At 69.0% G+C, this 80,980-nt stretch carries 68 protein-coding genes and 2 pseudogenes; 35 read left to right on the forward strand and 35 right to left on the reverse strand.

The features are described 5' to 3' along the window. Window positions 1-421: 421 nt before the first annotated feature. Entirely contained in the window at window positions 422-871 is a 450-nt protein-coding gene (locus EER27_RS15715; RefSeq protein WP_123089094.1) for a DUF192 domain-containing protein, read from the forward strand. A 57-nt stretch (window positions 872-928) separates the two neighbouring features. Here the strand turns inward: EER27_RS15715 and EER27_RS15720 are convergent. Then, window positions 929-1,184: pseudogene (locus tag EER27_RS15720) on the reverse strand (rubredoxin). Between the two features lie 4 nt (window positions 1,185-1,188). Here EER27_RS15720 and thiE point away from each other — a divergent pair. The 3 genes from thiE (at window position 1,189) to EER27_RS15735 (ending at window position 3,797) form a co-directional block, all read left to right on the forward strand. Then, window positions 1,189-1,809, forward strand: a complete 621-nt coding sequence (gene thiE / locus EER27_RS15725; RefSeq protein ID WP_123089096.1) for a thiamine phosphate synthase — start codon at window positions 1,189-1,191, stop codon at window positions 1,807-1,809. A gap of 81 nt (window positions 1,810-1,890) precedes the next feature. Then, complete coding sequence (gene hemL / locus EER27_RS15730) at window positions 1,891-3,183, forward strand: glutamate-1-semialdehyde 2,1-aminomutase (protein WP_123089097.1); 1,293 nt, start codon at window positions 1,891-1,893, stop codon at window positions 3,181-3,183. After that, window positions 3,183-3,797, forward strand: a complete 615-nt coding sequence (locus EER27_RS15735; protein ID WP_425480856.1) for an HAD family hydrolase — start codon at window positions 3,183-3,185, stop codon at window positions 3,795-3,797. The genes hemL and EER27_RS15735 overlap by 1 nt, the downstream gene beginning before the upstream one ends. 17 nt (window positions 3,798-3,814) lie before the next feature. Here the strand turns inward: EER27_RS15735 and EER27_RS15740 are convergent, their stop codons facing one another. The 8 genes from EER27_RS15740 to EER27_RS15770 form a co-directional block, all read right to left on the reverse strand. Beyond that, the gene (locus tag EER27_RS15740) at window positions 3,815-5,047 is read right to left on the reverse strand and encodes an acetylornithine/succinyldiaminopimelate transaminase (protein WP_123089098.1); all 1,233 of its coding nucleotides are present in this window, start codon (window positions 5,045-5,047) and stop codon (window positions 3,815-3,817) included. A gap of 125 nt (window positions 5,048-5,172) precedes the next feature. After that, on the reverse strand, window positions 5,173-6,273 hold the full coding sequence (locus EER27_RS15745) for a glutathionylspermidine synthase family protein (protein WP_123089099.1): 1,101 nt from the start codon (window positions 6,271-6,273) through the stop codon (window positions 5,173-5,175). Beyond that, complete coding sequence (locus EER27_RS15750) at window positions 6,273-6,722, reverse strand: hypothetical protein (RefSeq protein ID WP_123089100.1); 450 nt, start codon at window positions 6,720-6,722, stop codon at window positions 6,273-6,275. The genes EER27_RS15745 and EER27_RS15750 overlap by 1 nt, the downstream gene beginning before the upstream one ends. Further along, window positions 6,723-7,124, reverse strand: a complete 402-nt coding sequence (locus EER27_RS15755) for a DUF350 domain-containing protein (protein WP_123089101.1) — start codon at window positions 7,122-7,124, stop codon at window positions 6,723-6,725. 117 nt (window positions 7,125-7,241) lie between these two features. Continuing rightward, window positions 7,242-7,661, reverse strand: coding sequence for a VOC family protein (locus tag EER27_RS15760; RefSeq protein WP_123089102.1), 420 nt, complete (start codon window positions 7,659-7,661; stop codon window positions 7,242-7,244). Continuing rightward, on the reverse strand, window positions 7,658-8,503 hold the full coding sequence (locus tag EER27_RS15765) for an SDR family oxidoreductase (RefSeq protein WP_123089103.1): 846 nt from the start codon (window positions 8,501-8,503) through the stop codon (window positions 7,658-7,660). The genes EER27_RS15760 and EER27_RS15765 overlap by 4 nt, the downstream gene beginning before the upstream one ends. Window positions 8,504-8,571: 68 nt before the next feature. Then, window positions 8,572-8,706, reverse strand: coding sequence for a hypothetical protein (locus tag EER27_RS17470; protein ID WP_263316947.1), 135 nt, complete (start codon window positions 8,704-8,706; stop codon window positions 8,572-8,574). Between the two features lie 21 nt (window positions 8,707-8,727). After that, on the reverse strand, window positions 8,728-9,387 hold the full coding sequence (locus tag EER27_RS15770) for a protein kinase family protein (RefSeq protein ID WP_123089104.1): 660 nt from the start codon (window positions 9,385-9,387) through the stop codon (window positions 8,728-8,730). Between the two features lie 133 nt (window positions 9,388-9,520). Here EER27_RS15770 and EER27_RS15775 point away from each other — a divergent pair, with 133 nt between their 5' ends. Beyond that, entirely contained in the window at window positions 9,521-11,566 is a 2,046-nt protein-coding gene (locus tag EER27_RS15775; protein ID WP_123089105.1) for a bifunctional DedA family/phosphatase PAP2 family protein, read from the forward strand. On the opposite strand, the gene EER27_RS15780 is transcribed toward EER27_RS15775, so the two are convergent. The 3 genes from EER27_RS15780 to EER27_RS15790 form a co-directional block, all read right to left on the reverse strand. After that, window positions 11,546-12,136, reverse strand: a complete 591-nt coding sequence (locus EER27_RS15780; protein WP_123089106.1) for an LON peptidase substrate-binding domain-containing protein — start codon at window positions 12,134-12,136, stop codon at window positions 11,546-11,548. The two genes, EER27_RS15775 and EER27_RS15780, sit on opposite strands and share 21 nt — an antisense overlap. A gap of 228 nt (window positions 12,137-12,364) precedes the next feature. Further along, a complete protein-coding gene (mpl, locus tag EER27_RS15785; protein WP_123089157.1) occupies window positions 12,365-13,747 on the reverse strand; it encodes a UDP-N-acetylmuramate:L-alanyl-gamma-D-glutamyl-meso-diaminopimelate ligase in 1,383 nt (460 codons plus the stop codon). Between the two features lie 133 nt (window positions 13,748-13,880). After that, window positions 13,881-14,459, reverse strand: a complete 579-nt coding sequence (locus EER27_RS15790; protein ID WP_123089158.1) for an adenylate kinase — start codon at window positions 14,457-14,459, stop codon at window positions 13,881-13,883. A gap of 400 nt (window positions 14,460-14,859) precedes the next feature. Here EER27_RS15790 and EER27_RS15795 point away from each other — a divergent pair, with 400 nt between their 5' ends. The 4 genes from EER27_RS15795 to EER27_RS15810 all read left to right on the forward strand — a co-directional run bounded on the left by EER27_RS15795 (window position 14,860) and on the right by EER27_RS15810 (window position 18,563). Then, on the forward strand, window positions 14,860-16,140 hold the full coding sequence (locus EER27_RS15795; RefSeq protein ID WP_123089107.1) for a 6-phosphofructokinase: 1,281 nt from the start codon (window positions 14,860-14,862) through the stop codon (window positions 16,138-16,140). Between the two features lie 92 nt (window positions 16,141-16,232). Next, window positions 16,233-16,910 carry a hypothetical protein gene (locus EER27_RS15800; protein ID WP_123089108.1) on the forward strand — a complete coding sequence of 226 codons (678 nt, stop codon included), beginning with the start codon at window positions 16,233-16,235 and terminating at the stop codon, window positions 16,908-16,910. A 111-nt stretch (window positions 16,911-17,021) separates the two neighbouring features. Next, window positions 17,022-17,513 (forward strand): DUF2846 domain-containing protein, encoded by a 492-nt coding sequence (locus EER27_RS15805; RefSeq protein WP_123089109.1) that lies wholly within the window; start codon window positions 17,022-17,024, stop codon window positions 17,511-17,513. 267 nt (window positions 17,514-17,780) lie between these two features. After that, window positions 17,781-18,563, forward strand: coding sequence for a CsgG/HfaB family protein (locus EER27_RS15810; protein WP_123089110.1), 783 nt, complete (start codon window positions 17,781-17,783; stop codon window positions 18,561-18,563). Window positions 18,564-18,754: 191 nt separating this feature from the next. On the opposite strand, the gene EER27_RS15815 is transcribed toward EER27_RS15810, so the two are convergent. Then, window positions 18,755-19,240, reverse strand: a complete 486-nt coding sequence (locus EER27_RS15815) for a hypothetical protein (protein ID WP_123089159.1) — start codon at window positions 19,238-19,240, stop codon at window positions 18,755-18,757. A gap of 377 nt (window positions 19,241-19,617) precedes the next feature. On the opposite strand from EER27_RS15815, the gene EER27_RS15820 reads away from it, so the two are divergent. Next, window positions 19,618-21,645 (forward strand): sodium-translocating pyrophosphatase, encoded by a 2,028-nt coding sequence (locus tag EER27_RS15820; RefSeq protein ID WP_123089111.1) that lies wholly within the window; start codon window positions 19,618-19,620, stop codon window positions 21,643-21,645. Between the two features lie 146 nt (window positions 21,646-21,791). On the opposite strand, the gene EER27_RS15825 is transcribed toward EER27_RS15820, so the two are convergent. Next, on the reverse strand, window positions 21,792-22,253 hold the full coding sequence (locus EER27_RS15825) for a cupin domain-containing protein (protein ID WP_223807376.1): 462 nt from the start codon (window positions 22,251-22,253) through the stop codon (window positions 21,792-21,794). A gap of 83 nt (window positions 22,254-22,336) precedes the next feature. Continuing rightward, complete coding sequence (locus tag EER27_RS15830; protein WP_123089113.1) at window positions 22,337-23,140, reverse strand: MBL fold metallo-hydrolase; 804 nt, start codon at window positions 23,138-23,140, stop codon at window positions 22,337-22,339. Between the two features lie 123 nt (window positions 23,141-23,263). Here EER27_RS15830 and pdxR point away from each other — a divergent pair, with 123 nt between their 5' ends. Both pdxR and ppa read left to right on the forward strand, forming a co-directional pair. Further along, the gene (gene pdxR, locus EER27_RS15835) at window positions 23,264-24,706 is read left to right on the forward strand and encodes a MocR-like pyridoxine biosynthesis transcription factor PdxR (protein ID WP_123089114.1); all 1,443 of its coding nucleotides are present in this window, start codon (window positions 23,264-23,266) and stop codon (window positions 24,704-24,706) included. Between the two features lie 145 nt (window positions 24,707-24,851). Continuing rightward, window positions 24,852-25,400: an inorganic diphosphatase gene (gene ppa / locus EER27_RS15840; RefSeq protein WP_123089115.1), complete on the forward strand. Its 549-nt coding sequence runs from the start codon at window positions 24,852-24,854 to the stop codon at window positions 25,398-25,400. A gap of 142 nt (window positions 25,401-25,542) precedes the next feature. Here the strand turns inward: ppa and EER27_RS17185 are convergent, their stop codons facing one another. From EER27_RS17185 to thiC, 7 genes are all read right to left on the reverse strand, one after another. Continuing rightward, complete coding sequence (locus EER27_RS17185) at window positions 25,543-26,409, reverse strand: sulfotransferase family protein (RefSeq protein WP_190285838.1); 867 nt, start codon at window positions 26,407-26,409, stop codon at window positions 25,543-25,545. Window positions 26,410-26,417: 8 nt separating this feature from the next. Beyond that, window positions 26,418-27,407: an aspartyl/asparaginyl beta-hydroxylase domain-containing protein gene (locus EER27_RS15850; protein WP_123089116.1), complete on the reverse strand. Its 990-nt coding sequence runs from the start codon at window positions 27,405-27,407 to the stop codon at window positions 26,418-26,420. Window positions 27,408-27,566: 159 nt separating this feature from the next. After that, window positions 27,567-30,419 (reverse strand): TonB-dependent receptor plug domain-containing protein, encoded by a 2,853-nt coding sequence (locus EER27_RS15855; RefSeq protein ID WP_123089117.1) that lies wholly within the window; start codon window positions 30,417-30,419, stop codon window positions 27,567-27,569. Between the two features lie 50 nt (window positions 30,420-30,469). Continuing rightward, window positions 30,470-31,405: a helix-turn-helix domain-containing protein gene (locus tag EER27_RS15860; RefSeq protein ID WP_123089118.1), complete on the reverse strand. Its 936-nt coding sequence runs from the start codon at window positions 31,403-31,405 to the stop codon at window positions 30,470-30,472. Window positions 31,406-32,049: 644 nt separating this feature from the next. Further along, the gene (locus EER27_RS15865) at window positions 32,050-34,440 is read right to left on the reverse strand and encodes a winged helix-turn-helix domain-containing protein (RefSeq protein WP_123089119.1); all 2,391 of its coding nucleotides are present in this window, start codon (window positions 34,438-34,440) and stop codon (window positions 32,050-32,052) included. A 419-nt stretch (window positions 34,441-34,859) separates the two neighbouring features. Further along, window positions 34,860-35,555, reverse strand: a complete 696-nt coding sequence (locus EER27_RS15870) for a potassium channel family protein (protein ID WP_123089161.1) — start codon at window positions 35,553-35,555, stop codon at window positions 34,860-34,862. A gap of 137 nt (window positions 35,556-35,692) precedes the next feature. Next, the gene (gene thiC / locus EER27_RS15875) at window positions 35,693-37,570 is read right to left on the reverse strand and encodes a phosphomethylpyrimidine synthase ThiC (RefSeq protein ID WP_123089120.1); all 1,878 of its coding nucleotides are present in this window, start codon (window positions 37,568-37,570) and stop codon (window positions 35,693-35,695) included. Between the two features lie 651 nt (window positions 37,571-38,221). Between thiC and ilvD the strand changes: the two genes are divergently transcribed. From ilvD to EER27_RS15935, 12 genes and pseudogenes are all read left to right on the forward strand, one after another. Then, window positions 38,222-39,958 (forward strand): dihydroxy-acid dehydratase, encoded by a 1,737-nt coding sequence (ilvD, locus tag EER27_RS15880; RefSeq protein ID WP_123089121.1) that lies wholly within the window; start codon window positions 38,222-38,224, stop codon window positions 39,956-39,958. A 204-nt stretch (window positions 39,959-40,162) separates the two neighbouring features. Then, a complete protein-coding gene (ilvC, locus tag EER27_RS15885; RefSeq protein ID WP_123089122.1) occupies window positions 40,163-41,185 on the forward strand; it encodes a ketol-acid reductoisomerase in 1,023 nt (340 codons plus the stop codon). Further along, window positions 41,182-42,873, forward strand: coding sequence for an acetolactate synthase 2 catalytic subunit (gene ilvG / locus EER27_RS15890; RefSeq protein WP_123089123.1), 1,692 nt, complete (start codon window positions 41,182-41,184; stop codon window positions 42,871-42,873). Before ilvC ends, ilvG begins: the two co-directional genes overlap by 4 nt. Continuing rightward, complete coding sequence (locus tag EER27_RS15895; RefSeq protein WP_123089124.1) at window positions 42,854-43,093, forward strand: ACT domain-containing protein; 240 nt, start codon at window positions 42,854-42,856, stop codon at window positions 43,091-43,093. Before ilvG ends, EER27_RS15895 begins: the two co-directional genes overlap by 20 nt. Beyond that, window positions 43,084-44,016: an aminotransferase class IV gene (locus EER27_RS15900; protein WP_123089125.1), complete on the forward strand. Its 933-nt coding sequence runs from the start codon at window positions 43,084-43,086 to the stop codon at window positions 44,014-44,016. The genes EER27_RS15895 and EER27_RS15900 overlap by 10 nt, the downstream gene beginning before the upstream one ends. Beyond that, window positions 44,009-45,115 (forward strand): threonine dehydratase, encoded by a 1,107-nt coding sequence (locus EER27_RS15905; RefSeq protein WP_123089126.1) that lies wholly within the window; start codon window positions 44,009-44,011, stop codon window positions 45,113-45,115. The genes EER27_RS15900 and EER27_RS15905 overlap by 8 nt, the downstream gene beginning before the upstream one ends. After that, window positions 45,112-46,761 carry a 2-isopropylmalate synthase gene (locus tag EER27_RS15910; protein WP_123089127.1) on the forward strand — a complete coding sequence of 550 codons (1,650 nt, stop codon included), beginning with the start codon at window positions 45,112-45,114 and terminating at the stop codon, window positions 46,759-46,761. The genes EER27_RS15905 and EER27_RS15910 overlap by 4 nt, the downstream gene beginning before the upstream one ends. A 7-nt stretch (window positions 46,762-46,768) precedes the next feature. Then, window positions 46,769-48,196, forward strand: a complete 1,428-nt coding sequence (leuC, locus tag EER27_RS15915) for a 3-isopropylmalate dehydratase large subunit (protein ID WP_123089128.1) — start codon at window positions 46,769-46,771, stop codon at window positions 48,194-48,196. After that, window positions 48,193-48,765 (forward strand): annotated as a pseudogene (gene leuD / locus EER27_RS15920) (3-isopropylmalate dehydratase small subunit); the annotation flags it as partial. The gene leuC and the pseudogene leuD, both read left to right, overlap by 4 nt. Before the next feature lie 85 nt (window positions 48,766-48,850). Beyond that, a complete protein-coding gene (leuB, locus tag EER27_RS15925) occupies window positions 48,851-49,939 on the forward strand; it encodes a 3-isopropylmalate dehydrogenase (RefSeq protein ID WP_123089130.1) in 1,089 nt (362 codons plus the stop codon). A 130-nt stretch (window positions 49,940-50,069) separates the two neighbouring features. Continuing rightward, the gene (locus EER27_RS15930; protein ID WP_190285839.1) at window positions 50,070-50,651 is read left to right on the forward strand and encodes an antitoxin Xre-like helix-turn-helix domain-containing protein; all 582 of its coding nucleotides are present in this window, start codon (window positions 50,070-50,072) and stop codon (window positions 50,649-50,651) included. Further along, window positions 50,651-51,097, forward strand: a complete 447-nt coding sequence (locus EER27_RS15935; protein WP_123089132.1) for an RES family NAD+ phosphorylase — start codon at window positions 50,651-50,653, stop codon at window positions 51,095-51,097. The genes EER27_RS15930 and EER27_RS15935 overlap by 1 nt, the downstream gene beginning before the upstream one ends. A gap of 42 nt (window positions 51,098-51,139) precedes the next feature. On the opposite strand, the gene EER27_RS15940 is transcribed toward EER27_RS15935, so the two are convergent. Next, window positions 51,140-51,670, reverse strand: a complete 531-nt coding sequence (locus EER27_RS15940) for a GNAT family N-acetyltransferase (protein WP_123089133.1) — start codon at window positions 51,668-51,670, stop codon at window positions 51,140-51,142. A gap of 72 nt (window positions 51,671-51,742) precedes the next feature. Beyond that, window positions 51,743-52,048 carry a cupin domain-containing protein gene (locus EER27_RS15945; protein ID WP_123089134.1) on the reverse strand — a complete coding sequence of 102 codons (306 nt, stop codon included), beginning with the start codon at window positions 52,046-52,048 and terminating at the stop codon, window positions 51,743-51,745. A gap of 541 nt (window positions 52,049-52,589) precedes the next feature. Here EER27_RS15945 and EER27_RS17410 point away from each other — a divergent pair. From EER27_RS17410 to thrC, 5 genes are all read left to right on the forward strand, one after another. Continuing rightward, window positions 52,590-53,201, forward strand: coding sequence for a hypothetical protein (locus EER27_RS17410; protein WP_425480857.1), 612 nt, complete (start codon window positions 52,590-52,592; stop codon window positions 53,199-53,201). Window positions 53,202-53,281: 80 nt separating this feature from the next. Further along, the gene (locus EER27_RS17190) at window positions 53,282-53,449 is read left to right on the forward strand and encodes a hypothetical protein (protein WP_190285840.1); all 168 of its coding nucleotides are present in this window, start codon (window positions 53,282-53,284) and stop codon (window positions 53,447-53,449) included. An 87-nt stretch (window positions 53,450-53,536) separates the two neighbouring features. Further along, window positions 53,537-56,182: a bifunctional aspartate kinase/homoserine dehydrogenase I gene (gene thrA / locus EER27_RS15955; RefSeq protein ID WP_123089136.1), complete on the forward strand. Its 2,646-nt coding sequence runs from the start codon at window positions 53,537-53,539 to the stop codon at window positions 56,180-56,182. Beyond that, entirely contained in the window at window positions 56,179-57,147 is a 969-nt protein-coding gene (locus tag EER27_RS15960) for a homoserine kinase (protein ID WP_123089137.1), read from the forward strand. The genes thrA and EER27_RS15960 overlap by 4 nt, the downstream gene beginning before the upstream one ends. Beyond that, on the forward strand, window positions 57,144-58,442 hold the full coding sequence (gene thrC / locus EER27_RS15965) for a threonine synthase (RefSeq protein ID WP_123089138.1): 1,299 nt from the start codon (window positions 57,144-57,146) through the stop codon (window positions 58,440-58,442). The genes EER27_RS15960 and thrC overlap by 4 nt, the downstream gene beginning before the upstream one ends. Window positions 58,443-58,521: 79 nt before the next feature. Here the strand turns inward: thrC and EER27_RS15970 are convergent, their stop codons facing one another. Further along, window positions 58,522-61,680 (reverse strand): efflux RND transporter permease subunit, encoded by a 3,159-nt coding sequence (locus tag EER27_RS15970; protein ID WP_123089139.1) that lies wholly within the window; start codon window positions 61,678-61,680, stop codon window positions 58,522-58,524. A 243-nt stretch (window positions 61,681-61,923) separates the two neighbouring features. Further along, the gene (locus EER27_RS15975; protein WP_123089140.1) at window positions 61,924-63,075 is read right to left on the reverse strand and encodes an efflux RND transporter periplasmic adaptor subunit; all 1,152 of its coding nucleotides are present in this window, start codon (window positions 63,073-63,075) and stop codon (window positions 61,924-61,926) included. Between the two features lie 76 nt (window positions 63,076-63,151). Here EER27_RS15975 and EER27_RS15980 point away from each other — a divergent pair, with 76 nt between their 5' ends. The 3 genes from EER27_RS15980 to EER27_RS15990 all read left to right on the forward strand — a co-directional run bounded on the left by EER27_RS15980 (window position 63,152) and on the right by EER27_RS15990 (window position 66,239). Continuing rightward, on the forward strand, window positions 63,152-63,832 hold the full coding sequence (locus EER27_RS15980; RefSeq protein ID WP_123089141.1) for a TetR/AcrR family transcriptional regulator: 681 nt from the start codon (window positions 63,152-63,154) through the stop codon (window positions 63,830-63,832). Window positions 63,833-64,088: 256 nt separating this feature from the next. Continuing rightward, window positions 64,089-64,745 (forward strand): protein-L-isoaspartate O-methyltransferase family protein, encoded by a 657-nt coding sequence (locus tag EER27_RS15985; RefSeq protein WP_123089142.1) that lies wholly within the window; start codon window positions 64,089-64,091, stop codon window positions 64,743-64,745. A gap of 69 nt (window positions 64,746-64,814) precedes the next feature. Further along, complete coding sequence (locus EER27_RS15990; RefSeq protein WP_123089143.1) at window positions 64,815-66,239, forward strand: TolC family outer membrane protein; 1,425 nt, start codon at window positions 64,815-64,817, stop codon at window positions 66,237-66,239. Window positions 66,240-66,398: 159 nt separating this feature from the next. Here EER27_RS15990 and waaA read toward each other — a convergent pair whose 3' ends face one another. Continuing rightward, window positions 66,399-67,694 (reverse strand): lipid IV(A) 3-deoxy-D-manno-octulosonic acid transferase, encoded by a 1,296-nt coding sequence (gene waaA, locus EER27_RS15995; RefSeq protein ID WP_123089144.1) that lies wholly within the window; start codon window positions 67,692-67,694, stop codon window positions 66,399-66,401. A gap of 133 nt (window positions 67,695-67,827) precedes the next feature. Between waaA and lpxL the strand changes: the two genes are divergently transcribed. Next, on the forward strand, window positions 67,828-68,799 hold the full coding sequence (gene lpxL, locus EER27_RS16000; protein ID WP_123089145.1) for an LpxL/LpxP family Kdo(2)-lipid IV(A) lauroyl/palmitoleoyl acyltransferase: 972 nt from the start codon (window positions 67,828-67,830) through the stop codon (window positions 68,797-68,799). A 114-nt stretch (window positions 68,800-68,913) separates the two neighbouring features. On the opposite strand, the gene EER27_RS16005 is transcribed toward lpxL, so the two are convergent. The 7 genes from EER27_RS16005 to EER27_RS16035 all read right to left on the reverse strand — a co-directional run bounded on the left by EER27_RS16005 (window position 68,914) and on the right by EER27_RS16035 (window position 74,789). Beyond that, window positions 68,914-69,798 (reverse strand): lysophospholipid acyltransferase family protein, encoded by an 885-nt coding sequence (locus EER27_RS16005; protein WP_190285841.1) that lies wholly within the window; start codon window positions 69,796-69,798, stop codon window positions 68,914-68,916. Between the two features lie 38 nt (window positions 69,799-69,836). Further along, the gene (locus tag EER27_RS16010) at window positions 69,837-71,192 is read right to left on the reverse strand and encodes an O-antigen ligase family protein (protein WP_123089147.1); all 1,356 of its coding nucleotides are present in this window, start codon (window positions 71,190-71,192) and stop codon (window positions 69,837-69,839) included. Beyond that, the gene (locus EER27_RS16015; RefSeq protein ID WP_123089148.1) at window positions 71,173-72,285 is read right to left on the reverse strand and encodes a glycosyltransferase; all 1,113 of its coding nucleotides are present in this window, start codon (window positions 72,283-72,285) and stop codon (window positions 71,173-71,175) included. The genes EER27_RS16010 and EER27_RS16015 overlap by 20 nt, the downstream gene beginning before the upstream one ends. Before the next feature lie 96 nt (window positions 72,286-72,381). Next, window positions 72,382-72,579, reverse strand: coding sequence for a zinc-finger domain-containing protein (locus tag EER27_RS16020; RefSeq protein ID WP_123089149.1), 198 nt, complete (start codon window positions 72,577-72,579; stop codon window positions 72,382-72,384). A gap of 169 nt (window positions 72,580-72,748) precedes the next feature. Further along, window positions 72,749-73,453 carry a pirin family protein gene (locus EER27_RS16025; RefSeq protein WP_123089150.1) on the reverse strand — a complete coding sequence of 235 codons (705 nt, stop codon included), beginning with the start codon at window positions 73,451-73,453 and terminating at the stop codon, window positions 72,749-72,751. An 8-nt stretch (window positions 73,454-73,461) separates the two neighbouring features. Next, complete coding sequence (locus EER27_RS16030; RefSeq protein ID WP_123089151.1) at window positions 73,462-74,055, reverse strand: YceI family protein; 594 nt, start codon at window positions 74,053-74,055, stop codon at window positions 73,462-73,464. A gap of 143 nt (window positions 74,056-74,198) precedes the next feature. After that, window positions 74,199-74,789: a malonic semialdehyde reductase gene (locus EER27_RS16035; protein ID WP_123089152.1), complete on the reverse strand. Its 591-nt coding sequence runs from the start codon at window positions 74,787-74,789 to the stop codon at window positions 74,199-74,201. Between the two features lie 108 nt (window positions 74,790-74,897). Here EER27_RS16035 and EER27_RS16040 point away from each other — a divergent pair, with 108 nt between their 5' ends. Then, window positions 74,898-75,878, forward strand: coding sequence for a mitochondrial fission ELM1 family protein (locus EER27_RS16040; protein ID WP_123089153.1), 981 nt, complete (start codon window positions 74,898-74,900; stop codon window positions 75,876-75,878). Between the two features lie 518 nt (window positions 75,879-76,396). Continuing rightward, the gene (locus EER27_RS16045; RefSeq protein ID WP_123089154.1) at window positions 76,397-77,719 is read left to right on the forward strand and encodes an acetamidase/formamidase family protein; all 1,323 of its coding nucleotides are present in this window, start codon (window positions 76,397-76,399) and stop codon (window positions 77,717-77,719) included. A 37-nt stretch (window positions 77,720-77,756) separates the two neighbouring features. On the opposite strand, the gene glnE is transcribed toward EER27_RS16045, so the two are convergent. Next, on the reverse strand, window positions 77,757-80,600 hold the full coding sequence (gene glnE, locus EER27_RS16050) for a bifunctional [glutamate--ammonia ligase]-adenylyl-L-tyrosine phosphorylase/[glutamate--ammonia-ligase] adenylyltransferase (RefSeq protein ID WP_123089155.1): 2,844 nt from the start codon (window positions 80,598-80,600) through the stop codon (window positions 77,757-77,759). Between the last annotated feature and the right edge of the window lie 380 nt (window positions 80,601-80,980).

The following is an 80,980-nucleotide window of genomic DNA, read 5'->3' on the forward strand; positions in this document are numbered from 1 at the left end:
CATCTTACAGCAAGTTTCGATTCCGTCAACACCTCAACCGAATCTTTTTCTTGCCGCCCCGGGGTCCGTACTGGCTACCAACCGGGCCGATCATCTTACCGCAATTCCGTGTCCCGTCAACCACCCGTGAACCACTTCCTTGCTGCACCCAGCTTCGCATCATCACGACTGCTCTACCGGGCCGCGCATCTTACAGCCACTTCGTCAGTCGTCAAGCACTAACTTCGTTGCCGCCTTCTGCGCCCCCGCCAGTCCTTCACAAGCTCCCGGCGGGGCGCGCATTGTGCACATGCACAACGGATTTGCATAGGGGATCGCCAAGTATTTTTCGCGTGGGTTGCGTAGCCACGCTGAACGCGCCTGCTTGACGCTTGTGCGGGCTTGTCCGAAGGTCGCCGGCAGTCGACATGGACCTGATCTGATGACACTACTAAGACGCGCGCTCACCGCGGCCTGCACGCTCGCGCTGGCGGGATGCGCTTCCGGCAATGCGACCTGGGTCGAGCTGGCGGGCACGCGCTATGCGGTTGAAGTCGCCGACAACGACGAAGAACGCGCGCGCGGGTTGATGTACCGGGATGAGATGGCCGCGGGCACCGGCATGCTGTTCGTACACGACAGCGAGGAGCCGCAGGCCTACTGGATGAAGAACACGCGGATTCCGCTGGACATCCTCTACTTCGATGGCGGGCGCCGGCTGGTGGCGCAGCAACGCGATGTGCCGCCGTGCTCGCTGGGCAATGGCTGCCCACCCTACCCGAGCAACGCCCCGGCACTGTTCGTACTGGAGCTCAATGCCGGCGAGGCGGCGAAGCTGGGGCTTGAGCAAGGTGCCGAGCTGACCTTCGGCCCCGGCATCGCCGACAAGTAGTGCGATGCCCTGGTAATGCGATCCCCTGATGCATCGAAGCATCAGGGGTGATGGGCTTCAGAGCTCCATCATCTCGAAGTCGTCCTTGGTCACGCCGCAATCCGGGCAGGTCCAGGTATCGGGCACGTCGTCCCAACGGGTGCCCGCGGCGATCCCTTCTTCCGGCAAGCCCTTGGCTTCGTCATAGATGAAACCGCAGACGACGCACATCCAGGTGCGGTAAGCGGTGATCGTGGCGGTCTCGGACATGAGCGGATAATGCGTGGACTTCGGGACGGGCATTGTCCCACCCGGGCCGCTCCCACGGAAGCATGCACATGACATCTCATTGGCCACAGCGGGGCCTCTACACCATCACACCCGACCAGCAGGACACCGAGCGCCTGCTCGCCGACGTGGCATTGGTGCTGGGGGCCGGCGCCAGCTGGCTGCAGTACCGAAACAAGACGGCAAGCGCGGCGACGCGCCAGTTCCAGGCGACGGCGCTGCTGCCGCTCTGCCGTCGCCACGGCGTGCCGTTGATCATCAATGACGATTGGCGGCTTGCCGCGGCGATCGGCGCCGACGGCGCGCACCTGGGCGAGGACGACGGCCAACTCGGCCCGGCCAGGGCGACATTGGGGGGTTCGGCGATCCTCGGCGCCTCCTGCTACGACCGCCTCGACCTGGCCCGGCAGGCGGTTGCCGCGGGCGCGAGCTACGTGGCGTTCGGGGCGTTCTTCGCTTCTTCCACCAAGCCGCTGGCACGGCGCGCCTCACCCGTGCTGCTGGGTGACGCCGCCGGGCTGGGCGTACCGCGGGTGGCGATCGGCGGGATCACGCCGGACAATGCCCCCGGCCTGATCGCGGCAGGCGCCGACCTGGTCGCCGTGATCAGCGGCGTGTTCGACGCGCCCGACCCGGCGGAAGCCACGCGTGCCTACGTCGACTGCTTCTGAACCCCCCGGCAGCCGGACTGCCGGCGCCATGACAACAACGCTTCCCGCGCAAGCGGGTGGAAGTACCCGAGAAGGACATTGATGAACACCGATCGTTCCCACGCCCTGTTTGCCCGCGCCACGCAACTGCTGCCAGGCGGCGTCAATTCGCCGGTGCGCGCGTTCAAATCGGTCGGCGGCGAGCCGTTCTTCGCCCAGAGGGCCGAAGGCGCATTCCTGTTCGATGTCGATGGCAATCGCTATATCGACTACGTGGGCTCGTGGGGCCCGATGATCGCCGGGCACGCGCACCCGCAGGTGCTCGACGCGGTCGCGCGCACGATGCGTGACGGCCTCAGCTTCGGCGTGCCCAACGCGCTCGAGGTGACGATGGCCGAAGCGATCACCTCGATCGTGCCGAGCTGCGAGATGGTGCGCATGGTCAACTCGGGCACCGAGGCAACGTTGTCGGCCATCCGCGTCGCACGCGGCGCCACCGGTCGTTCGCGCATCGTCAAGTTCGAGGGTTGCTACCACGGCCACGGCGACAGCTTCCTGGTCAAGGCCGGGAGCGGCGTGATGACCCTGGGCCTGCCCAACTCGCCGGGTGTGCCCGCGGCCCTGGCCGACCTGACCCTGACCCTCCCCTACAACGATTTCGACGCCGCGACCCGGTTGTTCGACGAGGTCGGCAGCGAGATCGCCGGGCTGATCATCGAACCGATCGTCGGCAACGCCAACTGCATCCTGCCGCGCGACGGCTACCTGCAGCACCTGCGCGACCTGTGCACGAAGCATGGCGTGCTGTTGATCTTCGACGAGGTGATGACCGGCTTCCGCGTGGCCCTCGGCGGCGCGCAGCAGCGTTACGGCATCACGCCCGACCTCAGCACCTTCGGCAAGATCATCGGCGGCGGCATGCCGGTGGGCGCCTATGGCGGCCGCCGTGACCTGATGAGCCAGGTCGCCCCGAGCGGCCCGATCTACCAGGCCGGCACCCTCAGCGGCAACCCGGTGGCGATGGCGGCCGGTCTGGCCACGCTGGACCTGATCCAGGCTCCGGGCTTCCACGACGCCCTGGAACGCGCCACGCACGCGCTGTGCGACGGGCTGGAGACGGCCGCGCGCGACGCCGGCGTGGCATTTCACACCACGCGTGCACCGGGCATGTTCGGCTTGTACTTCCGCGAGGGGCCCGTGCAATCGTTCGCCGATGCAATGGGCTCGGACAGCGCAAAGTTCGGCCGCTTCTTCCATGCGATGCTGGAACGCGGCGTTTACCTGGCACCTTCGGCATTCGAGGCAGGCTTCATGTCCAGTGCACATGGCGAAACCGAAATCGCGCAGACCGTTGCGGCCGCGCGCGAGGCGTTTGCGATCGTGGCGGCCGGCTGATGCGCGCGCGCCCGAAGCTGGTGCTGTTCGACTTCGACGGCGTGCTCGTGCGGTATTCGCACGAGCGCCGCGTCGAGCACCTGGCCGACGCGACGGGATGCTCGCCGTTGCGCGTCGTGGAGGCGCTGTTCGATTCCGGGCTGGAAACCGAGTACGACTGCGGCCAGGTGGACACCGCGCAGTACCTGGCGCGCCTGGGCCGGGACCTGGAGTCTCCGGTGGACGAGGCCACCTGGATCGCTTCGCGCGTCGCCGGGTACCACGTCGAGGCGGGTGTCGCCGATCGGGTGCTGGTGGCATCGCGACGCGCCCGGGTTGGCGTCCTCACCAACAATGGCGCCCTGCTGCCCGAGGCCGCGCGCCGCGTGTTGCCGGCGTTGTTCCCGATGCTGGAAGGCGCGGTGCTGTGCTCCGGAGCGCTCGGCGTGCGCAAGCCCGAGCCGGAGATCTTCCGCCGCGCGCTCGCGCATTTCGGTGCGATCGCGCAGGAAACGCTGTTCGTCGACGATTCGCCGCGCAACGTCGAAGGGGCGCGCAGTGCCGGCCTGCATGCCGAGCACACTCCCGACGCCGCGACGCTGGCGTCGGTGCTGCAGCTCTACGACCTGGCCTGAACGCCCGCCGCCGGGATTTACGCGGCGGGCCCCAGGGCTTGCACGAGCGCCGTGCGCAGACGCGCCAGGCCCTCGGCGATGTCCGCATCGCCGATGTTGAGCGCCGGGACGAACCGCAGCACGTCCGGTCCGGCCTGCAACAGCAGCAGGCCCTGTTCGATGCAGCGGTCGAGGATGTCGCTCGCGCGACCGGCATGCGCCTCGCGCAGCTGCGCCCCCAGCATCAGGCCGCGACCGCGGATCTCCGAAAACAATCCGAACTCGGCGTCGATGGCCGCCAGACCATCGCGCAGCGCGCGCGACTGACGATCGACATTGGCCAGCAGCGCCGGCGACGACAGTTCCTGCAAGGCCACCGTGGCAACCGCGGCCGCCAGTGGATTGCCGCCGAACGTGGTGCCGTGCGCGCCGAACTGCATCGCGTCGGCCGCGCGGTCGCCCACCAGCATCGCGCCGATCGGAAACCCGCTGCCCAGTGCCTTGGCCAGCGTCACCACGTCCGGAGTCACCCCGTAACCCTGCCAGGCAAACAGCGCGCCGGTGCGGCCCATGCCGCACTGGATCTCATCGAGCACCAGCAATGCGTCGTGGCGATCGCAAAGCGCACGAAGGCCTGCCAGGAATTCCGGCGTTGCCGGGGTCACACCGCCCTCGCCCTGCACTGGCTCGATCAACACCGCGCAGACGTCGCCATCGGCCATCGCCGCTTCGGCCGCGGCCAGGTCGTTGAAGTCGCTGTAGCGGAAGCCCGGCGGCAGTGGTTCGAAACCTTCGTGGTACTTCGGTTGCGCCGTCGCGGTGACCGCGGCGAGCGTGCGGCCGTGGAAGCTGCCGCGGAAGCTCAGGATCACGCGCCTGTCCGGATCGCGTCCCTTGGCCGTCGCCCACTTGCGTGCGAGCTTGATCGCCGCCTCGTTGGCCTCGGCACCGGAATTGCAGAAGAACACGCGCTCGGCGAACCCCGACGCCGTCACCAACGCCTGCGCCAGCTTCAACGTCGGCTCGCTGACGAACACGTTGCTGGTGTGCCACAGCTTGCCGGCCTGCTCGGTAAGCGCCGCGACCAGCGCCGGGTGCGCATGGCCCAGGGCATTGACGGCGATGCCCGCACCGAAATCGACGTACTCGCGGCCGTCCCGATCCCAGATCCGCGATCCACGCCCGTGATCGAGCACGATGCGGCGCGGCCGGTACACCGGCAGGTAGTAGCGCTCGGAGAGGGCGAACAGCGAGTCGGTGGTGTCGGTCATGGCGATGGCGTGCGGCGGAAAACCCGCATTCTCGCCGATCGCCAGCCCCGCCGGGCCGTACGGAACGGGTCGCGCCCGATTCGCGGCATCGAAGCGCGGGCCGCCGGGGCGGAGGACCGGGGCGCTCAGTCGAAACAGTGCGGCACGAAGCGGCTGGTGTTGCGGGTGATGCGGTCGTCGTCCTCGCGCACGCCCAGCCCCACCGCCTTGTCGCCCACCACCCACACCCCAAGCAACGCATGGCCGTGTTCGCTCGCGTACAGCGGTGCGCAGGCCTGGTAGACCACACCGTCCTCGGCGAAAGCGGGCGCCCGCTCGTGCACGGTGATGCCTTCCCCTTCGCGACCGAAACGGGGCTTGGCCACGACCTCGCCCGCGATGTCGCGCGGGTCGTGCGAGGCCGCCAGCAGGTTGGGGTGCCCGGGGAACATCCGCCACAGCAGGGGCAGCAGCGACTTGTTCGACAGCACCTGCTTCCACGTCGGCTCGATCCATTGGCACGCGGTGGCCTCCAGATGGGCGGCGAACGGCTCAGCGAGCATCCACTCCCAGGGATAGAGCTTGAACATCCGCGTGATCGGCCGGTCGGAGAGGTCGACGAACTCGCGCCCGTTGAAGCCGATGTCGGAGATGTCCAGCCCCACCGGCTGCAGGCCTGCCTGGGCACACGATTCACGCAGGTAGTCGAGCGTGCCGCGGTCTTCATCGGACTCCAGACAGCCGGCGAAGTGCACGCGACTGCCGGCCGGCACGATCTCCTGCCAGCGCGCAACCAGCGCCTCGTGGATCAGGTTGAACTGATCGGCGCCGGCCGCGGTGTCCTCCAGCCAGTACCACTGCGCCACGGCCGCCTCGAACAGCGAGGTCGGCGTGTCGGCGTTGTATTCGAGAAGTCTCGGCTCGCCCTCGCCGGCCCATGCCAGGTCGAAGCGGCCGTACAACGCCGGCTCCCGCTGGCGCCACGAGCGCTCGACCAGCGCCGCCGCGCGGGCGTCGATGCCCAGCGGCTCGTAGTCGCCCCGCCGCACCACCTCGGCCACGGCCTCCAGGCACATGGCGTGGAGCGTATTGCCGGCCGCTTCGATCCGGTCGATGCCGGCCTCGGAGAAGCGGTACAGCGCGTCTTCGGCCCAGTACCGCTCACCGCCGGGGGAATGGAAGTCGAACCCGAGCGCCTCGACCTTGCCGCGCCAGTCGGCGCGCGGTGTGCACGTTTCCCGCCGCATTACGAGACAGCGCTGCGAATCCGGGCGCTTCCGCCGAAGCCACCGCGATAACCGGACTCGCGCGACACCGGCGAGTGATAGTCCAGCATGGACCGGCCCGCGCCGTAGTAGCCGCCGCTGCGGTAGTTGGTTCCGCGTGTGTCCTGGCTGCACTCGCCCCATTCGCGCGTGCCCGACAGGCCATTGCCGGTGTCGGCCGGGTACCACGGTCCGACCCAGCCCCCATCGGCGTGCTCGCAGCGCGAGCCATAGTCGCACTGGCAGCTGTATTGATCGGCGCCATAGCGATCGCGCTTCATTTCCTCGCCGGTGGCGTCGCGGAAGATGGGGAACGCAACCACCGCCGCCAAGCCCGCGATCACCAGCGGCGCCGAGATCGAGCGTTTGCGGTGGGTCTGCACAGGCGCGGCGCGCGAAGTGGACTTGCCCTTGTTTCGGTTGCGGGCCACTCAGACCACCATCGCGGCGGCGTTGAGCACGCCGACACCCAGGTGGATCGCCGAGCAAAGCACCGCTGCGGCGACCTCGTCGCGCTCGATGCGGGCACGCAGGTCGCGCAGCAACAGCCGTGTGCCCATGTGGGCCAGCAGCTGCAACAGCAGCGCAACCAGTCCCCAACTGGCCAGGTCGCCCAGGCTGACGCTGTGCGCCAGCGCGCTGGCCAGTGGCATCACCACGCCCAGCAACGCCGACGACAGGCAGAGGCTGGCGCTGAGGTTGCCTGCGCGAACCAGGGCGATCTCGCGTTGCGGCGTCAGCCACAGGTAGGCCACCACGAACAATCCGGCAAGCGCGGCAGCAACGCCGAACCAGGCGAGAAACTGCGGCAGGGTCTGCAGGTAGTTGGACATCGATGGATCCGGTTTGGCGCGCGGGGGCGCACGGTAGCCGGACCTCGCGGCGAGCGCAATCTGCCGGCCATGCGCGGCGACCCTCCCGCCCGCACGGTGCGACGGGAGCGTGGCCGCCTACCAGTCGCCGGTGTTCGCCATCGATGCCCAGGGCTCTTGCGGCGGCAGACGCCCGCCATTCTGCAGCAGTTCGATCGAGATCCGGTCCGGTGACCGCACAAACGCCATGTGGCCATCGCGCGGTGGGCGATTGATGGTTACTCCCATCGCCTGCAGGTGCGTACAGGTGGCGTAGATGTCGTCGACTTCGAACGCCAGGTGGCCGAAGTTGCGGGCGCCGCCGTAGTCCTCGACGTCGTAGTTGAACGTGAGTTCGATCTCCGACGCGGGGTTGGCCGGAGCGCCCAGATAGACCAGGGTGAATCGCCCTTCCGGGACGTCTTTCCGGCGCGTCTCGACCAGGCCGAGGCCGTCGCAAAAGAAACGCAGCGACGCGTCGAGGTCGGCAACGCGGACCATCGCATGCAGGTACTTCATCGCAGGTGCTTGGGCAGCTGCGAGTCGCTGAGGAACAGGTCCGGCAGCAGGCGCTGGCCGGGCTGGACCGCGTACTGGTCGAAATCGGTGACGCCTGCGGCAAACAGCACGTCGTCGTCGATCAGGAAGTGTCCGTGGAAGCCATCGGCCTGCCGCAACAGCACCAGATGCGCGGCGTCGGCGACGATCTCGGGCTTGCGGCACTGTGCCGCCTGGACGCCGGGAATCATGTTGATCGCGTCGGTGGCGATCACCGTGCGCGGCCACAATGCGTTGACCGCGATGCCCTGCGGTCCGAATTCGGCGGCCAGGCCCAGCGTCACGAAGCTCATGCCCATCTTCGCCAGGGTGTAGGCGGTGTGCGGTGCCCACCATTTCGGATCGAGATTCAGCGGCGGCGCCAACGACAGGATGTGCGGATTGGGTGCCTGTTGCAGGTACGGCAGGCAGGCCTGCGCGCACAGGAAACTGCCGCGCGAGTTGACCTGCTGCATGAGGTCGTAGCGCTTCATCGGCGTGTCGAGCGTGCCTCGCAGCCAGATCGCGCTGGCGTTGTTGATCAGGATGTCGATGCCGCCGAACGTGTCGACCGTGGCCGCGACTGCGGCGCGCACCTCGTCTTCCTCGCGGATGTCGCATTGCAGCGGCAGCGCCTTCCCGCCCGCGGCCTCGACCTCGGCAGCGACGCTGTGGATCGTGCCGGGCAGCTTCGGGTTGGGCACCGCGGACTTCGAGGCGATCGCAATGTTGGCGCCATCACGCGCGGCGCGCAGGGCGATCGCGCGGCCGATGCCACGTGAGGCGCCGGTGATGAACAAGGTCTTGCCGGACAGGGTATTCATGATGTCACCGTCTGTTGGGTCAGACGCCGGCGGGCCGGCGGGGGTGGCCGCTGCGCGGCCTCGGCGGATCAGGTTGGCGCCATGGCGAAGCCGCAATCCATGACGTCGAAGGTACGGCCAGCATGCTCGATTGCAATGGCGATGGCAGCCCCGGTCGATCCATCGTCTTCGTCGATGGCGCCGTCGGTGGCTTCACCGCCCACGTTCCTGCAGGTCCCGCGCCACTAGGGCTTCGGGCCCTGGCCTTCGTTGTCTTCCCACTTCAGCAGGCGTCGCGTTATGAACCGGTAGACCGGCTTGCCGGTCGCGAACCAGGCATCGCGCAGCCAGGAATGGCGCTTCAGCACCCGGCGCTCGACCGGGGTGATCGTCCCCGGGCAGTAGGTTCGCTTGTGTTTGAGCAGGTGCCGCAGGTCCTCTCGCGCCAGCAGCCGCATCCAGCGCGATCGCGCGTGGCCATGCGTGGCCAGTTGGAAATCGATGATCGCCGGCCGGCCGTCGGCCAGCACCAGCCAGTTCGCTTCCTTGGCCAGATCGTTGTGGGCGAGGCCGCGGCGATGCAGTTGCTGCAGCAGGCGCCGCGCCTGGCGGAAATAGGCCAGGTCGCCGTGCGGTGGCCGCTGGTACATCGCGGCGCCTTCCATGTAGCTGCGATCGAGGCGGCGGCCGTCCCAACGCAGCAACTGCGGGGTTGCGTCCAGCCCGTCGACACGCTGCAGCGCGCGCGCCTCGCGCCGTGCCAGCCACCACGCCGGCAGCCGCAGCCACAGCGGCACATGGCGCAGGTCGCGGCGCACGAACAGGCCGTTGGCATCGCGCATCAGGGCAATGCGGCCAAAACTGTCGGCCTTGAGCGCGGAAATTTCGCTGGCTTCTGGGTACATCGCGACAGTTTACGCAGCCGCGCCGGTGACGACGCCATGGGCACATCCGCGCTGCGCGCGCAAGGCGTTCCGTCCACGCATCACGCGCGTGGCTGACATATGCCAGCACCAGACCCCTGCCTATAATCCGGCGATGGAATCTGCCTGGATCGAAAGCGCGACCACCTGGATCAGCGCCAACCCCACCGCCGCGGGCGCCCTGATCTTCCTGATCGCGTTCTGCGATGCCATGGTGATCCTCGGCATCTTCGTGCCCGCGTTACCAATGCTGTTCGCGGCGGGCACGCTCGTGGGCCTGGGCCACCTCAACGGCCCGTATGCGCTGGCGTGCTCGACGCTGGGCGCCTTCGTCGGCGATGGCCTGAGCTTTTGGATCGGCCACCGCTGGGGCCCGCAACTGCGCCAGCGATGGCCTTTCTCGCGCTACCCGCAGTGGCTGGACCGGGGCGAGGTGATGTTCCGCCGCAACGGCTCGCGCAGCATCGTGATTGCGCGCTTCGTCGGTGCCGTGCGCCCGTTCGTGCCGGCGATTGCCGGCATGTTGAAGATGCCGCTGCGCAGCTACGCCCTTCCCAGCCTGGCCGCCTGCCTGGCGTGGTCGGCGCTGTTCCTCGCACCGGGCTGGATACTGGGCGCCTCGTACGACGCGGTCGCCGCGGTCGCCGATCGGCTGGCGCTGGTGCTCGGCGCGCTGGTGGTCGCCATCGCGCTGGTCTGGGCCTGCGTGCTGTACACGTGGCGCTGGTTTGCCGCGCATGCCGACAACCTGCTGGCGCGCGCGCTGCGCTGGACCCGCGCTCACCCCCACCTGGGCCGCTACGCCGCCGCGCTGATCGACCCCAATCGCCCCGAATCGCCGTCGCTGGTGATGCTGGCGGTGTGCCTGCTGGCCATCGGCTGGGTCTGGTTCACCCTGATCGCCAGCCTGCTCGCCAGTGGCGGTCCGCTCGCCGTGGATCACACCATCCACCAGTTCATGTGGAGCCTGCGCAACCCGCTCGCCGACCGCATGATGGCCGCGCTGGCCTGCCTGGGCGATGCCCAGGTGCTGGGTCCGGCAGCGGCGGTCGCGCTGGGTTATCTGCTGTGGCGGCGACGCTGGATGGCCGCCGCGCACTGGATCGCCGCGCTGGTGTTCGGCCTGGCGCTGACGGCCCTGCTGGAGTCCGCCATCGACATGCCGCGCCCGCCCACCGCGCCGGACGGCTTCGGGTTCCCGTCGGTGGCGGTCACGATGACCACGATCACGCTGGGCTTCTTCGCGGTGCTGATCGCCCGGGAACTGCCCGGCCGCAGCCGCGTCTGGCCTTACCTGCTGGCCGGCGTCTTCACCACGCTGATCGGCTTCGCGCGCCTGTACCTGGGCGCGCACTGGCTCAGCGACCTGGTCGGCGGCACGCTGTTCGGCATCATCTGGCTGCTCGTGCTGGGCCTGGCCTACCGGCGCCACGTGGCGCGCGCGTTCTGGATGCGCCCGCTGGCCATTTCGTTCTACCTGACCTTTGCCGTTGCCGCGTTGTGGCATGCGCCACGTGCAGCCGACGACCTGCTGGCCAAGTTCAACGCGCCGCAACCCACCACCACGCTGGTGGCCGCGAACTGGTGGCGCAGTGAATGGACCACGTTGCCGGAACAGCGCAACGAGAAGGACGCACGCCGCCGCTGGCCGTTGGACGTGCAGGTGGCCGGGCCGCTCGCGCCGCTGCGTGCCGCGCTCGAAGCCGATGGCTGGCGCGTGCAGCCGCAGGCCGATTGGCTGGCCACCGTCGGCCTGCTCAACGTCGCCGAGAAGGCCCGCGACCAGGCCGTGCTGCCGGCTACCCTCGATGCCCGGTCCGAAGCGCTGCTGCTGTTGCACGACGGCGTACGCGCCGACGAGCAGTACGCACTGCGCTTGTGGCCCGCCCCGGCAAAGCTTGCCGATGGCACGCCGCTGTGGATCGGCAGCAGCCAGACGCTGCGCCTGCGCAAGCCCTTGGGGTTTGTCGCCCTGTGGCTGCCGCAGCCCGATGACGGACGCGCGCTCGTGCTGGTGCGCCGTGGCCTCCAGGGATTCGCCCCGATCGAGGCACCGCACCCGCGCAACGGCCAGGCGGTGTTGCGTCTGCGCACGCCAGCGGCACCTGCGCGTGCGCCGGCTCCGGCAACCTCGCCGGTGTCAGGAAACCAGGCGAAGTAATTGCTGCAGGCGTTCGTGCGGGTCGTCGACCTGCAGCAGCGCCTGCCGCTGCGAGTCGTGCAGCGGCAGCAATTCGGCCAGGCGCCAGCCCACCCAGGCGGCGTCGTCGAACCGCGCGCGCGGCGCGGCGGCATGCTCGCCACCGGTGCGCTCCAGTACGTGCTCGAGCATCGAGGCCAGCAGCCCGTGTTCGGGCAGCACGGGCTCGTCGGAGGCCTCATCGCACCACTCCACTTCGGCGACCTGCAGGCCGTTGTCGCGCACCCGCACGCGCCGCACATGGAAGCGGCGCGCGCCGCGCACACGCAACGTCAGCAGGCCATCGTCGCCCTGGCCGAAATCCTCGATCAGCGCTTCGGTACCGAACGCGGCGGCCGTGGCCGGATCGCCGGCCTCGTCTCCGGCAAGGATCAGGCAGATGCCGAATCCGCGGCCATGACGACCGCACTCGCGCACCAGATCGAGATAGCGCGCCTCGAACACCCGCAGGCCGAGAGAGGCACCGGGCAGCAGCACCGCGTGCAGCGGAAACAGGCCAAGCGATTCGGACGGGGTCTGGCGATCGGGCATCGACTGGTCGGGTCGCGCGAGGGGACGTTGGGCCGCGCCTGCGGCGGTATCTGGAGAATAGAACAGGCGACCGCGCCTGCGGCACCCTCGCCGGAAATTCCCGTAACGCCCGTGGCGCAGTCGGGGTGACGCGGGCGCGGCCTTGCACCGTTGGGTGTGTACGCGACGGTTCCCGCGTCCTGGAGCTGGCCGACAGCCGTGCGGCGGCTTGCCGACCGGCAGGACGCCTCAACCCGTCAGCTGCGCCAGGAAGCGGCGCGGTGCGCCGTCGAAGCCGCCGTTGGACATGAACACCACGTGGTCGCCGGCGCGCACGCGCTCGCCGAGCGCGGCAAGCAGAGCGTCGGCGTCGGACGCGGTCACGCCTTCGCCACGCAGCCCGGCAACGACCTTGCCCGCATCCCAGGCCAGTTCGGGGCGGTGCAGGAACACCACCACGTCGGCACCATCGAGCGACGGCGCCAGCGCATCGGCATGCGCGCCCAGGCGCATCGAATTGCTGCGCGGCTCCATCGCCACGACGATGCGTGCATCGCCCACCCTGGCACGCAGCCCGGCCAGCGTCGTCGCGATGGCCGTCGGGTGGTGGGCGAAGTCGTCGTAGATCGTGATGCCGGCCGACGCGCCGATCACTTCCATGCGCCGCTTGACGCTGCGGAACGCAGCGAACGCCGGCAGCACCGCGGCCACGTCGACACCCACTGCGTGCGCGCACGCCAGCGAGGCCAGCGCGTTCATGACGTTGTGGCGACCCAGCAGCGACCAGCGCAGCTCGCCCAGCTCGACGCCATCGTGGATCACCACGAACGCGCTTCCGTCATCGACCAGCAGGCGCGCGGTCCAATTGAACGGCTGCGCCGTCACCGAGGCGGCGACATCCAGGCCGAAGGTCTCGACCGGCGTCCAGCAGCCCATCTCCAGCACTTGTGCCAGGTGCCGGTCCTCGCCATTGACGATCAGCCGGCCGCGACGGGGCACCGTACGCACCAGGTGATGGAACTGGCGCTGGATGGAGGCCACGTCCGGGAAGATGTCGGCGTGGTCGTACTCGAGGTTGTTGAGGATCGCCACCAGCGGCCGGTAGTGCACGAACTTGCTGCGCTTGTCGAAGAACGCGGTGTCGTACTCGTCGGCCTCGACCACGAACTCGCGGCCCGAACCGATCCGCGCCGAGGCACCGAAATCCTCCGCCACGCCGCCGATCAGAAAGCCCGGCGCGCGGCCCGCGGCTTCCAGCAGGAAGGTCAGGATGGTGGTGGTGGTGGTCTTGCCGTGCGTACCGGCGACGGCCAGCGTGTCGCGTCCGGGCAGCACGTGCTGGCTGAGCCACTGGGCGCCCGAGGTGTAGGCGCGACCGTCGTCGAGCACCTGCTCGACCGCGGGGTTGCCGCGCGAGAGCGCGTTGCCGACCACGATCGATTCGCAGTCCGCGGAAATGTTGTCGGGCAAGTAGCCCTGCCTGAGCGCGATGCCGAGCGTTTCGAGCTGGGTCGACATCGGCGGATAGACCGCCTGGTCGCTGCCTTCGACCTCGTGACCGAGTTCGCGTGCCAGCGCGGCGACGCCGCCCATGAAGGTGCCGGCGATGCCCAGGATATGTAGCTTCAAGATCGGAAGTCCTGCTGTCGCGCCCGGGCCGTTCCGGGGCGACGCATGCGCGTCGCACCCGGTCGTCCGGCCCTGCGCATTCGATGCTTCGGGCGGTTGCCAGCCAAGCAGGCCCAAGGCCTGCGCGAGCGCTGGCTCAACCCACTTCGCGTACCGGCGCGATCGACTCGACGATGCGCGTGAACACCTCGTCGAGCGAGCCGACGCCATCGACCACGGTCAACTGGCCGTGCTGGCGATAGAACTCGATCACCGGCGCGGTCTGGTTGTTGTAGACGTTCAGGCGAGTGCGCACGGCGTCCGGGCTGTCGTCCGCACGGCCCTCGGCGGCAGCGCGGCCGGCGATGCGCTCGACCAGCAGTTCGGTGGCGACATCCAGCTGCACCGCGGCATCGAACGGCTTGGCCAGACGCTGCAGCAGACCGTCGAGCGCGTCGGCCTGGGCCAGGTTGCGCGGGTAGCCATCGAGGATGAAGCCGCCGGCGCAATCGGGACGCGACAGGCGGTCTTCGAGAATACCCAGCAAGATTTCGTCGGAGACGAGCTCGCCGCGATCCATCACCTGCTTGGCTTCGAGGCCAAGCTTGCTGCCGGACGCCGCTTCGCCACGCAGCAGGTCGCCGGTGGAGATATGCGGCACCTGCAGGTGCTCCTTGAGTCGCGCAGCCTGCGTGCCCTTGCCGGAACCGGGCGCGCCCAGAAGTACCAATCGCATCATTTTGCTCCTGAGACAATCATGAAAGCCGTGGGGCATCGGCCCCGGCCCCGCGTGGGGCAAAGCCCGTGTGCAGTGCGGCGCTGGCAGCGCCACAAACCCGACCCACGGGCGAAACAAGGCCGCCAGCTTAACGCATCGGCCCCCGGCGGGGCCCGTCAGCACCAACAGGCCCGTGGACCCCGCCGCCCGGCGGAACTGGCCCGGAGGATTCGGCCCGGAGAAATCGGAACGGGGGGTGCGCCCCGGGACGCGTCGGGACATCGCACGCGGCGGAGAACCGCCGGGCAACGGCGCTCGCCAGCAGGACGCCGGGCCGCGTGCCCCTGGCCAACGGCCCGAGGCGGCGGCATACACTCGCCCGACCGGGCCGACGACGGCCGCCATTGCCTCTACCGCCATGTCCACGCGAGCACGCAAGACCGCCCCCACCGGAACGCTGCTGTACGCCCAGTCAGGTGGCGTCACGGCCGTCATCAATGCCACCGCCTCGGCGGTGATCGAGACCGCCCGCGCGCGCAAGGTGCGCGTGCTGGCGGCCCGCAACGGCATCCTGGGCGCGCTGCGCGAAGAGCTGATCGACACCGGCAAGGAGTCCGCCGCCGCGATCCGCGCGCTGGCGCACACGCCGGGCGGCGCGTTCGGCTCGTGTCGGGTCAAGCTCAAGTCGCTCGAGGAAGACCGCGCGAAGTACGAGCGCCTGCTCGAGGTGTTCCGCGCCCACGACGTGCGCTACTTCCTCTACAACGGCGGCAACGATTCGGCCGACACCGCGCTCAAGGTGTCGCGCCTGGCCGCCGAGTTCGACTATCCGTTGACCTGCATCGGCGTGCCCAAGACGGTCGACAACGATCTCGCGGTCACCGACTGCTGTCCCGGTTTCGGTTCGGCGGCCAAGTACACCGCGGTGTCGGTGCGCGAGGCTGCGCTGGATGTCGCCGCGATGGCGGACACGTCCACCAAGGTGTTCGTGTACGAGGCGATGGGACGCCACGCCGGCTGGCTGGCGGCAGCGGCCGGGTTGGCCGGACAGTCCCTCGATGACGCACCGCACATCATCCTGTTCCCCGAGCGGGTCTACGACGAGGCGGCATTCTTTGCCAAGGTCAAGGCAACCGTCGAACGCGTGGGCTATTGCGTCGTGGTCGCCTCGGAGGGCATCCGCAGCGCCGATGGCGGTTTCGTCGCCGACGCCGGTGCCGGCAAGGATTCGTTTGGCCACACCCAGTTGGGCGGGGTCGCCTCGCACCTGGCCGGGCGGGTCAAGGATGCGCTGGGCTACAAGGTGCACTGGACCCTGCCGGACTACTTGCAACGTTCGGCCCGGCACCTGGCGTCGAAGACCGATCTCGAACAGGCACTGGCAGTGGGTCGCAAGGCGGTGGAGTTCGCGTTGGCCGGCATGAATTCGGTGATGCCGGTGATCGTGCGCACGGCCGATGCGCCCTATCGATGGAAGATCGAGGCGGCGCCCCTGACCAAGGTCGCCAATCACGAGAAGACGATGCCGGCCAGCTTCATCCGCAAGGACGGCTTCGGCATCACCCCGGCGGCCCGCCGCTATCTCGAGCCCCTCGTGCGCGGCGAAGCGCCGCCACCGTTCGGCCGGGACGGCCTGCCCAAGTACGTCGTGCTGAAGAACCAGGCGGTTCGCAAGCGGCTGCCGGACTGGATCGGCTGAAACGAGAGCCGGCGCACGCGCCTCTCGCGCGGCCGCTTGGCAGATTGCCGGCGCTGGGCTAGCGTGGCCGCGCGCTCAGGGGGGCGCCCACCATGCTACGCAGCAGTCTCGTCGTGTTCGCGGCGTTGGCCACCGCCAACGCCTTGTCCCAGGTCGCGCCCGCACCTGCACCGGCTGCCGCCACGGCATTGCCGGGATCATCGCCCGCGCCCACCGCGGTCGGTACCACCGGCGACGTCGGCGCAGTCACGTCTTGCGCACCGGCGAGCTGTCGGCTGGCCGACGGCCAACGCGTCGAACTCGAGATCGGTGAAACGCTCAACTCCGCACTACACAAACGCGGCGAGCGTTTCCCACTGATCCTGGCGACAGCGCTGCGCGTCGATGGCCATGAGGTGGTCCCCGCAGGAACCCGCGGGGTCGGCGAGATCGTGCACGCGGCGCGTTCGCGCGGCGGCGGGGCCGCGGGAGAACTGCTGATCGCCGCACGCTATCTGGAACTCGACGGCCAGCAGCTGCCGCTGCGCGGACTCAGTTACGGCCAGTCCGGACAAAGCCGGACCAACGGTGCGGCCGCTGCGGCGATCGTGGCCGGGCCGTTCGCGTTGTTCATCCGCGGACGCGAGATCGAGATTCCAGTCGGGACACGCGTACAAGCCAAGCTCGCGGGCGACGTCCACCTGCCACCGCGGAACCCGACGGGCATCGATCGCGCCACCAACGCACCACCGGCGGCGTTACCCATCGACGGCTCCGGCATCGCGCCCTGACGCCCGGCACCGACGCCCCATCCGGCGCCTCATCGCTAACCCCATCCCGAACTTCATCCGTTTCCCATCCCGGCTGCATCAATCGCGGCCCTTTCAACCGGAGTAGTACCGATGCGCAAGCTGATCTGCCGTTCGACCCTGATGCTGGCTCTGCTGCCGGCCGCCGCGTTCGCACAGGACGCGGCCACCACCACCGCGACCGCCAGCACCACCGAAGCGGCCGCGCCGGCTGTCGACGCCATGCCTGCTGCGCCTACCGAGGCAGCGGCGGCGTTCAACCCGCTGATCGGTGCACCGCCGGCCGGCAAGGGCCTGGTCGTGTTCTTCCGTCCCTCGAAGATGGTCGGCGCCGCGATGGGCATCAAGATCACCGAAGGCGAAACCGAGCTGGGCAAGTTGCGCAACGGCAAGTACCTGGTGTTGGAAACCGCGCCGGGCGCGCACGTTTTCGGCGATGACCTCAACCTCGAGGTCGAGTCGGGCGAGACCTATTACGTGCAGGCCTCGATGTCGATGGGCGTCATGTCCGGTCGAAAGAACCTCGCCCCGTCCGATCAGGCCACGTTCGACGGCCTGGCCGGCAAGCTGAAGAAGGACAACTGATCGAACCAACTGGAACGCCCCGCACGGGGCGTTCCATCGGCGTTTCTCCGCGGCGTCCTGATCCGATCACGCTTTGCGTTTGGAGAGTTCGTGACGCGGCGGAATACCGCCGGTCGCCGCCCAGGCCGCTCCAGGGCCGATTCCGGATCCGCCGCCGGCCGCACAGGGCGAAGGGCGAACCGGAAGCACCACCGACGTATGGCAAGGATCATTCCGGGACCGGATGTCCCGGAGCCCAATCACGACCGACAGACAAGAATCCAGCCCATGACCAGACACTCGCTCCTCCTCTCCGCCGCACTCCTGTCGGTGCTTGCGGTTTCCGATGCCGCGGCCGGCCGCAACCAGGGTGCTGGCGCGGTGGCAGGCGGCAACACCTCCGGCGGCAACGTCCAGCTCGAGCACTGCGACGCGCCGATGGGCACGCTGGCGGTGGTTGAGGACACCAATGGCGACTGGTACCAGTACCTCACCAGCGACCTGCGCCTGCCTTCGACGGTCCCGCTGCTGCGCATGCTGATCCAGCAGTCCAATTGTTTCGTGGTGGTCGAACGCGGCCGCGCGATGAACAACATGATGGGCGAACGCGCGCTTCAGGAAAGCGGCGAGATGCGCTCGGGCAGCAACTTCGGCCGCGGCCAGATGGTCGCCGCCGACTACACGATGAACCCGACGATCCAGTTTTCGACCAGCAACGCCGGCGGCATCGGCGGCTTTCTCAGCAACTTCGGCAGCAACGCACGCATCGCCGGCGCGCTGCTGGGTGGGCTGAAGTTCAAGAAGGCCTCGACCATGCTGACGCTCATCGACAACCGCTCCGGCGTGCAGCTTGCCGCGGCCGAGGGCGAAGGCCGCAAGACCGACTTCGGCATCGGCGGCTTCGGCGGTTCCGGCGGGCTGGGCGGCTACACCAACACGCCCGAAGGCAAGGTGCTCGGCGCCGCGTTTGCCGACGCGTACAACAAGATGGTCGTGGCGCTGCGCAGCTACAAGGCGCAGAACGTCGAAGGCGGCCTGGGCAAGGGCGGCAAGCTCGACGTCGGCAACTGAACCACTCGTTCGCCACACGCAGACGCCCGGCTTATGCCGGGCGTTTTCGTTCGGGGCGGTCTCGTTGCGGGCGACCCATCGCCCCATGCATCGACCGCGCGGAAGCGGCCTTGTGCACGATGGTCACGCGATAACGCACGGGGATCGAACGACGCAGCAAGAACGCCACGGTCAACGGCCTGCCAATCGGCTCAGCGCGCGCAGGCCTCGCCTTCGACCGACATCTGCGCTGCGTACACCGGCACCGCGGCAATGCGATCCTGCCTGGCGGCCTGCAGCGACTCTTCCAGGTACAGGCGCGCGCGGCCCTGGGCGTCGAGCGCCGGCGGTGCTGCACCGGGCTTGCGCCAGACCTTCACCACCGCCTGCAACGACGGGCACGCGGCACTGGGCACGCGCAGCACATCGTTGAAGATCCAGCCATCGGCCACCGACGGCTTTGCCTTGGCAGCGTCGACAAAGCGCGCGCGTGGTCGGCAGTTCGCGCTGGTGCGGATCACCGCGAACCGGTACGGCTCGGCCGCCTCACCGGTGAACACGCCCTCGATGCGTGCGCAGGCCTCGGGGATCGTGCGCAGCGAATGGGCCGCACCGTTGGCCTGGGGTGCCACCGCGGAACGCTGGACCTCCGGCGGCGGATCGCCCGCGGCAACCGACACGCACGGCGCGACCACCATCGCGGCAACCAGAACCTTGAGCAGGGCCAGGCGCATCGGCGCTCTCCTGTAGTCGAATCGACGCGCAGGCTGGCACGTCAGCGCTGAACCCCGGTTCACGCCCGATGCCGCGCGACTTGCCGGCGCCACTGTCCTCATTCCGATGGGCACTGTCGCCACAAGCCGGACGGCAATGCGGCGGGCGCCGCAACGCGATGACGATCACGCATCCGATGCCGGCCTCGCAGCCAACCCGGGCGTCAACGCACGCTCGGGTTTCCGGCGTTTCAGGCGGTGTGCCATAGTCGGGTCGCTGCCCTGTCCCCCACTGTCCAGGGCAGCCACCATCGAAACAGATCAATCCGTTGTCCCGTGATTTCCACTCTGGGGAGGGGTTCATGCTGGAGCAGTACGGTTTGCACTTGGCGCTGGTCTGCGCCGTTATCGCGATCCTTTACGGGATCTTCTCGGCGCGCTGGATCAGCGCGCAGCCCGCCGGCAACGAACGCATGCAGGAGATCGCCGGCGCGATCCAGGAAGGCGCCCGCGCCTACCTCAACCGCCAATACACCACCATCGCCGTCGCCGGCGCCGTGCTGTTCGTGCTGATCGGCTTCTTCCTCAACTGGCCCACCGCGATCGGCTTCCTGATCGGCGCGGTGCTGTCGGGCGCGGCCGGCTACATCGGCATGAACGTCTCGGTGCGCGCCAACGTGCGCACCGCCGAGGCAGCGCGAAAGGGCATGGGCCCGGCGATGGATGTCGCGTTTCGTGGCGGCGCGATCACCGGCATGCTGGTGGTTGGACTGGGCCTGCTCGGCGTGGCCGGCTACTGGCTGACACTGAACCACATGGGCATCACCGGCGAGCACGCGTTGCACGCGTTGGTGGGCCTGGCGTTCGGTTCCTCGCTGATCTCGATCTTCGCCCGTCTCGGCGGCGGCATCTTCACCAAGGGCGCCGACGTCGGTGCCGACCTGGTGGGCAAAGTCGAGGCCGGCATTCCCGAAGACGATCCGCGCAATCCGGCGGTGATCGCCGACAACGTCGGTGACAACGTCGGCGACTGCGCCGGCATGGCCGCCGACCTGTTCGAAACCTACGCGGTCACCATCATCGCCACGATGCTGCTGGGTGGCCTGATGGCGGCCGAGGCCGGGCACAACGCGGTGCTGTACCCGCTGGTGCTGGGCGGCGTGTCGATCATCGCCTCGATCATCGGCGCGTTCTTCGTCAAGGTGAAGGAAGGCGGCTCGATCATGGGCGCGCTGTACAAGGGCGTGATCGTGTCGGCGGTGTTGGCTGCCATCGCGTTCTACCCGATCACCACCGAGTTGATGGCCGACAACAGCTTCGGCGCGATGAACCTGTACTGGTGCGCGTTGATCGGCCTGGTGCTGACCGGCGCGATCGTGTGGATCACCGAGTACTACACCGGCACGCAGTTCAAGCCGGTGCGGCACATCGCGGCGGCGTCAACGACCGGACACGGCACCAACATCATCGCCGGCCTGGGCGTATCGATGAAGTCGACCGCGCTGCCGGTGATCGCGGTGTGCGCGGCGATCTGGGGCGCGCATGCGCTTGCCGGGCTGTACGGCATCGCGATCGCCGCCACGGCGATGCTGTCGATGGCGGGCATGATCGTCGCACTCGACGCCTACGGCCCCATCACCGACAACGCTGGCGGCATCGCCGAGATGGCCGAGCTTCCGCCCGAGGTGCGCAACGTCACCGACCCGCTGGATGCGGTCGGCAACACCACCAAGGCGGTGACCAAGGGCTATGCGATCGGTTCGGCGGCGCTGGCCGCGCTGGTGCTGTTCGCCGACTACACGCACAACCTCTCGGCCAACAACGGCGGCGCGACGCTCGCGTTCGACCTGTCCGACCACGAGGTGATCATTGGCCTGCTGATCGGCGGCCTGATCCCGTATCTGTTCGGCGCGATGGCCATGGAGGCGGTGGGTCGAGCGGCTGGCGCGGTGGTGGAGGAAGTGCGCCGTCAGTTCCGCGACATCCCCGGCATCATGGAAGGCACCGGCAAGCCGCAGTACGACAAGGCCGTCGACATGCTGACCAAGTCGGCGATCAAGGAAATGATCGTGCCGTCGTTGCTGCCGGTCGCGGTGCCCGTGGTCGTCGGTCTGTTGCTGGGGCCGAAGGCACTGGGCGGTTTGCTGATCGGCACCATCGTCACCGGCCTGTTCGTGGCGATCTCGATGACCACCGGCGGCGGTGCGTGGGACAACGCCAAGAAGTACATCGAAGACGGTCACCACGGCGGCAAGGGATCGGAAGCGCACAAGGCCGCGGTTACCGGCGATACCGTCGGCGACCCGTACAAGGACACCGCGGGCCCGGCGATCAATCCGCTGATCAAGATCATCAACATCGTGGCACTGCTGATGGTGCCGCTGCTGTAGCACCCACGTCCCGCAGCACGCGAACGGCGGCCTCGGCCGCCGTTCGCGTTTTCGGCATCCCTGCCGCAGCGCCCAGTCCTCGTCGCCCTGTCCTCGCGTGCGCTCCGGCACACCGATGCAGCGCGGGGCGGTCGCCGGAACGTGCACTACGGATCGAACAGATCCAGTAGCGCCAGGCCGTGCTCGTGGCAGTGGCGTCGGTACTCCTGCCATTGCGAGTCCGCATTCGCGCGACCCCGCACGCCCCCATCCGGGCCGAGGAATTCCACCTCGCCCATGACGATCACCAGGGCGGTCAGGGGTTCGTCGCCGACGATCTTCCAGGCGTCGGTGTTGCCGGGCGGCTCGCACTCGTAGTCGCCCGGCCCGAAGATCTCGCCGGTAGACAGCTGGCGACTGCCGCTCAGGTGGTAGGCGTGGGTCGCACCGATGTGCCGGTGCAGCGGCATCTCCACGCCGGGTTCCATCCGCAGCAGTTCGACGAAGCCGCGGTTGTCGCGGAAAAAGCGCAGCGGCATCGACGATTTGCCCGGGGTGGTCGCGGGTATCCACGGCAACCGCCCGCCTTGGGCGAGGCGCGCGGGAAGGTAGCGCGCCACGGCGGACATGCCATCGTTCATACCGGTCTCGACGACGTTCGTGCTTTGGCCTGGATCCGGCGTCGTCGCTCCTGGCGCAATGCCGGGCGCGTTCAAGCGGCCACCGCCTGCAGGTAGCGCGCAAACGACGCGTCCACGGCCTCGCGTCCGCCGCCGATGATGTTGCGTCCCCAGGTGTAGCCGTAGACGTCGGAGAACGCATAGCCATCCAGTAGCGACTTCATGTGCTGCACGTCGCGGGGCCGCATCGGGATGTAGTTCGGGTAGCTGTACATGAAGGTGACGTGGCGTCGATCGAGCACTACCTGCAGTGCATCGCCGGGAAACAGCGCACCGCCGCGCGGAGCATCGCGCCAATGAATCGCGGTGCTGCCCGCGAAGTGCCCGCCGCAACGAAGCAGCGTGACCGAGTCGGAAAGCCTGAGCACATCGCCGCTCCAGAACCGGATCAGCGGTGACGGTCGGAACACCCACTCGCGGTCGGCTTCGTGCAGCAGGATCGGCACGCCGCCCAGGGCCTGGCTCCACTCCACCATCGAGGCGTAGAAGTGCGGATGCGAAATGGCGATGTAGTCCACGCCACCGCGCGCCTTCAATGCCGCAACGGCCTCGTCGGTCACCAGGCTCAGGCATTCCCAGAGGATGTTGCCGGCATCGGTGGGCAACAGGATCGCCCGCTGGTTGATCGCGAAACCGGGCGACAGGCCGATCCCGAGCACGCCCTGGTCGTCCTCGATCCGCAGCGTGTGCCGATCGGCCAGGGCCGCATGGGTGGTCCACGTCTGGCCGTTCCAGCCGACGTACTGGCGCTCGTCCTGGCAGACCGGGCAAAGCGTCGGGGGCGTGGGGACATCCGCGTATTGGGTGCCGCAGGTTTCACAGATCGGGAAGGACATGGCCGTGCCTCGGGTTGCCGGGTTGGAGTCGTCGTTGCTGGCCGGGAGCGGCGATGGCGCCTGACCGTGGGCACAGGCTAGGCGTACTCTGGCTCCTTGTTTGAGCCAGCTGATGGGGAACCAATGGAGCCAGTTTTTCCGTTCGACCTGACCCTGTCGGGCCCGGGCACGCTGACCCGATCGCTGCACCATCAGTTGCGCGCCGCCATCCTCGACGGCCGGCTGGGCCCAGGCACGGCGCTGCCGGCCACCCGGCGGGTCGCGGCCGCGCTGGGCATCGCCCGCAACACCGTGGTCACCGCGTACGACCTGCTGATCGCCGAGGGTTACGCGATACCGCGCAAGGGCGCGAAAGCCGTGGTCGCCGAACTGTCCGGGCGGCGCACGGCCCCGCCGCCGGCCCGGCAATCGGGTTTCGACGACTCGCGTCTCAACGCGCTGTGGCGGACGCCGCTGTTGCATCCCGAGCCCGGCCGCGCCCTGCCCGAACGTAGTTTCCGGCTGGGCGTGCCCGACCACCGCCATTTCCCCCACGACACCTGGCGCCGGCTGTCCGCGCAATCGCTGCGCGCCTGGTCGCGGACCGGGTTCGGATACGCCGGGTCAGAAGGCATTCCGGCCCTGCGCGAGGCAATCGCCGCGCACGTCGCGTTCTCGCGAGCCGTGGCGTGCAAGGCGGACAACGTGGTGGTGACGTCCGGCGCCCAGCAGGCGTTCGATCTGCTCGCGCGCCTGCTCGTCACCGCCGGTCGCACGCGGGTGGCGGTCGAGGAGCCCGGCTACCCGCCGGTGCGCGCCGCGTTCGCCGCCGCCGGCGCGCAGCTGGTGCCGATCCCGGTGGACGAGGAGGGCCTGTGCGTGGACCGGCTGGACAGCGACATCCGCGTCATCAGCGTCACGCCGTCCCACCAGTCGCCCACCGGCGTGGCGCTGTCGCTGCGACGCCGCGCGGCGCTGCTGGCGTTCGCGCGCCGCCACGGCGCGGTGGTGATCGAGGACGACTACGACGGCGAGTTCCGCTTCGGCGGCCGTCCGCTGGACGCCTTGCAGACGCTCGACCGGGACGCGCTGGTGTTCTACGTCGGCACCTTCTCCAAGAGCCTGTTCCCCTCGCTGCGCAAGGGTTTCGTGGTTTCGCCCGGCTGGGCGCGCGAGGCGCTGGTCACGGTCAAGCACTGCGCCGATTCGCACAGCGACACGATCACCCAGGCGGTGCTCGCCGCCTTCATCCGCGACGGCCACCTGGCGCGGCACGTGCGGCGCATGCGGTCGATCTACTCCGTACGCCGCGGGGCATTGCTCGAGGGCCTGCACCGCGAGCTGGGCCCGTGGCTGGAGCCGATCCCTTCAGAAGCGGGTCTGCACCTGGCCGCGCGCATCCGCGACCCCGCGCTGGCGCCCGCGATCGTCGCCGCGATGCGCCGGCACGCCCCGGGCGCACAGTCGATTGCCGAGTACGCGATGGCGCCGCCCGAACGCCCGGCGGTGACGTTCGGGTATGGCGTGATCGACGCCGACGATATTCCCGCGGCGCTGGCGGGCTTTCGCCGCGCGTTGCTGGGGTGAGTTCGGGCTCGCGCCTGCCCTGGCCTCGGCGGCCGATCGCCCGGTTTCGGCACCCCTGCTGCGCCGCAGCAGCCGGCCGCGTAAAATGCCCGGCTTTCCCCCGCCCGGTCCACCTCGGACCCGGCCAACAGCTTCGGAGTCAGCAATGGGCCTGGACCTCGTCCCCACCGGCAAGAACCCGCCGGATGAGATCAACGTCATCATCGAAATCCCCAAGGACGCCGAGCCGGTCAAGTACGAGGTCGACAAGACCTCCGGCGCAATCTTCGTCGATCGCATCCTCTCCACCCCGATGCGCTACCCGTGCAACTACGGCTACGTGCCGCACACCCTGTGCGGTGACGGCGATCCGGCCGACGTGCTGGTGATCCTGCCGCTGCCGCTGATCCCCGGCTCGGTGATCCGCTGCCGTCCGGTGGGCGTGCTGAAGATGAGCGACGAGGCCGGCGGCGACGAAAAGCTGCTCGCCGTGCCGATCGACAAGGTGTTCGCCGGCTACAGCCACATCGACGACATCACCAAGGTCAGCCCGCACTGGCTGGAGCGCATTGGCCACTTCTTCGAGCACTACAAGGATCTCGAGAAGGGCAAGTGGGTCAAGCTCGACGGCTGGGGCGACGTCGCCGAAGCCAAGGCCGTGCTCGTCGACGCGATGAAGCGTTACGAGTCCAGCACCGACAAGCCCAACTTCTGATGACCGTCGCGGCCGGGGATTCCCGGCCGACGCCGCCATCCACCAGGCCGCCTTCGGGCGGCCTGGTCGTTTTGGAAGCGGGTGCCGGGCGCGACCGCGACGTGGTTGCAATCGTCCGCTATCGCCGGCTCACGCCAGCGACTCAAAGCCCGGCGACTTTGGCCGCGCGCGCCGCGGTGGGCTCGATCTGCGGCCAGACGCGCTGGAGTTCGCCGGCATGCTTGCGCACCACCTCGGCTTCCTCGCGCGTGGGTGCCGTCTCGGGCAATCCGCCCGGTTCGAGTGGACGGTCCCAGCCGTAGTCCAGCGCCAGGCACAGCCGCGCGATCTCACCCGACGGGTTGGCCAGGAAATCGGCGTGCCGCAGCACTCGCCAGCGATTCGGCGACAGCGCCTGCAGGTCGTCCAGCAGCACCTGGGTCGCGGCTTGCCATTGCCTGCCCACGATCTCGCCCAGCGGCTTGCCGGACAGTTCGCGCCAGCCCGGTGTCAGCGCCAGCGACCAGTACGGCCGCGGCCAGCCCGGGAGACCCAGGTAGGTGCGAAAGCGCCCGGATTCCCAGGCCAGCAGCATGTTGGCCAGTACCTCGCGCGGATCGCGGTAGAGGTAGATGAAATGCGCATCGGGAAACGCGCGCGCCAGGAACGGGATGCGCAACGCGTTCTTGGGCATCTTGTCGAGCAGGCGCCACGGACGTTGGGTGGGTGCCACGCCGTCGCGATCGCGCGCCGACTCGGCAAGGCGCGCGTACAGCGCGGCGCGCACATCGGCGGTGGCATCGCTGCCATCCAGGCGGTTGGATTCGTAGCGACGATCGCGGACGTGCAGCCCGGGAATGTCCTCGATCAGCTGGTGCGCGGCCGCACCGACGGTGAACACCTCCGGGGCGCGCATCAACGTGTCGAACAACTGATCGGCGCCCGCGCGCGGCGAGGCAACGATGAACACCGGGCGGTCGAATCGGGCCGCGTCCAGGCGGACCGGCCCATCGTGCGTCTGCGCTTGCATGGAAAACCTCAGGCGTTGTCGCCGATGGCGCGCTGCTGGGCAGCATGGGTGGAAGCGCCGGCGGTCGCACCGGTGACGGCGAACTTGGCGATGATGGTCATCATCGCGGCGAACCAGCGGATCTCGTTCTTCAGCAGCAACGGCTGGCTCGGCGCGCGCACCGCCTCGACGAACTGGGTGAGTGCCTCGCGATAGTGCGCGTGGCCTTCGTCGCGCTCGCCGTACTCGAACCACAGCCCCTGCCAGGTGCGCGCGAACCGCATCGACAGCGCGCGCACGGGACCGGCCGCCGGGTGGGCGATGAGGTCGTTGAAAAGCAACCCGAGATGGGCATTGAGCTCCCACGGGGTCATCACCACCGGCACATTGACGCGCTCGCACGGGAACGCGTCGATGCGTCCGGGTTCGGGCGCCAACGCCTGCACGGGCCAGCCGCTGCGCGGCGCATCGTGCGGTCGGCCACGGGCGACGTGTTCCCAGAAGCGGCCACCGCCGACGGTGTCGACCACCAGGTGCACGCGAGACTCGACCGCGTCGTTGAGCACGCGGTGCTGGCGCCAGGTATCGAAGATCCAGCATTCGCCGGCCGCCATGTTGATCGCGGCATCGCCGCACTCGAAGCGCACCGTGGGTTGCGTGACCACGGGCACGTGCACGCGCACGCGCTCGGTCCAGTAGTAGCCCTGGTCGGCATGGCGGGTGACTTCGGCATGCCCCGACAGGCGCATGAGCCGGCTGCGGCCGACGGTGGCGCCGAGGCTGGCGATCACTTGGCTCAGGTATGGGCAGCGCAGCAGCTCGGGCGTTGGCGACATCTCGCCAGCGAACGATTCGTTGGCCGGATCGCCACCACTGGCAACCAGCGGCAGCATCGAATTGCCGGCGAACCCTTGCGGGTGCGGGCGCCAGGGCCCCTCGCCCAACGCGGCGATCTCGGCGGCGAGCAGCGACGCATCGAACGTCAGCGGCAACTGGAGGAACGGCACCTGCAACTTCATCGAGCGACCCGGTCTGGAACCGGTCTCTATCGTACAGAAGCAGGCGATGGGGCTGGGACCCGCTCACGGGGCGACCCCACACCGGCGACGGGACACCGGCAGACAAAAAAACTGCGGCCCCTTTCGGGGCCGCAGTCGGACTACTCAGCGATCAATGGATCAGAAGCGCTGCTGGTACTTCAGGTACACGACGCGACCGATGTCGAAACCGCCGTAGTACGGGAAGGCGCTGTCCGGAGCGGTGAACATGATCGGACCCTGGTGGTCGAACACGTTGTTCGCGCCGATGGCGACCGTGGCATCCCACGGAGCCTTCCAGCTGAACTGCACGTCGTGGAACGTGTTGGAACCGGTGCGGCGCAGCGCGGCCGGCTCGTCGTTCGCGATGCGGTCCGGGTCATTGCACGGACGGTTGGTCACGCACTGCTCGGTCATGCCCGAGTAGTAACGCGCCATGTACGACACCGAGAAGTTGTTCTTCTCCCAGTTGACGCCCATGTTCGAACGAACGCGGAAGATGCCTTCGTCGCCGACGCGGCCGATGATGACGTCCTTGCCGGCGGCGTTCTGGCCCGCTTCGTCGTACTTGCTGGTGTACGAGGTCTGCCAGTCAAGCGACACCTTGCCGATCGAGAGCTCCGGCAGACGGTACTTCACGCCCAGGTCGTAACCTTCCGTCTCCATCTCGCCGAGGTTGGCCAGACCGTAGAACAGGCTGGAGATGTGACCGTCAGCCGCGCGCACGATACCGGCGCAGCGCGAGCTGTTGCCGAGCACGTAGCAGTCACGCAGGATGCGGTCGACGTCGTCCTGGATGATCATGTTCTCGATGGTGTACTTGTACCAGTCGAGCGAGATGTCCAGGCCCTGGACCCAACGCGGGCTCCACACGAGGCCGGCGGTGCGGCTCTTCGAGGTTTCCGGCAGCAGCGCCGGATTGGCGCCGTTGACGAACTGGTCCGGCGTCTGGCACGGGTAGGTCGTGCAGGGCACGAGGCCCTGGCCGAGCTGCACGTAGTTCAGCGGAACGCCAGCGCTGGTGCAGGCCGCGTTGCCGTTGACGCTGTTGACCGCACCGCTGCCGCACGGGTCGGTGTACGACTCGAAGCTGCTGCTGAGGCCGCCGTACAGGTCGTCGATCGTCGGCGCGCGGAAGCCTTCAGCGAAGGTGCCGCGGACCAGCAGTTCGTCGAGCGGACGCCAGGTGAAGCCGAACTTGCCGTTGGTGGTGTCACCGAAGTTGCTGTAGTCGGAGTAGCGACCGGCAACGTTGACGGTCAGCTCCTTCGCGAACGGCATGTCGGCCAGGATCGGGATGTTGAGCTCGAGGTAGAACTCGTCCAGCGAGTACTCGCCCTGGGTGGTCTTCGAACCCAGGCCGGTGCTTTCGCCCGACTGGCGGAAGGCGTCCGGAGCGAAGCGACCACGCTCCTGGCGGTGCTCGTAGCCGAACGCAACGCCGAGGTCACCGGCGGGCAGCTCGAACAGCGTACCGGCCATGTTGGCGGTGTAGCTGGTGGTGCGGGTGTAGCCGGTATCGGTGTAGTACGGGAACAGGAACGCCTGCAGATCCGGATCCGACAGCGAGCCCGGGCCGTCGACGCCGTGCGGCAGCAACGGGTTCCACGGACGGCACTTGTCGAGGGCGATCGGGCTGGCGACCGTACCGCACTGGGCGATGCCGTCGGCATTGATGAACGACGGGCCCAGGGCGCGGCGCGAAGCGATCAGGCTGGCATCGCCGTGCTGGGACTTGGTCACGTTGTTGCGGTTCATCAGCGCGCCGACGTCCCAATCCCACGCGTTGCCGGCCAGCTCGAAGAAGCCGCTGAGGCCACCGGCGAAGCGGTAGGTCTCAAGCTCGCTCTTGGTGGTGCGCGGCACTTCCCACAGGCGGCGACGGAACGTCAGAGCGGTACCCGGGGTCGGGTTGAACGCGCTGTCGGCCGAAAGCGGCGTGCCGAAGCTGCCCGACTGGTACGGGTAGCCGGCGCTCTGCTGGTCGGTGCTGCGGTGGTTGTACAGAACGTCCGCGTTGAACTTGATGTTCTCGGTGACGTCGTAGTTCGCGTTGGCGAACACCGAACGACGCTCGAGGCCCGTCGTCAGCAGCATCTGCTCGTTGGCGTTGGCGTTCTTGTCCGCGGTGTGCAGGATGTAGTCGGCGCGAACGGTCGGGTTGCCGCCCGGACGCAGGGTCCACCAGCGGGCAGCCGAGGACGGCGAGCACGGGTCGCAGAACGAACCGTTCTGGCTGACCGGGCTCGAGCCCGAACCCGGGTAGTCCGGACCGGCATTGCCGGCGGCGCTGAAATCGCGGTCGCGGGCAAACACCGGATCCTGCTTGTAGTACTCGACGGCGAGGGTCATGCCGCCGCGCTCGCCATTGGAGCCGGTGACGAACGAGAACTGCTGCGTCTCGCCGTCGCCTTCGCTGTACTGGCCGACGTAGGCGGTGGCTTCAGCACCTTCGAAGCGCTTGCGGGTGATCACGTTGACCACGCCGGCGATCGCGTCGGAACCGTAGATGGCCGAGGCGCCGTCCTTCAGCACTTCGACGCGGTCGATGGCCGACATCGGGATCTGGCTGAGGTCCTGCAGGCCGCTGGTGGTAGCGCCAAGACGCTTGCCGTTCATCAGGATCAGGGTGCGCGCGGCGCCCAGATTGCGGATGTCGATGTAGTAACCGCCGGTGTTTTCGCCGGAGGAAAGCGCTTCGGAGCGCGAGATCTGCGGCGAACCAGCCGAGGTCAGGTTCTGCAGGACGTCTGCAACCGACGTGAAGCCCTGCTTCTCGATCTCCTGACGGGTCAGGGTGATGATCGGCTGCTGGGTCTCCATCTGGGTGCCGCGAATACGCGAACCGGTGACTTCGATACGGTCGAGCGTGGCGGTGTCCTGCGCCGCCGGAGCGGTCTCCTGCGCGCCGGCAATCACCGGCACCAGTGCGATGGCGATGCTGGCGGGCAACAGGCCATGCCGGATCGCGCTACGCGAACTGCGATAAGTCATCTATCTCTCTCCAGAAATACGTTATGAGCGTGTTAAAACGCCCAGCAAAACTACGTTCCGGAACGCAGCACTGCTTTGCGTCCGCCCGCTGCTGGCTTTGCCGCATGTGGCGGGAGACCCGTCGAACGCTTGGGCGCACTGAGCGCGGCGCGGAAGTTCGAGGCCGACATGCCGTGACGGGCACGGAACGCGCGAGCGAAGCTGCAGCAGTTGTCGAAGCCGCTGGCGGCGGCCACTTCACCGATCATCATCGAGGTGCTGCGAAGCAACTCGGCGGCGTGATCCAGGCGCATGCGCGCAGCGGCGGCCTGCGGGCTTTCCTCATAGAGCGAATGGAACGTCTTGGAGAAGTACCAGCTCGAGAAGCTGGTCAGTTCGGCCAGTTCGCTGATGCGCACGACGCGGTCGCAGTTGCCTTCCAGGTACAGGCGCGCACGCTGCAGACGACCGAACACCTGGCGCTTGCGGGTGCGCGAGCGCCCCGGGCAACGCGGGATGCGCGCGGAGATCTCGCGCTGCACGGCCGCCAGGTGCAGCAGCAGCGGGCGCAGGGCCTGGTCTTCGATGCCACCGTTGACGCCGGTCTGCCGCGTCGTCGCCTCGCGCCACAGGCGCAGGGCGATGCGGGCGTCGTGGCGCGACATGCTGCCGCGGCCGGCGTACAGGCCGCAGTCGGCGAAGCGCGACAGCGCGCGCAGTGCGGAGACGTCGAGCGTCAGGCCGATGGCCAGGCCATCGCGGTCGGCCTGCAGGTGCGGACGGGAATCGCGGTCCAGCGCGATCCAGTCACCCCGCCGCATGCGGAACCGACCTTCCTTGGCTTCGATCCAGGAGCTGCCACGCAGCTGCAGCCAGATCGAGAATCGCGTTCCATTGAGTTGTGCGCTGGCAAGACGCGACACCGCGACACAGGAGGTCTGCGACTCGCCGTCCGTTGCGTCCAGCTGCAGCAGCTGCCCGCGGTCCGCCCAAAAGGTGTTTTGCATGGATCCCCCCGATCGTTTGCCGAAACTGGCGGGGCGATTTGCCTACATCGACAGGGAGCCATCAGGAAGGTCTGGGGAGGCTTTGCCGAAATCGTCGCGAATACGCATGCGAAAAAGTTACGAAGAATATTTACTCGGCCAATCAAGCACTTGCCGCCTGTCACTCCGCTGAAACACGACGCCGGCCGCTTCCATTCGGCCTCCTGTCGCCGGCACGAAAGCGCGAAACGTGACGCACGCCTCATCGTTGCGCGCCCTGAACTGCGAGTTTGGGCGGCTACCTCCCCGCCCCCCATGTCGACACGGCGCATTGGCGGACGATCGCGGGCGCGTGGGCGGCGGCGATTTGCCGGGCCGTCGACTGCCGACCGCGAAAGAACCGGCGCCGCCCGGTTCGGCCACCCCGCTCCCACCTCCGGCGATGCCATCGCACCTCGCCACCGCCCCGGGGCGCGTCGCACGATCAGTCACACACCTGGGTCGGCGTCCGGGCTCGGGCGGAGGTGATGTCAACGCCGCAATCGCGGCCCAGCGGTAACGACAAACCCTGCCGGCGGCAGGACCGGCGGAGCGGCGTCGGAGGGGAACACGCACATCGCCAGTGGCTGGCGATCGGATGACCCCGCGAAACGGGGCCCGACGGCTTACTTGAACCAGCCCGGCACCAGCGTGCGAGGCTCGGCCGGCAAGGGCATGAAGGCGATGTCGGTTCCGTCCTCGACGGTCAGCGACAGGTACATGCTCCGGGTGCGGGAATCCAGGCTGAAACCGTTGGTGCTGGCCAGTCGATCGGCGACCAGGCAACGCTTCTTCGCGACCTGGCCGTCGGCCAGGCCGATCTCGCTGAGCATGCTCAGGCAACCGGGCACCTGGTCCAGGTAGACCAACCCGCCCTCATTGCCCAGCGCCCAGGTCTGGAAACTCCACGGCGCCGGCGCTCTGTCATCGAGACGGCGCACGCTGCCCGGCGACAGGGACAAGTCGACCTGCCACAAGCCGGCCGCCGACAGCCGCGTGAACAAGGTGCGGCCACGCTGGGCGTCGACGCGCACCATCGACACGTCGTCGATCGCCGCCAACTGGCGCCACGGCGTGGTGCTGCGGTCGTAGAGCACCAGTTTCGGGCGCCCGTCGTCGTTGCCGGCCAGCACCAGCATCCGTGAGGGATCGGGCAGATAGGACGCCTGCAGGAGGTTCGCGCGCGGAACCGGCAGAATCGTGACCTGTCCGTTCGACGGCATCACCTCGTGCACGCCGAAGCGGCCCGCGCGATCGCTGCCCACCACCAGCAGGCGCTGGCTGTCGGCCGACCATTCCGGGATGCGCCGCGTTTCCGGGTGGATGCCCTCGATCTGGCGCAGGGTTTCCGGATGCTCCAGATCGGCCCACCACAGCCCGAACTTGCCGGAGCGATCCGACGTGAAAGCCAGCTGGCGCCCGTCCGGTGCCACCGCCGGCTGCGTGTCGCGACCGGACGACGCAAACAGGTGCTCGCGCGCCGGCTCGCCGGTGTGCTTGCCCGACAGCAGTTCGGTGCGGTCGATGCGGAAGATTCCGTACAGCGGCCGTCGCCGCACGAACGCCATGACGCCGGCCTTGCCCGCGATCGCCGGACTCTGCGCATCGTCCAGGCCCAGGTCGCGCACTTCCCGCGAGGCCATGTCCAGTCGATACAGGCGGGTTTCGCTGTCGATGCGCCGCCCGAACACGATGCCGTCGCCGTCCGGCAGCCAGTCCCAGCCGCGCAGTTCGGCGCTTTGCCTGGTCAACGCCTCGGCCTTGCCGCCAGCGGCGGGGATCCGCCACAGGTCGCCCAGTTGCGGATTGCGCACGAACACCAGCCAACGTCCGTCCGGCGAGTAGCGCGGCATGTGGTCGTAGCTTGCGCGCGCGCCGTCGTATTTCAGCTCGCGGAAAGTACCGCTGGCCAGATCGAGCACCTGCAGGCCGGTCGGCCCGCGCGAGGTCTGCATGCTGCCGAACACCAGGCCCTTTCCATCGGGCGTCCACGCAAAGCTGAAGAACTCGTTGCGCAGGCAACCGGCGACCGTGCGTTCGGCGCCGCCGTTGGATGCGGCAATCACCACCTGGCATTGCGCCTCCGGTCCGGCCCGCACGAACGCGATCTCGCGCCCGTCCGGCGACCAGGCGGGCAATCGCTCGGAGACGCCGGGGCGCAGCGTGGCAAGCGGGCGCGGCTGCGACTGGTCGGTGGCCTGCACCATGATCGCGGTGTCGAATCCGCCCGGCTGGGTGGCCGCGTACGCAATCATCGAGCCGTCCGGCGAAAGCGTCGGCGACAACTCGAATCCCGGTGACGACGTGATCAGCCGGTACGGCCGATCAGGACCAGAAGGCTGCTTCAACCAGGTCGTGCGCGGCGCCGCGGCAGGCTCGGCACGCGGCTCGCGCAGCACCAGCACCAGCACCAGGGCGGACACCGCCAACAGCGCAACAGCGGTCACCAGAAACCGTTCGAGTGGCGCGACGCGCAGGCGCGGCCGGGTGCGTGTGGCGATGGTGTCCAGCGCGGCACTCGCGACGGCCACGGCGTCGGGGCGGTGTGCCGAGGGCGACGTCGACCGCGACGGATCGTCCGTGCCGACATCGGTCGCCGATTCGTGGGTGTATTCCGCCGTGGATGCGGCGACGGTCGTCGATTCGCCCAACCACTCGACAGACACCAGCAGGCGATAGCCGTTCTTGGCGATGGTTTCGATGTAGCGCGGGTCGGTACCGGGAGTCGCGCGCGCCTCGCCGAACGCCTTGCGCAGCTGGGTCACCGCCTGGGTAACCACGTCGTTGGTCGGCAAGGTATCGGGCCACACCGCCGCAAGCAGCGCATCGCGACCGACCACCTTGCCGGCGTTGCTTGCCAGCACCTCCAGCACCGCGATCGCCTTGGGCGTGACGCGCCGCGCACGCCGTGCGCCCGTTGCACGTATCTCGCGCAGCGACAGATCGACCTCGCAATCGCCCACGCGCAACCGCCCTGAGGGCAGCGAAGGCGGGGGGAAATCGGGGCGGAAGCTCATCGGCGGCGAAGTCTGGTGACGGATCTGCGGGTCGTCATGTGCCGGAAGCCTCGCCAGAAGCCAGACGACACACTCCGCAAAGGATGACGGCGACCTGTGGCAGGCGCGATCGAGGACGACATTCTACGGTGGTCGGGATCGCCCGCACTGAACGGCAGCGGCAAACCTCTCTCTCTCTTCCTCCGCAGAGCGTCCCCCCGGACGCCCTGTATTCGCGCCTTCGGGCGCGTTTTTTTTGCCCGCGAAACGCGGTGTTCCGGGGGCGGCCTGGCTGAACGGCCCCATCGAATTTTCGAGTTGATTTCTTCTGGCGATTCTGCTTGGCAGCCGGCGTTCGCCTCTCGCCAGGACGAGAACACGCCGACCCGCCGCGATGCCACGGACCCTCGCCTGCACCCGGCTTCGCGCCGGGGCGCGCCTCAGCCGAGGTTGTCGCGCTGCTGCCGCAGGATGCTCAGGCCGATCAGGCGCGACACCACCGCCGCGATATAGCCCACGCCGGCGAACTGCTCCAGCATCACCAGCACGCGCGCCGGCGCATTGATCGGCAGGATGTCGCCGATGCCGACCCCGGACAGGGTGGTGAAGCTCAGGTACAGCAGTTCGATCCAGCGTCGCGGCCGCTCCGGGTGCACCAGACCGGTGAAGCTGTCGGGGTACCAGGCCTGGCAGACGAAGTAGGCATAGGCGAAGCCCCACGCCAGCAGGGTGAACGTCGCACCGGCCGCGAACAGTTCGTCGGCGGTGACCCGGTGGTCATGCAGCATGTACGAGATCAGGCCGCCGGCCGCGTAGAAGTACAGCGCGGCCTCCAGCACCGAAGACCAGGCCAGCACGCGTGGCATGTCGAAGGCGATGGCGATCAGCGACAGGCTGATCGCCGGCAACGCCAGGGCCCACGCGATCCAGTTCACCGACGGACTGCGTCGCACCACCCACACCGCCAGTGGCACCACAACCAGCGCGACCGCGCCGAACAGCACGCGGCCGCGCGGCGTGTCGTCCATCAGCGGGTACAGCAGCAGGCTCAGCAGCTGCGCGCCCAGCAACAGCGCCGACGGGTGTCGGCGCAGCATTGCCCCCCACCGAAGGAACGGAAACCGTGGCTCGGTCATGTCGGTGTTCTCGTGGACTGGGGCGATGACGATGCGAGTGTGCATCGTCCAGGGCGGAGGAACGAGTGACGAACGGACAGGCGCGGCGGGGCGGACACGCGCCGCCCCCAACCACGCCTCCCCGCGAGCTGCCGGCCTCAGGCCTTGTGGTAGACCTCGGCGCCGGCCGCGCGGAACTCGGCCGACTTTTCCGCCATGCCTTCCTCGATCGCCGCCGCATCGTCCAGGCCATGTTCGGCGGCAAACTCGCGCACGTCCTGGGTGATCTTCATCGAGCAGAAATGCGGGCCGCACATCGAGCAGAAGTGCGCGCTCTTGTGCGCGTCCTTGGGCAGGGTTTCGTCGTGGTACTCGCGGGCACGCTCGGGGTCGAGACCGAGGTTGAACTGATCTTCCCAACGGAACTCGAATCGCGCCTTGCTCATCGCGTTGTCGCGCGCCTGCGCTCCCGGATGGCCCTTGGCCAGGTCGGCCGCATGCGCGGCGATCTTGTACGCCATGAGGCCTTCGCGCACGTCGTTCTTGTTTGGCAGGCCCAGGTGTTCCTTGGGTGTGACGTAGCAGAGCATCGCCGTACCGAACCAGCCGATCATCGCCGCGCCGATCGCGGAGGTGATGTGGTCGTAGCCAGGCGCGATGTCGGTGGTCAGTGGGCCGAGCGTGTAGAACGGCGCCTCGCCACAGACCTCGAGCTGCTTGTCCATGTTTTCCTTGATCAGCTGCATCGGCACGTGGCCGGGGCCTTCGATCATGGTCTGCACGTCGTGCTTCCAAGCGATCTTGGTCAGCTCGCCCAGCGTCTCCAGCTCGCCGAACTGCGCGGCATCGTTGGCATCGGCGATCGAGCCCGGACGCAGGCCGTCACCCAGCGAGAAGGCCACGTCGTAGGCCTTCATGATCTCGCAGATGTCCTCGAAGTGCGTGTAGAGGAAGTTTTCCTTGTGGTGCGCCAGGCACCACTTGGCGAGGATCGAACCGCCGCGCGAGACGATGCCGGTGACGCGCTTTGCGGTCAGCGGTACATAGCGCAACAACACGCCGGCGTGGATGGTGAAGTAGTCGACGCCCTGCTCGGCCTGCTCGATCAGCGTGTCGCGGAAGATTTCCCAGGTCAGCTCTTCGGCGCGACCGTCGACCTTCTCGAGGGCCTGGTAGATCGGCACCGTGCCAATCGGGACCGGGCTGTTGCGGATGATCCACTCGCGGGTCTCGTGGATGTGCTTGCCGGTGGACAGGTCCATGACCGTGTCGCCACCCCAGCGCATCGACCACACCAGCTTCTCGACCTCCTCGGCGATGCCCGACGACACGGCGGAGTTGCCGATGTTCGCGTTGACCTTGGTGAGGAAGTTGCGGCCGATGATCATCGGCTCGCTTTCGGGGTGGTTGATGTTGTTGGGAATGATCGCCCGGCCGCGGGCAACCTCATCGCGCACGAACTCGGGCGTGATGATCTTCTGGATGTTCGCGCCGTAGCTCTCGCCCGGATGCTGGCGCAGCAGGTGCGCCTCGCGGATCGCATCGAGCCGCTGGTTCTCGCGGATGGCGATGAACTCCATCTCGGGCGTGACGATGCCCTTTCGCGCGTAGTGCATCTGGGTGACGTTGGCGCCGGCGATCGCGCGGCGCGGCTGCGGCCGGTTGCCGAAGCGCACGTGCGCCAGCTTGGGGTCGTGCTCGCGCTGGCGGCCGAATTCGGACGACAGGCCGTCGAGCAGTTCCGTGTCGCCGCGCTCGGCAATCCACGCCGCGCGCAACGGCTTGAGGCCGCGCGCGAGATCGATCTCGACGGTGGGGTCGGTGTAGGGGCCGGAGCAGTCGTACACCGCCAGCGCCGCGTTGTCCTCGCCACCGAAGATCGTCGGCGTGCGCGCCAGCTCGATCTCGCGCATCGGCACCAGCAGGTCCGGGCGCGAGCCTTGCACGTGGATCTTGCGAGAGCCGGGGATGGGCCGGACGACGTCGGCCGACAGGCGATCGGCTTCTTGCAACAGCTCGGAGGGCACAGCGTTCATGGTCTTCGTCCTGTGGGGCGCCTGCTGGCGCACGGGTCGGCTTGGACGAAGCGGCGGCGCGCGGGCGGCAGGGCCGCACCGGCGAAGCTTCCCTACGGCGGTTGGGGAGGCGACATGAGGCCGTCGCGGCTCCTTACGTGCATCAGGTTCGAAGGGTCTGTCTCAACCACCGGCGGCCTGGCCGCGGCGGTACCCCCGCTTCGGCGCGCATTTGACCATGGCCGACGCCCCACAGCCAGTCGCGGTCGTCGGCACGCGCGCGGATCGCCTTCACGCGACGCCCGTTTCGCGCATTTTTCGCTTGTGCAAGCGCGATGCAGCGAGGCGCGGATCAAGGCGTGAAAGGGTTTTCGAAAAATTATTTGACAGTCGCGCAAACGCCATGCTCATCTCGACCGCATGACGCAGCGCAACAACCACCCGCAGACCTTCCAGCTCATGCCGACCGGCGTGACGGTCGCGAACGGTCTCGCGCTCGCGGCCCTCGTACTCGTACTCATTAACCTTATTACCGTCCTTACAGGCGCGGGGTTCGGGTACGTGTAGCTGAAACGCACAAACCCAGGTAACAAGAACCTGAACCCCGCGCCCGAAAAGGCGCGGGGTTTTTGTTTTTGCGGCCTGGGTTCCTCACCACAAGGGACACAGATCGTGAGAAGCAATGCCATCAAGGCAGGCCCCGCCCGCGCCCCCGCACGCGCCATGCTGCGTGCGACAGGGCTGGACGATGCCGCCATCGCCCGGCCGCTGGTCGCGGTGATCCACACCTGGACCGACGTTTCGCCGTGCAACCTGACCTTGCGCGAGCTGGCCCAGCACGCGCGCGCCGGCGTTCTGGCCGGCGGCGGAACGCCGATCGAGTTCAACACCATCGCCGTTACCGACGGCATCGCGATGGGCAGCGACGGCATGCGTGCCTCGCTGGCATCGCGCGAAACCATCGCCGATTCGATCGAGCTGGCCGTCAACGGCCATTGCCTCGACGCGATGGTGCTGCTGGTCGGCTGCGACAAGACCATCCCGGCCGCGGCCATGGCCGCCGCGCGCCTGGATATCCCGACGGTGATCCTCTACGGCGGGACGATCCTGCCCGGACACTGCCCAAGCGCGAACGCCGGCGCCACGGGCAACCAGGACAGCAAGCCGCTGACCGTGCAGGACGTGTTCGAAGCGGTCGGCGCGCACTCGGCCGGACGCATCGACGACGCTCAGCTGCACCGCATCGAAAGCCACGCCTGCCCTGGCGCAGGCGCCTGCGGTGGCCAGTTCACCGCCAACACCATGGCAATGGTGCTGACCTTCCTGGGCCTGTCGCCGCTGCAGCTCAACGACATCCCGGCGGTCCACGCCGACAAGCCCGCCGCGGCACGTGCCTGCGGCGAACTGGTCATGCAGCGTCTGCGCGACGGCGGTCCAACCCCGCGCGCACTGCTGAGCCACGCGGCGCTGCGCAACGCCGCGCGCGCGGTGTCGGCCACCGCCGGTTCGACCAATGCCGCGTTGCACCTGCTGGCGATCGCACACGAAGCCGGCGTGGAATTCGGCCTGGAGGAGTTCGAGGCCGCGGCCAGTACGCCGGTGATCGCCGACCTGAAGCCGGGCGGGCGCTACACGGCGGCAGAAATGTTCACGTTCGGCGGCACCGCGCTGGTGGCGCACGAACTGCGCGCGGCCGGACTGATCGACGACGTTGCGACGGTCACCGGCCGCAGTTTCTTCAGGGAGCTGGACGCCCTCCCCGCGACCGGGCCACAGGACGTGGTCCGCCCGGTCGCGGACCCGCTCAAGCCCAGCGGCGGCTTCTCGATCCTGTACGGCGAGCTCGCCCCGGAAGGTTGCATCGTCAAGCTGGCCGGTCACGGCCGCACGCACTTCGAAGGCCCGGCACGGGTGTTCGACTCGGAAGAGGACGCGTTCGCTGCCGTGCAGTCGCGGTGCGTGCAGGCGGGCGACGTGGTGGTGATCCGCTTCGAAGGCCCGGCCGGCGGCCCCGGCATGCGCGAAATGCTCGCCGTTACCGCCGCGCTGGTTGGGCAGGGCCTCGGCAACGACGTCGCCTTGATGACCGACGGCCGCTTCAGCGGTGCGACCCACGGTTTCATGGTCGGCCATGTGTCGCCCGAAGCCGCGCACGGCGGCCCGATTGCCCGCCTGCGCGACGGCGACCGCGTGCGCATCGACGTGGCCACGCGACGCATCGACGTCGACGCCGACCTCTCCGCGCGTACTCCACGCCGTATCGCCCCGCGCGTGACCACCGGCGTGCTGGCCAAGTACGCGCGCCTGGTGAGTTCGGCCTCGCTGGGTGCGGTGACCGCACCGGGCCCGCTCGATGCCGCGGCCACGCGCACCAGGGCGGCGGACCTGGCCGTGGAACTGATCGCATGAACGCGTGCGCCCGCGCCCTGCCCGCACCGTCGGCTACGGCCACCTTGCCGACGACGTCACCCGCCACCCCACGCCCGCGCGGGCCGGCCACTGCCGCACCCGGCCCTGCGCACTAGCAATACACGACACGACGCACTCCCTCCCCAAAACCGCGGCACAAGCCGCGTCCACGACCTCCACTCGACACCCACAGGAACTCCCGCCATGAGCACCACCAGCAAACCCCGCATCGCGATCGTCGGCTACGGCAGCCAGGGCCGCGCGCACGCGCTCAACCTGCGCGACTCCGGCTTCGAGGTCACCGTCGGCCTGCGTCCGGGCGGCCCGACCGAGCTCAAGGCCAAGGCCGATGGCTTCACCGTCAAGACCCCCGCGCAAGCCGTCGCCGGTGCCGAACTGGTCGCCGTGCTGACGCCCGACATGGTCCAGGCGCAGCTCTATCGCGACGTCATCGAGCCCAACATCGCAGCGGGCGCCTGCCTGCTGTTCGCGCACGGATTCAACGTGCACTACGGACAGATCACGCCGCGCGACGACCTGGATGTCGTCCTCGTCGCGCCCAAGGGTCCCGGCGCGCTGGTGCGCCGCGAGTACGAGATCGGCCGCGGCGTTCCCTCGGTCTATGCCGTCCACCAGGACCGCTCCGGCAACGCCGAGCAACTTGCGCTGAATTACTGCGGCGGGATCGGCGGCGCGCGCCAGAACGCCATCCGCACGACCTTCAAGGAAGAGACAGAAACCGACCTGTTCGGCGAACAGGCGGTGCTTTGTGGCGGCGCGACCAAGCTCGTGCAGGCCGGCTGGGAAACCCTGGTCGAGGCCGGCTACCAACCCGAGGTCGCCTACTACGAGTGTCTGCACGAACTGAAGCTGATCGTCGACCTGTTCTACGAAGGCGGCATCACGCGCATGCACGAGTTCATCAGCGAGACGGCGCAATACGGTGCGCTCACGCGCGGCAGCTACGTCGTCGACGACAACACCCGCGCGCAGATGCGCAAGGTGCTGACGGAGATCCAGGACGGCACGTTCGCGCGCCAGTGGATCGCCGAGTACCAGTCCGGAAACGCCAACTACAAGGCCCTCAAGCAAGGCGATCTCGAGCATCCCATCGAAGCGGTTGGCAAGAAGCTGCGCGCCAACATGAAGTGGCTGTCGACGGCGCCGCAGCCTGCCGCCGCGCCGAGCGTCGCGACCGAACCCAAACCCGAGCAGGCCACTGCATGAACGGGTCGCAGTGGCTGGTGCACGCACTGGCCGCGGAGGGCGTGGACACGCTGTTCGGTTACCCGGGCGGCGCGATCATGCCCTTCTACGACGCGCTCTACGGCTCGGACCTGAAACACATCCTGGTCCGGCACGAGCAGGGCGCGGCGTTCGCGGCCAACGGTTACGCACGTGCGAGCGGTCGGGTCGGCGTGTGCGTGGCGACGTCCGGTCCGGGTGCGACCAACCTGGTCACCGGCATCGCCGACGCGATGCTGGACTCGGTGCCGATGGTGGTGATCACCGGACAGGTGCCCACCACGTTGATGGGCACTGACGCGTTCCAGGAAGTCGACGTGTTCGGCATGACCCTGCCGGTGGTGAAGCACAGCTTCCTGCCGCGCCGTGTCGACGAACTGCCGAGCGTTCTGGCCGAAGCGTTCCGGCTGGCGCGCTCGGGCCGGCCGGGGCCGGTGCTGATCGACCTGCCCAAGAACGTGCAGACCGCCGATGCCGCGCACCTGCCAATGCACCGGCCGCTGCCGATCGACGCTCCCCACTCGGCGTGTCCGGTGGCGCTGCTGGCAGCGGTCGAGTTGCTGTCCAACGCGCGCCGACCCGTGGTGTACGGCGGTGGCGGCATCGCACTGGGCGATGCCGTGGCGGAGTTCCGCAGCTTCGTCGGCGCCACGCAGATCCCCACGGTGCTGACGCTGCGCGGCATCGGTGCACTGGCCGATGACCACCCGCTCAACCTGGGCATGCTGGGCATGCACGGCACCCGCGCGGCCAACCAGGCCGTGCAGCAGGCCGATCTGCTGGTGGTGGTCGGTGCGCGGTTCGACGACCGGGCCACCGGCAAAGTCGCCGAGTTCGCGCCCGGCGCGAAGGTGATCCACCTGGACCTGGATGCGGCCGAGATCGGCAAGCTGCGCGCGGCCGACGTCGCCCTGCGCGGCGAGTTGCGCACCAGCCTGGACGCGTTGGCCACGGCGATGCCGGAATGCTCGGCGTGGCGGGCAACCTGCGTCGAGAACAAGCGACGCCACGCGGCGCGTTACGACGCGCCGGGCGAGAGCGTGTTCGCGCCGGCGCTGTTGCGGCGGATGTCGCAGCTGGCGCCGTCGGCGGTGGTGGCCTGCGATGTCGGTCAGCACCAGATGTGGGTCGCCCAGCATTGGGCCTTCAACGACCCGCGACGCCACCTCACCAGCGGCGCGCTCGGTGCGATGGGCTTCGGGCTGCCGGCCGCGATCGGTGCGCAGCTGTCGTGCGCCGATGCGCAGGTGGTCTGCGTCAGCGGCGATGGTTCGTTCCTGATGAACGTACAGGAGCTGGCCACGCTGGGACGCTACCAGCTGCCGGTGAAGATCGTGCTGATCGACAACCAGCGCCTGGGCATGGTGCGCCAGTGGCAACAGCTGTTCTTCGAACAGCGCTACTCGGAGACCGACTTGTCCGACAACCCGGACTTCGTCGCGCTGGCGGTCGCGTTTGGCGTGCAGGCGATGCATGTCGATCGCGCCGACCGCGTCGAGGACGCGATCGCGCAATTGCTTGCCGCACCCGGCCCCGCACTGTTGCACGTGGCGATCGACGCCGAGGCCAACGTCTGGCCGCTGGTTCCGCCCAACCGCAACAACGCGCAAATGCTGTTCGACCCCAGGCTCATGGACTGCGAGGACGCCAATGCAACGTTACCAACTTGACCTCACCCTGCGCCGCGCCGAGGGCGCACTGACCCGCGTGCTGGGCACCGCCGAACGCCGCGGCTTCCGTCCCGTCAGCGTCGACGGCGAGACCCAGGCCGACGGCGACCGGTGGCACCTGCGCCTAGCCGTCGAAGGCGAACGCACCGTCGAGTCGCTGCAGCTGCAGCTCGAGAAGCTGTACGACTGCCTGGCCGTCGAGGTGTCGCCATGTCCCTGACCGACGCTCCCGTTGCCATGCCAACCGGCACCGCACCCAGCAACGACGAAGCGAACGCGATCACCGCGAAGATCTGGTTCGACGGCCAGCTGATCGACGCCGATTCGCCGCGCGCGCCACTCACCACGCACGCGATGCACTACGGCAGCGGCGTGTTCGAGGGCATCCGCAGCTACGCCACGGTCGACGGCGGCGCTGCCGTCTTCCGCCTGCCCGAACACCTTGCACGCATGCGCGCAGGAGCGGACCTGCTCGGCATCGACTTCGATATCGCGCAGGCCACCTCGGCCACGCTGGCCGTACTGCGTGCGAACCGGCACCGCGATGCCTACATCCGACCGCTGACCTGGTGCGGCACCGGCTCGATCGGCCTGGACGTCGCGCCGCTGAGCAAGCACCTGATGGTCGCCACGTTCGCCATTGGCGTGCACCTGGCGGGTGGACGCGTGAAGCTCGGCGTGTCGTCGTGGCGGCGCAATCCGGCGACCTCGTTGCCGCCGCTGAAGCTGTGCGGCGCGTACGTGAACTCCATCCTCGCCAAGCACGAAGCGATGGCACGCGGCTTCGACGAGGCGTTGTTCGTTGATGCGCAGGGCGATGTCGTCGAATGCACGGGCGCGAACGTGTTCATGGTGCGCGACGATCGCGTGGTCGCGGTCGACCACCCCGACGCACTGCCCGGCATCACCCGCGACAGCCTGATCGCGCTGACCGGCGCCCAGTCACGCACGGTCAGCCTGGAGGAGCTGCGCGACGCCGACGAGGTCTTTGTCTGCGGGACCGCAGCCGAGGTCACCCCCATCGATTCGCTGGACGGCCGCACCTACGCCGACAGCGATGTGGGCCGCGAGGCCGCACGCCTTTACCGGCGCGTGGTCACCGGCGCGGATGCGCGGTATCGCGATTGGCTGACCGATGTCTGAGACCACGCCCGCGGCAGCCCGCGTCAGCGCCAGCGACGTACTCGCAGCGCAAGCGCGACTGCGCCCCTACCTCGCCGCTACGCCGTTGCTCCACGCCGAGCGCTTCGGTTGCTGGCTCAAGCTGGAGAACCTGCAGCGCACCGGTTCGTACAAGGTGCGCGGCGCCATGAATGCGCTGCTGGCCGCGCGCGAACGTGGCGACCAGCGGCCGGTGATCGCCGCGTCCGCGGGCAACCATGCGCAGGGGCTGGCCTGGGCCGGCTACCGGCTGCGCGTGCCGGTAATCGCGGTGATGCCACGCAACGCACCGCAGACCAAAGTCGCCGGCGTGGCGCACTGGGGCGCGACGGTGCGCTTGCATGGCGACAGCTACGACGAGGCACGGTTGTTCGCCAACGACCTGGCCGCCCAGCACGGCTATCGCCTGCTATCGGCGTTCGACGACGCCGACGTGATCGCCGGCCAGGGCACGGTCGGACTCGAGATGGCGGCGCTGGCTCCGGACGTGGTGCTGGTGCCGATCGGCGGCGGTGGACTGGCTGCCGGCGTCGCCCTGGCGTTGAAGTCGCAGGGCGTGCGTATCGTCGGCGCCCAGGTCGAAGGCGTCGACGCGATGGCACGCGCGCTGCGGGGCGACGTCGCGGTGCGCGAGCCCGCGATCACGCTCGCCGATGGCGTGCGCGTCAAGCAGCCCGGCGTGCTCACCCGCCTCGTGTTGGCTGAGCTGCTGGATGACGTCGTGATCGTGCGCGAAGCGGAGCTGCGCGAAACGTTGGTGCGCCTGGCACTCGAACAGCACGTGATCGCCGAGGGCGCCGGTGCGCTGGCGCTCGCCGCCGGCCGTCGCGTCGCCGGCCGCCGCAAATGTGCGGTCGTGTCGGGCGGCAACATCGATGCCGACGTACTGGCGAAACTGCTTTCCGAAGTACGCACCCGCGCACCGCGACGCCCGCGTCGCCGCAGCCGCGAATTGCCGGCTGGCGTCGACGGCGTGCTGCGTCCACTGGCGGCCTCCGCGTCCGCCACGGCTTCCTCCCCTACCCCCATCATGCCGGCCGCGCCGTTCGCGGCGTCGCCCGGCGAGGACCTGCGCGCATGAGCACTTCCGAACCCGACGTATCTGGCCCCGCCCACGTCACCCGCGATTGTCCCGCGTCTATCGCCGACGCTGCCATCGCACCCCCGGCTCCCGGCGAACACGTGCGCATCTTCGACACCAGCCTTCGCGACGGCGAGCAATCGCCAGGCTGCAGCATGACCGCGCCGCAGAAGTTGCGGTTCGCCCACGCATTGAGCGAGCTCGGGGTCGACGTGATCGAAGTCGGCTTTCCGGCCAGCTCGGTCGCCGAGATCGACGCCGGCCGTGCGATCGCGCGCGAAGTGCGAGGCTCGACGCTCGCTGCGCTGGCACGTTGCCATGCCGGCGACATCGAGGCCGCTGCCCGCACCCTCGACGCCGCACGCGCCGCGCGGCTGCACGTGTTCATCTCCACCAGCCCGTTGCACCGCGAGCACAAGCTCGGGCTCAGCCGCGAGCAGGTGATCGAACGCGCGGTGATGGGCGTCGAGCTTGCCCGCCGCCACTTCGATGACGTTGAGTTCTCGGCCGAGGACGCGTTGCGCACCGAGCCAGATTTCCTCGCCGAGATCTGCGGCGCGGCAGTCGCCGCCGGTGCCACCACGCTCAACATTCCCGACACCGTCGGTTACACCACGCCGGCGGAGATCCGCGCGTTGTTCGAGTACCTGCGCGCGAACGTCCGTGACGCGCACCGCGCGGTGTTCAGCGCGCATTGCCACGACGACCTGGGCCTTGCCGTGGCCAACAGCCTGGCGGCGATCGAGGGCGGAGCGCGCCAGGTCGAATGCACCATCAACGGCATCGGTGAGCGCGCCGGAAACTGCGCGCTGGAAGAACTGGTGATGGCATTGAACGTCCGCAGCGGCTACTTCGACGCCCGCACGCGCATCGACACGCGCCGCCTGCTGCCGACCTCGCGGCTGCTGTCGCGCATCACCGGGATGCAGGTGCAACGCAACAAGGCGATCGTCGGCCAGAACGCGTTCGCCCACGAATCGGGCATCCACCAGCACGGCATGCTCAAGCATCGCGGCACCTACGAAATCATGCGTCCGGAAGACGTGGGCTGGGTGCAGTCGCAGATCGTTCTCGGTCGCCACAGCGGCCGCGCCGCGCTGTCCGATCGCCTACAGTCGTTGGGTTTCGCACTCGACGAGGCGCGCCTCAATCAGGTATTCGCCGGGTTCAAGACGCTCGCCGAGAAGAAGCGCGAGGTGTTCGACGCCGACCTCGAAGCCCTGGTGCTGGGCACCGACGCGCCGACCCTGCATGGCCATCGCCTGCTGCACCTGCACGTCAGCACAGGCGTCGGCGACGACAGCCTGCCCACGGCCAGCGTGCGGCTGCTCGACGCCGACGGCGGCCAGGTCAGCGAAGCAGCGGTCGGCGATGGCCCGGTGCATGCGCTGTTCGCCGCGCTCGCGCGCGCCACCGGCATCGCCTTGCACATCGACAGCTACCAGGTGTCGAGCGTGACCACCGGCGACGACGCGCAGGGACAGGCCAGCGTGACCGCGCGCGTCGACGGCGCCGAGCTCAGCGGCTCGGGCACCAGCACCGACATCCTCGAGGCCAGCGCGCACGCCTGGCTGGAAATCGCCAATCGCGTGTCGCGCACGCGCGCCGCTGCCCCTTCACCACAACGCATCGCCGCAACGGCCTGAGGTTTGCATGTCCTCTCCCAAGACCCTGTTCGACAAACTGTGGGACGCCCACCTGGTCCGCCCGGAAAGTGAGGCTTCGCCGGCCGTGCTGTACATCGACCTGCACCTGATCCACGAGGTGACCTCGCCGCAGGCGTTCGCCGAGCTGGACGCGCGTGGATTGCCCGTGCGCCGCCCGGATCGCACCAAGGGCACGCTCGACCACTCCACCCCCACGGTGCCGCGCCTCGCCGACGGGCGCCTGGCGTACTTCAGCGCCGAGGGCGAAGCGCAGGTTGCGCGCCTTCGCGAGAACGCCGCGCGGTTTGGCGTCGAGCTGTTCGACTACGACGGCACGCAACGCGGCATCGTCCACGTGATCGGTCCGGAACTGGGTCTCACCCAGCCGGGCATGAGCATCGTCTGCGGCGACAGCCACACCGCGACCCACGGCGCATTCGGCGCGCTGGCGTTCGGCATCGGCACCAGCGAAGTCGGCCACGTGCTGGCCACGCAATGCCTGCTGCAGCGCAAGCCCCGGACGCTGGCGATCAACATCGAGGGCGAACTCGGCGCCGGCGTGACTGCCAAGGACCTGATCCTGCACGTGATCGGCGTGATCGGCGTCAACGGCGGCACGGGCCATGTGATCGAGTACCGCGGCGCGGCCATCCGGGCGATGTCGATGGATGAGCGCATGACCGTGTGCAACATGTCGATCGAGGCCGGGGCACGTGCCGGCCTCATCGCCCCCGACGAGGTGACGTTCGAGTATCTGGCGCATACGCCGCGCGCACCGCGTGGAGACGATTTCGTCCGAGCCGTCGCGCGCTGGCGGCACTTTCACAGCGACCCGGGAGCGCGGTTCGATCGCGAGGTATCGATCGATGCCGGCGCGATCCGCCCCACCGTCACCTGGGGCACGCACCCGGGACAGGTCACGGCCATCGACGCCTCGCTGCCGATCGCCGGCAACGACGACGAAGCGCGCGCGATGGCCTACATGGGTTTCGTTGGCGGCACACCGCTGGCGGGCCAGGCAGTCGACGTGGTGTTCATCGGAAGCTGCACCAACTCGCGGCTCAGCGACCTGCGCCAGGCCGCCGATGTGCTGCGCGGTCGCAAGGTGCATCCGCGCGTGCGCATGCTGGTGGTGCCGGGTTCCGAACAGGTCAAGCGCGATGCCGAGGCCGAGGGCATCGACGCGATCGTGCTCGCCGCCGGCGGCGAATGGCGCGAGCCGGGTTGCTCGATGTGCATCGCCATGAACGGCGATCTGGTCGGCCCTGGGCAATTGGCGGTGTCGACCAGCAACCGCAATTTCGAAGGCCGTCAGGGCAAGGGCGCGCGCACCGTGCTGGCCTCGCCACTGACCGCGGCAGCATGCGCGATCACCGGCCAGATCACTGACCCGCGGGCCCTGCCCGCCACCCACGCACACGAGCACGCCGCATGAGCGCCTTCACCACGCTGTTGTCGCGCACCGTGGTGTTGCGCGAACGCAACATCGACACCGACCAGATCATCCCCGCGCGGTTCCTCACCACCACCGAACGCAGTGGCCTGGGCCGGCACGCATTCAACGACTGGCGCCTGCGTCCCGACGGCAGTCCCGACCCGGCGTTCCCGTTCAACGACCCGGCCAATGCCGACGCGCGCATCCTCGTGGCCGGACGCAACTTCGGTTGCGGTTCGTCGCGTGAACATGCTCCCTGGGCGCTGACCGACCTCGGCCTACGCGCGGTGATCAGCGCGCAGATCGCCGACATCTTCCGCAGCAACGCGCTCAAGAACGGCCTGCTGCCGATCGTGCTGGACGAGGCGATCGTCGACGAACTGCTCGACCGTCCCGGCATCGCGCTGCACGTCGATGTCGCCAAGCGCCAGGTGATGCTGCCCGACTTCCGCGTCTTCAGCTTTCCGCTGGACGCGTTTGCGCAGACCTGCCTGCTCGAAGGCGTCGACGAGTTGGGCTATCTGATCCGGCAGGACGAGGCCATCGGCGCGTTCGAGGCGCGTCATGCGCCGCCCGGGCCCTTCGAGGCCCCCACCGACACCCCACGGCATGCCGCCGGCAGCGCCGTCGACACGCCATCCCGAGAGGTTCGCCATGCACGCTGAGATTGTCGTACTGCCCGGTGACGGCATCGGTCCGGAAGTCACCCACGCCGCCGTGCAGGTGCTGCGCGCGGTTGCGCGCCGCCACGGCCACGCGTTCGCGTTCACCCAATGCCTGATCGGCGGCGCCGCGATCGACGCCACCGGGCAGGCACTGCCCGAAGACACGCTGCAGCGGTGTCGCGAAGCCGACGCGGTACTGCTGGGCGCCGTGGGCGGCCCGAAGTGGTCGGACCCGAAGGCACCGGTGCGACCGGAGCAGGGCCTGCTGGCGATCCGCAAGGCACTCGGCCTTTACGCCAACCTGCGGCCGGTCAAACCGCATCCGGCCGCGATGGGCGCATCGCCGATCAAGCCGCACCTGCTGACCGGCGTCGACCTGGTGGTCGTGCGCGAGCTGACCGGCGGGGTGTACTTCGGCCAGAAGACGCGCACCGGCAGCGGCGCAAGCGACCTGTGCGAGTACACCATCGAGGAGATCGAACGCGTCGTGCGTCGCGCGTGCCACCTAGCGCGCACGCGGCGTGGCCATGTCGTGTCGGTCGACAAGGCGAACGTGCTGGAAACCTCGCGACTGTGGCGCGAGGTCGCCACGCGCGTCGCCGGCAGCGAGTTCCCCGACGTGACGCTCGAACACCAGTTGGTGGATTCGATGGCGATGCACCTGCTGGCACGGCCCCGCGACTACGACGTCATCGTTACCGAGAACATGTTCGGCGACATCCTCACCGACGAGGCGTCGATGCTGGCCGGCTCGCTCGGTCTGTTGCCGTCGGCCTCACTGGGCGAAGGTCGCGTCGGTCTTTACGAACCGATCCACGGTTCGGCACCCGACATCGCAGGTCGCGGTATCGCCAACCCGTATGCGGCGATCCTCAGCGCCGCGCTGTTGCTGCGTCATTCGCTGGGACTGGAAGACGAGGCAGGCGCGATCGAGCTGGCGGTTTCGCATGCCCTGGACGCCGGCACGTTCACCGCCGACCTCGCCGCCGGTGACACTGCAGTCGGGACGCGCGCGGCCACCGAAGCCGTGCTCGAGCATCTGCTGGACACCTGCTACGTGGCCGAATTGCGGGATTGAACGACGGCACGCGCGAGGGAAGGTGCCGGCTTGGGAACCACGAGGGGCGGGCCGATGCCCGCCCCGCTTCCGGCGGGTTTGACGGGGCCGCCATTTGGCGTGAGTATCAAGCCAAATGACGGATACGGCCATGACAGCTCCCATTCCAAAGCCCGGCAAAAGCAAACGTGCGCCACGCTCCACGCCGCTCGCAAAGGCCGGAATGCACACGGCGCTCAAGCCCGCCGACAAGACCCCGGGCAAGGTCCGGACCATGGCCCGGACCAAGGCGCCCGGCCGCGTTGCCGATGCGCCGCCAGCCCATTCGGTGTTCGGCCGGATGGGCCAGTTGCTCGGCGAACACATCGAGTCGGAGTTCGATGTCGTCAAGCTCGTCAACCTTGGGCTGCCATCGTCGGCCCTGGAATCCCTGAGCGACGCCATCGATGTGGACTACAAGCTGATCGCTCCGGAGAGCACGATCCGCCGGCGCCTGAACGAGAAGCAGCACTTCACCGTCGACGAGTCCGAACGGCTGATGCGCATGGCGCGCGTTACCTCGATGGCTGAAGAGTTGTTCGGCGACAGGAGCACCGCGTCCGCCTGGCTGTCCGCCCGCGCGAACTACCTGCCGGACGTCGAGCCGATATCGCCGCTGGAACTGTCGGCCACCGACTCCGGCACCCGCCTGGTCGAGGCGATGATCCTGCGGACCGCGCACGGGGTGTTCTGATGCGGCTGTGGCGGATTTCCGCGCATCCGGGACTCAGCGGCATCGGTGGCACCTACGTCGACGGCCGCTGGCACACGCGGCCAAGGCACGTCGTCTATGCCGCCGAGCACCCGGCGTTGGCGATGGTGGAAGTGCTGGCCCACATGCACCTGACGCCCGCCAGCATTCCGCTGACGCTCAAGTTGTTGGCGATCGACGTTGGCAAAGGCGCGGTGGTCGCGCCCATGCCCGCCCTGCCCTCGGGATGGCAGGCCAACCGGCCGACCACGCAGGCCATGGGCGATGCGTGGTTGACCGGCGGCAAGGGCCTCCTGCTGAAGATCCCGTCAGCCGTCCTCCCGGAGGCGTTCAATTTCCTGATCAACCCGCTGCACCCGCAGGCGGCCACTCATCTGAAGGAATCGGACATGGGGCCGTTCTGGGTGGACCGGAGATTCATCCGCTAGCCCGTGCGATTGGCGGCGCCGATGAACGCTTCGCGCCGGACGTCAGATCCCCATCCGCATGCGCGACACCGGGACGCGCACGTTGCCTGGCAGGTCGAGGTCGAAACGTTCCAGCACCGCGAAACCCGATGCGAGGTACAGCGGCTCGCCGGGCAATGTCGATACGAGTTCCAGTGCCGTGAAACCCGCGTGCCTGGCCTCGGCGACGCAGATCTCCATGAGCCGCCGCCCCAGCCCGCGACGGGCCATCGATGGATCGACGAAGAACGCACGGATGCGCGCCGACTCCATCGCCGGATCGAGCAGCGGGTCCGGGCCGGACTTCGCCTGATCGCCGCCGAACAACGTGCGTCGCTTGCTCCAGCCACCACAGGCGACGATGCGGTTGTCGTGCTCGATGACGAAATAGGTTTCGTCTTCCAGCAGTCGGGTGTCGACGCCGAACACGTGCCGTGTGATGGCATCGGTCTGTTCCGGCGTGTAGTAGCCGGCACTCAGGGCCTGCCCCGATGACGCGATCAGGGCCTGGAGCGCGGGGATGTCGGCGGATCGGGCGTGGCGCGGTTCCGTCATGTGGCGAGCCTGGTTGGGTGGTGCAAGGGCGATGGATCCCGCGCCGGTGGCACGTCGATGCCGCACGGGCCGTCAGTGCAGGTGAACCGCCAGCCAGATCGCGCCGTCGGTGACCCGCCGCACCGTGTGCGGCACGCCAGCGGGCAGGAACACGGTGTCGCCGGCACGCAGTTCGAGCGCTTCCCCTGCGACGTCCAGGGTGGCTTCCCCGCGCAGCAACGCCACCCACTCGTCCTGCGGCTGCACGTACTGGGTCGGCACGGCGTCGGCGGAACTGACGATGCGCTCCACGACCAGGTTGCGGTGGGCCAGCAGTGTCTCGAAACACTCCCCGCCTGCGGGTGCCTGCGTGTGGGCAAACAGGTTTCCGGTATGCATGGCGTCGACTCCGGCAAGCCATCCGTTGCGAAGGGGTCACGCCACCCGGCCGCTTCGGCGGAAAGGGTCAAGGCGCGGAGGTCCCGCACGGCCACGATCACGAGGCGACGGGGACATCCGCATTGGCGCGTCCGGAGTGTCGAGCAGCCGCCGCCGGGGAACAACCCCGCTCGCACCCCGCCGGTGGTCGCCGCGACCGGGAGGTGACCGCAACGGGGATCGCCGCGACGGTGGCTACAACGCGCCGGCCGGGCCCGGATGGGCCCGGATGGGCCAGATCGACGGTGTGTCGCCCGTCGCGGTTTGCACCGACGCCCGCGCGTGGTTACGGTTCGCGCCCATGAATGCCATCGCCACCCGCCTGACCGCCGCGCTCCTGGTTGCTTGCGCCTGCACTCCCGCTGTCGCGCAGACGGCGCTGACGCCCGTCGATGCGGCCGCAACCGTTGCCGATCATCCCGAGGCCGCGAACGTCCAGGTGGAATCGCTCGACCAGAACCCCAGCACTGCAGTCGCCGCGCCTCCGGCGGACGAGGCGGCAATCGCGCCACCAATCAGCGCTGGCGACGCGCACGAGGGCGACGCCGGCAACGCCAGGCAGGACGACGAGCACGACGAGGAAGCCGACGCGGCAGCGGCCGACGCCTTCTTCGAACGGCTCGCCGGGCTGTGCGGGCACGCGTTCGCCGGGCGCGTGGTGATCGATGCGCCCACGCCAGCCGGCGACGATCCGTTTGCCGGCAAGGCGCTGGTCATGCACGTGCGCGAATGCAGCCAGCGCGAGCTGCGCATCCCGTTCCACGTCGGCGACGATCGCTCGCGCACCTGGGTGGTCACGCGCACCCGCAAGGGCCTGCGCCTGAAGCACGACCATCGCCACGCCGACGGCAGCGACGACGACGTCACCCTGTACGGCGGCGACAGCGAGGCCGGCGGCAGCGCGCGCCGGCAGCAGTTCCCGGTCGACGACGATTCGCGCGCGACCTTCACCCGGACCAACCGCGCGGTGTCCAATACCAACGTCTGGGCGATCGAAGTCGAACCGGGCCAGTTGTTCGTGTACGAGCTTGCGCGGCCGGGACGCCTGTTCCGCGTCGAGTTCGACCTCGGCCAGCCCGTGGCCGCACCGCCGCCGCCGTGGGGCAGCCGGTAGCCCGCGATCGCCATCACAGGATCCACCTGTCGGCGTCGCCCCCCTTGACGCGGGCGGTGTCCGCGGTTGACTCTGCCCGCATGCCGCATCACGCCGCCATCGCCATCCACGACTGCCAGCCGCAAGGCTGCCGCATCGCCGTGTCGATGGCCGATGCCCGTGACGTCGTCACCGTGCTTGCCACCACCGTCATTACCACCACCCGTACCACCACTCCTGACGGGGTGCGGACGGGCGTGTCCAGTTGATCTGATCCACGCCGCTCCGCACCCCGACTGGGTGCGGAAGCCTGCCTTCCTACCCGCCGGACCGGGGCCCCCACACAGGAGCCACTGATGTCTGCTGCCTCGAGTTCCAATCCACCCAGTTCGTCGTCCAGTTCGTCACCCAGTTCGCTGTCGAGCTCGTCAGCCGATGGGCCACCCAACGTCGTGCAGCGCGAAGGCGCGACGCTCGACACGCCCCGACGCCACGCCCACAAGTTCGGTGGCAGCAGCCTGGCCAGCGCCGCGCATTACCGCTCCGCGGCGGGGCTGCTCGATGACGGCGCGTCGTCGCGATGGGTGGTGGTCTCGGCCATGCAGGGCGTCACCGACGCGTTGCTGCGGCTGGTCGCCGACGCCCGCGCCGGACGCGACTGGCAGGCCGACTGGGGCGCCTTGCAACAACGCCACATCGAAGCGGCCGCGCTGCTCGACAGCGGCGACGCACTGTCGTCCCAACTGCACGACGAATTTGCCGCGCTGCACGGCGAACTGGCCGCGCTCGCCGCGCCCGTCGACGGCGCGCACGACCCGGGCCACGCGCTGCCCGGCCTGGGCGAGGTGCTGTCGTCGCGGCTCATGCACGCCGCCCTCGGTGGCGATGCGGCCGGCTGGGATCGCCTCGATGCGCGCGACGTGCTGGTCACCCAACCGGGCGAGCTGGGTTGCGCGATCGACTGGCCGGCGACCGAAGCCCTGCTCGCGCAATGGCTGGAACGCCACCGCGGCACCCAGGTGGTGGTCACCGGGTTCGTCGCACGCGACGGGCAAGGCCGCGCGACGGTGCTTGGCCGCAACGGCAGCGACTGGTCGGCGGCGATCTTTGCGCGACTGTTCGCGGCCGAACTGCTGACGATCTGGACCGATGTCGACGGCGTACTCAGCGCGGATCCGCGACTGGTTCCCGACGCCGTCCGGCTGCCGTCACTGAGCTATGCCGAGGCGTGCGAGCTGGCCTACTTCGGGGCCAAAGTGCTGCACCCGCAGACCCTGGTGCCGTTGCAGCAGCGCGGTGTCGCGGTGCGCATCCGCAACAGCGCGCGCCCGGACTGCCCGGGCACCGTGATCGGTCCCGACGGCGGCGCGGCAGCGCGGCACGACGACGGCCATCCGCACCCGGTCAAGGGCCTGAGCCTGGTCGAGAACCTGGCGATCCTCGACCTCAGCGGCAGCGGCATGGCCGGCGTGCCGGGCACCGCGGAGCGCCTGTTCGGCGCGCTGCGCGAGGCCGGCGTGTCGGTGACGATGATTTCGCAGGGGTCGTCGGAGCACTCGATCTGTTGCGTGGTGCGTGCCGACCAGGCCGAGCCCGGTCGGGCGGCGATCGCCCGCGCGTTCGCCGAGGCCATCGAGGCGGGCCAGGCACAAGGCGTCACGGTGACGCCGGACATCTGCGTGCTGGCAGCCGTCGGCGACGGAATGGTCGGTACGCCGGGCGTCGCAGCGCGGCTGCTCGGCGGCCTGGCGCAGGCGCGCGTCAACGTGCGCGCCATCGCCCAGGGCGCGGGCGAGCGCAACCTGTCGGTGGCGATCGCCGCCGGCGACGCCACGCGGGCGTTGCGCAGCGCGCACTCGGCGTTCTGGCTGTCGCCGCAGACGATCTCGGTCGGCGTGATCGGCCCGGGCCAGGTGGGTCGCGCGCTGCTCGCGCAGTTGGCCTCGTCGACCTTCGACGGCCACGACGAAGGCATCGACCTGCGCCTGCGCGCGCTCGCCGACAGCCGCCGCATGTGCCTGGCGGCGGTCCGTCTCGACCCGGCGGACGCCATCGCGCGACTGGCCGATGCCGCCGCGCCGGGCGCCTCGGTCGATGACGCCACCACCGCGCTCGACCTGGACGCATTCGCCGCGCACGTGCGCGCCGAGCATCTGCCGCATGCGCTGATCGTCGACTGCAGCGGCAACGACGCAATCGCCGCGCACTACCCGCGCTGGTTGGCAGCCGGCATCCACGTGGTCACGCCCAGCAAGCACGCCGGCAGCGGCGCGTGGTCGCGTTACCAGGCGATCCGTACGGCCAGCGCGGCGGTTGCCGGGCGTGGCCACGCGCAGTTCCGCTACGAGGCCACGGTCGGCGCGGGCCTGCCCGTGATCCAGACCCTGCGCTGCCTGCTCGACACCGGCGACGTGCTGCTGGGCATCGAGGGCGTGCTGTCGGGCACGCTGGCCTGGCTGTTCAACCGGTACGACGGCAGCGTGCCGTTCTCCGCGCTTGTGCGCGAAGCGATGGCGCTGGGCTACACCGAACCGGACCCGCGCGACGACCTGTCGGGTACCGATGTCGCGCGCAAGCTGGTGATCCTGGCGCGCGAGGCGGGCTGTGCGTTGTCGATGGACGACGTCGCCATCGAGAGCCTGGTGCCGGAAGCCTTGCGCGGGGTTTCGCGCAGCGAGTTCCTCGAACGCCTGCACGAACTCGATGCGCCCATGCAGGAACGGCTGCTGCAGGCTCGCGCCAGCGATCGCCAGCTTCGCCACCTTGCGCGCCTGGAACTGGCCGCCGGCGAAGTACACGCGACGGTGGGCGTGTCGTCGCTCGACGGCGGACACGCCGCCGTGCATACCCGACTGACCGACAACCTGGTGCAGTTCCGCACGCGCCGCTACGCCGATAATCCGCTGGTGGTGCAGGGACCGGGAGCGGGCCCGGACGTCACCGCCGCCGGCGTGTTCGGCGACATCCTCGGCATTGCACAGACCCTCGGAGCCCAAGCATGAGTGCGACACCGTCCTTCCCGCCGGCGCGGCACGCGCGTGCGTTCGCGCCCGGCAGCGTCGGCAACATCGGCGTCGGCTTCGACCTGCTCGGCCATTCCATCCTCGGCGTTCGCGACATCGCCACCGTGCGCCGCATCGACGAGCCACTGGTGCGCATCCGCTCCATCACCGGCGACTGCACCGGCGCGTCCAGCCTTCCGCTGGACGCCGCACGCAACACCGCGGGACAAGCGCTGATCAGCCTGCGCGATCAACTCGGCCTGGCGTTTGGCTTCGAACTGGCGCTGGAAAAAGGCATCCCGCTGGGTTCCGGACTCGGCGGCTCGGCGGCGTCGTGCGTGGCCGCGCTGGTGGCGGCCAACGCCCTGCTCGACACACCGCTGACGCGCGATGAGCTGTACCCGTTCGCGCTGGACGGCGAATCGGTGTCCAGCGGCAGTCGCCACGGCGACAACGTCGCCCCGATGCTGCTCGGCGGCGTGGTGATGGCCACCTCGACACGCATGATTCCGTTGGCGGTGCCCGAGTGGCTGCATGCGGTGGTCGTGCATCCCGATCAGGTCCTGGAAACGCGCCACGCGCGCGCGGTGCTGGCCGATCCCTACCCGCTGTCGCTGGTGGTCGAGCAGAGCGCGCATCTGGCGTTGTTCCTGACGGGATTGCAGCGCGGCGATGCCACGCTGATACGCGATGGACTTCACGACCTGCTGGTCGAACCGCGCCGCGCACCGTTGATCCCGGGATTCGCCGCGGCCAAAGCCGCCGCGCTGGCAGCTGGCGCACTGGGCGCCAGCATTTCCGGCGCCGGGCCGAGCACGTTCGCCTGGTTCGCCTCCCAGGCCGAGGCCAGCGCCGCGGCGCCTGCCATGCGCGCAGCCTTCGTCGCTGCCGGCTTTGATGCGCGTGCCTACGTCACACCGGTGGCGGGCCCGCGCGCCGACCTGCTCGACGGGGACGACGCATGAACTACATCAGCACCCGCGGCGGCATTGCGCCGGTCTCGCTGGATGCCGCACTCGCCGCGGGACTGGCCGGCGATGGCGGCCTGTACGTGCCGGAGCAGTTGCCACTGCTGGACGCGATCGCCGGCGCCACCAGCCTGGTTGCCACGGCCGAGCGTGTACTTGCGCCGTTCCTGGACGGCTCGGCATTGCGGGGCAACCTGACGTCGCTGTGCCAGCACGCTTACGGCTTCGACGCACCCTTGCGCGCGCTGGCGGGCAACGGCGACCACCTGCTGGAGCTGTTCCACGGCCCCACCGCGGCGTTCAAGGACTACGGCGCGCGCTTCCTCGCCGGCGCGCTGGGCGCGCTGCGCGCCCCGGGCGATCGCGATACCACCATCGTGGTCGCGACATCGGGCGACACCGGTGCGGCCGTTGCCGCGGCATTCCATCGCCTTGCGGGGTTCAAGGTTGTCATCCTGTACCCCGAGGGCCGCGTGTCGCCGCGCCAGGCGCACGGCCTGGAATGCTGGGGCGACAACGTGCGCACGTTCCGCGTGGCCGGCAGCTTCGACGACTGCCAGCGGCTGGCCAAACAGGCGCTGGCCGACAGCGCGCTGCGCGACGCGTGCCCGCTGGGCTCGGCCAACAGCATCAGCCTCGGCCGGCTGCTGCCGCAGGTGGCCTACTACGCGCACGCCGCCACGCAGCACGCCGCCACGCACGGTATGACGCTGAATTTCGTGGTGCCGACCGGCAACCTGGGCAACGCCGCGGCGGCGGTCGTGGCGCGACGCATCGGGCTGCCGATCGGTGAGATCGTGCTGGCAACCAACGCCAACGACGTTCTGCCGCGCTACTTCGCCGGCGGCGAGTACGCCCCGCGCGCCAGCGTGGCGACGCTGGCCAACGCGATGGACGTCGGCGCTCCGAGCAACTTCGAGCGGCTGCGCCACTGGCATCGCGATGACGCCGAACTGCGCGCGGCGCTGTCTGCCCATGCGGTCGATGACGCCACCATCGCCGCGACGATCCGCGCGGCGCCGCAGCGCCATGGCGTGGTGCCCTGCCCGCACACGGCCACCGGCCTGCACGTGCTCGAACGCCTGCGCGCGCGCGGCGACACGCGGCCTTGGGCCGTGGTTGCCACCGCCCACCCGTCCAAGTTCGAGACAATCGTCGAGCCGCTGGTGGGGCAGGTGGTCACGCCACCGCCAGCGCTGGCGGCGTCGCTGGCCCTTCCCGCATCGGCCGAACGGCTGCCGGCCGACTACGCGACGCTGCGCGGGGCGCTGCTCGAAACCGCGACGTCCTGAGGGCCGCGCGAGGCACACCGGCAACTACCGCGAGGCGGCGCGATCCACGCGCCGCCGATTCGGAGTCAGTCCCGCATCGTCAGGCGGTCGCGGGCACCTTGATGCGGAACCACGCGGCGTACAGCGCGGGAAGGAACAGCAACGTCAACACGGTGGCCACCAGCAGGCCGCCCATGATCGACACCGCCATCGGTCCGAAGAACGCGCTGCGCGACAGCGGAATCATCGCCAGGATGGCCGCCAGCGCGGTCAGCACGATCGGCCGGAAGCGGCGCACCGTCGCCTCCACGATCGCCTTCCACGGTTCGGCACCCTCGCTGCGGTCCTGCTCGATCTGGTCGACCAGGATCACCGAGTTGCGCATGATCATGCCGGCCAGCGCGATCGTGCCCAGCAGCGCCACGAAGCCGAACGGCACCCGGAACACCAGCAGGAACAACACCACGCCGATCACGCCCAGCGGCGCGGTCAACAGCACCATCACGCTCCGCGAGAAACTGCGCAGCTGCAGCATCAGCAAGGTGAACACCACGAACAGGAACAGCGGCATGCCGGCCTTGATCGAGTCCTGCCCGCGCGCGGAATCCTCGACGCTGCCGCCGACATTCACCGTGTAGCCGTACGGCAACCCGGCGCGGATCGCATCGAGCGTCGGCGAGATTTCCGCCATCACCGAGGCCGGCTGCGTGCCGTCGTAGATGTCGGCGCGCACGGTCATCGTCGGCTTGCGGTCGCGGTGCCAGATGATGCCTTCCTCGAATCCGTATTCGAGCGTGGCGATCTGGTTCAACGGAATGCTGCGGCCGTTGGTGGTCGGCACCATCAGGCTGCCGAGCATGTCCAGCTGCGCGCGCTCCTGTTCGGGGCCGCGCAGCAGCACCTCGATCAGCTCATTGCCCTCGCGGTAGGTACTGGCGTGGTTGCCCGACAGCGAACCGGTCAGGAACGTCGCCAGCTGCGCCGAGCTGACGCCCAGCGCTCGTGCGCGTTCCTGGTCGACGCGCAGGCGCACGACCTTGTTGGGCTCGTCCCAATCCAGGTTGACGTTGGCGACGTGTCCGTTCTTGCGCACCGTCTCGCGCACCTGGTACGCCAGCTTGCGGACCTGGTCGATATGCTCGCCCGAGACGCGGAACTGGACCGGATAGCCCACCGGCGGGCCGTTCTCCAGGCGCGTCACGCGCATCTGCAACTCGGGGAATTGCGGAATCACCTCGTCGATGATCCAGCCGCGGATCGTCTCGCGCGCGTGGATGTCCTTGGGCATCAGCACGAACTGGGCGAAGTTGGCCGCGGGCAGCTGCTGGTCCAGCGGCAGGTAGAAGCGCGGCGAACCGGTGCCGACGTAGGACACGTAGTTGGCCAGGTCCTCGCGTTTGGCGAGGATTGCCTCCAGGCGTGCGACCTGTGCCGCGGTGGCCTTGAGCGAGCTGCCCTCGGCCAGCTCCACGTCGACCATCAGCTCTGGCCGCACCGAGTCGGGGAAGAACTGTTGCGGGACGAAACGGAACAGCGCCAGCGAGCCGATGAACGCGGCGGCGGTGATCGCGATCACCGTCTTGCGACGGCGCACGCACCAGGTCAGCCACGCACGGAAGCGCGTGTAGAACCGGCTGTCGTAGGGGTCGTGGTCCTTGCCGTCGTGCACCGCCGGGGCGATGAAGTCGGCCAGGCGCGGATTGCGGTCGGCCCAGCGCTGGCGGGTGGCGTGCCAGCGTGCCGCCAGCGAGCCGGGCTTGAGCGCGGCGGCGTGGCCGTGATCGGGCAGCAGCTTGTCGCCGAGGAACGGGATGAACATCACCGCCGCAACCCACGACACCAGCAGCGCGATCGTCACCACCTGGAACAGCGAGCGCGTGTACTCGCCGGTGCTGGAGGCGGCCGTGGCGATGGGCAGGAAGCCGGCGGCGGTGATCAGGGTGCCGGTCAGCATCGGGAACGCCGTGCTGTCCCAGGCGAACGCGGCCGCCTTGATGCGGCTGTAGCCCTGTTCCATCTTGATCGCCATCATCTCCACGGCAATGATCGCGTCGTCGACCAGCAGGCCGAGCGCCAGCACCAGCGCACCGAGCGAGATCTTGTGCAGTCCGACGCCGAAGAACTCCATGCCGGCAAACGTCATCGCCAGCACCAGCGGGATCGACAGCGCGACCACCAGGCCGGTCCGCCAACCCAGCGAGAAGAAGCTCACCAGCAACACGATCGCAACCGCCTCGGCCAGCACGCGCACGAACTCGCCCACCGATTCCTTCACCGCCGCGGGCTGGTCGGCGACCTTGCGCAGCTCCATGCCGGCCGGCAAGGTCTGTTGCAGCGCCGCGAATTCCTTCTCGAGCGTCTTGCCCAGCACCAGGATGTCGCCGCCTTCCTTCATCGCCACGCCGATGCCGATCGCGTCCTCGCCCATGAAGCGCATGCGCGGCGCCGGTGGATCGGAGAAGCCGCGCGTGACCTTGGCGACGTCGTCGAGGCGGAAGCTGCGGTCGCCGACACGGATCGGGAAAGCGCGGATCTCCTCGATCGAACGGAACTTGCCCTGCACGCGCAGCGCCACGCGGCTGCTGCTGGTTTCAAAGAAGCCGGCCGGGACCATCGCATTCTGGTGGTCGAGGGCGTCCTTGACCGCGGTCAGCGGCACGCCGAGCGTGGCCAGCTTGGTGTTGGACAGCTCGATCCAGATCTTCTCGTCCTGCGCGCCGAACAGCTCGATCTTGCCCACGTCCGGCACGCCCTGCAGCGACAGCTGCACACGATCGGCGTAGTCCTTGAGCACCGCGTAGTCGAAGCCCTTGCCGGTCAGCGCGTAGATGTTGCCGTAGGTATCGCCGAACTCGTCGTTGAAGAACGGACCGACCACGTCGTTGGGCAGCAGCGGTCGCAGGTCGCCGATCTTCTTGCGCACCTGGTACCACAGCGGGCCAATCTCGACCGAGTGCATCGAGTCGCGCGCGGCGAAGATCACCTGCGATTCGCCGGCCCGCGAGTACGAGCGCACGTACATGTACTCGCCCGTCTCCATGAGCTTCTTCTCGATCCGCTCGGTGACCTGTTGGGCGACCTCGTCGGCGGTGGCGCCCGGCCACAGCGTGCGTACCACCATCACCTTGAAGGTGAATTTCGGATCCTCGCTGCGGCCCAGGCGCAGGTACGAAAACGCACCGGCGATGGCCATCACCAGCATCGCGTAGACGACCAGGCTGCGGTGGCGCAATGCCCATTCGGAAAGGTTGAAGCGCATGTCGACGGCTCGCGGTGTCGTGGTCACTCAATCGAGGAAATGAGTGTGCCGGGATGAAGGGTGCGGGTGTTGCCGTTGGCCCCGCGTTGCAACGAGGGGCCGGGAAAGCGTTGCCGCGGGTATTGCCGGTGCGGCATCACGGTGCCGAACCGGTAGCGATGCTTCGCGCCCGCTTCCAGCTGCCTTCGCGCAGGACGTGCAGGCAGGGTGGTGGCGACGCGTCGGGCGGGTTGGGCCCCGACGTCAGGGCTTTCCCGAGGCCGGGGTAACGGGCTTGTTGTCGCGGTCGACCGGACTCACCTTCTGCCCGACGCGCAACAGGTGGCCGCCCGCGGCAACCACCCAATCATTGGCGGTAAGACCACCCTTCACCGGAACGCGCTCCTGGCCATACGGACCCAGTTCCACCGGTCGCAACGCGAGTGTCGAGGTGGCGATATCCACCACGAACACGGCCGGCTTGTCGCCGGCGGCGGCGCGCTGCACCGCTGCCAGCGGCACGCTGAGGCCGCCGTTGTCCGCGTGCGGCAAGTAGACGCGCGCGCTCTGGCCGAGTTCGAAGCTGCCTGCCGGCGCGTCGATCACGACGCGCGCGCCGTACGTCCGCGATGCGGGATCGGCCGCCGGGGAGATCTCCCGTACCCGCCCGGGGAAGCGCTGCTGGCTCGACCACGATTCCACCAGCACCGGCTGGCCGGGCTTGAGCGCGGCGACGGCATCCTCGGGAACGGCGAACGCGATCTCCCGGGCGCCGTCGGTGGCCAACGCGAACACCGCCTGCCCGGCACCGAGCACCTGGCCGGCCTCGGCGCTGCGCGATGCGATCACGCCATTGCTGGGAGCGCGCAACTGGGTGTACGCGGCCTGGTTGCGTGCGACCTCCAGGCTGGCGCGTGCGGCGTTGACCTGGCCCTGCGCGGCCGTCGCGGCGGCGTTCTGCGCATCGATCGTGGAACGACTGACCAGTTGGCCCTGGCCAAGTTTGGCGAAGCGCGCCTGGTCGGCGCGCGCGCGGGCAAGTTCGGCCTCGGCAGCGACCAGCTGCGCCTGCGCCGCGCGTGCCTGGGCCTGCAGGTCGCCCGGGTCGAGCACCGCCAACAGGTCACCGCGCCGGACGTGGTCGCCGACATCGACACGACGCTCGACCAGGTTGCCGCCGACGCGGAACGACAGCGGGCTTTCCTCGCGTGCGCGCACCTCGCCGGCAAATGCGCTGGCGGAGACGCCCCCCGCAACCGGATGCACCACCAGCACCGGACGGGCCGCCTCGTCGGTGGCCTTCCCGCCGCTGCATCCGGCCGCCACGACGGCGACCAGTGCGATCAGCAACGCGACGCGCGGGAGCGCACGCGGGCGGGCGGACGAGCGGCGTCCTGGTCGAAGCTGGCGGTGCATCGTAGGCAATCCCGGTTGAATTAATGAACCAGACAGTACTGTATAAATAACAAACTGGATAGTCTAGTATTCCAACATGACCACACCCCGCCCCCCCGTACCCGGCTCCGAGACCGCTGCCAAGCCAGCCGGGCCCGGTCGCCCGAAGGATCTGGGCAAGCGCGCGGCGATCCTCGACGCGGCCAAGACACTGTTCACCGGCAACGGGTTCGATGGCGTGAGCATGGACCAGATCGCCGCCGCCGCCGGTGTCTCCAAGCTCACTGTGTACAGCCATTTCGGCGACAAGGAGACGCTGTTCGTCGCCTCGGTGAAAGCCTATTGCGAGATGCAGTTGCCGTCGTCGCTGTTTGTCGGAGACCCCGAAACGCCACTGCGCGAATGCCTGATGGTGATCGGCCGTGCCTTCGTGTCGATGGTCAACAGCCCGGAAGCCGTGGCGGGCCACCGCATGCTGTGCACACCGCAGGCAGCCGCCTCGCCGCTGCCGCAGATGTTCTGGGAGGCCGGCCCGAAGCGCGTGCAGGACGAGTTTGCGGCATTTCTGCAGCGCCGCGCCGATGCCGGCGAGCTGGACCTGCCCGACACGGCCCTGGCCGGCTCGCAGTTCCTGTGCCTGCTCAAGGGCGAGATGCATGCGCGGCTGGTGTTCGGCTGCGGCCCCGAGTACGCGGCCGGCGGCGCATTCGATACGCAGGCGCATGTCGCGGCGACGGTCGAGATGTTCCTGCGCGCCTACGGACGACGCCCGGCGTGATGGGCGCGGCGCAGACCCGCGCTGCGACCGTGCCGCAGCGGCCCCGGGTGCGGGCCTTGATGGCTCAAGCCTTTGCCGCAACCGTCACGTTTTCGAAGGCCCTGGTTGCAGCCCCGGTTACGACAGTCCTGATTACTTCCGGCACTCAGTCCAGACGCCGCGCTGGTTGACCCTATGCGCCCCGGACCGCGTGCGGCCCCGGGGCTCCCCAAACGGTAGAATTCGCGCCTCCCGCGAACGATCACGAGTACCCCGCATGAGCACCATCGACTACACCAAGGCCCGCGAATTGATGGTTGAGCAGCAGATCCGGCCCTGGGATGTGCTGGAGCCGCGCGTGCTCGGCGTGCTGACGGCACTGCCGCGTGAGGCGTTCGTGCAGGTCGAGCACCAGACCCTGGCCTACACCGACGTGGCCCTGCCGCGCGCCGATGGCGGCTTGCTGCTCAAGCCGGTGGTCGAAGGCCGCGTGCTGCAGGCCGTCAATGTCCAGGCGACCGAAGACGTGCTGCTGGTTGGCAGCGGTGGCGGCTATCTGGCCGCCTGCCTGGGCCAACTGGCGCGTGAAGTGGTGGTGCTGGAGCCGCAGGCCGACGCCGTGGCCGGCATCCGCGACGCGCTCGCCGCGCAGCGCATCGGCAACGTCCGGGTTGAACACGCCGACCCGATGACCTGGGGCGATGGCCGCCGCTTCAACGCGGTCTGCGTGACCGGCGCGGTCGATGCCATCCCGGCGCATTTCCTGCAGTGGCTGCAGCCCGACGGTCGGATGTTCGTCGTGCGCGGCCGTTCGCCGGCGATGGAAGCGGTGCTGCTGCACAACGAAGTCAACGCTCCGCGCATCCAATCGTTGTTCGAAACCGACATCCCTTACCTCCCCGGTGCGGCTCCCGCACCGGCCTTCGATTTCTGAGCCGGCACACCCCACGCCAGGTCCGCATCACGCCGCGGGCCGCTCACCAATGACCGTCAAGGAAGCCGCATGATCCGTCGACCGCTGGTACTCGCCCTCGCCTTCGCCCTGCTGCCTGCCGCCGCGTCGGCGCAGGACCTGCTGCAGACCTACGAACTGGCACGCGGCGGCGATCCGCAGCTCTCGGCCGCCGAATCCAGCCGCCTGGCCATCCGCGAAGGCGCCGTGCAGGCCCGCGCCGCAATGCTGCCCCAGCTCAGCGCCGAAGCCACGGTGACGCGCAGCCACAACTCCGGACCGACCACCGGCGCGTTGGTGGATCCCGGCACCGGTCTGCCGCTCGAAGACGCCAACGGCGACATCATCCAGGTTGAAGGTGACGGCTCCAGCGACACCACGCGTCGCAGCCTGGGTGTCAGCGCACGCCAGATGATCTACGACCGCTCGCGCTTCACCCAGCTGCGCTCGCAGAAGGCCCTGAGCCAGGCCAGCGACTTCCAGCTGGAGGCCGCCGGCGACAACCTGATCACGCGCACCTCGTCGGCCTACTTCAACGTCCTGGTGCAGCTGGAAACGCTGGCTGCCGCGGAGGCCGCCGAGACCGCGCTGCAGAAGCAGTTCGACTTCGCCTCCAAGCGCCTGGAAGTCGGCCTGGCGCCGATCACCGACGTGCACGAAGCGCGCGCCCAGTTCGACAGCGCGCGGGCCAGCACCATCCTGGCCCGCAATGCGGTCGAGGACGCCTATCAGGCGCTGGCCGAGATCACCGGCCAGGACGCACGCAACCTCAAGGGCCTGCCGGCGGACTTCCAGCCGGCGCTGCCGGTCGCAATCGACTCCCAGCAGTGGGTGACCAGCGCGATCGACAACAACCCCTCGCTGAAGGCCAAGCAGCTGCAGGTCGAGTCGGCCGAAGCGGCCGTCGAGACCGCACGAGCCGGCCACTGGCCGACGCTGTACGCCAACGCGGGCTACGGCGACGACAAGACCTGGGGTGACACCAGCTTCCGAGGATTCAGCCGTCCCACCGAGGACGAGAGCCGTGGCGGCAACATCGGCATCACCTTGTCGGTGCCGCTGTTCTCCGGCGGCGCGGTGCAGTCCGGCGTGCGCCAGGCGCTGGCCCAGCGTGACATTGCCAACGACGAACTCGAACAGCAGAAGCGTGCACTGACCCGCAACACCCGCAACGCCTACCAGGCGCTGGTCGCCGGTGTCAGCGAAGTCGAAGCCCGCCGCCTGGCACTGGTCTCGGCCCAGGCCGCGTACGACGCCTCGCAGGTCGGTCTCGAAGTCGGCACCCGCACGGTGCTGGACGTGCTCAACAACCAGCGCAACCTGTTCACCGCGCAGCAGGCCTACGCGCAGGCGCGCTACAACTTCCTGCAGAACCGCCTGCTGCTGGAACAGGCTGCCGGCACGCTCGACGTCGAAGATGTGCAGGAGGTCAATCGCCTGCTGACGGCCGACACCGCCGCGCGCACCTCGAACTGATCCGCGCACCAACTGCCGAAAGAAGAAACATCAGGCGCGCGTCGGACTGTCCGGCGCGCGCCTTTTCTTTGATCCGACGCCGAGACCTGGCACGTCACGCGTGCCGCACGGTTCGCGCATGGCCCGCAGCTCACCAGGCGACTTCCCGCAACGCGTGGCTCAACGCGCCGGCGGCAACACCGGCTGCAGCAGCACTAGGGTCTGCGCCAGCGCGCCACGACCGGTCTCCACCAGCACCCGCCCCGCATCCACCATCGTCGCGCGGAGTTCGGGCTGCGAGAGCAGCTCGGCCAGCGCCGCGGCCACCGCGTCGACGTCCTGGCCGATCCGCAGCGCACCTGCCTGGTCCAGGCGTTGCGCGATCTCGACGAAGTTGTGCAGGTGCGGACCGGTGACGGTGGCCACGCCAGCCGCCGCCGGCTCCAACAGGTTGTGCCCGCCGACCGGCTGCAGACTGCCGCCGACGAAGGCGGCATCGGCGCAGGCGTAGAAGCTCAGCAGCTCGCCCAGTGTGTCGATCGCGAACACCGCGTCGCCCGGTTGCGGCCAGCGCGCGCGCGAACGCGTCGAGACCTGCCAGCCTGAGGCACGGGCGTGCTCGGCCACGATCCGGAAGCGTTCGGGGTGACGCGGCGCCCAAAGCAACAGCAAGTCGGGGAAACGCGCACGCAGGCGGCGATGGATCGAAATGATCGCTGCCTCCTCGTCTTCGTGCGTGCTTGCCGCGATCCACACCGGCCGCACGCCGGCATGACGGCGGAACTCGGCGGCAAACGACTCCAGCGAGTCGGGCACGGTGACGTCGAACTTCAGGTTTCCCACTTCGCGCACCTGGTCGCTGTCCGCCCCCAGCCGCACGAACCGCACCGCGTCGGCCAGCGATTGCGCGGCCACCGTGTGCACCGTGCGCAGCGCGCGCGCCACCAGCGGCGCGAGCACGCGATAACCCCGCAACGAGCGCTCGGAAAGCCGCGCGTTGAGGATGTAGGACGGCACCCCACGGTCGCGGCAGCCGAACAGCAGGTTCGGCCACAGTTCGGTTTCCATGATCAGCGCGGCGTGCGGCCGGTAGTGATCGAGAAAACGGCCGACCGCGCCGGGCAGGTCGTACGGCAGATAGACGTGCTCGATGGCGCCACCCCACAGCGCGCGCACGCGCTCGGATCCGGTCGGCGTGATGGTGGTCACCAGCAGGCGAATGTCCGGCCGGCCACGACGCAACGCGTTGATCAGCGGTACCGCCGCGTTGACCTCACCGACCGACACCGCGTGAAGCCACAGCACGCGCCCCTGCCCGGGCTCGCGATACAGCGCGTAACGCTCGGGCCAGCGCTGGAAATAGGCCTGCTGGCGAAAGCCACGCCAGATCAGGTGGTACAGCGTGATCGGCACCAACAGATAGAGCACGGCCGAGTACAGGCCGCGCAGGAGGCGCTCGATAAGGTCAATCCGCATCGCGGAAGGATAGCGAATGCGACGGGGAGTGCGTTGCGCGAGGCGCGCGCGGGCGAGCGAGATGACCGCGCGGAAGTTGGTTGCCGCCCGATGACGGCACCTGCGTTCGCGGTCGCCACCTTAGAATTGCCGCATGTCCGACGAATCCGCCTCCACCGGCGCCGCTGCCAGCCCGTACACCCCCGGTCCGCCGCCACGGGCGCCTCGCTACTGGCTGGGCTGGCTCGGGGTCGGGTGCGCGTGGCTGCTCGCTCGCCTGCCGTGGCCGTTGCAGCGTTGGCTCGGGCGCCGTGTCGGCGATGTGCTGCGGATCTGCCTGCGCGAGCGCCGCTTCGTCGCGGCGCGCAACCTTGCGCTGTGTTTCCCCGAACGCGACGCCGCGGCACAGGCGGCGCTGCTTCGCGACAGCTTCGCCGAGCTGGGCATCGGCCTGTTCGAGTTCGCGCGCGCGTGGTGGGGCGACGTCACGCCCATGCGTCGCGAGTTGCGCGTCGAAGGCCTGGAGCACCTCGACGCGGCGCGTGCCGATGGGCGCGGCGTCATCATCGTGTCGGGTCACTTCACCACGTTGGAGATCGCCGCGCGGCTGATGTGCGACCACGCGCCACTGGCCGGCATGTACCGCCCGCACGATCAGGGCGTGATGGAGTGGGCGGTAAAACGCGGCCGCCTGCGCTACGCCGCGGCGATGTTCACCCGCGAGGAATTGCGTCCGGCGCTCAAGCATCTCAAGCAGGGTGGGCTGCTGTGGTTCGCACCCGATCAGGACACCCGCCGCGGCGAGAGCGTGTTCGTGCCGTTCTTCGGTCTGCCGGCCTACAGCCTGACCTCGACCCACCAGCTGGCGCGGCTGTCCGGCGCGGCGGTGCTGGCTTTCGCGCACGAGCGCCGCGACGACGGTGGCTACACGCTGCGCCTGTCGCCGGCGTTCACCGATTTCCCGTCGAAGGACGCACGCACCGACACCGCACGCGTGATGGCCGCGATCGAAGCGATGGTTCGACACGTGCCCGCGCAGTACCTGTGGATCCATCGCCGCTTCAAGCGCCAGCCGGATGGACGCGGGGCGCTGTACCGCAAGGATCGGCCGCCGCCGGGCGAGTGACACGGTTGGGCGGGAGTGGCGTTGCGGTGCCATCACCGCACGACGTCGTCGACGGCTGCGGCGGGAACGGGCGCGACGGTAATGCGCGCCGACGTCGAATTCCGGACGGACGCGTTACGGGGTTTCCGCCGTCCTGGCGTACAGGTCCGCCTCGCCGGCCGGCCGCGTCTTGAAGCGGCGGTGCACCCACAGGTACTGCTCCGGATGGCGGCGGACCACGCGTTCGAGTTCGGCCATGTAACGCGCCGCATCGGCCACCGGATCGCCACTTGGCCACCCCGGCCATTGCGGCTCGACCCACAACCGATACCGGCCATCGGCCTCGCGCTGGAACCAGTACGGCAGCACCACCGCGTTGCCGCGTCGACCGATCTCGGCGGTGGCAGTCACGGTGGCCGCCTGCACGCCGAAGAAGGGCACGAAGGCGTTCTGGTAGTTGAAATCCTGGTCGCCGGCCCATGCCACCAGGCCGCCCTTGGAGAGCGTGCGCAACAGGCCGCGCATATCCTTCTTGGCGATCACGTCGGCGAACGCACGCCGCCGTGCGTCGTCGAGAAAGCGCTCGATGCAGACGTTGTTGTTGCGACGAGCGACGATGGCGATCGGCTCACCCAGCGCGTCGGAAAGCATCCGGCCACCCAGTTCAAGGTGCGGCGAGTGCCCGGTGACCAGCAGGACGCCACGGCCCTGCGCGATGGCCGCGCGCACGTGTTCCAGCCCTTCCACCTCGACCAGCCCCCGCAGCGACGCCGCCGGCGCGAACCAGCCACGCAACGATTCGAGCAGGCCGGTGACGTTGGCGCGCAGCGTCGCACGCAGCAGCTGCCGCTGCGCGCGTGGGTCCAGCTCGGGAAAACACAGCGCGATGTTGCGCGCCGCAATCCGGCGGCGACTGCGCAACAGCGGCGTGGCCAAGCCCGTCAACGCGCCGCCGAGCGCCAGCAGCAGCGGCTGCGGCAGACGCGCCACCAGCGCGGCCAGCCGATTTGCCGGCGCCACGAAACGGCACCGCGGCCGCCCGGCCTCAGCCATCACGCCTAGCGCTCCGCTTCGCCCTGCCCATCGCGCGCCAGCAGGCTGCCGGCGTACAGCGCTGCCAGCAGCAGGGTCAGGCCGCCCCAGAACGTCGAGTAGAACGCCAGGTGCGTGTTGAACGGGAACACCGTGACGGCCAGCGCCAGCATCGCCGGCCGGGCACGCTCGCGTGCGTCCGCATCGGCGAAGCGCCAGGCGCGCCAGGCCAGCGCAACGCCCGCCAGCCAGAGCAGCAGACCGAACAGGCCAGTCTCGCTGAGTATCTCGAGCACGATCTGGTGGGCATGGAACGCCGGCCCCTCGCCCCAGGCCGCGGCCTGGCCGGGGGCCTGGTCGCAGGCGGGAAAGGCCTCGCGGAAGCCACGCGCGCCGACGCCATTGATCGGATGCGTGCGCGCCATGCACAGTGCCGCGCCCCAGATCCGGCTGCGCCCGGACAGCGCGTTGTCGACGCCCTGTTCGCTTGCGGTCACGGCCTGCGCGGTGCGCTCGATGCGCTCGCGCACCTGCGGCGAAAACACCGTCAGCCCCCCCAGCATCACCGCGCCAAACGCGAACACCGCGGCCAGCTTCCGCCAGCCCAGCAGACGCCAGCCCGACACCGCCAGCACCAGGCCATAGGTGATCCACGAGGCACGCGAGCCGGCCAGCAGGATCACCACGCCCAGGGCGGCCGCGGCCACGAGCCAGCCGATCGCGCCGAATCGGCGTCCCGCGCTGTACAGCGCAAACGGCGACAGGCTGGCAATCACCAGGCCCAGCTTGAGGTTGCACGGCCCCAGCACGCCGCTGAGGCGATCGGCCGCTGCAGCTTCGGCCACGGTGCACATGCCGTGGCCGCTGATCGCCAGCTTGATGGTGTCGATGCCGAAGAACAGTGGACTGGTGCCGGCGATGGCCTGGATCAGCGCGTCCAGCGTCCACACGGCCAGGATCAACGCCAGGCCGCCGAACGTGATCCGGCGCCCGCGCGCGTTGGCCACCGCGGACGCCGCCAGCCACAGGAACGGCAGGTAGCGCAGGTCCTTGAACGACTCCTTGAAGGCGCGCGCCTGGTCGACGGCATCGAACGCCGATACCAGCTCGGGCAGCCAGTAGGCGAAGAACAGCACGCTGGTCAGTGCCCACGCGGGGCCACTGAGCAGTTCGCCGCCGCCACGGAAACGCGAGGCCAGCAGCTTGAAGATCGCCAGCAATGCGCCCAGCACCAGCACGCCCTCGGCATAGCCGGGCGCCGGCCACAGTGCGACGTAGCCCAGGATCCAGGCCGGTGCCCAGCGCCATCCGTGCACGGAGTCGGCGCTCGCGGGTGGGTCCTGGCGCCAGGCCGAGGGAAGGTCAGTCGGTGAGTTCGGCATAGACGGCAAGCGTGGCTTCCTGCATCGCGCGCAAGGTGTGGGGGATCGTAACGGGTGGTTGCGGCGGCCGCGCGATCAGCGCGCGCGCGCCAGCGTGCAGGGCGGCCTGGTCGAACGGCGCGACCGCCCCCTGCGGCTGCAGACCCTGCAGCAACTCGCCGACACCGCCGTGCGCCCAGCCCAGCACCGGGCGGCCCACCGACAGCGCCTCGAGCACGGTGCGGCCGAATGCTTCGGGCTTGCGCGAGAGCTGCAGCACCAGATCGCTGGCGGCGTAGGCGCGGGCGATCTGCGCGGTCGGCGCGGTGAACGCCAGCGCGTCGGCGATGCCCAGCGCGGCCGCTTGCGTTTCGAGCGACGCGATGTAGGCCTCGCGGCCGGGTTCGCGCGCACCGGGCAGCCACAGTCGGGCGTCGTCGCCGTCGGCGCGCAGCGCGGCCAGCAGCGTCAGCGCATCGGCGTGGCCCTTCAGACGCGTGCCGCGACCGGGCAGCAGCAGCAACGGCCCGTCGCCGGCCAGCGCCGGATGCTGCGTGGCGGCCCAGGCGCGTGCCTCGCGATCGGGATGCGACTCGCGCGGGAACTGCGCGGGGTCGATGCCGCGCGCGATGACCCGCAGCCGGCTTGGATCGGTGGCCGGGTAGTGTTCGAGCACGTAGCGCCGCACGGTGTCGGACACGCAGATCACGCGTTCGCCGCGGGTCATCACCGCGCTGTAGCGCGATGGCGAGTTCAGGCCGTGCACGGTGGTGACCAGCCGAGGGCGCGATGGCGCGCGCAGGCCGCGCAGCGCCAGCACGCCCAGCCATGCCGGCAGCCGCGAGCGCGCATGCACGATGTCGACTCGCTCGCGCACCAGCAGCGCACGCAGCGCCGGCACGTGGCGCAGCACCAGCAACGACTTGCGGCCGATGTCGAGATGGACGTGTTCGGCACCGATGGCGAGCAGCGCCGGCAGCAAGCGGCCACCGGCGGAAACGACAATCGCGCGATGACCCGCCTCGACCAGCGCGGCGGCGATCTCGAGCGTGGAGCGTTCGACGCCGCCGGACTCAAGCGCCGGCAGCAGCTGGACCACGGTCAGACGGCGCATGGTCGGCTCCGATGGGTCCGCGGCATGGAGGCCGGCAGGGTGCGCGATAGCGCGGTATGCGACTGCAAGGCCGGTCCTGGCCGCCCCGCGGGTGGCTCAGTCTTCCAGGACGAAGTGCGCGCCACAGTACGGGCACTGGCACTCGCGCTCGGCCTCGATCGGCAGGTAGACGCGCGGGTGCGAGTTCCACAGCGCCATCGACGGCAGCGGGCAGCTCAACGGCAGGTCCGCGCGGCTGACGGTGTAGCGCTGCTCGGCGTTGGCCTGGGTGGGACGGTCTTGGGCTGCGGTCATGGCGTCGGACTGGCGTAGCGGGGGCGGCAGTTTAGCAGCCGCGCCGGTGATGGCCGCCGAAAGCCCATCCCCCGATCCTTTGGCGCCTCGGGCATGGCGCCCCCCGCGACGGCGACGCCGCCGGCCCTGCCGGCGACGCCAACCGCTGCCCTCGGTTCAGACGGGCAGATCAGAGAGGCAGATCGAACAGCAGCACTTCGGCCGCGTCATCGCCGCGGCGCGTCACCGACAGGCTGCCGCCCTCTTCGGAATAGCCCAGCGCATCGCCGGCGACCAGCGCGCGCCCGTTGACCTCGACCTCACCCCGCACCACCTGGAGCCAGTAGCGGCGCCGGGTCGACAGGGCATGCTCGACCACCGCACCGGCCGCCGGCTGCAGCGTGTACATGCGGGCGTCCTGGCGAATCACCAGGCTGCCGTCGGCACCGTCGGGCGACGCCAGCTGGCGCCAGCCCGCGCCAGGCGGCAAGGCGCCGCGCTGGGCATAGGCCGGAGTGGCATTGACGCGATCGGGCTGGATCCAGATCTGCAGGAAGTGCACCGGCTCGCTGTCGGAGGCGTTGAACTCGCTGTGCTGCACACCGTGGCCCGCGCTCATCCACTGCAACTCACCGGCACGGATGACCCCACCACCGCCGGCGCTGTCCTTGTGCGAAAGCGCACCGGACAGCACGTAGCTGAGGATCTCCATGTTGGCGTGGCCGTGTTCGGCGAAGCCCGCGCCGGGATCGACGCGGTCTTCGTTGATCACCCGCAATGGGCCGAAGCCCATCCATTCCGGGTCGTAGTACTGCCCGAACGAGAACGTGTGGTGGCTGTCGAGCCAACCGGCCTTGACCCGTCCACGCTCGCTTGAGCGACGTTCGATGATCATCGTCTGACTTACTCGGCCTTGGGCACCATCGCTTCGGTGGTGATGCGGATGATCACCTCGTCGCTGACGTTGGGCGCGTACTTTCCGACGCCGAAATCGCTGCGCTTGATGGTGGTGGTGGCGTCGAAGCCGGCCGCCGCGCGCTTGGCCATCGCGTGCTCGCCGATCTTGTTGATCGTCACGTCCAGCACCACCGGCTTGGTCACGCCGTGCACGGTCAGGTCACCGGCAACCTTGAGCTTGCCTTCGCCGGCGGCTTCCACGGACGTGCTGGCGAAGGTGATCGTCGGGAACTTCTCGGCGTCGAAGAAATCGGCGCTGCGCAGGTGCTCGTCGAACGCCTCGACGTGCGAGTTCAGGCCCGCCAGCGGGATGGTCACCTTGACCGAAGACGCGGTGACGTTGTCGGCGTCGTGGACGATCACACCCTCGACCTGGCCGAAATGGGCCAGCGGATTGGAGAAGCCCAAGTGGCTCCAGCTGGCGGTGACGTCGGTGTGGTTCGGGTCGATGGTGTAGCTCAACGGCGCGGCGAACGCGCCAAGGCTGGTGGTGACAAGGGCGGCAGCGAGGGCGAGGCCGAGGAACGGACGCTTCAACATGCGGGAATCTCCAATGCGGGTGACGGCAGGACCGGCGCGGACACCGGATGGGTCTTACGGTAAGAGGCAGGCAAGGCGCGAAACGGTGGCACAGATACGGCATCGGGCGTTGCGGGCGCGTGCACCCGAATGGCCGACGGACGTCAGAGGATCTGGGACGCCTCGTCGAACGGCAACCGTGGCGAGCGGTCGAACAGCTTCGCGGTGTCGCCGTAGCCCAGGTTGACCAGGAAGTTCGACTTGATGCGGGTGCCGGCGAAGAACTCGGCGTCCACCATGGCGTTGTTGAAGCCGGACATCGGGCCGGTATCCAGGCCCAGCGCGCGCGCGGCCAGCAGCAGATAGGCGCCCTGCAGGCTGCCATTGCGCAGGCCGATCACGTCCAGGTCGGCCTCGGGCTTGGTGTCGAACCAGCTCTTGGCGTCGGTGTGCGGAAACAGGTAGGGCAGCTTCTCGTAGAACGCCAGGTCGTAGGCGACGATCACGGTGACCGGCGCGGCCATGGTCTTGTCGTGGTTTCCCGCGTCCAACGCGGGGCTCAGGCGCGCCTTGGCCTCCGGGGACTTCACGAACACGAACCGCGCCGCGCTCAGGTTGGCGCTGGTGGGCCCCCACTTCAGCAGGTCGTACAGCTGCCGCAGGGTCTCGTCGCTGACCTCGCCACCGAGCTCGTTGTGGGTACGGGCGGTGCGGAACAGCTGGTCGAGCGAGGCTTGCGGCAGGCTTGCGTGCATGGGATCTCCAACGGAATACGCCGCAACGAAACCGCGGCCGGGGTCGAAAGTGTAGAGTCTTGCGCGCTGAGCAACAGAAGCCACCTTCGAAACGGATTATCCGCACCCGTGCAACAACGAGCCGCACGGCCGCCCCGCGCCGCCACCTGGACACTGAGCGACGGCCACGCAGGCAATGTCCGCCAGGCCGAAGCCCTTGCTGCCGCCCTCGGCCGACCCGCCCGGTCCTGGCATCTGGACGCGGCCGTGCCCTGGCGCTGGTTTGCGCCGCGCCATCTTCCCCGCAGCGCGCACGCCTGGGGCCGCGACTTCGCCACGGCAATGGCCACGCCACCGGCCCTGGCGATCGGCTGCGGCCGGCAGGCGGCACTGGCCACGCGCCTGCTGCGCGGCCGGGCCGGCGCCGTGGTGCAGATCCTCGACCCGCGCCTGGACCCGCGCCACTGGGACCTCGTGGTAGCCCCCGAACACGACGGCCTGCGCGGCGACAACGTCATCACCCTGCTGGGAAGCCTCAACCCGGTCGATGACCTCTGGCTGGCCGCCGCGCGCTCGGTGTTTGCCGCCTTCGCGCGCCTGCCTCGCCCGCGGACCGCCCTGTTGCTGGGGGGGCCGAGTTCGCACGCGCGTTTCGACGAAGCGCAGATGGAAGCGCTGTGCGCGCAGGTCGCCGCGCTGACCGCGCGCGATGGCGGCAGCGTGCTGGCCACCACCTCGCGACGCACCCCGCCGGGCGTGCGCCGAGCGTTGCGCTGGCGGCTGGCCAACCTGTCCGGCCATGTCTGGACCGATCCGGCCGACGGCAGCAACCCCTACCCCGGCGTCCTCGGCTGGGCCGACCGCATCGTCTGCACCGCCGACTCGGTCAACATGCTGTCGGAGGCCTGCGCGACCCGCGTGCCGGTCTATGTGGCCGGGGCCGATCGGCTGAACGGCCGTCCGCGGCGCTTCGTCGACGCCCTGCTCGGCACCGGTCGGCTACGGCACTTCGACACGATCGACGACGCCCCGACCAGCGAACCGGCCCAGTCGCCCCTGCGCGAAACCGCGCGGGTCGCCGAGCACGTGGCGACCCGCCTGGGGTTGTAGGCGGCAAAGCGATGGGCAGGGGCTCGGCGTTGCATAGCGCCGAGCGAGGGGCTCGTCGCCCGAAGCCGCCTTGCGGGCATTTCAGGCGTTGGCGCCCGACGCGCCGGGGAAGTCCAACCCGTGCGCGCGCGGCATCGTGAATCGCGGTGCGGGCGGCGTCGATGTCGGCGTCGGGAGGCGCGCGTCGTGCGCGGCGATCGAGTACGCAATCGAGCCCTCGCGCCAGCACCGCGACATCGCCGCTGGCGGTCGGCCCGGTCAGAAACCCATCACTGGCGACGATCCGATTCAAGCATGCGGCGCTTGCCATTGGTGGTGATGAAGCGTCGGAATTGCGGTGAATGCCATCCAGGCCTTATCGCACTCGCACATCGCGCGCTCGATCGCTAGGCTTCGAGCGATTCACGCGGCCACGTGCTGGACCACGTTCGTCGACCCCAGAATTCTCCATTCCAAACGCCCACTCGTTCCAGGTGGGCGTTTCCTGTTTTTCGATGATACGAGACGGAGCAAAACCGATGTTGAAGCATGTCGCCCTGTTGTTTTGCCTGATCCCTGGGGCTGCACTCGCGCAGGCGCCCGAGCAGTGGGTTCTGACAACCGATCTGTGGGGCAACCCCGCTTATCGAACACTCACGCTGAAGCAGGATGGTGAAAGGCTCACCGGCGACATTGACGGCGACCAGATCACTGGACATCGCAAAGGCGCCGTCATCGAGTTCCAGGACACCGATTCGAGTAATGCGATCTACTCGTTCGCAGGCACGATCGACGGCGAGCGCATCAGCGGAATCGCCGACTTCCCGGACACCAACAATCCGGCCGCGCGTGCCAAGCACTCCTTTTCAGCCCGCCGGATCCCCGATCGTCCTGCCGGGCCGCCGCGCCGCCACGAGTTTGCACCGGAGGACTATTCCAACGAATTCAGCCCACACCGTTCGCCGGTACTCACGATCTGGCCTGGAGACACGGTGCACACCAAGACCATCGATTCGGGCGGGGTGGACGAAAACGGCATCACGCGCGCCTTGTTCGGCAATCCCCAGACCGGACCCTTCTTTATCGCCACCGCCTCGCCTGGCGACACACTCGTCGTGCGAATCAATCGCCTGCGCCTGAATCGAGACTATGCCGACAGCCTGGACACGATCGTCGGCCGCGCGCTGGGTTCCAGCCTTGCCGCCGATGCGGGTGACCTGGGCAAGCCGGTGCGTTGGAAGCTGGATCGAGCGCGAGGCCTGGCCAGTCTTGAAGCGCCGACCGACCGATTGAAAGGATTTGCCGTACCGGTCCGCCCAATGCTGGGCGGACTGGCTGTCGCACCGGGCTTCGGCTCCGCCCCCATTTCCACCGGCGATACGGGGAGATTTGGCGGCAACATGGATTTCAAAGAAGTGGTGGAAGGCAACATCGTCTACCTCCCCGTCCAACAGCCCGGCGCCCTGCTGTATCTGGGCGACGCCCATGCCCTGCAAGGCGATGGCGAAACGTCTCAGTACGCGCTGGAAACCTCGATGGATGTCGAGTTCACGGTCGAGGTACTCAAGGGCAAGTCGATCGCAATGCCGCGGGTTGAATCACCGACCCAGATCATGGCTCTTGGCCAGGCGGGCTCGTTGGATGATGCGCTGCGCTCGGCGACGACGGGACTGGTTCAATGGTTGCAGCAGGACTACGGATTCACGCTTTCCGAATGCGCGGTCATCCTCGGTAGCGCGGCGCACTACACCGTCCCCAATCTCGCGGGGCGAAGTGTCGGAGTGGCCGCAAAGCTCGACAAGTCGTTGCTCCGCCAGGGCCCCACGGCAACAGGTGCTGCCGCTTCGGCAGAGGCGCTCTGACAATTCAACCTGGAGCCGCTGCGCCGGCGGGCAGGATTCAGGCGTTGGGGCCGGGCGCGCCCGGGAAGTCCAACCCGTGGACGCGCGTGGCATCGCGGATCGCAGCGCGGGCGGCGTCGATGTCGGCATCGGCGGGCACGCGACGTGCGCGGCGATCGAGCGTGCAGTCGAGCCCTCGCGCCAGCAACACCGCGTGCGCGGCCTGCAATCCCGCTGCGGTGACCGCGTCGAATACGCCAACCCGACGCGCGACATCGATCAGGCCCGGCGTATTGCGTGGCACCAGCAGCGCCGGCTGCGCGGCCGCCTGCTCCAGCACCACCGCCTGCAACAGGAACTCCAGGTCGACCAGCCCGCCCTCGCCCTGCTTGAGGTCGAACACCGCCGCGTCGCTGCGATCGAGTTCGGCGCGCATGCGCCGACGCATCGCCACGATGTCCTCGCGCAGCTTCACCGGCTCGCGGGCCCGCGCAAGGGTCTCGGCACGAACCGCTTCGAAATCGGCACACAGGCTGTCGTCGCCCGCGACGCTACGCGCGCGCACCAGCGCCTGGTGCTCCCAGGTCCAGGCGCGCTCGCGCTGGTAGTCGGCAAAGCTGGCCAGGCTGGACACCAGCAATCCCTTGGCGCCGTCCGGGCGCAGACGCACGTCGACGTCGAACAGGCGTCCGGCCGCCGTCACCGCGCCGAGCAGCGCCACCACCTTCTGCCCCAATCGCGCGAACCAACGTTGCGCGTCCAGCGAGCGGGCGCCGTCGGAGTGCGCATCGGCATCGGCGGTGTAGAGGAACACCAGATCGAGGTCGGAACCGAAACCGAGCTCCTCGCCGCCAAGGCTGCCGTAACCCAGCACCGCAAACCGCGCCCCCGGCACGTGGCCGTGCCCCTGCGCGACTTCGACCTGCGCCAGCTGCAACACGCGCGCGACCACGCCATCGCCCAGCCAGGCGAGCTGGCGCGCGCTCTCGGCAGCGAACTGTCGTCCGTCGCGTTGTGCCATGGCGATGCGAAAGCTCAATGCCTGGCGCACCTCGTTGAGCGCCTGCAGTGTCGCTTCGGTGTCATCGTCGCCGGACACCTGCGCACAGGCCGCCAGCAGCGCCTCGCGCCCGGGTAGCGGGCCGACGACGCGCGCATCCAGCAGTTCGTCCAGCAACACCGGATGCGAGGCCAGGCGCTCGGCCAGCAACGCGCTGCTGCTGACGACTTCAACCAGGCGCGCAAGCGCTACGGGTTGTTCGTCGAGCAGGGCCAGGTAGGCGCTGCGGCGCAACACGTTGTGCAGCAGCGCCAGCAGACGGCGCAGCGCGAGCATCGGCTGGCTCGACGCCACGGCACCCTGCAGCAGCGCCGGCAGCACGCGATCCAGGCGCGCGCGGGCGCTGTCGGAAAGGCCGCGCACGCCGGGGCTGCGTGCCAGGTCGCGCAGCATGGTGTCGGCGTTGCCCGCTTCGACGAAGCCGGCATCCAGCAGCGCGTCGGCATCACCGGCCTCCGGCAGTGCGCGCCAGTACGACGACAACGCATCGGGCGCGGCGCTGCCACGTCGCGGCGCCAGCAGTGCGTTGAACTCTTCGGTGACCAGCGCGCGTTGCGCGTCCAGCGCCTCGCGCAAGGCATTCCAGCTGGCGTAGTCGAGCGCGCGGGCGATGCGTCCACGCGTGCTGTCGTCACTCGGCAAGGCATGCGTCTGCGCATCGCGCAGCATCTGCAGACGGTTCTCGAGCCGCCGCAGGAAACGGTAGGCGTAGGCAAGCGCATCGCCCGCCTCGACGCTCACCTGGTTTCCCGCGACCAGCGCACGCAGCGCCGGCAGCAGGCGGCGGCCACGCAGCTCGACCTCGCGTCCGCCTCGGATCAATTGCAGCGCCTGCACCAGGAACTCGATTTCGCGAATGCCGCCTGGGCCACGCTTGATGTCGTCGGCCAGTTCCTTGCGCGCGACCTCCGCGCTGATCGCGGCCTTCATCGCGCGCAACCCGTCGAGCGCGCCGTAGTCCAGGTACCGCCGGTACACGAACGGCCGCAAGGTCTCCAGGAAGCGCTCGCCCGCGGCGATGTCGCCCGCCACCGGACGCGCCTTCTGCCAGGCGTAGCGTTCCCAGTCGCGCCCTTCGCGCTGGAAGTACTGCTCCATGGCCGTGAACGACCAGGCCACGCGACCGGCGTTGCCGTACGGACGCAGGCGCAGGTCGACGCGATGGCTGAAGCCGTCGGCGGTGAGTTCGTCCAGCAGCTTGGCCAGCTGCTGGCCCAGGCGGGTGAAGTACCCCTCGGCATCGAGGACGCGCGCGCCGGGCCAACCGTCGATGTCGGATTCACCGTCGCACTCGAAGGCGTAGACCAGGTCGATGTCGGAACTGAAATTGAGCTCCTCGCCACCCAGCTTGCCCAACCCGAACACCACCAGTCGCTGCACGCCGCCATCGCGGTTGCGCAGCACGCCGTGGCGTTTGCTGAACTGGGCTTCCAGCGCGTCCAGCGCCACCTGCATGCAAATCTCGGCCAGGCGCGTGCTGGCAGCCAGGGTGGCGTCGACGTCGTCCAGGCCAAGCACGTCGCGCCAGACCATTCGCGTCGACTCGGCAGCGCGGTAGCGGCGCAGCAGCTGCGGCCAATCGGCGCTGTTGTCGGCATGCAGCACGGGCGGCGGCGCGGCGCCGCAGCCGGCGTCCTCGAGCATCGCGATCAATCGATCGGGCTGGCGCACCAGGGTGTCAACGGCAAAGTCACTGGCGAGGGCCAGTCGCCGCAGGCGCGCTTCGTTGCCGGCATCGAGCAGGCCGATCGCGGCGTCCGGCAGCACGGCACGCAGGCGTTGCAGCGCACGCGTGAGCAGAGGGGCGTCGCGGTCGTCCGCGTCACTCGGATCGAAGGTCATGCGCGAATGATGGCATGCGCTCCATCCGGCGCATTACGCCTTCGGCTAATGCGCCCTACCCGGGACCTCCTGCGGCGCCATCGTCCGCGGGCGACGCACACGTTGCGTAGGGCGCAATAACCGAAGGGCATTGCGCCGTATGTGTTCACGTCGCGGTTGATTTTCATCGCGTGTCCCATCCGGCGCATTACGCCTTCGGCTAATGCACCCTACCCGGGACCTCCTGCGGCGCCATCGTCGGTGCGCGGCGCGCACGTTGCGTAGATACCGTCTTGGCCGTCAACTGCCGGGCAAGTAGTTTGGATCGAACGGCCGGCCGGATTTCACCACGCCAAAGATCAGGTGCAACAGCTTGCGCATGGCGGCGCCGATCTGCTGCA

Source organism: Montanilutibacter psychrotolerans (assembly GCF_003719825.1).
GTDB classification, from domain to species: domain Bacteria; phylum Pseudomonadota; class Gammaproteobacteria; order Xanthomonadales; family Xanthomonadaceae; genus Montanilutibacter; species Montanilutibacter psychrotolerans.

Coding starts and splice junctions, on each gene's coding strand:
- EER27_RS17185 (WP_190285838.1), bottom strand. CDS start 26,409: ATGCAAGCGCAGACGCACGATGGGCCGGTCCGCCTGGACGCGGCCCGA.
- EER27_RS15810 (WP_123089110.1), top strand. CDS start 17,781: ATGACCAGACACTCGCTCCTCCTCTCCGCCGCACTCCTGTCGGTGCTT.
- ppa (WP_123089115.1), top strand. CDS start 24,852: ATGGGCCTGGACCTCGTCCCCACCGGCAAGAACCCGCCGGATGAGATC.
- EER27_RS15800 (WP_123089108.1), top strand. CDS start 16,233: ATGCTACGCAGCAGTCTCGTCGTGTTCGCGGCGTTGGCCACCGCCAAC.
- EER27_RS15735 (WP_425480856.1), top strand. CDS start 3,183: ATGCGCGCGCGCCCGAAGCTGGTGCTGTTCGACTTCGACGGCGTGCTC.
- EER27_RS15820 (WP_123089111.1), top strand. CDS start 19,618: ATGCTGGAGCAGTACGGTTTGCACTTGGCGCTGGTCTGCGCCGTTATC.
- EER27_RS15745 (WP_123089099.1), bottom strand. CDS start 6,273: ATGCGGCGGGAAACGTGCACACCGCGCGCCGACTGGCGCGGCAAGGTC.
- glnE (WP_123089155.1), bottom strand. CDS start 80,600: ATGACCTTCGATCCGAGTGACGCGGACGACCGCGACGCCCCTCTGCTC.
- EER27_RS15790 (WP_123089158.1), bottom strand. CDS start 14,459: ATGCGATTGGTACTTCTGGGCGCGCCCGGTTCCGGCAAGGGCACGCAG.
- waaA (WP_123089144.1), bottom strand. CDS start 67,694: ATGCGGATTGACCTTATCGAGCGCCTCCTGCGCGGCCTGTACTCGGCC.
- EER27_RS16020 (WP_123089149.1), bottom strand. CDS start 72,579: ATGACCGCAGCCCAAGACCGTCCCACCCAGGCCAACGCCGAGCAGCGC.
- EER27_RS16030 (WP_123089151.1), bottom strand. CDS start 74,055: ATGTTGAAGCGTCCGTTCCTCGGCCTCGCCCTCGCTGCCGCCCTTGTC.
- EER27_RS15970 (WP_123089139.1), bottom strand. CDS start 61,680: ATGCGCTTCAACCTTTCCGAATGGGCATTGCGCCACCGCAGCCTGGTC.
- EER27_RS15975 (WP_123089140.1), bottom strand. CDS start 63,075: ATGCACCGCCAGCTTCGACCAGGACGCCGCTCGTCCGCCCGCCCGCGT.
- EER27_RS15795 (WP_123089107.1), top strand. CDS start 14,860: ATGTCCACGCGAGCACGCAAGACCGCCCCCACCGGAACGCTGCTGTAC.
- EER27_RS15930 (WP_190285839.1), top strand. CDS start 50,070: ATGACAGCTCCCATTCCAAAGCCCGGCAAAAGCAAACGTGCGCCACGC.
- EER27_RS15850 (WP_123089116.1), bottom strand. CDS start 27,407: ATGAAGTTGCAGGTGCCGTTCCTCCAGTTGCCGCTGACGTTCGATGCG.
- EER27_RS15775 (WP_123089105.1), top strand. CDS start 9,521: ATGGAATCTGCCTGGATCGAAAGCGCGACCACCTGGATCAGCGCCAAC.
- EER27_RS16045 (WP_123089154.1), top strand. CDS start 76,397: ATGTTGAAGCATGTCGCCCTGTTGTTTTGCCTGATCCCTGGGGCTGCA.
- EER27_RS15870 (WP_123089161.1), bottom strand. CDS start 35,555: ATGACCGAGCCACGGTTTCCGTTCCTTCGGTGGGGGGCAATGCTGCGC.
- lpxL (WP_123089145.1), top strand. CDS start 67,828: ATGTCCGACGAATCCGCCTCCACCGGCGCCGCTGCCAGCCCGTACACC.
- EER27_RS15905 (WP_123089126.1), top strand. CDS start 44,009: ATGTCTGAGACCACGCCCGCGGCAGCCCGCGTCAGCGCCAGCGACGTA.
- EER27_RS16010 (WP_123089147.1), bottom strand. CDS start 71,192: ATGCCGAACTCACCGACTGACCTTCCCTCGGCCTGGCGCCAGGACCCA.
- EER27_RS15740 (WP_123089098.1), bottom strand. CDS start 5,047: ATGACCGACACCACCGACTCGCTGTTCGCCCTCTCCGAGCGCTACTAC.
- EER27_RS15910 (WP_123089127.1), top strand. CDS start 45,112: ATGAGCACTTCCGAACCCGACGTATCTGGCCCCGCCCACGTCACCCGC.
- EER27_RS15945 (WP_123089134.1), bottom strand. CDS start 52,048: ATGCATACCGGAAACCTGTTTGCCCACACGCAGGCACCCGCAGGCGGG.
- EER27_RS15860 (WP_123089118.1), bottom strand. CDS start 31,405: ATGCAAAACACCTTTTGGGCGGACCGCGGGCAGCTGCTGCAGCTGGAC.
- leuC (WP_123089128.1), top strand. CDS start 46,769: ATGTCCTCTCCCAAGACCCTGTTCGACAAACTGTGGGACGCCCACCTG.
- EER27_RS15805 (WP_123089109.1), top strand. CDS start 17,022: ATGCGCAAGCTGATCTGCCGTTCGACCCTGATGCTGGCTCTGCTGCCG.
- leuB (WP_123089130.1), top strand. CDS start 48,851: ATGCACGCTGAGATTGTCGTACTGCCCGGTGACGGCATCGGTCCGGAA.
- EER27_RS15865 (WP_123089119.1), bottom strand. CDS start 34,440: ATGAGCTTCCGCCCCGATTTCCCCCCGCCTTCGCTGCCCTCAGGGCGG.
- EER27_RS15895 (WP_123089124.1), top strand. CDS start 42,854: ATGCAACGTTACCAACTTGACCTCACCCTGCGCCGCGCCGAGGGCGCA.
- ilvG (WP_123089123.1), top strand. CDS start 41,182: ATGAACGGGTCGCAGTGGCTGGTGCACGCACTGGCCGCGGAGGGCGTG.
- EER27_RS15985 (WP_123089142.1), top strand. CDS start 64,089: ATGAGCACCATCGACTACACCAAGGCCCGCGAATTGATGGTTGAGCAG.
- EER27_RS15760 (WP_123089102.1), bottom strand. CDS start 7,661: ATGAAGTACCTGCATGCGATGGTCCGCGTTGCCGACCTCGACGCGTCG.
- EER27_RS17190 (WP_190285840.1), top strand. CDS start 53,282: ATGCCGCATCACGCCGCCATCGCCATCCACGACTGCCAGCCGCAAGGC.
- EER27_RS16015 (WP_123089148.1), bottom strand. CDS start 72,285: ATGCGCCGTCTGACCGTGGTCCAGCTGCTGCCGGCGCTTGAGTCCGGC.
- thiC (WP_123089120.1), bottom strand. CDS start 37,570: ATGAACGCTGTGCCCTCCGAGCTGTTGCAAGAAGCCGATCGCCTGTCG.
- EER27_RS15935 (WP_123089132.1), top strand. CDS start 50,651: ATGCGGCTGTGGCGGATTTCCGCGCATCCGGGACTCAGCGGCATCGGT.
- EER27_RS15770 (WP_123089104.1), bottom strand. CDS start 9,387: ATGTACCCAGAAGCCAGCGAAATTTCCGCGCTCAAGGCCGACAGTTTT.
- EER27_RS15715 (WP_123089094.1), top strand. CDS start 422: ATGACACTACTAAGACGCGCGCTCACCGCGGCCTGCACGCTCGCGCTG.
- EER27_RS15855 (WP_123089117.1), bottom strand. CDS start 30,419: ATGACTTATCGCAGTTCGCGTAGCGCGATCCGGCATGGCCTGTTGCCC.
- EER27_RS15960 (WP_123089137.1), top strand. CDS start 56,179: ATGAGTGCGACACCGTCCTTCCCGCCGGCGCGGCACGCGCGTGCGTTC.
- ilvC (WP_123089122.1), top strand. CDS start 40,163: ATGAGCACCACCAGCAAACCCCGCATCGCGATCGTCGGCTACGGCAGC.
- EER27_RS15940 (WP_123089133.1), bottom strand. CDS start 51,670: ATGACGGAACCGCGCCACGCCCGATCCGCCGACATCCCCGCGCTCCAG.
- EER27_RS15780 (WP_123089106.1), bottom strand. CDS start 12,136: ATGCCCGATCGCCAGACCCCGTCCGAATCGCTTGGCCTGTTTCCGCTG.
- EER27_RS15990 (WP_123089143.1), top strand. CDS start 64,815: ATGATCCGTCGACCGCTGGTACTCGCCCTCGCCTTCGCCCTGCTGCCT.
- thrC (WP_123089138.1), top strand. CDS start 57,144: ATGAACTACATCAGCACCCGCGGCGGCATTGCGCCGGTCTCGCTGGAT.
- thrA (WP_123089136.1), top strand. CDS start 53,537: ATGTCTGCTGCCTCGAGTTCCAATCCACCCAGTTCGTCGTCCAGTTCG.
- pdxR (WP_123089114.1), top strand. CDS start 23,264: ATGGAGCCAGTTTTTCCGTTCGACCTGACCCTGTCGGGCCCGGGCACG.
- EER27_RS15830 (WP_123089113.1), bottom strand. CDS start 23,140: ATGTCCTTCCCGATCTGTGAAACCTGCGGCACCCAATACGCGGATGTC.
- EER27_RS15815 (WP_123089159.1), bottom strand. CDS start 19,240: ATGGTGGTCGCGCCGTGCGTGTCGGTTGCCGCGGGCGATCCGCCGCCG.
- hemL (WP_123089097.1), top strand. CDS start 1,891: ATGAACACCGATCGTTCCCACGCCCTGTTTGCCCGCGCCACGCAACTG.
- thiE (WP_123089096.1), top strand. CDS start 1,189: ATGACATCTCATTGGCCACAGCGGGGCCTCTACACCATCACACCCGAC.
- EER27_RS16025 (WP_123089150.1), bottom strand. CDS start 73,453: ATGATCATCGAACGTCGCTCAAGCGAGCGTGGACGGGTCAAGGCCGGT.
- EER27_RS15980 (WP_123089141.1), top strand. CDS start 63,152: ATGACCACACCCCGCCCCCCCGTACCCGGCTCCGAGACCGCTGCCAAG.
- EER27_RS15765 (WP_123089103.1), bottom strand. CDS start 8,503: ATGAATACCCTGTCCGGCAAGACCTTGTTCATCACCGGCGCCTCACGT.
- EER27_RS15825 (WP_223807376.1), bottom strand. CDS start 22,253: ATGTCCGCCGTGGCGCGCTACCTTCCCGCGCGCCTCGCCCAAGGCGGG.
- EER27_RS16035 (WP_123089152.1), bottom strand. CDS start 74,789: ATGCACGCAAGCCTGCCGCAAGCCTCGCTCGACCAGCTGTTCCGCACC.
- EER27_RS15900 (WP_123089125.1), top strand. CDS start 43,084: ATGTCCCTGACCGACGCTCCCGTTGCCATGCCAACCGGCACCGCACCC.
- EER27_RS15755 (WP_123089101.1), bottom strand. CDS start 7,124: ATGTCCAACTACCTGCAGACCCTGCCGCAGTTTCTCGCCTGGTTCGGC.